Source organism: Streptomyces sp. NPDC013455 (assembly GCF_040632975.1).
In the GTDB taxonomy this organism is placed as follows: domain Bacteria; phylum Actinomycetota; class Actinomycetes; order Streptomycetales; family Streptomycetaceae; genus Streptomyces.
Window position 1 is genome coordinate 56,910 of record NZ_JBEYCX010000006.1, and the last position, 110,870, is coordinate 167,779.

Genomic DNA, 110,870 nt, shown 5'->3' on the forward strand with positions numbered 1-110,870 from the left:
GGACCTCCACACCAGTACGACCTGCGAAGAAGCCACGTTTTCAGGCGACCGCCACCGAAGATGCACGACGGTTCCCTTCAGCGCGACGCGAGTCCCCTGATCCCCATTGTCTCCGTTCCCTTTGATCGTCTATCATCGATATTCGATAGAGGGGGATGCCGCTCACGCTTCCCTGCGCGGCTCGCCACGTCTCCTGTTCGTCGCTTCACGGCGCCGCTCCCCTCATGTGTCACCGTCTCAGAGAGGTTCACCTGTGGACGAATTGCGGGCCCTTGGCCTGTTCATCGTGTTCGAGGTGCTGCACTATCTCCCGTGGTTCCTGTTCGCCATCGTCCTGGGCATCGCCGTGCAGCGTCTGTCGATCGACGTGGTCGCGCGCCGCAGCTTCGCCCAGGGGCGCAGGGGCGTCCTCGGCATCGCCATCGTCACGGCCATCGGAGCGTTCAGCCCCTTCTGCTCCTTCACCGTGATCCCGCTGATCCGCCGCTTCCTGATAGCCGGCGTCCCGCTCTCGGCGGTGATGTCGTTCTGGATCGCCTCCCCGTCCATGGACCCGGAGATCTTCGCGCTCTCCGCCGCCCAGCTCGGACTCCCCATCGCCACCGCCCGCCTCGTCGGTGCCCTGGTACTGAGCTTCGGCGCGGGTCTCATCGTCCTGGCACTGGAGCGGCGCGGCCGGTTCGCCGATCCGCTGCTGGACTCCGCGGAGGAGAAGGCACCCGCGAAGAGTTGTTCGCGGGAGACGGTGGCCGTACCCGAGCCGGCCTGCTCGACCGCGAAGGCGACCGTGCCCGAGACCGTGACCGTGACCGTCGGAGGCGGTAGCGGCGGCAGCTCTGCGGGGGGCTGCGGTGGTTCCACCCTGGCGGCCGAGCCCGCGGCCGGTGGCTGCTCCACCGCCGCGCAGAACGGCGCGGACGACGACGGCACCCCGTGGCGCGTACTCGTGCGGCGCGACATCAAGAACCTCCGCGCCGGCGCGATTCTCAAGGAGATCGTCAGCGACTCCCTGATCCTGGGCAAGTGGCTGCTCTTGGCCATCGTCCTCGAGGCCCTGATCGTCCGCTACGTACCCACCGATGTCGTCTCGGGCATCCTCGGCACGGACGGCATCCTCTCCGTCCCGATCGCCGGGCTCATCAGCGTCCCGCTCTACCTCAACGGCGTCGGCGCCATCCCCGTCGTCGAGGGTCTCCTGGACCAGGGCATGGTCGCGGCGGCGGGCGTCACCTTCCTCCTCGGCGGTGCCATCACGACGATTCCGGCCATGGTGGCCGTCAAGAGCGTCGTCAAGACGAAGGTGTTCGCCTTCTACCTCGGCGTGGGCCTGCTCGGCAGCGTGGGTATCGGCCTCGTCACGCTGCCCCTGCTCTGACCCGGTACTCCTCCTCACCCCCCACCCACGCTCCTGCGGCGACCCCCGACGCCGCAGGAGCGTCGCCGTACCCGCTGACGAGCACCGGGCCTACCGTCTGCGGGAGCGCACCGGGACAAGGAGCACGCAAGACCACCTCCCCGCGCGTGGACATCACCCCTCGGCTACCGTCACTCCCCCGTCGTGGACGTCGACGCCCGCCTCCCCCGCGGTCTTGAGCACGGCCGCGCGGCCCGACGCGCAGTACGGGTCGCGCGGACGACACATGGGTGGCGCCGTGCTCGTAGTACGTCTGGACGCGGCCGGCGGTCCGGTCGGCGAGCCGATCGGGGATGACGACGCTTCCGGGGCCGAGGGAACCGCGCAGCGAGCCGACGGCGCTGGGCGCGAGGACCTGCCTCACCCCCAGCGAGCGCAGTGTGCCAGTTCGCAGAAGCCGGTGCCGCCGATGACCGCGATGTCGGCCTCCGGCGCCGTTGGGGACGGATCACTCATCGTCTCGGGCCGCCTGCGTGTGCGTGTCGACCGGTGCCGCCGGTACACGCGGGCCGGGTCGGGAAACGAGCGGGGTCAGAGAGGCGATGACCTCGTGACCGGTCACTGCCACGCGTTCGTCGCCGGGGCGGCGCACGGCAACCGTTTGCCAGCCGGCCTCGGCCGCGGCGTCGAGCTCGGCACCGACGTCGCTGACGAACAGCAGGTCGGCGGGTGCGTGCCCCAGGGCCGCCGCGATCGCACGGTAGGAGCCGGCCTCCGCCTTGGGGCCGGCTGTCGTCAGGTCGAAGTAACCGTCGAGCAGCGGGCGCAGGTCGCCGTGGGCGGTGTGGCCGAACCAGTCCCGCTGGGCGGCCACGGAGCCGGAGGAGTAGATGAAGCGGCCTGTGCCCTGCGTCTTCCAGTGCTCCAGTGCGGGCGGCACGTCCGGGTACACGTGACCGTACAACTCGCCCGCCGCGTAGCCGCCGGCCCAGATCAGTCCCTGCAGCGTCTTCAGCGGCGCCGCCTTCACATCCGCGTCGGCCCATTGCTCCAGGAGCGCCAGAGCACTCGTCTCGTCGTGGGCTGCCCCGGTGTGGGCGGCGACCGCGTCGAGGATCCGCCGCCAGGGTGCGGTGCCGCGATGTGCGGCGAGCCAGGGGGCGAACCGCTCACGCGCGTAGGGGAAGAGGACGTCACGTACGTGGCTGAGGGAGCCGGTGGTTCCCTCGATGTCGAGGACGACGGCCCGCAGCCCGTTCTCGGGGACTCGGGCCTGTCGGGTGCCCGGCATCAGCCTTCCCGCAGCAGCGCGTCGAGGCGGGGGAAGCCTTCGGCGATGGGCTCCTGGGTGAAGTCGCCCACCCAGCCGTCCTCCTTCTCGAAGAACCGGATGGCGCAGAAGTCCGGTAGGGGCCCCATGTCGAACCAGTGCCGGGTGCCGGCCGGGACGGACAGCAGGTCACCGGCCTCGCACACCACGGCGTACACGCGGTCGTCCAGGTGCAGGTAGAAGCAGCCGGTGCCCTGGGCGAAGAACCGGACCTCGTCCTCGGCATGCCGGTGCTCGTCGAGGAAGGTCGACCGGGCCTTGGCCGCCCGCTCCTGCCACTCCGCTCCCTCCTCGGGGTGCAGACGGGCGACATCGACGAGGCGCAGCCCTTGGCCGGCGCACAGTTCGTCGACCTCGGCCCGGTAGGCGTCGAGCAGTTCCTCGGAGGACGTCCGCGGCGTCACCTGTGCCCGCAGCGGCCAGCGGGTGAAGGAGACCGACCTCTCGCGCAGGGCTTGCGCGATGGTCTCCTCGTCCCGCGTGCGGAGCAGCACGGTGTCCGGTGCGTCGTCCGGCATGATCTGCAGCAAGGTCATGGTGTGGTCCTGTCGTCGGGTTCTTCAGGCACGGGAGACGTGCAGCTCGGACTGGGAGAGCACGAGCAGCTGGCAGAGCGACTCGAGGCATTCGAGCCGGTTCTTCGCCTGGCCCAGCGAGTCGCCCCACGTCGTGATGCCGTGATCGGCCAGGAGCAGGCCGGGCGGCCCTTCCCGGTCGGCCGCGAGATGGGCGGCGACGTCGTCTGCGATCCGGTCGACCTGGGGCCAGTTGGGGAACACCGGCAGGTCTGTGGAGGCCGGGTCCTTCAGCCCCAGTCCCTTGAGCAGCTCGAAGCGCTCCACTCGAACCGAGGAGACGGCGTCCAGGGCGGCGGCACGGTGGGCGACGACGGTGGCGTACGGGGAGTGGACATGGATGACGGCGCGCGCTCCGGTGACGCGGTAGACCGCCGCGTGGATGGAGGTCTCGGCCGAGGGGCGGTCCTGGCCGGGATGGGACACCCGGCCGGTGAGGGCGTCGACCTCCACCACGTCCCGGGCGGTCAGTTCGCCTTTGTCCCGGCCGCTCGCCGTGATCAGCGCCCGGCCGGGATCGTCGGGCAGCCGCATGGAGATGTTGCCGGACGTGCCCGGCATCCATCCGCGCTCGTACAGGGTGCGGGAGATGCCGGCCAGCTGCTGGGCGGTCTGCTTGCCGGCGGCGGTGGACGGCGCGTAGCTCATGCTCTTACCTCGGATGCGTGGTGGACACCGTGCTCGGAGACGATCGCGGTGATCAGGGAAGCCGGGGTGACGTCGAAGGCGGGGTTGTACGCGCGTGTACCGCGTGGCGCGGTGCGGACCTCGCCGTAGGAGGTCACCTCGTCCGCGGCACGTTCCTCGATGACGATGTCCCGGCCGTCGACGAGCGATCTGTCCCATGACGACTCGGGGGCGACGACGATGAAGGGGATGCCGTGGTGGGCGGCGGCGATCGCCAGGCCGTAGGTGCCGATCTTGTTGGCCACGTCCCCGCGCGCGGTGATCCGGTCGGCTCCGACGAGAACGCAGTCGACGAGCCCCTGGTGCATGGCCGCGGCGGCCGCGCTGTCGACGCACAAGCGGTGCGGCACGCCGGCCTCGGCCAGTTCCCAGGCCGTCAGCCGGGCGCCCTGCAGGAGTGGCCGGGTCTCGTCGACGAGGACCTCGGTGACCTTTCCGGCGTCGGCGAGGGCGAGGATCGTGCCGAGGGCGGTGCCCACGGCCGCCGTCGCCAGTCGGCCGGTGTTGCAGTGGGTCAGGAGTCGCAGGGACCGCTGCGGGCAGCGGTCCAGTACGGCCTGGACCGCGTGGGCGACCATCCGCCGGTTGACCACCCGGTCCTCATCGATCATGGCGGTGGCCTCGGCCAGGACCGCGTCCGGGCCGTCGGCGAGCCTCCCGAGAGCCCGGTCGACCGCCCATGCCAGGTTGACGGCCGTCGGGCGGGCGGCGGCGAGTCGCCGGGCGTCGGCGCGCACGGCCTGCTGCCCGCCGCCGGTGGTGCCCGGCGAGCAGTGGGCGTACGCCGAGAGCGCGACGCCCAGGGCGCCCGCGAGTCCGATGGAGGGGGCGCCCCGTATGGCGAGTGTCGTGATGGCGGTGATGACGTCGTCCACGGTGTCCAGGCGTAGAAGCCGCCTCTCGTGGGGCAGCGCGCGCTGGTCGAGGGTGACGATCGCGTTGTCGTCCCAGCGCAGTGACGGCTGGTCGGAGGGCTTGCTCACGGGCGGCGGCTCCTTGGGTGCCTGAAGGGTGGAACCGGTCAGTCGGTCAGGGGGCGCGACCGCAGTTCGACCAGGGTGGGCGCTGCCTTCAGGTCGGCGGTCACCTGCTCGGGGTCCTCGCCGACGGCGATGACGTAGCCGTAGCGGTTCATGTACGCCCGGGGCGGGAGTGCCAGCCGGGTGCCGGGACCGGCCGTCGCGACCGCGCTGTGCACCGTGGGCCCGAAGAGGTCGGTGCGGACGGTCACCTCGACCGCCTCGCAGTCGGCCTCCGGGTAGAGGAACCTGATGGCTGCGGTCCTCTGCGCCTTCGGCGCGGTGTCGGGGGTGATCCCCGCCGCAACGTGGGCGGCCGCGACCGCCGGGTCGGTGCCGGTGGCGAGCATCCCGATGAGGGGGATGAAGTCGCCGCCGAGGCGCGCGTTGATCTCGACGAGGCGCGGTCCCTCGGGGGTGAGTTTGAACTCGGTGTGCGTGGCGCCGTGTTCGAAGCCGAGCGCCTTGTGGATGCGGCTCAGTTGGTCCAGGAGTTCGGCGTCCTGGAGGAGGGGGTCGGCGGCGTCGACGGTGTGGCCGGTCTCTTCGAAGTACGGGTCCATGCCGGTCTGCTTGCGCGCCACGATCATCGGGGTGCACACGCCGTCGACGACGACCGCGTCGATGCTGATCTCGGGCCCGGTGAGGTACTCCTCGACCAGGACGTCGGCCTCGTAACGGGGCACTCCGGGCCAGGTGGCGGAGCTGGCCGCCTCGAAGGCCGCCTCGACGGCGTCGCCGTGGTCGGCCCGGACGACACCGAGGCTGCCGGCCAGTCCACGGGCCTTGACCACCACGGGATAGCCGGTCGCGTCGGCCGCACGGCGCGCCTCGGCCGCCGTGGAGACCGGGGTGCAGGCCGGCTGCGGCACATCGGCGGCCGTCAGCCGTGCCCGGGTGATCGCCTTGTCCCGGCAGGAGAGCACCGCGTCGGGCGCGCTTCCGGGCAGGCCGAGGGCTTCGGCGAGGCGGGCGGCGGCGTGCACGAGGGACTCGTCGTAGGTGAAGACCCCCGCGACGGGCAGCTGTCGCATGACCTCCTTCGCCTCGGCGAGGAGTGCGTCGAGGTCCTTGGTGTCGAGGAGCGAAGCCCCCTCCACGTAAGGAAGTTGCCAGCTCGGCTCGTAGGCGTCGAGGAGCCACAGGCGGAAGTGGCGCGAGACGGCCGCCACGATGTACTCCCGGTAGCGGCGGTCACCACTGCCTATGAGGAGCAGGACCGGTGCCTCGGTGGTGGGCGAGTGCGGGTGGGGCGTGGCGGCCATGGTGGGAACCTTTGCGTCGACGTGTGGTCGGGGCCGGGGCCGGCCGACGGGGCGGGGCAGAGACCAGATCGGCAACGGCACTGTCGGCCGACGGCCGGAACCATGCCAGGATCAAGCGATGTATGTCAATAGATCGATGAATGGCTGAAAGGGTCACCCCTCGCCGGACGTCACCGCCACACGGCACCCCTGCCCCGGTCCGCCCGCCTCTGCGGGTGCTTGCGCAAGCCGGCCAGGTTACCCGGCGTGGGCATCCACGCAGATGAGCCCGGTGAGGATGGAGGCCGTCCGCGCACCTTGCGACTCCTGCGGATTCCGTCGCCGGAGCCGCGACAAGGCACGTGAGCCGAGGGGCGGACGGCGAAATTCGATCGGCGGACATCGATGATTCAGGTGTGACGACTGACTCCGGGGTCAACCTGCCCGACGCGGTCGGACCACCCGCGGGCCGCCGGAAAGGCCGCGGCCAGACCCTAACCACAGGGCCGCCGGGCCACGGAAGCTCCACTCCGCCCGCCGGCCAGACCGCCGAGGAACGTGGCCAGATCGGCCGGCGCCTCCGGACACAGCCGGTAATAGGTGAAACGCCCGCAGGGCTCGGCCTCCACGACCCCCGCCTCCCGGAGAACCCGGAGATGGTTCGACAGGTTCGTCTGCCGCGCGCCCGTCTCCTCGACGAGGTGAGTCGTACACAGCGACTCACGGGCAAGCAGGCACACGATGCGAAGCCGCAGAGGGTCCGCCAGGGCCCTCAGCAGTTCCGCGTTCACCGGCGTCAGCATGGGCTGATCGTGACACACCGAGCACAACCGGTGTCAACCGCCGGATTTTCCAACACCGCGACTCCGCAGCCCACTTGAGGAGGCACGAGTGTCCCGGATGCCCTCTGCGCCGTTCGTCTGCATGCACAATGCCGACTGGTCCCGGGTGGCCGCCGCGTGACCCGGCGCCGGCGCGTCGCACCAGAACGGTCAGCGCGACGAGCGGTCGATGCCCCGGGGGAAGGCGTGCTCTCTGAGCTCCCGAAGGGCATCCCAGCGGATCGAGAACCAGGCCCAGGTTCCTCGCTGTTCACGGCGCAGCAGCCCTGCCGTGGTGAGGATCTTCAGGTGACGGCTCACCGTGGGCTGCGCCAGGTCGAGCGACTCGGTCAGGTCGCAGACGCAGAGCTCTCCGGTCGGCGACTGGTCGATGAGGTGGACGATCTGGAGGCGGGTCTGGTCGGCCATCGCCTTCAACCGTGCTGTCAGCAGCTCGACTTCGCCGCGGTCGATCAGCAGCCCCGGGGAACACGGAACACAGCGCTCCGCACTCACGTCCTCGATCGGTATACCCACCGCAGGAATCGCCATCCTGACACCATACGAGCCGACAGGAATCCACGGCCAATCCGATGATCGATATCCGTCGGGCGTTCACCGCCCCTTCACCTGCGCCGCCTCAGCGCAGAAAGGCGTAGATGGCCCGCGCGGCCTCACGTGCGGGACGGCCGACGCCGACAAGGGTGGCCGAGGCGGGCCCGGTCCAGTCGCCGTACCCGAGCAGATGAAGCCGGGGCTCTCCGACCGCCTCTGTTCCCCGGGTGGGGATGTGTCCGCGAGGACCGCGGAGCCCGAGCGGGGCGAGGTGAGCGAGAGCAGGACGGAATCCGGTGCACCAGATGATCGCGTCGGCCTCGGCCCGCGTGCCGTCAGCCCACTCGACACCGGTCCCCGTCACACGCGTGAACATCGGCTGCGCCTTGAGGAGGCCGGCGTCGCGGGCTTCGCGCACAGGCGGTACGGCGACGATGTCACCGAGCGAAGCGACTCCCCCGCCGTCGGCAAGGCCTTCATCGAGGGCCCGGCGGCGGGCGGTGGCGTGGTCGAAGAGGGCACGGCCGTCGATGTCGTCGGCGAGGAACCGCGCGGGTCGCCGGGTGACCCAGGTGAGGTCGGTGCCGTACGCGAGATCGGCAGCCACCTGCGCTCCGGAGTTCCCGCCTCCTACGACGATGACCCGCATTCCGGCGAACTCACCGGGACTGCGGTACTCGACGGTGTGGAGCTGCCGCCCCGGAAAGGATTCGCGGCCCGGGACAGCGGGAAGGAACGGCCGTGACCACGTTCCGGTGGCGCTGACGACGGCGCGTGCGCGCCAGACACCGGAGTCGGTCTCGACGCGCAGGTGCTCGCCGTCGCGGCGGACCGCCTCGACGCGAACGGGCCGCTGTACGGGGAGCTCGTACCGGCGCTCGTAGTCCGTCAGGTAGTCGACGACGTGGGCGGCCTCGGGGTACGTCTCCCCCCGTTGCGGCGGCATGAGGCGACCGGGCAGGGACGAGTACGCGGCCGGCGAGAAGAGGTGCAACGAGTCCCACGTGTGCTGCCAGGCCCCGCCCGGCGCGGGCTCGGCATCGAGGACAGCGAAGTCGAGGCCGCCGAGGCGGCGCAGGTGGTATCCGGCGGCGAGTCCCGCCTGGCCACCACCGATCACGACGACGTCGAGCGCCTTGCTCATCTCCTCGGCTTCCCTTCATCCGGCTGCGCCTCGCCCCGGCGGAGGGCGAGGCGCGGAGTGGCGACACTGCGGGGCTACTGCCGGGCGGGGGCGAACGTCCTGCGCCAGGCCAGCGACACGTACACGAGCGCCACCAGGACCGGGACCTCGATGAGGGGGCCGACGACTCCGGAGAGGGCCTGGCCGGAGGTGACGCCGAAGGTGGCGATGGCGACGGCGATGGCGAGTTCGAAGTTGTTGCCGGCCGCGGTGAAGGCGAGCGTTGCGGTGCGCTCGTAAGTGAGGCCGAGGGCCTTGCCGAGCGCGAAGGCGCCGAACCACATGACCGCGAAGTAGGCGAGGAGCGGGAGGGCGATCCTTGCGACGTCCAGCGGCTGCGAGGTGATGGTCTTCCCTTGGAGCGCGAAGAGGATGACGATCGTGAAGAGCAGCCCGTAGAGCGCCCACGGTCCGATCTTCGGCAGGAACTCCGTCTCGTACGGCTCCCGGCCCATCCGCTGCTCACCGGTCCGGCGGGTGAGGAAGCCGGCGACCAGGGGGACGCCGAGGAAGATGACGACGTTCAGGGCGATCTTCCCCATGGAGATGTCGAGCGTCTCGCCCTCGCCGAGGCCGAGCCGGCCGGGCAGCAGGTCGAGGTAGAACCAGCCCAGGACGCCGAAGGCGATGACCTGGAAGACCGAGTTCAGGGCGACGAGGACAGCGGCGGCCTCACGGTCGCCGCAGGCGAGGTCGTTCCAGATGATCACCATGGCGATGCAGCGCGCCAGACCCACGATGATCAGGCCGGTGCGGTACTCGGGCAGGTCCGGCAGGAAGATCCAGGCGAGGGCGAACATGAGCGCCGGGCCGAGGATCCAGTTGATGACGAGCGACGAGACCATGAGCTTCTTGTCGCCGGTGACGGCGTCGAGCTTGTCGTACCGGACCTTCGCGAGGACCGGGTACATCATGACCAGCAGGCCGGCGGCGATGGGCAGCGAGATGCCGCCGATCTCGACCTTGGCCAACGCGTCGTTCAGGCCGGGGACCAGCCGCCCGAGCCCGAGGCCGAGGCCCATGGCGAGGAGGATCCAGACAGCGAGGAAGCGGTCGAGCGTCGACAGCTTCCCGACGACGACCGAGGAGTGCGCCGCCGGAGCGGGCGCTTGGGTGGGGGTCACGGACAGGCTCTCTTGTTCTCGGCAGCGGTACGGGCGCACTCGGCCAGGTCGGCGAACTGGCCGGCGAGCTGGGCGATGACGTCCGGCTTCAAGCGGTAGTACGTGAAGCGCCCGCAGGGCTCGGTCTCCACCACACCCGCCTCGCGCAGCACGCGCAGGTGGTTGGAGAGGTTGGTCTGCTTGGCTCCGGTCTCCTCGACGAGGTGGGTGGTGCAGAGGGTCTCGCGGGCGAGCAGGCTCACGATCCGGAGCCTGAGCGGATCGGCCAGAACCCGGATCAGATCAGTATCGACTGACGTCATCATGGACTGATATTGTCACATCGCTCGCTGCTGATACCAGCCGAGGCTGACCTCTTGCCGGCAAGGAAGAACCGATGACCACCGCTCCGCTCGCCTCCGTGCTCTTCGTATGCGTCCACAACGCGGGCCGCTCCCAGATGGCCGCCGGGTTCCTGCGCCACCTGGCCGGCGACCGCGTCGAGGTCCGCTCCGCCGGTTCGATTCCGGGTGACCAGGTCAACCCGGCCGCGGTCGAGGCGATGAGCGAGGTCGGTGTCGACATCTCCGACCAGAAGCCGAAGGTGCTGACCACCGAGGCGGTCCAGGCGTCCGACTACGTCATCACCATGGGCTGCGGCGACGCCTGCCCGGTCTTCCCCGGCAAGAAGTACCTCGACTGGGCCCTGGAGGACCCGGCCGGTCAGGGTGTCGAGGCCGTCCGTCCGATCCGCGACGAGATCAAGGGCCTGATCGAGGGCCTCATCGCCGAGATCGACGCGACGCAGGAGGCATGACCTCTTCGACCGACTCGCACGAACCTGCCGGGAGTCTTCGCCGCCGGCGACGTCGTCGACCACGTCATGGCTGTCGATCCACCCCATGAACACCAGTTCCTGCCCGTCACGTTGGCGGACCTGACGGGCAGGAGCTGGCATTCTGCTCCACGGCTCCGAGCGAGCACAAAGAGCCGGCAACGGGACCCGTTGCCGGCTGGTCTGCTCTCCTCACTGCTCCGACCTGCGAACCTGCGACCTGCGACCTGCGACGTGCGACCTGCGACCAGGCCGCCGCACTCGGTGTCCAGGCGTCCATGCCCGGAATGCCCCCGAGGAGGACGTGCTGCCGAGGTGGATGCGGAGGGCCACCGGCAGCAAGTGCGGCACGGCAGCGGCCGCAGGGAACCTTCAGCCGGATTCCGTTTCCCGGCAGGAGCGGGCCGGGGCACCGATGAGGATATCGGCGGCGCTGGGGAACTCGGTGATGCAGAGGGGGTTGACGGCGTACCGAATGCTGGCACCAGCACGCCGCCTGGTCAGGAAGCGGACGGTGTGGAGGATCTTCAGGTGGTGCGAGACGGTCGACTGGTTGAGTCGAAGATGGGCGACGATCTCGCCCACCGGCACGGGCCCCGGCCGACTGCTCAGGAACCGCATGATGCGGATGCGCGTGGGATCGGCCAGGGCTCGAAACCAGCGGGCGTACTCCTCGACAGTCTCCCGGTCGAGCGACGTTTCGGACATGGGAATCCTTAGCGGACCACGAGGATCACCGCCGCCGCGCCGGCCTCGGCGTAGGGCGGACCGGCCGTGTGATCAGAAGCCTGGTCGTCTGGCCGCGTTCACGGGTGAGGGGAGGCAGTCGGCGGGTGTGGCGACGTTCTCCCGGGCGGTGGTTGTGCGGTGCCGCGTCCCGTGACGTCCATCCGGGACACACGGAATTCGTGGGGACGTCGTTGCTCCTGTCGGCCGTTGCGTGCGCCGGTACGGGCACGACCGTGCGAGCCGGGGCCGGAGCTGAAGCTCCGGCCCCGGCTCGACGTGCTCAGCAGCAGGTGCCGCCGGGCTCGCACTCCTGCGCGCCGGCGGTGCCGTCGACCGGCTTGCGGGCGCGGATGATCGCGGCATGGAGGCCGTCGGCCGCCTCCTGGGTGAAGACGACCTCGGCGTCCTTCAGGCCGACCGCGTTGAGGAGCTCCTTGTACTCGGAGACCGAGAGGGCACCCGCGATGCACTGGCTGTGTCCGCCGCGTTCGGCCCGCTCCTCGGGGCTGAGCCGGTCCTCGGCGACGACATCGCTGATGCCGAGGCGGCCGCCGGGGGCGAGAACGCGGGCCATCTCGGCGAAGACGGCGGGCTTGTTCAGGGACAGGTTGATCACGCAGTTGGAGATGATCACGTCGACGGTGTCGGCGGGCAGCGGGATGGACTCGATCGTTCCCTTGAGGAGGACGACGTTGTCGATCTCGGCGTCGGCGACGTTGCGGGCGGCGAGGGCGAGCATCTCCTCCAGGAAGTCCAGGCCGAAGACACGGCCGTCGGGGCCGACGCGCCGGGCGCTGAGGATGACGTCCAGGCCTCCGCCGGAGCCGAGGTCCAGGACCGTCTCGCCCTCGCGCAGTTCGGCGACGGCGCTCGGGTTGCCGCAGCCGAGGCTGGCGAGGAGGGCGGCGTCCGGGGCGGTGCCGGGGCCGATCTCGTCGTACGCGGCGGGGCCGAAGGTCTGCGGGTCCGGCGAGCAGCAGGCGCCGCTCGTCTCGGCTTCGGCGGCCTTGGCCCGGTAGTACTCCCGGACCTCTTCCTGCAGGCTGCCGGCGGTGGTGGTGTCGCTCATGACGGTGGTCCTTCTCGGTCAGGCGCCGGCGGGGGCGAGGCGGTGCACGGGGCGCGGGTAGGAGGGCTTGAACGACACCGGGGTGGTCGCCGATGAGGTGACGGCGGTGGCCAGGTCGGCGGCCTTGACGGCCTCGGTGACGGCCGCGTCCAGGGCGTCCGGCTCGCAGGCGACCCGGGCGTTGACGACGGCCCGGCCGGCCGGCGCGTGCGCGTCGGCGGCGCGGTCGAGGGTGGGCTGCGCGCCGGACTCGGTGAGGCTGAGCTTGGCGAAGTCGCCGTCGGCCGTCTCCACGGTGATCTTGGCGTGGCCGATCACGGCGCCGTGCTCCGCGGCCCAGACGGACAGCTCCTGAAGGACGGTGCGGGCCCACGCGGTCGCGTCGAAACCCTCTCCGGCGGCGGTGAGGTCGAGCTCCTGGTTCATCCAGGCGAGCTGGGCCTCGGCGGCCGCGTAGCGGTCGTAGTCGATGTCGAGGACGACGTCCTCGTTCGTTGCCGGCGCCTGCCACGCGTCGAGCAGCGCCTCCAGGTGGGCGCCCGTGGTGGCCGAGTAACCGACGACGGTCGCCTTCGGGTTGTTCGTACGGAGCGAGGCGAGCAGTTCCTCGGCCCGGTCCGGCTTGATGGTGTCCAGCTTGTTCACGGCGATGACGTCGGCCTCGGTGACCTGCTGGCGGAAGAGGTACGACAGGTCCGACTCCGGCTCGCCCCGCTCGGCGGCACGGGCGAAGGCCAGGTGCCGCAGCGGGTCGACCACGGTGGTCAGGGGGGCTACGACCATGTCGTCGCCGTAGTACTGGCGCAGCGGCCGTACGACGGTGGCCTGGAGGTCCGTGCAGCTGCCGACGGCTTCGGCGATCACGGTGTCGACGCTGTCGGAGGCGACGAGCGCGACGATGGCCTCGACGAGGTCCTCGAACTTGCAGCAGAAACAGCCGCCGGTGACCTCGGCGACGCTGTCGAGCTTGCTGCGCACCAGCTTGGTGTCGACCAGTTCGACGCCCTGGTCGTTGGTGATGACGGCGACCTTGCGGCCCTGCGCCTGGAGCGCGAGCGCGGCGGCGGTCATGGTCGTGGTCTTGCCCGCCCCGAGGAATCCGGTCAGGGGGATGAAGGTGATCATGTGGTCCTTCTCGTCCTTGTCGTGGAGTCGGGCGGGGTCAGCCGCAACAGCTGTCGCCGGAGCCGCCCAGGAGGGGCAGGGTCGCGGGCTGGGCCGGGGCGGGGGACGCGGCGCCGAACGCGACGCGCCTGCTGTTGCCGAAGGCGGCGAGCCAGGCGCTGGCCTGCGGCCGCAGCGCCGGGTCGGAGAGCAGCATCGAGGTGGTGACCTCGCGCGGGGTGCAGCCCCGCAGGGCCTTCGCCTGGTGGGCTCCGGCGCCGAACTCGACGGTGCGCAGCCCTTCGGCGTAGGCGTCGCGGACGGGCGCGTCGAGGACGAGGGCGAAGTAGATGCCGCTGCGCTCGCCGATCGCCGCGTAGTCGAAGCCGGCCCACTTCGGGAAGAGGCGGTGGTTCTTGCGGATGGTGACGCAGGTGGCGACCAGCGCGCCGTCCTTGTAGCCGAGGTAGGCGCGGACGTCCGCGCCCTCGTCGATGAGCGCGGAGAGGATGCCGGCGATGTGCTCGGGCTCCTCGCCGGCGCCGTTCTTCTCCCGGTTGAGGCAGGTGAGTTCGGCGATGCGGGCGATGTAGGGGCGGATGTCGGTGCCGTCGACGCGCTTGATCGTCACACCGGCGGCCTCGGCGCGGCGGACGTCGCCCTTGATGCGCTGACGCTTCTTCAGCGGCAGGGCCGCGAGGTGCCCTTCCCAGTTCGGCGCGTCGAGGCTCATGAAGTCCTCGTAGCCCCAGAAGGTGCTGGAGGCTCCGGCTGCGTTGAGCGCCTCGACGAGGGCGTCGTTGCCGCGCCGGCTGGGGATCCAGGGGGCGACGATGCAGCGGATGCCGGCCTCGAAGGCGGCGGGCACGAGCTTGTCGACGATCGCCCCCATCAGGGTCGGCGTCCAGAAGTTGTAGGCGACCTCGGTGCGGTAGCCCAGCGGGGAGCCGAGCAGGAGCGTCGGAAAGAAGGGCTCGGTCCCCAGGGCGTCGACCTCGGCGCTGCGCGCGGCGTCGGTTTCGGCGCCGCAGCACACCTCTTCGCCGGAAGGCGCCTGCCATCCGAGGTAGGTGCGCGGCTCGTGGTCGACGACCGGCGGAGTGGTGAGGATGTAGCCGGGGAGGAGGGCCAGTTCGCCGCGGGCGCGGTGGGCGAGGGTGTGCCAGGGCTGGACGTCGGGGAGCACCTTCTCCGTGGCCCGCAGCCAGGTGGGGCCGAGGTACGGCCACGAGTCGGTGAGCCCGGCGAGCTCGCCGGTCCAGTCCATGTCCGGGAGGGTCTGGCCGGTGGAGATGACGACGCGGGGTGATCCACCCATGTCAGTGTCCTTTTCTTGTGGGCGGGTGGGTCAGCACTTCACGCAGCAGCGGATCTTGCCGGCGTCCTCGGCGTCGGTGCGGCGCTCCTGCCAGAGCTCCTCGACGCGCTTGTCGGGGTGGGTCCACTCGACCCAGAAACCGCGGTCGACGGTGGCGATGTCCTCCATCCAGGGGGAGGAGAGCAGCGGGGAGCCCTTGAACAGCAGCAGTCGGGTCTGCAGGGCCGTGGGGTCGGTGACGCGGGCGAGACCCGTCTCGACCAGCCAGTCCTCGAAGCCGAGGAGCTCCTCGTACTCGATCCACGGAGTGAACGGGATGAACGTCGGGTACAGCTCGAAGCCGATCCGCTCGGCCTCGCCGATCGCCTCGCGCATGTGGTCGACGTCGATGTGCTTGTCGAAGATGCGCAGGATGCGGTCGGAGGGGAACTCGAGGGCACAGGTGACGCGGCGCAGACCGAGCGAGACGAGCTTCTCCAGCTCCTTCGTGTAGTCCAGGACGTGGTCGACGCGCGTCGTGAACTCGAACGTGATCGGGCCGATGGCCTCGACGAGCCGCTCGACGACACCGATGCCGATGGTGCGGGAGTTGAAGAACTCGGCGTCGATGAAGCAGAAGTGCCGGACACCCTCCTCCGCCAGCTGCAGTGCGTCAGCCAGGACGCTGTCGGCGTCGTAGGCGGCGACGCCGCCGTCGTACGCGCCGTAGACGGAGCAGTAGGTGCACTTGTGGTGGCAGCCGCGGGACGCCTCGATGTTGCCCATCAGGCCGAACGGCGAGTGGTGCGCCGGGTAGTGCACGAGGGAGGGGAACAGGTCCCGGGCGGGCTTGGTGACCGAGATGCGCCGGCGCGGCGGCTTGGGCCGCATCCCCGTGCGGGTCATCAGGGCGGGCACCGCGTCGAGCGCGATGGTGCCGGCGGCGAGCTGGGCCAGCTCCTCGCTGATGAGTTCCGGCTCCTCCATGATGATGCCGTCGGCGACCTCGAGGAACTCCCGGTGGTTCATCTGCGCGTACTGGCCGAAGGTCACGACCGTGGTGCCGTACGCCTCCGAGACCCTGCGCGCCAGGGCGATTCCCCGCTCGAGACCCTCGAACTGCTGGACCGAGACGAGCGTGAGATCGAAGGGGCCTTCCGGAATGGCGTCGGGAAGCAGGTGCGCGTCCCAGCCGACGACGTCGGCGCCGTGGTGCTGCAGAGCGGCGGCCGCACACGCGGACGTCAAGGGCTGGAGCTCCGCTTCGAACGCGGAGGCGACCAGAACACGGGGACTACTCACACTTCCCCCCAGGGAGTGATCAAGGAGCGTGACGGATCGAGATGAGGCCGGGTCAGAGCCAAGGCCGGTAACGACGCTGTCGACCGACGGCCGGAACCCTGCCAGCGTTGAGCGATGTATGTCAATAGATCGATGAATGACTGGGAGACCATCCCCACGACCCCCCGGGGCCACGGGGTACCGATGTCCAGATTTGCCCCCTTCTGCGGCTGGTTGCGAAGGGAGGCCACTCACTTGCATCCTGTAGTTCATACAGCTCGAAGCCATTCCGCGGGAAAGCGCCGACTGGCGACCACCGGTGCTTCGGATGCATGGCCGACCACAGGCAGCCACCCACCGCCTCGGCGCACGACTCAAATTCAATCGCCGATCATCGATGGCTTTGCCCAACAGTCCTCGCCAGAACGACTTCGAGGCGGTAGCGTTCGGCCACGGCATCGCGGTCCGCACCCGGGGTCAGCGGGTGAACGGCTACCGATGCCTTGATGCTCCAGGCCCTTCGATGGGGAGTGGGCCGAGCACCGATCGGTCAGGCGCGTGGGCGCCCCACGGCAGCCCCCTGCGGTCCTGAGCGAGTTCAACAGGCACGCGCAGGATCTCCAGGGCATCCGGATGCAGGACCTGAGCAGCCATCATCCGCACGCCCGGCGTCCACCGCACCGCCCTCCCGGAGCACCTGCGGGCTCACCCGGTGTCCCGCCTCGTCCACGCGGCAGGGGTGCGACCGGCGGTCACGGCCACAGCCCTTCCGAGTCCCGGCCCACACCTGCGGGCCACACGGGTGGCGATCCGCCACCGGCCTCACCCGATTCCCGTCCCTTCCATCACCGCAAAGGCACCGCCATGTCTTTCATGTCCGCTGAAACCCGCACCAGAGCAGCGCGCCTCACCGGGCGGCGTGTCCGCCAGGGCGCCTCCCTCGCCTCCGCCTCCCTCCTCCTCTCCGTCGCCCTGACCGGCTGTGCCGGCTCCGCGAAGGCCGGCTCGGACGCCATCCAGGCCAGCGGCTCCACCACCGTCGCTCCGGTGGCCTCCGACGCCGCCGAGGCGTTGAAGGCCAAGGGTCTGGACATCACCGTCGCCACCCAGGGGGGCTCCGCCGGCGGAATCTCCCAGCTCGGCGCCGGCCAGATCGACATCGCCCTCAGCTCCAAGCCTCTGTCGGAGGAGGATCGAAAGACCTACCCCGGCACGGACTTCGTCCCCACGCAGATCGGCGCGGACGCCGTCGGCGTCATCATCACCAGGGAAGTGGCCGACGGCGGGGTCAAGGGTCTGTCCAAGGCGCAGGTCGCGGGCCTGTTCGAGGGCAAGATCACCAACTGGAAGGAGGTCGGCGGCCCCGACCTCCCGGTCTTCGTGTACGACAAGGAGCCCGGCCGGGGCACCCGTGAGGTGCTCGACAAGTTCATCTACGGCGAGGGCGAGGCGCCGGCCCCGCCCAAGTCCGCGAACTACGCCATCGTGGGCGGCAACCTGGAGACCCGCACCAAGCTGAAGTCCACCCGGGGTTCCATCGCCCCGCTGTCGACCGGCTTCATCGAAGGTCACCCCGATCTGGTCGCCGTGCCCCTGGACGGTGTCGCCCCCACTCTGGCGAACGTGACCTCCGGCAAGTACCCGATGACCCGCCCGCTGTTCATGATCACCAACGGCAAGCCGAAGGGCACCGTCAAGCAGTACATCGACTACATCCTCTCGCCCGAGGGCCAGAAGCTGCTGCCCGAGCACGGTTACCTCACGCGCGAGCAGATGGGCCTCTGACCATGGGTCTCACTCTGGAGCGCCCCACCCAGGCGCCCGGACCCGCCGTGCCGCGGCCCTCCCCCGGGAGCGGCCGCGGCAGCCGGGCGAGATGGGTCTGGGGCTGGGCCTACAGCGGCATCCTGTCCGTGCTGCTCACCCTCACGGTCCTGCTCGGCTACCTGATCACGGGCATCGCGAGCGGAACCGTCGACTGGACGGCACTGCTCACCTCATCCACCTGGAGTCCGGGCAACCTCGCCTTCGGCGGCCTGGCCATGATCTACGGATCGGCGGTGGTGTGCGCCCTGGCACTGGTGCTCGCCGTCCCGGTCGGCTGGGCGGCGGCCGTCGCCTTGTCCGAGTACCTGCCGCCCCGCCTCGCCAATCCGCTGCGCCTGAGCATCGAACTCCTGGCAGCGGTCCCCTCCATCGTCTACGGCCTGATCGGCATCATGGTGATCCGGCCGTTCGTGGCGGACCTCGGTGACGTTCCGGGCGGAGACAGCCTGCTCGCCGCCGGCATCGTCCTCGCCGTGATGATCATGCCGACGATCGTGGCGGTCAGCGCGGACGCGCTGGCCGCCGTACCCGGCCGGTACCGGGAGGCCGCGTATTCCCTCGGCCTGACCCGCCGCGAGGTCGTCCGGTCGGCCGTCCTGCCCCAGGCCCGTCCCGGCATGCGGGCCGGCGTCCTCCTCGGCCTGGCCCGGGCACTGGGCGAGGCCATCGCGGTCTTCATGGTCATCGGCCGCGCCGACGACCGGCTCCCCGAGTCGCTCGGGGACGTGTTCTCCTTCCTCGTGCGCCCCGGCCAGACGCTCACCACCAAACTGGCCGGCCCCGAGCCGATGCTCGCGGGCACCTCCGGCCCGTACTTCGCGGCCCTGTGCGGGCTGGGCATCATCCTGCTGGCCCTGGTCGCCGTCGCCACCGTCTGGGGCACCCGCGGCTCCACGGGAAGGGTCGCACGCGCTCCACGTGCCCGGCGGTCCTCCACGTGGCTGCGCACCCCGAAGGACCGGCTCACCACCTTCGTCCGGCTCGGGGCCCTGCTGCTGCCGGGGGCTCTCCTCGTCGGCATGCTCGGCATCCTGCTGGCCCGCGGCGGCGCGGCGCTCAACCCGGTCTTCTGGTTCACGGCCTCCGAAGGCGCGGCGGGGGGAGGCATACGCGACCAGATCCTCGGCACCCTCCTGCTCCTTGCGACCACGGCGCTGATCGCACTGCCGCTCGGCTACGGAGCGGGCGTCGTGATCGGCACGCGCGCCTCCACGAAAGCCGCCCGCGTGCTCGAGACGCTGACCGTGGCGGTCGGCGGAACGCCCACCATCCTGCTGGGACTCGCCGGGTACGTCCTCTTCTGCACGACCATGGGCTGGGGCCGCTCCTGGCTGGCCGGCGCCGTGGTCCTGGTGCCCGTGGTGATCCCGGTGGTCGCCCTCACCACCGCGGGCCGGATCCGGAGCATGCCGGCGGAGATCACCGAGGCCGCGCTCGCGCTGGGCCTCACCAGCTCCCAGTACGTCCGCTCCGTGGTCATCCCGTACACCTGGCCGGCCACGCTCACCGGCCTGCTGCTCGGCCTGGCCCGCGCGGCAGGAGAGACGGCCCCCCTGATCTTCACCGCCACGGTGTTCTTCGGGGCACCCGCTCTCCCGACCGGCATCGTCAACGCTCCGGTCCAGGCCCTGCCCACGCACATCTTCACCCTGTCGCAGGACTCGGGCGCCCCCGAGGCGATCGCCCAGGCGTGGGGCAGCGCCCTCGTCCTGGTCCTGATCACCGCGGGCCTGCTCGGCCTGGCGGTCTTCCTGCGCAACCGCTTCGAAGGAGGACGACGATGGACGACGTGACAACCGGTCGCGCGACCATGGACGACACGGTCGACAGAACTGTCATCGCGGTTCGCGACCTGCAGATCTTCGACGGCACGAAGCGCCTGGTCGGACCGGTCACATTCGAGCTGGCCACCGGATCCACCACCGGTCTGTGCGGTCCGTCGGGCGCCGGCAAGTCCACCGTGCTGCGCGCCCTGGTCGACCTGCTGCCCCACGGGCTCCGCCGTCAGGGCGAGGTGGAGGTCCTCGGCCGTCCCGTCCGGTACGGCAAGGGCGACGCCGGCCTGCGCAGCACAGTCGTCCTGGTGCCGCAGACCCCCGTGGTCTTCGGCGGCAGCATCCTGGACAACGCCCTGTTCGGCCTCCGTCACCTGGTGCGGGCGTCCCGGACGGAGCTGCACGACCGCGTCGAGCAGGCACTGCGCGAAGCGGGCCTGTGGAGCGAGGTCTCCGGCCGGTTGGACACGCCGGCCCAGAACCTGTCCAACGGCCAGCGCCAACGGCTGTGCCTGGCCCGCGCCTTGGCCCTCGAACCGGCGGCGCTCCTGCTCGACGAGCCGACCAGCGCCCTGGACGAACGGAGCCGCGACACCGTCGAGGAGTCCGTGGCAGCCCTGCGGGGCAGCCGGACGGTCTTGCTCGTCTCTCACGACCCCGCACAGGTGGAGCGGCTCTGCGACCGGACGGTCCGTATCGACCTGCCGAACACCTGCGAGCCTTCCGCAACAGCGGTCTGAGCCCTCGTCCAGCCCGCCGGACCCGATGCGACCTGGGCCCGCCATCGCGAGGAGAACGCGATGGCGGGCCCAGGAGCATGATCGGCCGGAGAGGTGATCCGAATGAAACGGGCCTAGTCCTTGGAGCGGGAGGAGTACCTGTGGCGGGCCCACAGGGGCAGGCCGTACCAGCCCATCAGGTACCAGGCGACGACGGCCGCGACCAGGTACGGCACATATCCGTCGTGGGTGGCCACCCGCAGGATGAGCAGCAGGGACGACGTCATCGTCGCGAGCAGCAGGACCAGGCCGACCAGGGTCATCCGGGAGGCCAGCCGCACCGCCTGCGGCTTGACCCGGCGGCCGGAGACCAGGCGGTGCAGGGACACCGGGCCGATCAGGGCGCCGGTCGCGCAGGCGCCCAGCACGACCGTCACGATGTAGATGACCTGGTCGGTGGTGGCGAGCCGTCCGTACTTCGGCTGGAAGACGACGGTCAGCAGGAAGCCGAACAGGATCTGAACGCCCGTCTGGGCGACCCGTACTTCCTGGATGAGCTCGCCCCACATCCGGTCGGCCCGCTCCTCCTCGGTCTCGTTGCGCCCTCTGCGCCGTCCGTCCTCCGTCATGCGGTGCGTGTAACCGCATGACCATTCGTTCAAACGGTCATGCGGTTACACGCCTACCAGCGGTGCTCGACCTGCTCCTTGATGCGACGCTCGTACAGCTCCCGGATCGCGGTGGACGTCTCCCGCGGCAGCGGCGGCAGCTTGGCCGCGGCGGCGTTGGCGCGGGCCTGCTCGGGGCTGCGGGCGCCCGGGATGACCGTGGTCACCCCGTCCTGCTCGATGATCCAGCGCAGTGCCAGCTGGGCGGGGGTGTAGCCCTCGGGAGCGAGCGCGGCGAACTCGGCGGCGGCCTCCACGCCCGTGGCGTAGTCGACGCCGGAGAAGGTCTCGCCCTGGTCGAAGGCCTCACCGTGCCGGTTGTAGGTGCGGTGGTCGTCGGCCGCGAACACCGTGTCCTTCGTGTACTTGCCGGACAGCAGGCCGGAGGCGAGCGGCACGCGCGCGATGATGCCGACGCCGGCCTCGCGGGCGGCGGGCAGCACCTCGTACAGGGGCTTCATGCGGAACGGGTTGAGGATGATCTGCACGCTCGCCACGTTCGGCCGGGCGATCGCGGTGAGGGCCTGCGCGCAGGTCTCCACGCTCACCCCGTACGCGGCGATGCGCTCCTCCTCGACGAGGGTGTCCAGGGCGTCGAACACCGCGTCCGAGGAGTAGACCGGGGTCGGCGGGCAGTGCAGCTGCACCAGGTCGACGCGGTCGACGCCGAGGTTGCGGCGCGAGCGGTCGTTCCAGGCGCGGAAGTTGTCCAGCACGTAGTTCTCCGGGATCTGCTCGACCCGGCGGCCCATCTTGGTGGCCACGAGGACGTGCAGGTCGGGCCGGCCGCGCAGGAACGAGGCGATGGTCCCCTCGCTGCGCCCGTCGCCGTACACGTCGGCCGTGTCGAAGAAGGTGACCCCGGCCTCGGCCGCCGCCTCCAGGACGGCCAGGGCCTCCTTGTCGTCCACGTCGCCCCAGTCGGCACCCAGCTGCCACGTGCCGAGACCGACCACCGATGCCCACTGACCCGACCTGCCGATTACGCGTTCATCCATGGCGCCAGTCTGTCACCCGGCACGGCGTCCCACGGAACGGCCCGCTGCGAACAGCCGCGGCGGAACGCTCGTGGGGCGGCGAGGACCAGCGCCTGTCTGACAATGCGCGTCGTCGCCCGAAGGGCGGCCGCGCGGCGTCAGGTGCATGCTCTCGGCGCGCCGGCTCCGGATGAGCCGGGGCGCGATGGTCGACACACCGGCAGACCTGTCGTCACCGTGGCCGGACTGGTGGGGGTTGCGGACAGTCGGGCGCCGACGCGGGTTGAGGCGGCAGGGGACTGTCGGTGGCTGGTGACAGGATCACCGGCATGGGTTTCGTACGTACTACTCCGCCGCGGCCTGCGGATGTGACCGCGGTCTTTCCCGAGCTGGCTCCCCTGGCGCGACCCGCGATGCGGCTGCATCCGCGTCCGGGGTCGCCTTCGGTCAGGGACAGCTCGGTCGGTGGGCCGTTGCTGTGGCCCGCAGGGGAGCCGTGGCCGCACTGCGAGGACGCGCACCTGCACGTGGACACTGGATTCCGCCGGTCGCCGGCCGAAGTGCGACTCCAGAGACGCTTGCAGTCCCGGTGGCGGCCTGATGACCGGCCTCCCGCGTTCACCCCCGAGGAGGAAGCGCTCAAGGAGCGCAGTGCCGCGTGGCTCGCCGAACGGCTCGACGCCGGCCCGCCATGGCCCGCCGAATGCCCGGTCCCGATGCTGCCCGTGGCTCAGCTGTTCCTGCGTGACATACCCCTGTTGCGGCCGCCCGGGCAGGCCGATCTGCTGCAGGTTCTCTGGTGCCCGTACGAGCACGAACCGGATTACAAGCCGGCGACTGCACTGTTCTGGCGGTCGGCCGCGGAGGTGGGCGACATCCTCGCCACACCACCGGAACCGTACGAGGCGGACCATCCGGGTTACGTGCCGGAGCCCTGTCTGCTGGCGCCGGAAGCGATCACCGAGTATCCCAACAGCCTGGATCTGAGCCCGGAGCTGCAGCGGATGCTGGAGGACCGGAACAGGTGGCAGGCAGCGGGCGCCGACGTGGACAGCTCCTACGCGGCGTATCCGCGCGACTTCTATTCCGTTCATCTGGGCAACGCACCCGGCTGGAAGGTCGGCGGCTGGCCTCCTTGGGGCCGCACCGACCCGATCCCCCGGTATTGCGTTGTGTGCGAGGTGCGGATGGTCCCGCTCCTGACGATCGCTTCCTGGGAGTGGGACGGCGCCGAAGGTCACAGCTGGGCGCCGCTGGAAGACCAGGCCGCCGCCCTCGCCGGCTCCTACTACGCGGGCCAGGATCCCTCGCAGCCGACGAAGGTGGAAGTAGGCAGCGCGGACAACATGCAGATCTACGTCTGCCCGGCCTCTCCCGAACATCCGCACACCGACCTGATCCAATGAACTGTCGGGCCCGCCACGTCGTCCCGTAGCCGGTGACGACTGCTCAGGGGAGTTGCCAGGCTATGCCGGACGTACAGGATGCCCTGCAGACACAGCCGGTCCGCCACCGGCCGTGGGCCCGGCGACTTCTCCGGCCAGGGCGGCAGCAGCGGCTCGATCAGCGCCCACAAGTCGTCGTCCACGATCCATGGCCGGGTGCTCGCATCCTCCCGAACGGCTGAATCCTCACATCGGTCACGCCGGACCAGGGCAGTGCAACAAGATCAAGTCACGGGCTCGTGGGACACGGTCCGATACTGCAACGGTCTTCGGCGTGACTCCAGACTGTTCGCCGGCCTGGGCTCAGATGGGGATCTTGGCGATGTCAGGGCGTAACGGAGAGGCTAGCGAGGTGCCGCGAGTACGTCCCGGAGTACGTTCGCGAGCGTGACGCGGGCAAGCTCGTGTCTCACGGTTTCCTCGATGCCCTCGTAGATGCTCTGCATTGCCGGCTGAATGCCGTGACCCACCACGCATCCCTGGTCCGGGGTGGTGCGGTGCATTGCGAACAGCGGGCCCGGTTCCACTGCCTCGTACACGTCGAGCAGGGTCATCGACTCCAGTTCGCGTGCCAGCGACCAGCCCGCGCCCACGCCCCGCCGGGACTCCACGAGCCCGGCCCTGCGCAGCTCGCCGAGCAGCCGTCTGATCACCACGGGATTGGTGTTCGCGCTGGTCGCGATCTGCTCGGAGGTGGCGACCTCATGGCCCTGGCGCTGGTAGAGGCCGATCCAGGCCAGCGCGTGGGCGGCGATGGTCAGCCTGCTGTTGGCGCTCATGAACTCCTCCTCTTGGCCACAACGCTTCATGCTACCGGCAGTCGTAACAGTGGAGGTTGCAACAAGCTGTCGTAACAATTAATGTTGCGACTGCCGGAAGGGATCAATCAGCGAGGTGAGAAGCATGAGCAAGCCACTCACGGGCAAGGTCGCCCTGGTCACCGGGGGATCGCGCGGACTGGGAGCCGCGACCGTACGGCTGCTGGCCGAGCAGGGCGCCGACGTCGCCTTCACCTACGTCAGCTCCGAGAAGCAGGCGCAGGCCGTCGTCGACGAGGTGCACGGCAAGGGAGCCAAGGCCGTCGCCTTCAAGTCCGACCAGGCGGACACGAGCCGGGCGCCGGCGCTGATCGACGACGTGGTCGCGCAATTCGGCGGCCTGGACATCCTCGTCAACAACGCGGCGATCTCGGTGGAGCAGGGCCGCACGGTGGACGACCCGGACGCCGACACCGCCGCACTGGACCGGATGCACGCCACCAACTACCTCGGCGTGATCGCCGTCATCCGGGCCGCCTCCCGAGTGCTGCGCACGGGGGGCCGCATCATCACGGTGAGTTCCGGACTTGGCTCCCGGGTCGGCGTCCCGGGCGTTGCCGACTACTCGGCGACCAAGTCAGGCATCGAGAGGTACACCATGGGGGTCGCACGGGACCTCGGGCCCCGCGACATCACGGCCAACGTCGTGGAAGCCGGGCTGATGGACAGCGGCATGCAACCGCCGGACCCCGACACCCTCAAGGCCCTGCTCAGCTCGCTGTCCCTGCAACGCATGGGGCACCCCGACGAAATCGCCGCGGCGATCGCCTTCCTGGCGAGCCCCGCCGCGTCGTACGTCACGGGCGCGGTGCTGGACGCCCACGGCGGCTACAACGCCTGACCCCGAATTCCTGCCGCGCGCCCCGGAGGACATCGCGTCTTCGGGGCGCGCACCGCCAACGACCCGCGTGTGCGTGGACACGCGTCAAGAAGCCCGGAACGTGATCGTGTGACCAGCTCTTGGGTTGTCTTTCAACCCGCTGCGTGCCGTGGTGCGAGGCCAGAGCGTCAGTGCGGACACGGGAGAACTTCGGGTGTGGGAGCGCAGGCACGGGGTGGCGTTGCCGGAGCCGTATCGCACTTTCGTGACCGAGATCGCGAACGGTACCGACGACGGTCCGCCTGACGAAGGTGGTCTGCTGCCCCTGGGAGAGAAACCGGACAGCTGGACCGTCTGGGAAGCGGACTGCTGGATGAGCCCGGCGAAAGTCGCCGCCCCGCGCCCCGCTATGACGTCGGGAAGACGACCAGACGGCCCGAGAGCGTCATCGAGCGCGACAGCCTCAGAGGGTGAAGGACAAGCTCAGCGCCGGTGGTCGGTGGAGCGGGCGTGCAGGGCGCGGGCCGCGCGGGGGCCGAGCCAGCGCTTGAGCCTGCGCAGCGCCTCCAGCCGTCCGGCCGCCTTGTCCAGGCCGTAGTAGAGCTGCGGTGGGACGTACGGCAGCAGGGGCGAGTGGCGCTGGCCGAGGAGGGCGAACATCCGGTGCGGGGGCAGCTCGATGTAGCGGGGCAGGTTCTCGTACCACTGGGCGCTGTACCGGGCCGCGCTCTGCACGGAGAGCAGTTCGGCCCGGCGCCGGCGCTCGTAGGCGGCCAGGGCCTCGGGCAGGCCGGCGTGCTCGCGCAGGGCGCCGGCGAGGCACATGGCGTCCTCCAGGGCGAGCGTGGTGCCGGCGCCGATGGAGTAGTGCGTGGTGTGGGCCGCGTCGCCGAGCAGGACCAGGTTGCCGTCGTGCCAGGTGCGGTTGGTGAGGGTGCGGAAGTTCAGCCAAGCGGCGCCGGGGCGGGCGGTGAGGGGGTGGCCGTCGAGGATGCCGGCGAAGAGCTTCTCCAGCAGGGTGAGACCCTCGGCCTCGTCGGCGCGGTCGAGGCCGAGGCCGGTGAAGGTCTCCGGGGAGCACTCGATGACGCAGGTGCTGCCCTCGCCGCCGTACCCGTAGCCATAGGCCCAGATCCAGCCGTGCCCGGTCTCGGTGAAGGCGAAGGTGAAGGCGTCGAAGACCTTGGTGGTGCCGAGCCAGATGTAGCGGTTGCGGCCGGAGGTGATCCGGGTGCCGAAGTGGTCGGCCCGGTGGGTGCGCAGGGCGCTGTGCACGCCGTCGGCGGCGACGACGAGGTCCGCGCCGGCGGGCGGTCGCGTGACCTCGCTCTCGTACTCCAGACGGACGCCGAGGGCGCGCGCCCGGGCGGCGAGCAGGTCGAGCAGCCGGTGCCGGCCGATGCCGAAGCCCTCGTCGCCCCGGTGCCGGGTCGTCAGGTCGCGTACGTGGGCGACGCCGTCGCGCCAGCGCACCGAGTGGGCCTCGACGGCGCGTGCCGAATCGGGATCGTGTTCCCGGAGCCTGTCCAGGAGTCCGCGCCAGTACGTCACGCCCCACCCGTAGGTGGAGCCCTCGGGGTTGCGCTCATGGACGGTGATGTCATGGGACGGGTCCTGCCGCTTGAGCAGGATGGCGAGATACAGGCCCGCGGGCCCGCCTCCGACACAGACGACCTTCACGCACACACCCCTGACAGTCACCCGACGTGCTCGACCGGCACCGGAGGGTAGCAGGGGTGGCCGCCCGCCCGATCGCGTCAGTTTGGCGTGGTGAGCCGCGCCACTCGGACGGACGGCAGCCGGAAAAGATCAACAGGAACCCGCCCGACCCGGCAAGGAATTCCCCGTTCCGGGGCGGATCGGCCTACCGCCACAGCAAGATCATCTTCGTTCAACTCTGTATGACATGTGGTTAATTGTCCGGATCGTAGCCAACCCGTTCCGGGCGATTTCTTCCGCTCCGCCACGTCCCGATAGGCATGCGTCGTCACTCACGAACCACTCATACGGAGGACCCGCATGCCCGACATCACCCGGCGCCGTGCGCTCACGGCGGTGGCCGCCGTCGCCGCGACGGCCTCGGCCGCCACGCTCGTCGCACCCGCCGCGTCGGCCGCCGGCCACCACACGCCCACCGCGCCCAACGCCTTCGACGAGGTCTACAAGGGCCGCCGGATACAGGGCCGCGCGGCGAGCGGCGGCGGACACCACCACGAACACGGCGGCGGCTACGAGGTGTTCATCGACGGTGTGCAGCTGCACGTGATGCGCAACGCCGACGGCACCTGGATCAGCGTCGTCAGCCACTACGACCCGGTGGCCACCCCGCGCGCCGCCGCCCGTGCCGCGGTGGACGAGCTCCAGGGCGCCCCCCTGCTGCCGTTCCCCGCCAACTGACCGCCCTCGCAAGGACTTCCGGAGCACCGCGCACCATGACCGTACGCAAGAACCAGGCCACCCTGACCGCCGACGAGAAGAAGCGTTTCGTCGCCGCTCTCATCGAGCTCAAGCGCAGCGGGCGCTACGACGACTTCGTCCGCACGCACAACGAGTTCATCATGGCGGACACCGACGGCGGCGAGCGGACCGGCCACCGCTCCCCCTCCTTCCTGCCCTGGCACCGCAGATTCCTGCTCGACTTCGAGCAGGCCCTGCAGTCCGTGGACTCCTCGGTGACCCTGCCCTACTGGGACTGGAGCACCGACCGCACCGTGCGCGCCTCGCTGTGGGCGCCGGACTTCCTCGGCGGCACCGGCCGCAGCACCGACGGCCAGGTGATGGACGGGCCGTTCGCCGCGTCCACCGGCAACTGGCCGATCAACGTGCGCGTGGACGCCCGTACCTTCCTGCGCCGCTCGCTGGGCACCAGCGTGCGCGAGCTGCCGACGCGTGCCGAGGTGGAGTCGGTGCTCTCGATGGCGACGTACGACATGGCGCCGTACAACAGCTCCTCGGACGGCTTCCGCAACCACCTGGAGGGCTGGCGCGGGGTCAACCTGCACAACCGGGTGCACGTCTGGGTCGGCGGGCAGATGGCCACCGGCGTGTCCCCCAACGACCCGGTGTTCTGGCTGCACCACGCCTACGTCGACAAGCTGTGGGCGGAGTGGCAGCGGCGGCACCCGGGCGCCGGATACGTGCCGACGGGCGGCACGCCGAACGTCGTGGACCTGAACGACACGATGAAGCCGTGGAACGACGTGCGCCCGGCGGACCTGCTGGACCACACCGCGCACTACACGTTCGACGTCTGATCAGACCTCGGCGGTACGGCACTCCGGGTGGCCCCAGCCCTGCGCGTTCTTGGCGATCTGCTCGCCGGCCGCGTAGGAACGGCCGCACAGGCAGCGGCCGGGGAACTTCGCCTTGATGGTGCGGGAGGACGCGCCGCCGCCGGTGCGGCGGGGCGCCTTCCGGCGCGGCGCCCCGGCCGCCGCCGGGGTGCCGGACGAGGGCGGGGGTTCCGGGGAGCCGATCGCGCTGCCGGCCGGCTCCTGGACGGAGGCCGCCTGGCTGGCCGCGCGGTCGGCGAAGTCGTTCAGCGGGTCGCCGTCGGCCTGGTGGGCGGGCACGTAGCGGAACTCCACGGACCGGCCGTCGAGCAGTTCGTCGATGCGGACCACCAGGTCCTGGTTGGCGACGGGCTTGCCGGCGGCGGTCTTCCAGCCGTTGCGCTTCCAGCCGGGCAGCCATGTGGTGACGGCCTTCATGGCGTACTGGGAGTCCATCCGGATCTCCAGCGGCACGTCCGGGTCGACGGCCGCGAGCAGCCGCTCCAGCGCGGTCAGTTCGGCGACGTTGTTGGTGGCCCGGCCGAGCGGGCCGGCCTCCCAGCGGGCGGGGGTCCGCTCGTCGTCGTCCGAGACCACCCACGCCCATCCGGCCGGTCCGGGGTTCCCCTTCGAAGCCCCGTCGCACGCGGCCACCACACGTTCACGCATGTGCTCGATCATGCCATGGCCGTGCGGGGTGCCGTCCCGGGACCGGTCAGACGTCCTTGATCTGCGGCATCTCGCCCTCGGTGGTGGTGATGTCGATCACCGAGAAGTCCGCGCCCTGCGGGTCGCTGAGCGCCGCGAAGCGGCCGAAGGGGCTGCTCATCGGCCCGAAGCGGAGGACCCCGCCGAGCTTGACGGCCCGGGCCACGGCCGCGTCGCAGTCGTCCACGGTGAAGTAGACGTTGATGTACGAGGGCACCTCGGGCGGGAAGTCGTCGGTCATCCGCATCCGGCCGAGGACGGTGTCCTCGCCGACGTCGAACATCCGGAAGTCCACCGCGTCGTCCTCGATCTCCTTCATGCGGTACGGGAAGACCCCGGAGAGGAAGGCGTCCGCCTGCTCCGGCTCACGGGTGAAGACCTCCGCCCAGCAGTAGGCGCCGGGCGTGGCCGTCGCCTCGAAGCCCTCGTGCGTGCCCGCCTGCCACACCCCGAACACGGCCCCGCTGGGCTCCCGGGCCAGGCACATGGTGCCGAAGTCGCCGACCTGCATCGGCTCCATCAGCACCTCGCCGCCGTTCTCCCGGATCTTCTCCGCGGTGGCCGCGGCGTCGGGCGAGGCGAAGTACAGGCACCACTGCGACTGGCCTTCCTGACCGGGCATCGGCGGGACGACGGCCGCGACGGCCTTGCCGTCCACGTAGGCCTGCGTGTAGTTGCCGTACTCCGACGACGTCTCGCCGAAGGTCCAGCCGAGGACGTCGCCGTAGAACCTCTTCGCTCCCTCGACGTCGCTGAACATCGCGTCGGCCCAACAGGGCGTTCCTTCGGGTTGTACGGCCATGCCGACGGCCCTCCTGGTGTCGTGTGTCCCGTCTGTCACGCTAGCCATCCCCCGACCCGGCCGCGCGCCGAGCCGGACGGCACAGCGCTCGACACCTGCCGCCCCGGCACCCGGGCCGCTTTCCGTGAGGCCGTCGACGCCGGCTTTCCGTGAGGCCGCCGGCGCCGGGGGCCCGGGCCTACTCGCCGGCGTACGCCCGCTCCAGCGCCGCGGCGTCCAGCTTTCCCATCTCCAGCATGGCCCGGGTGGCGCGCGCGGCCTTCTCCGGGTCGGGGTCGGCGATCATGTCGTTCAGCGGTGCGTAGACGACCTGCCAGGACACGCCGTACCTGTCCTTGAGCCAGCCGCACCTGCCGCCCTCGCCGCCGTTCTCGGTGAGCTTCGTCCAGTAGTGGTCGATCTCCCGCTGGTCGGCGCAGTGGATCTGGAAGGAGACCGCCTCGTTGAAGGTGAAGTGCGGCCCGCCGTTGAGCGCGACGAACTTCTGGCCGCCGGCCGTGAACTCCACGGTCAGTACGGAACCCGTCGGGCCGGGCACGGGCTCGGGACGGCGGACGGTGCGGCCGAGGCTCGCGTTCTCGAAGACCGACACGTAGAAGTGCGCGGCCTCCTCGGCCTGGCCGTCGAACCAGAGGCACGTGGTGAAAACGTCGGCGGACATGGAGACCTCCCGGGGTGCGGAACGCTGACGTCTGTACCGACTGCAGCGCGCCCCGGAACTCATCGGCCGGGCCGCCGGATCATCCGAACGGGTGAGGAGGCGCCGGTCCGCCCGTGCCGGACGGCCGGCGCCCTCCGCACCGCGCGGGCGGCGGTGTCAGGCGGCCAGGCAGAGCCCCCGGTACGGCCGGTGCGGCGCGGCGGCCGGCCGGCGCCGCTCGGCCGTGCGCCGGGCCAGCTCGCCGTGGACCCGCGACAGCAGGTCGCCGAGGCCCAGGCCGAGCGCGTGCGCGGCGGCGGCGAGGACCTCGGAGGACGGCTCCTTGCGGCCCCGTTCGATCTCCGACAGGTAGGGCAGCGAGATCCGGGCCGCGCCGGCCACGTCCTTGAGTGTGCGGTCCTGCGCCTGCCGCTCGCGGCGCAGCACCTCGCCGACGAGATCACGCCACAGTGGTTCCCTGGGGGCGGGCTCGGGTCGGGGGCCGTCCGGGCGCGCGGGCGTCGGACGGAGGGGGATCACTCGGGCTTCGTCGCTCACCGGGTTGGTCATCCCGTCAGCCTAGGAGCGGTACGGTGCGGGGCAAGGGGCGGGCGTTGCGCCCTGAGGGAAATCCTGAGGGGGATCCATTGGCGGCCGGGCCCGTGAGCGGCGGTTTCCCGCCACTTGCGGCAGGTGGGTGCATGCGTTACGTCACCGGGGGTACCCGCCGGGTGAGCCACTCCGCAGCGACGCATAAGCCGCCGGATACCGGGTACCCGCTCGGCACGCCACCTGCACACCGGGCTCACAGAGCCGCCGCAGCAGCCGTCGAACCGTGACTTTCGTGGGAGAGGTAATGAACACCGCCGCCGGGATCCGGTCGCAAGCAGAGGTCGTCGAGCAGACCGAGCAGGACAGGACGGGCGAGGGATCACTGCCTGGCATCGCGGACCCGGCGTCCGTCGCCCCGCGTGACGCACGCGCGCTGTCCCGCCAGTTCTTCCGCCGGCTGACGGAGCTGGAGGAGGGGACGCACGAGTACCAGTACGCGCGCAACACCCTCATCGAGATGAACATGTCGCTGGTGCGCTTCGCGGCCGGACGCTTCCGGGGCCGCGGCGACGACATGGAGGACATCGTCCAGACCGGCATGATCGGCCTGATCAAGGCCATCGACCGGTTCGAACTGTCGCGCGAGGTCGAGTTCACCTCCTTCGCTCTGCCGTACATCGTCGGGGAGATCAAGCGGTTCTTCCGGGACACCACCTGGGCCGTCCACGTGCCGCGCCGGCTCCAGGAGCTGCGGGTCGAGCTGGCCAAGGCGCGCGAGGAGCTGTCGAGCCGGCTGGACCGGGACCCGACGGTCGCCGAACTGGCGACCCTCATGAACATCTCCGAGAACGAGGTGGTCGAGGCCCAGATCGCCTCCAACGGCTACAACTCCGCCTCCCTGGACGCCGCGCTCACGGGTGACGGCCCCGAGGACGGCGAGGCGGTGCTCGCCGACTTCATCGGCGTGGAGGAGGAGGGGCTGCGGCTGGTCGAGGACTTCCACGCGCTCGCCCCGCTGATGGCGGAGCTCAGCGACCGCGACCGGCAGATCATCCACCTGCGGTTCGTGGAGGAGGCCACCCAGGCGGAGATCGGCGAGCGGCTCGGCTGCTCCCAGATGCACGTCTCCCGGCTGATCAAGCGGATCATCACCCGGCTGCGCGAGGGAATGCTCGGCGAACTCGACCGCGTCTGACACGGCACCGCGAACCCCGGCACAGGTCGGCCCTGACACGCCGGCACCCATGAAGCGCCACGACGGCACACGCTCGTCCCTCCCGGCGCTTGCGCCTGACGCGTCCGCCGGGAGACGGCCGGTGGTCCGAGGCGGACACCCGGCAGTGGCAGAGGGGGTCACCCGCCGGCGGCAGGGAGCGTCGGCCGGCCCGTGGCCGGGGCCGGGCCCGTCAGCGCCTCAGGTGGAAGGTGGCCCGCACCCGCTTGCCCACCGGTACGCGCTCCACGGAGACCTGCGAGGCGAGGGCGTGCACGATCTCCAGGCCGTGCCGTCCCACGCGCGCGGGGTCCTTCGGGTAACGGCGGGGCAGGGCCGTACTGCTGTCGTACACGGACACCGCGATGGACGCATCCGTGCCCTCCAGCTCCAGGATGTACGGGCCACTGCTGTGCTGGTCGGCGTTGGTGACCAGTTCGCTCACCAGCAGGAGCAGCTCGCCGTCGGTGCGGCTGTCGGTCGCTGCGCACCACTCGGTGCGCAGCTGCTGGAGGAACTGGGCCGCGAAGGCACGCGCCTCGGCGATGCATCCCGGTTCGCCGGTGTAATGCGCCGCGCGCCGCAGCGGCTCCACGGGTACGTCGAAACCAGTCGGTATCACTGCCCCGCCCAGGTGCTCGGTCATGCTGTCTCTCTCGGAATACCCGGTCCGGCCGGTCGCTGTTGCACCAGTCCTCGTACCCCGAGCCGGGCACGGCAGTCCCCCCGATGCGTTCGCCGACCGCGCAGAGTGGTGATGGTCACGGCGCCGGGGTGACGCGGGGCGCTTCACCCCTGGTCGGAGTCCGGCCGCTCGGGCGGGGAGGCGGGCTCCTCCTGCTCCTCGCCGGGCCCCTGCTCGCTGGTGCGGGGGGTGGCCGGCTCGGACGCCGTCTCCGGCTCGGACGCGGTCTCCGGCTCGGACCCGGCCGAGGACGGGGGTGTGGCCCCGGACTTCTCGTCCGACGGCGAGCCCGCCGACGAGGCCGGGGACTCGCTGGACGGAGCCTCGCTCGACGGCGTCTCATCGGACGGCGATGTCGTCTCCGGCTCCGAGGAGGACGTGGACTCGGAGGGCGAGGAGGACTCTTCCGACGGCGACGACGACTCCTCGGACGGCGTGGAGGACTCCTCGGACGGCGTGGAGGACTCCTCGGAGGGCGTGGAGGACTCCTCGGAGGGCGAGGAGGACTTCTCCGACGGTGAGCTCGACTCGTCGGACGGCGAGCTGGACTTCTCGGACGGCGACGTGGACTCGGACGAGGGCGACGACGGGGAGGTCGACGGGGAGGTGGAGGTCGAGGTCGGTGTGGAGGGGCCGGTCCCCGGTGAGCTGGGCGGGCAGGGCAGGGCGGAGCCGGGGGCCCCGGTCGCACCGGGAGCGGAGACGCACGGCACCGGGTGGGTCCACGGACGCGGGTCCACGGGCGGCTTCCCGCGCTGGTCGTGGCGGCCGTACTCGTCGCCGCGGTGGCGGTTGACCCACACCTTGTGGTGGGAGTCGTAGATCACGAAGACCTTGACGATCACCGGTGCCGGCGTCACCACGACGACGCTCGAGGGCCGGTAGGAGGACCACTGCCGGCCGACCACCTTCGGGGTGGCGCGCTGGGCGACCGGCTGGGCCAGCGGGTTGCCGCAGGCGCAGCGCAGCTTGGGCACGCCGTGTCCGTCCACGAGGACGGCGGTGCCGGCCTGGAGGACGGACTGGTAGGCGCTGGCCGATCCGTTCCGGTAGCCGTGGTTGGTGACGCGGGTGTCCGCGCGCAGCTGCACCGAGGTGAGCGCGCGCAGGTAGGCGGGGACGGCGGAGGGCTGGACGCCGGCCTTCGCCGCGAACGCCTGGTTCTTGCGCGGGTCCGCCTGGAGGGCCTTGATCTGCCTCTCGACGTCACAGCTCGGCGTCTTGCGGACGCCGCTGTACAGGCCCGGGGCGCCGCCCTGCACGCCGCGGAGCGCGTTGGACGGGCCGCTGGGCTTCTCGGTGGGCGACGTCGCGGTGCCGGTCCCCCTGCTCGGGGCGGTGGTCGTGCCGGTTCCGGTTCCCCTGCTCGGGGCGGTGTCCGTTCCGGTACCGGTGGGGGGCGCGGACGACGTGGGACCGTCCTTCGCGGTCGACTCCGTGAAGGGGTTCTCGCCGGTGCTGTTGGCGGCCTCCAGGAAGACCTCCCCGCCCTCGGCGGTGGATCCGCCGCCGCCCGGGCGGGTGAGGACGACCGCGAGGACCACGGCGACGACCAGGGCGGCGGTGACCGCCGCCACACGGGGTGCGCGCTTCCACCACGGCCCGTGCGGCCCTCCGTGGCCGGGGCCGCCGGCCGGCGGCTGCTCGGGCGGCGGGCCGGAGGGCGGACGGGAGGATCCCGACAGCGGTCCGGAGGGCGGCCCGGTGGGGCGGCCGGAGGACGGAGGTTCGACGCTCACGAGCACTTCTTCCCGTCGCGATGCGCGGCTTGCTCAATTAGTCCGGTAGACCCTTATTCAGTGCGTTTGGCTGCACATTGATCCTATTGTGTGCCGCTGAGGCGGGTGCCCCGCAAGCCGACGCCACGGCTCGGCGGCTGCCGGGCCCCGGCGCCCTCCGGCCCGCCCGTTCAGCCGCGCCCCGGCGCCGTCCGGCCCGCCCGTTCAGTCCCGGAACACCGGATCGGCCCAGTGCGGGGGGTGGGGGGCGGGCTCGGCCCGCGCGACGGCGTCCGGTTCCGGGGCCGGTCCCGCACCGCTCACCGGTGCGGCGGCCGCCGCCGCGCGCAGGGCGGCCACGAAGTCCAGGCAGCTGTCATAGCGGTCGTCCGGGCCCTTGGCCAGGGCCTTGGCGAACACGGCGTCCATGGCCGGGGGCAGCCCGGGGCGCACCCCGCTCGGCGGCGGCGGCTCGTCGTACTGGTGGGCCCAGAGCAGGGCCATGTCGTCCTCGCGCTGGAACGGCGGACGGCCGGTGAGGGTCTCGTACACGACGCAGGAGAGGCCGTAGACGTCGCAGCGGCCGTCGACCGGACGGCCGGAGATCTGCTCGGGGGCGACGTAGTCGAGGGTGCCGACGAACTGGCCGACGCTGGTGAACCCGGTCAGGGACAGCGACTTCTTGGTGAGCCCGAAGTCGGTGAGGTACACGTGCTCGGGGTGGTCGCTGTCAGTGCCCTCGGCGACCAGGATGTTGCCCGGCTTGACGTCCCGGTGCACCAGGCCGTGCTCGTGGGCGGCGTCCAGGGCGGAGGCCACCTGGGCGGCGATCCGCAGGGCGTCCGGCGGCGGCAGGGTGCCGCGGACGTCGAGGAGGTGGCGCAGGTCGCTGCCGGAGACGTACCGCATGGCGATGTAGAGCACGCCGTCCGTCTCGCCGGCCTCGAAGACGGGCACGATGTGCGGGTGGTCGATGGAGGCGGCCACCTGGGACTCGTGCGTGAAGCGCCCGCGGAAGGTGTCGTTGCGGGCCAGTTCCGGGGCGAGCAGTTTGAGCGCGACGACGCGGTCCAGGCGCAGGTCGCGGGCCCGGTAGACGACGGCCATGCCCCCGCGCCCGACCTCGCTCTCGATCAGGTAGTTCGCCACCCGCCGGCCGATCAGTTCCGAGGGGCGGCCGGAGTACAGTCCGGTCTGACGCTGCATCAGTGCTCACCCCCGGGCACCACCGTCCGGGTCGGGGCGTGCCCGGTGTCGTCCGCGCCGGTGACCGCCCGGTCGGTGGCGTACGTGGTCAGCCGCCGTCCGTCGCCGTACACCCACCGCCCTTCCTGCGGGTCGTACAGCCACATGGACTCGCCGTCGACCACCAGTCCGATCCGCAGGCCCCGGGTGCGGGTCCCGAACGCCTCACCGTCCAGGTCGCCGGCGGCCAGGGCCTCCACGGCGGACCGGTAGTCGGCCAGCGCCTGTTCGGCACGGGCCAGCAGCGGCCGTGGGTCGGCCGTGCCGTCGGGGCCGTCCACGGCGGGCGGGTCCTCGGGCACGGCGACGAGGCGGCGGCCGTCGACCCAGGCGGCCCAGCCGTTGGCACAGCGGATGTGACCCCAGTCGCCGCGCCGCTCGACGAGTTCCACCGGCAGCAGCGCGTCCAGCGGCACGGTCGGCCGCGCCGGGTCCGGGGCCTCCCAGGCGGACATGCCGCTCGGCGGGACGACGTGCGTGGGCCGGAATCCGGGAGCGGTCATCACCCGCCTGCTTCCGGGTCACGGCCGCACCCCGCCGGCGCGGCGACCGGAGCGACGGGGACCACGCCGGGCACCGCCGGCCGGGCCTCCCGGCGCGGGGAGCCGGGCAGGGGGCTGGGCGGGGAGCCAGGCGGGGGGCCGAGCGGGGAGCCAGGCGGGAAGCCGGGCGGGGTGCCGGCGCGTCGCGGCGCCGCGTGGTGCGAGGGGTCCCGGGCACCGCCGGGAACGGTGCCGCTCAACGGGTTGCGCCCGACGTGCTGGTCGCAGCCCGGACCCAGCACCGTGGAGCCCGCCTCGGTCTCCAGGACGAGTACGGGCGCCGTCGGGGCGACCGGCCGCTCCGCCATGGTCAAGATTGTACCGATTCGTCCAGCCGGGCGCCGTCTCCGGTCCGGCTCTGCGGACGCCGTGGACACGTGTCAGGCGACGGGCACGACGAGCGCCGGGAGGGTGCGCTGCATCCGCAGGGCGTCGACCGACTCGGCGAGCAGCTCGTACTCGGTCGTGTCGTCGCTCGCGGCGATCCGGACCAGCCGGCCGCCCGCCAGTTCGTCGGCGACCAGTTCCTGCCGGACGTCGTCCGCGCACCAGGAACGCAGCAGGGTGGGCACGTCGGCCACCGTGTCCGCCACCGGCACCAGCGCGCCGGCCGGGAAGGCGGAGCCCTCCGGGGTCGGGTCGAGCCGCTCCGCGATCCAGGACGCCCGGTCCCGCAGCCACCACAGGGCCAGGGCGAGGGTCGGGGCGCGGTAGGTACCGAGCGGTACCCCGATGCGCCGGCCGTCGCAGATGCCGTACGCCGTGACATGGCACAGGAATTCGTCGTGCACGCCTCACTCACCCGTCGCCTCGCTGTACTGGCCGGCGGCCCCTCGCTCTCCGTGCGGCTGCTGTGCGGTGAAGTGTCCCTGCCGTTCGAGTATCGCCACTACCGAAACACTGTCACCATGCCTTTCCGGCCAGTCTGTTGGCATATTCACCGCCCGTTTCCGGCCGGAATGAGAGGGGCTGTACGGCCGCCCGGCCCTGCCCTCGGACGTGACCGGAGTCTTCCCCGCACCGTGGGCGGGGTGGGCACACCGGATCGACGGAGCCCCGTATACCGGCCCTGACCAGCGCGGACGACCTCGATGGGGGCTGATGCGCCATGGCCGTGCGCACCGACCGTGACGAGAACGGCGCCGCCCGTCACTTCGCGGCCTGGAACGCCACCGGGCAGGGAGCCGACGCGCTCATCTTCGACGCGGACGGCCCCGTCCGCTCCGCGCCCGGCTTCCCCGACCGGGTTCCGGCCGGCCGCCGAGGCGCGGCGCGCCCTGCCGCAGGGTCCGTGCGGCAGGGCGCGCCGGGGAGGCGGACGCAGTCCTCACTGCTTGACGATGGCGTCGATCCGTGCCAGCTCGTCGGCGTCGAAGTCGAGGTTGCGCAGGGCGCCGACGCTGTCCTCCAGCTGCCGCGGGCTGCTCGCGCCCACCAGCGCGGAAGTGACCCGGCCGCCGCGCAGCACCCAGGCCAGCGCCAGCTGGGCCAGGGTCTGCCCGCGGGAGGAGGCCACCTCGTTCAGCGCGCGCAGCCGGGCGACCAGGTCCTCGGTGACCGCGTCCGCGTTCAGGAACGGGCTGTCGCCGGCCGCCCGGGAGCCCTCGGGGATACCGTCGAGGTAGCGGCCGGTCAGCAGGCCCTGCTCCAGCGGGGAGTACACGATGGAGCCGGTCTGGAGTTCGTCCAGCGCGTCGAGCAGGCCCTCGTCCTCGGGCCGCCGGTCCAGCATGGAGTAGCGCGGCTGGTGGATGAGGAGCGGGGTGCCCAGGCCGGCGAGGATGCGCGCGGCCTCACGGGTCTGCTCCGCCGAGTAGTTGGAGACGCCGACGTACAGCGCCTTGCCCTGCTGCACCGCCGAGTGCAGCGCGCCCATCGTCTCCTCCAGCGGAGTGTCCGGGTCGGGGCGGTGCGAGTAGAAGATGTCGACGTAGTCCAGGCCCATGCGCCTCAGGCTCTGGTCGAGCGAGGAGAGCAGGTACTTGCGCGAGCCCCACTCGCCGTACGGGCCGGGCCACATCAGGTAGCCGGCCTTGGTGGAGACGACCAGCTCGTCGCGGTGGGCGGCGAAGTCCGCCGCGAGCGCGGCGCCGAAGGCGGCCTCGGCGGCGCCGGGCGGCGGGCCGTAGTTGTTGGCCAGGTCGAAGTGGGTGATGCCGAGGTCGAAGGCGCGGCGGAGGATGGCCCGCTGCGTCTCGACGGGCCGGTCGGGCCCGAAGTTGTGCCAGAGGCCGAGCGACAGGGCGGGGAGCTTCAGGCCGCTGCGGCCGGTGCGCCGGTAGGGCATCTCGGCGTAGCGGTCGGGGTGTGCGGTGTACAACGCGACTCCAGAGGGGTGGGCACACGGTCTGCCGTTTCCACTCTTCCCCCGGCGGCGGGCAGTGGTCCAACAGGAGAATGCGATGGAATTCAGCGGCTAGGCTTCTCAATCATGGAACTGCGCCATCTCCAGCACTTCGTCGCGGTCGCCGAGGACCAGCACTTCACCCGTGCCGCCGAACGCCTGATGGTGTCCCAGTCCGGCCTGTCGGCGTCCATCCGGGCGCTGGAGCGGGAGCTGCGGGCGCCGCTGTTCGTGCGGACCACCCGCCGGGTGACCCTGACCGAGGCGGGGCGGGCGCTGCTGGCGGAGGCCGAGCGGATCCTCGCGCAGGTCCGGGCGGCGCACGAGGCGGTGGCCGCGGTGCAGGGCGTGCTGCGCGGCACGCTCTCGCTCGGCACCGAGCAGTGCATCGCCGGGGTGCAGGTGGCCCGGCTGCTGGCGGCCTTCCGGGGCCGGCATCCCGATGTGGAGATCCGGCTGCGGCAGGCCGGCTCGGGCGCACTGGCGGAGGAGGTCGCGGCCGGGCGCCTCGACCTGGCTTTCGCCTACCGCACCCAGGCCGACACCGACCAGCTGCGCTCGGTGTCGCTGACCAGCGAGCCGATGACCGTGCTGTGCCACCCCAGCCACCGTCTGGCCGCGGCCGCGGCCGTGCTCACCTGGGACGACCTCGCCGGAGAGGTCTTCGTCGACTTCCACCCGGACTGGGGGCCGCGCCGCACCACCGACGCCGCGTTCGCCGCGGCCGGTGTCCGGCGCACGGTCGCGCTGGAGGTCAACGACGTGCACAGCCTGCTGGACCTGGTGGACGAGAACCTCGGGATCGCCGTCGTACCCCGGCACTTCCGGCACAAGCGTCCGTCGCTCGCGGCCCGGGAACTGAAGGGCTGGGGCGAGAGGGAGTACGAGACGGTCGCGCTGCTGCCGCCGGAGCGCGCCACGAGCCCGGCCGCCCGCGCCCTCGTCACCCTGCTGGAGACCGGGGGCCTGGCGCGGCACCAGGAGTGATCCGGGACCTCCCGCCCCCGGCCGGTGCCGCCCCGGACCGCGCCGCCGGACCCTCGCGGTGGCGGGTCCCGGGACGCGTGGGAGGCGGCGCTTTGCGATGGTGGACGGTATGCATGCGAAGGACATCCTCATCGACGGCTACGGCCGCGTCCGGGAAGAAGTCCATGCCGCCCTCGACGGCCTCGGCCCGGACGAGCTGAACCGGCGCCCGGCCCCCGGCGCCAACTCCATCGCCTGGCTGGTCTGGCACCTCACACGGGTGCAGGACGACCACGTCGCCGACGCCTTCGGTCTCGACCAGGTGTGGCTGGTCCAGGGCTTCCGCAAACGCTTCGGTCTCGGCCTCCCCGGGCACGACACGGGTTACGGGCACACCCCCGCCAAGGTCGCGAAGGTGCGGGTCGAGTCGGCGGACCTGCTCGCCGAGTACCACGACGCCGTCCACGACCAGACCCTCCGGGCGCTGCGCCCGGTGGCCGCCAGGGATCTGGAACGCGTCGTGGACGAAGGCTGGGACCCCCCGGTCACGCTGGGGGTGCGCCTGGTGAGCGTCCTGTCCGACGATCTCCAGCACGTCGGACAGGCCGCCTACCTCAGGGGGCTGCTTCAGAGCGCGGCCGCGTAGCCCGGCAGGACCACGTCCTCGATGAGGGCCTTGCGCTCGTCGAACGGGATGAAGGCGCTCTTGAGGGCGTTCACCGTGACCGTGCGCAGGTCCTCGACGGTCCAGCCGGCCTCCTCGACCAGCAGGGACATCTCGCGGGTCATCGTCGTCCCGGACACCAGACGGTTGTCGGTGTTGAGGGTGACCCGGAAGCCGAGCTCCTTCAGGGCCGTGATCGGGTGCTCGGCGATCGAGGTGGCGCAACCGGTCTGCAGGTTGGAGGTGGGGCACATCTCCAGGGCGATGCGGCGGTCGCGCACCCAGGAGGCGAGGCGGCCGAGCTTGCCGGCCGCGAGGTCGGGGATGTCCTCGGTGAGGCGCACGCCGTGACCGATGCGCTGGGCGCCGCACACCTGGAGCGCCTGGTGGATGCTGGGCAGGCCGTGCGCCTCGCCGGCGTGGATGGTGAAGGGCACGCTCTCGCGGCGCAGGTGCTCGAAGGCCGCCAGGTGGTCGGCGGGCGGGAAGCCGTCCTCGGCGCCGGCGATGTCGAAGCCGACGACTCCGGCGTCACGGTAGGCGACGGCCAGGTCGGCGGCCTCGCGGACGCGGTCGAACATCCGCATGCCGCAGAGCAGGGTGCCGACGCGTACGGGGGTGCCCGCGGCGGCCGCCTTGGCCATACCGGCGGCGAGGCCCTCCTGGACGGTCTCCACCACCTCGCGCATCGTCAGCCCGCCCCGGGTGTTCAGCTCGGGGGCGTAGCGCACCTCGGCGTAGACGACACCGTCGGCGGCGAGGTCGAGGACGTACTCCTCCGCGGTGCGCAGCAGGCCCTCGCGGGTCTGCATCACGGCGAGGGTGTGCTCGAAGGTGGCGATGTAGCGGACCAGGTCGCCGGAGTTGGCGGCCTCGAAGTACCAGGCGGCCAGCTCGTCCGGGTCGGTGGTGGGCAGCTGGTGGCCGACCGCGGCCGCGAGCTCGACGACGGTGGCGGGGCGCAGGCCGCCGTCGAGGTGGTCGTGCAGGACGGCCTTGGGCAGCCGGCGGATGGTGTCGGTGTCGATACGGGGCGCGGTCATGGGCGGTCTTTCCTCTGGCGGGTCTCGCGGGGGGAACGGTTGGGTCAGGCGGCGGGCTGGAGCAGGTCCCAGCGGTTGCCGTGGAGGTCCTGGAAGACGGCGACGGTGCCGTACGGCTCGTGGCGCGGCTCCTCCAGGAAGCGGACGCCCGCGGCGGTCATCCGGGCGTGGTCGCGGGCGAAGTCGTCGGTGTGCAGGAAGAAGCCGACACGCCCACCGGTCTGGTCGCCGATCCGGGACCGCTGCTCCTCGTCCTTGGCGCGGGCCAGGAGCAGGCCGGTGCCGCCGCCGTCGCCGGGCTCCACGACCACCCAGCGCGAGCCGTCGGGGCGCGGGGCGTCCTCGGCGAGACGGAATCCGAGGGCCTCGGTGTAGAAGCGGAGGGCCTCGTCGTAGTCGTCGACGACGAGGGTGACCAGGGCGAGGCGGCGCATCGTGACCTTCCGGTGGGGGTGGTTAGCCGGTGAGGTTATACGTAAAACCCAGCGGACGCCAGTCCCTGTTCTACGCGCGTCGCAGAGCGGCCGGGGCGGGGTCGGCGCAGGGTCTCACGCCTGCCCCGCGCCCGGTGCGCCCGGCACCGCCACGGCACGGGTGCGCCCGGCACCGCCACGGCACGGGTGCGCCCGGCACCGCCACGGCAGGGGTGCGGCCGGCACCGCCACGGCACGGGTGCGGCCGGTGCGGCGCCGGTCCCGGTCAGCCCGTCTGCGCGCGGACCTCGTCCAGCCGCGCCAGCTCGTCGCCGGTGAGGCGGAGCGCGCCGGCGGCGACGTTCTCCACGAGGTGGGCGGGGTCGCCGGTGCCGGGAATGGCGAGGACGTGCGGGCCCTGGTGCAGGGCCCAGGCGATGCGGACCTGCGCGGGGCTCACGCCCCGGGACCGCGCGACGGAGAGCACGGCGGCGGCGTGGTCGGTCGTCGCCCCCTGCTCCCCGGCCGCTCCGGCCACCGCGTAGAAGGGGACGAAGGCGATGCCGTGCTCGCCGCACAGCCGCAGCACCTCGTCGTCGACGGGATCGGGGCGGTCCACCGCGTACCGGTTCTGCACGGCCACCACCGGCGCGATGTCCAGTGCCTCGGCGAGGTGCCGGGGCTGGACGGCGGAGATCCCGAGGTGCCGGATCAGCCCGGCCGTACGCAACTCGGCGAGCGCGCCGAAGTGCTCGGCGATGGAGTCCTGGCCCATCCGGCGGAGGTGGACGACGTCCAGGTGGTCCCGCCCGAGCTGGCGCAGGTTCTCCTCGACGTGCCCGCGCAGCTGATCGGGCCGGGCGGAGGTGCCCCACTCGCCGTCGTAGTCGCGGTAGGGGCCGACCTTGGTGGCGATGACCAGGTCGTCGGGGTAGGGGGCGAGCGCGGTGTTGATGAGTTCGTTGGCGGACCGCAGCGAGGAGAAGTAGAAGGCCGCCGTGTCGATGTGGTTCACACCGAGTTCGACGGCCTTGCGCAGGACGGCGATCGACCGCTCCCGCTCGCTCGGGGTGCCGAGGTGGAAGGCGGCACTGCCCGTCAGCCGCATCGCGCCGAAGCCGATGCGGTGGACGGGCAGGTCGCCGAGCAGCCAGGTGCCGGAGGCGTCCGCAGTGATCGTTTCGACAGTCATCGGCGGAGTTTCGCACACGGCATCCCCCAGGGCGTCGGCCGGCGGAGCCCCGTACAGGACTCCCGGGCGGGTGCCGGCCGGCGGCACCCGCCCGCAGCGCCGGGCCGGGCGTCGGCCGCGGAGCCCCGCACACCGGCACCCGCCCGAAGCCCGGGCCGGGCGTCGGCCGCCGAGCCCCGCACACCGGCACCCGCCCCGGCGCCGGCCGTTCGCCGGCTCAGCTCAGCGGCTTGGCGAGGACGGCCTTGCGGTGGCTGAACGTCTCGATGGAGTAGCGGCCGTGGTAGCTGCCCATGCCGCTCTCCCCCACCCCGCCGAACGGCAGGTCGGAGACGGTGAGGTGGGCGACGGGCAGGCCGTGGCCCAGGCCGCCCGAGGAGGTCTCGGCGGCGATGCGCTCGCGGGTCTCGTCGGACTCGCTGAAGACGTAGAGGGCGAGGGGCTTGTCGCGGTCGTTGATGAAACCGATGGCCTCGTCGAGGCCGGCCACCGTGACGATGGGCAGGATGGGGCCGAAGATCTCCTCCTGCATGACGGGGGACTCCGGGTCGACGTCGGCGAGGACGGTCGGTGCGAGGTACCTCGCCGCCCGGTCACCGGCACCGCCGACGGCGACCCGGCCGGAGCCGAGCAGGGCGGAGAGCCGGTCGAAGTGCCGCTCGTTGATGATCCGGCCGTACTCCGGCGAGTGCTGCGGGTCGGGGCCGAACAGGCCCTCGACCGCGCGGACCAGCGCGGCCTCCAGGGCCGGGGCGGTCTCGGGGTCGGTCAGCACGTAGTCGGGGGCGACACAGGTCTGGCCGGCGTTGAGGAACTTGCCGCGCGCGAGCCGGCCCGCGACCGCGTCCAGGTCGGTGCCGCGGTCCACGAACACCGGGGACTTGCCGCCCAGTTCCAGGGTGACCGGGGTGAGGTGCTCGGCGGCGGCGCGCATGACGATGCGGCCGACGGCGCCGTTGCCGGTGTAGAAGATGTGGTCGAAGCGCTCGGCCAGCAGGGCCGTGGTCTCCGGGACACCGCCCTCGACCACGGCGACGGCGTCGTTGTCCAGGTAGGCCGGGATCAGCTCGGCCAGCGCGGCGGAGGTCGCGGAGGCCAGCTCGCTCGGCTTGGCGACGACCGCGTTGCCGGAGGCCAGCGCCCCGACCATGGGGGCGAGCAGGAGCTGCGCCGGGTAGTTCCAGGGAGCGATGACGAGGACGACGCCCAGCGGGTCGTACTGCGTCCAGGCCGTGGCGTCGGCGCCGAGGTGCGGCGGGACGGGCGCCGGCTCGGGACGCAGCCAGTCCGCCAGGTGCTCCAGGGTGTGGTCGATCTCCCGGACGGTGAAGTCGATCTCGGTGCGATAGGCCTCGGTGCCGCTCTTGCCGAGGTCGGCGTGGAGGGCGGCGGCGAGGTCCGCGCCGCGTTCCGTCAGCATCGCGCGGAGCCGGCGCAGCTGGCCGGTGCGCCACTCGACGGACTTCGTGCGGCCGGTGCCGAAGGTGGCGCGCAGCCGGGCCACGACGTCGGCGGGCTGCTCGGGGTGAGGGTGATTCACGGGGTGCCTCGCTGGGGTGCACGGGCTTGTTTCGGCCCGAGCCTAGGGTCTTCAGGTTCAGATGTAAACGCCAACCTTTCAGGTGCTCAAGTTCATTCCGCGACAGGAGGAGCGTGACCATGGTCACCCCGCGGCACCACCGGGCAACGATCTTCCGGGGACAATCTCCCCATGGCCACCACCGCGCATCCGCTCGTCGTCCGTGCCCGCCGGCTCGCCGCCGAAGTCCTGGTCCCCGAGGCCGAGCGCGTCGATCAGGAGGGCGTGCCCGTGAGTCACATCGAGGCGGTGAAGCGGTCGGGACTGCTCGGCGTGGTCGCCCCGGTGGACCAGGGCGGCTCGGGTGCGCCGCCCGCCGTGCTGCGCGAGACGGCGGAGATCCTGGCCGGGGCGTGCTGCGCGACCTGGTTCGTCCAGACCCAGCACCACACTCCGGTGCAGACACTGGCGGGGAGCCGGCTGCCGGTGCGGGAGCGGCTGCTGGGTCCGCTCTCCCGTGGCGAGCTGCTGGCCGGGGTGGCCTACGCGCACCTGCGCTCCTTCCCGCGCCGGCCGGTGCGGGTACGCCGGGAGGGCGACGGCTGGCGGTTCGACGGGACCGTCCCCTGGTACACCGGATGGGGTCTGAACGACGTGCTGCTGCTGGCCGGGGTGACCGACGACGGCGAGGTGCTGTTCGCCTTCGCCGAGGCACGTGAGCAGCCCGGGCTGCGGGCCTCGCCACCCATGCGGCTCGCGGCCCTCACCGCCGCGCGCACGGTGTCGCTGGAGCTGGACGGCCTGTGGCTGAGCTCCGAGGCGGTGGCCCTGCGGACACCGTACGACCGCTGGGCCGCCGGGGACCGGGCCAGGACGCTGAACACCAACCCGGCCGTCTTCGGCGTGGCGGAGGCCGCGCTGTCCTTGCTGGAGGACCGGACGGCGGCCCCGCTCCGCTCCCGCCTCGACGGTGTGCGACGCCGCGCCTACGCCCTGGCCGACCATCCGGTGCCCGGGGAATCGGCCGGGGAACGGCTGGCGGTGCGCGCGGAGGCGTACGAGGTGCTGCGCACGGCCACCACGGCGGCGGTGGTGGCGGGCGGCGGGCGCGCGATGGCCCTGACCGGCCGCGCCCAGCGCCTCGCCCGGGAGGGCCTGTTCCTGCTGGTGCAGGGCCAGACGGCGGAGACGCGCGAGGCACACCTGCGGGCGCTGGGCGGGGTGCCTGCGGTCTGACGGCCTGGCCGGCCCGCTGCCCGGTGTGCTCAGCCGGCGAACGGCACCCGCGCGGAACCGGCCGCGGCCGCGGCGGCGGGGTGCGTCCACAGTCCCCGCGCGGCGAGCCGGGGCAGGACGTTCTCGCCGAACCAGTACGCCTCCTCCAGGTGCGGGTAGCCGGAGAGGACGAACTCGTCGATGCCGAGGGCGTGGTACTCCTCGATGCGCTCGGCGACCTCGTCGTGGCTGCCGACCAGGGCCGTGCCGGCGCCGCCGCGCACGAGCCCGATGCCCGCCCACAGATTGGGGTGGATCTCCAGGCCCGCGCGGCTGCCGCCGTGCAGCGCGAGCATGCGGCGCTGGCCCTCGGACTCGCTGCGGCCGAGGCCCGCCTGGACGGCCCGTACGGTCGCCGGGTCGAACCCCTCGAGCAGCCGGTCCGCCTCGGCCCAGGCCTGCGCCGGGGTGTCGCGGGTGATGACGTGCAGCCGGATCCCGAAGCGCGGGGCGCGTCCGTGCTCCGCGGCCGCCTTGCGGATCCAGGCGACCTTCTCGGCGACCTGGGCGGGCGGTTCGCCCCAGGTGAGGTAGACGTCGGCGTACCGGGCCGCGACCTGGCCGGCGGCGGGCGACGACCCGCCGAAGTACACCTCGGGTACCGGATCGGGCACCCGGCTGAGCCTCGCCTCCTCGACCCGGAGGTGCTCCCCGTGCAGGTCGACGCTCTTGCCGTCCCACAACTCCCGCACGATGTGCAGGAATTCACCGGTACGACGGTACCGGGCGTCCTTGTCGAGGAAGTCGCCGTAGGCGCGCTGTTCATGGCTCTCGCCGCCGGTGACGACGTTGAGCAGCAGCCGTCCGCCACTCTGCCGCTGGAAGGTGGACGCCATCTGGGCGGCGAGCGTCGGTGAGACGAAGCCGGGCCGGAAGGCGACGAGGAACTTCAGCCGTTCGGTGTGCCGGCTGACCATGGCGGTGGTCAGCCACGCGTCCTCGCACCAGGCGCCGGTCGGGGTGAGGGCGGCGACGAAGCCCAGGTCCTCGGCGGCCCGGGCGATCTGGCTCAGGTACCCGACGGTGGGCGGCCGGTCCCGGCCGGAGGCGGTCGCCGGGGTGCCGTGGCCACCGCCGACGACATCGCGGCTGTCGCCGTTGGTGGGGAGGAACCAGTGGAAGGTGAGGGACACGTGGGGTCTCCGATCAGGGCGGGGCCGCACCGGGGCGGCCGGGGGCCGTCGCGCGTACCGGCCCGGGTGGCGGGCGGTGCGCCGGCCTCCGGTGAGGTGGACGCCGGCGGGACGGCTCCGGAGCGGGCGGGGCTCGGTGAGCCGTGGGCACGCGGAACCGCCGCCGCGCAGGCGCTCGGTGACGCGTCCCGGACGCGGCGCATGACGCACGCGAGGGAGTCGTCCCGGGGATTCCGCACGGCGCCGGCGCAGGCGGGAAGGCCGGGAAGAGGAACGCGAAGAGGAAAAGGAGAAAAGGCGGGAAAGGCCCGGTGGGAAGCGGGAGGAGAGCGCCGGGGATCAGACCGCGGGGTGACAGGAGGCGCTGGAGACGCGTGCGAGGTCGACATGGCGTCGTCGCGTGAGGTCCAGCCGCATGGTCATGGCGACGATCGTGGCAGCAGCCGCCGACGGCCGTCAAGGCGGACCCGGCCGGGCCGGTACCGCGGACCAGGGGAACCTGTCACCCGGAACCGGCCGGGAACGCCGTCGTCCGGCCCTGCCTCGCCGGACGCCGCCGTCGCCCCGCCCTGCCTCGTCGGACGCCGCGGTCGTCCCGGCCCGCCTCGCCGGACGCCGCCGTCGCCCCGGCCCGCCTCGTCAGACGCCGCCGTCGTCCCGGCCCGCCTCGCCGGACGCCGCCGTCGTCCCGCCCTGATCCGTCAGACGCCGCCGTCGTCCTCCCTGCGCTCGACCACGACGAGGAAGGCGTCCGAGTTCAGGTCCATCACCACGGTCGCCGGTTCGCCCTCGGCGCGCCGGGCCGCCGCGTACTCCTCGGCCGGCCACGAACCGCGCGGAGCCCCTGCCGGAAAACGCTCCAACACCCTCGCACCCATGATGGCGGCCACCTCCTGCGTCGCTGAACCGGACGGAATGTACATGCTGTACCGATCCGGCTGCCCCGGATCCGCACGGACATGTGGGGAGAAGTCCTCCGCCGCCGTTCCGGTGACGCGACGCATCCGGGGCCCCTGCACCGCGGGAAGGATGACCGGGGGGGCCGCCGAGACGGAGGACCTGGAAGCGATGAACCACGACGACCCGGCGGACGGGACCCCGCTCCGCTGCCTGGTGACCGGTGCCACCGGGTACATCGGCGGGCGCCTGGTGCCCGAGCTGCTGACCGCGGGACACCGGGTGCGCTGCCTCGCCCGCTCCCCCGGCAAGCTGCGCGACCACCCCTGGACGGAGGAGGTGGAGGTGGTGCGCGGCGATGTCACGGACGCGGAGTCGGTCGCGGCGGCGATGCGGGACGTGGACGTGGCGTACTACCTGGTGCACGCGCTCGGCAGCGGCAAGGACTTCGAGGAGACCGACCGCCGCGCGGCCCGTGTCTTCGGGGAACGGGCGAAGGCGGCCGGGGTGCGGCGCATCGTCTACCTCGGCGGTCTCGCGCCGGCCGACGTCCCCGACGACCGCCTCTCCCCGCACTTGAGGTCCCGCGCGCAGGTCGGCCGCATCCTGCTGGCCTCGGGCGTGCCGACCGCCGTGCTGCGCGCCGCCGTCATCATCGGTTCGGGTTCCGCGTCCTTCGAGATGCTGCGGTACCTCACCGAACGGCTGCCGGTGATGGTCACCCCCAGCTGGGTGCGCACCCGCATCCAGCCCATCGCCGTCCGGGACGTGCTGCGTCTGCTCGTCGGCAGCGCGCGGCTGCCCGCGGACGTCAACCGCACCTTCGACATCGGCGGGCCGGACATCCTGACGTACCGGGACATGATGGCCCGCTACGCGCGCGTCGCGGGGCTCCCCCGGCGGCTCATCGTGCCCGTTCCGGTGCTCACCCCGGGCCTGTCCAGCCACTGGGTGGGGCTCGTGACGCCGGTGCCCGCGTCGATCGCCCGGCCGCTCACCGAGTCGCTGCGCCACGAGGTGGTCTGCCACGAGCACGACATCGCGCGGTACGTGCCCGACCCGCCGGGGCATCCGCTCGGCTTCGACCAGGCGGTGGAGCTGGCCCTGCGCCGGGTGCGCGAGGCGGCGGTGAGTACGCGCTGGTCGTCCGCCGCGGTGCCCGGCGCACCCAGCGAACCGCTGCCCACCGACCCCGACTGGGCCGGCGGCAGCCTGTACACCGACCGGCGTGAGGCGGCGGTGGACGCCCCGGCGCAGGAGCTGTGGCGGGTGATCGAGGGGGTGGGCGGGGAGAACGGCTGGTACTCCTTCCCGCTCGCGTGGAGCCTGCGCGGCTGGCTGGACCGGCTGGTCGGCGGTGTCGGACTGCGCCGGGGCCGCCGGGACGCCACGCGGCTGCGGGCCGGTGACTCGCTGGACTTCTGGCGGGTGGAGGAGATCGAACCGGGTCGCCTGCTGCGGTTGCGGGCGGAGATGCGGCTGCCCGGTCTGGCCTGGCTGGAGATGTGCGCCGAGCCCGACGGCGCCGGGCGCAGCCGCTACCGGCAGCGGGCGCTGTTCCATCCGCGGGGGCTGCTCGGCCACGCCTACTGGTGGGGTGTCTCGCCGTTCCACGCGGTGGTGTTCGGCGGTATGGCCCGCAATATCGCGCGGGCGGCCGCCCGGCAGGCGTCCGGGCCCGTCCGCTGAGGGTGCATCCGCCGGGCCCGCCGCACCGGAACCGTTCGGCGTCCGCAAACCCGACTCGGAGCCGCGCCATGTACGTCTCGGTCGTCCTGTTCACCGCCGACCTGCGCCTGTACGACCACCCGCCCCTGCGCGCCGCGCTGTCGGGCCCCCGCGAGGTCGTCCCGCTGTTCGTGCGCGACACCGGCGTGGCCGCCGTGGGCTTCGCGGCACCCAACCGGTCGGCGTTCCTCGCCGACTGCCTGCGGGATCTGGACGCCGGGCTGCGCGGGCGCGGCGGGCGGCTGGTGGTGCGCTCCGGCGATGTCGTGGCGGAGGTGTGCAAGGTGGCCGCGGAGGCGGACGCCGACGAGGTGCACATGGCGGCCGACGTGAGCGCCTACGCCCACCGGCGGGAACGGCGGCTGCGGCGTGCCCTGGAGGCGGAGGGGCGCCGGCTGTACGTGCACGACACGGTGACCGCAGCGGTGACGCCCGGGGCGGTGACGCCGGCCTCCTCGGACCACTTCGCCGTGTTCACGCCGTACTTCCGGCAGTGGTCGGCGCAGCCCCTGCGGGACGTGCTGGAGGCGCCCCGCTCCGTCCGGGTCCCGTCGGGCGTCGGCTCCGAGGAGCTGCCGTCGCGGGCCGCGCTGCCGGGGGTCTCCCCGGGTCTGGCGGAGGGCGGCGAGGCGGCGGGCCGCAAGCGGCTCACCGCCTGGCTCCGCTCGGGCGTCGCCGCCTACGAGGACCGGCACGACGACCTGGCGGGGGACGCGACCTCGCGGCTCTCGCCGCACCTGCACTTCGGCACGCTCTCCCCCGTCGAGCTGGTCCACCGGGCGCGCCGCGCGGGCGGGCCGGGAGCGGAGGCGTTCGTGCGGCAGGTGGCCTGGCGGGACTTCCACCGGCAGGTGCTGGCGGCGCGGCCCGGTGCGGCGCTGGCCGACTACCGCACCAAGCACGACCGCTGGCGCTCGGCGCGCACGGCCGGGGACGACATCGCGGCGTGGCGGGAGGGCCGTACCGGCTATCCGGTGGTCGACGCGGCGATGCGCCAGCTGCTGCACGAGGGGTGGATGCACAACCGGGCCCGGCTGCTGACGGCGAGCTTCCTGGCCAAGACGCTGTACGTCGACTGGCGGGTGGGGGCCCGGTACTTCCTGGACCTGCTGGTCGACGGCGACATCGCGAACAACCAGCTGAACTGGCAGTGGGTCGCGGGCACCGGCACGGACACCCGCCCGAACCGGGTCCTCAACCCCGTCACCCAGGGCAAGCGGCACGACCCCGAGGGCGTCTACGTCCGGCGCTGGGTGCCCGAGCTGCGGGACGTCGCGGGCGCCGCGGTCCACGAGCCGTGGAAGCTGGGGGCGGCGGACCGTGCGCGTATCGGCGCCTACCCGGACCCGATCATCGATCTCGCCGACGGCCTGGCCCGCTTCAGACGTGCCCGGGACCGCGGCTGAACCCGCCGGTCCCGACGGCCGGCGGCGGGCGCGGTGGCGTGGCCGCCAGGATGCCGGGGCGGCGGGTTCGGACGCCACCGGCACCCCGGCCGCGCGGTCCGGTCCCGCGGTCGTCGGCGACCGCGGGACCGCAGGCGGCCGCGGGGCGCACAAGCGCACGTCTCGGGCGGGCCGGTCCATGGCCTCAGTCGGCGGGTGCGGTGCCGTAGGTGGCCGCCAGAATGTCGAGGGCCTCGGGCAGGGCGGTCGGGCGGAGCATCCCCCGGCTGGGCCGGCCGGCCCAGCCGGGCCCGCCGAGCATCACCAGCGGTGCCGAGCGGGCGCCCTTGACGCCCCACTCCATGGCGGCGACGTGCTCGGCCAGCGGCGGACTCGCGGTGGCGCGGGCCTGCGCCCACAGCACGACGGCCGCCGGGCCCAGCCGCCGGACCGCCGTCACGAGCGCTTCCGGGGGCACCGCGGCACCGAACATCCGGGTCGGGACACCGAGGTGGCTCAGTGCGGCGTTGAGTGCCTCCAGCGGCAGGGTGTGCTGCTCGCCGGGGACGCAGGCCAGGAGCACCGGGCCGGCCCCCGGGGGACCGGGCGTCGCCGCGAGCGGCCGGGTGTGGCGGCGCAGGGCGGTGGACACCTGCCAGGACAGCAGGTGCTCCACGGCGACGTACCGGTCCCCGGCAGAGGCCCACCTGCGGCCCACGGCGTGCAGGGTCGGCACCATCACGTCCTGCCAGGCGGTCACGATCCCGTACCGGGTGACGGCGGCCTCCAGCCGCTCGCAGACGGCCGGGGCGTCGAGCCGGACGGCGGCACGGGCCAGGCCCCGGCCGTCCTGCCGGGCGTCGCCGGGCGGTGGCGTGCCGCCGGCGGCCGGGGACGTGGCGGCACGCCCCGGCAGCGGGGCGACCGCCGGATGCCGGGCGGCTGCCGGATGCTGGGCGGCGGCCGGATGCCGGGCGGCTGCCGGATGCCGGGCGGCTGCCGGATGCTGGGCGGCTGCCGGATGCGCCCCGCGCCGCACGGTCCGGGCGGCCTCGGCGGGTGGCACGCCGGACGCGGTCAGCCGGCACATGGCCTCCAGCATCGTCACGTCCTCGGGTGTCCAGCGCCGGTGCCGGCCCTCGGCCCGGGCGGCGGGGCCGAGGCCGTAACGGCGGTCCCAGGAACGGAGGGTGGTGGGCGAGACACCGAGCCGGCGCGCCAGCGCGCCGGTCGTCAGACCCGGCTCACCGGGCGGGACACTCCCGGCGGCCACGGCCTTCGTCGCGTCCGCCGGGTCCGCCGGGCTCGTCGCACCTGTCGCGTCCGTCGGGCCCAGGGTGTCCGTCGCGTCCGTCGCGTCCGTCGCGTCCATGCGACGACCATACGACGCAGAAACGATGCGTGTTGGAGCGGCGGAGCACCGGCTCCCACGATGAACGCAATGGGCACCCCGCCCCCGACCGTTCTGCGAAGGAGCCGTCGTGATGAGCCCGTATGCGACCGCCGTCGCGCCCGGCACCGCGGCCACGGCCGGCCGGTCCGCCGACCGGTCCGGCGGCGCGCCGCCGGGGCCTCCCGTTCCCGAGCCGCTCACCGACGAGGTCCTCGTCCGGGGCATGGCGGCCGGCGACGAGCGCTGTCTCGCCGTGCTCCACCGGCGCTGGTCGGGGCTGGTGCTCGCGCTGGCGCGGCGCACGCTGGGCGACGCCGCGGAGGCGGAGGACGTCGCACAGCAGGTCTTCCTCGGGGTCTGGCGGGGGTGCGCCGGCTACCGGCCCGAGCGCGGGACGGTGGCGGGGTGGATCGTCGGCATCACGCGCCGCAAGATCGCCGACGCGCTGTCCGCCCGCACGCGCCGCGGTGAGCTGGTCGCCGCCGCCGGCGCGGCCCTGGCCCCGGCCGAAGCGGCCGCCGGGCGGCCCGAGGCAGCACTGGACCGGGTCGTGGTCGGGCGGGAACTGGCCCGGCTGCCCGCTCCGCAGCAGCGCGTGCTGCGCCTGGCCTACTACGAGGACCTCACCCAGACCCAGATCGCGGAGCGCACGGGGTGGCCGCTGGGCACCGTCAAGAGCCACGCGCGCCGCGGCCTGCTCCGGCTGCGCAGCAGCCTCGGACCCCCCTACACATAAAGGCCAAATAAGAGCAAACTGGGACTGCGTGGTACCCGCGACGCACCGCACCGGACACGGTCAGGGTTGCAAGTCGAAGGAGACGACTCATGGCCAACCTGCACAGAGGTGACATAGCCAGCCACCCCGATGTCTCCGAAATGCGGGAACGCTACGCCCGTATGCTCGGCGGCCGTGACGTGGCACTCGTGGACGGGCCGGTGTTCCTGCTCGGCCTGTACTGCGCCGCGTCCCCGTGGATCGTGCACTACGCGGCGAGCCAGCCCGCGCTCATGACCCACAACCTGATCGTGGGCATAGCGATAGGCCTGCTGGCACTCGGCTTCACCCGTGCCCCCGAGCGCATGTACGGCCTCAGCTGGGCCATGTGCGCCATGGGCCTCTGGATGATCATCGCGCCGTGGATCGTGGGCTTCCGCCCCGACGCGGGCGTGATCGTCAACAACATCGTCATCGGCGTCCTGGCCCTCGCCCTCGGACTCGTGTGCGCCGGTACGGCGGCGAAGAGCACCCCCAGGCTCTGAGAGAGAAGACCGAGGAAAGGAAGGAAGGGAAACACGGGCCGGCCCGCTCGGGCGGACCGGCCCGCGCATGCCCGTTCGCGCCGCCCGGGCGGGCGGCGTCAGGCCGGCGGCACGGTGAGGGAGATCCACAGATCCGGGGGCAGCTCGGGTCGGCCGGGCACCGGACGCACCTCGCGGGTCCACGCGTCGCCGGCGAGATCCTCGGCGACCCGCGGCCAGAAGCGCACGGCGGCCGGGTTGTCGTGCTGGTAGGCGATCTCCCACGGACCGGGGTGCCGGGTCAGCACCTCGCGCGCCGCCCGCACCCCGACGCCCCTGCGCCGGGCCCCGCGCACCACGAAGAAGCTGTTGAGCACGCGTACCGGACCGTCGAGCCCGCGGACGAAGGCGAAACCCGCGGGGTGTCCGCCGCAGGCCAGCAGGTACGGCGCCCATCCGGGGGCGGTGAAGGCGTGGACCACACGGTCGGCGCGGAAGCCGCCACCGGCGGTGGGCAGCACGCCCCGGAACTCCGACAGGTCGTGCCGGAACATGAGCCACAGCCGCTCCACGGCGGGCCGGTCCTCGGGGGTGGCGGGGCGGACGGTGACGTCCGCGGGCATGGCGTCGTTGAGAGTGTCGGTCATGAACGAAAGCCTCCCCGGCGGACAGGGTTCCGGCCGGGGAGGATCGTCTCGACTCCGGTAACTCTATCTCGTCTGCGGGGCGTTGCGCCCGCGACCCCGACGGCCCGCACCGCGCACGGCACCGCCGTCGAGTGCCGGACGGGGGGAACCGCGACTCCGCTCGGGCGCCGGCGCGGCGCGGGTCGTTGACGCCGCCCGGGGGGCGCCCTAGCGTGCGTCGGATTAGTAAAGTTTCCTAACTTTACGAGCCTGGAGACCCCGTGTTCCTTCGCCCCTCCCTCGGGCACCGGTACGTCGTCACCGTCCTGGTCCTCGGTCTGCTCGGCACGCTCACCTCCGCCGCCCGGCCCGGCGACCGGCCGCCGGCGCCGGCACCCGGGCCCGCCCGGGTCACCCGTGTCCCCTCCGCCGCCGGCACCGGCACCCCGCTGTCCGGCTTCGCCGTCCAGTCCACCGCGAAGGTGAGCGACTCCGCGGCGGCCGTGTCCTCCCCGGGCTACCCGGCGACGGGCTGGTACCCGGCGGGCCCCCGCTCCACGGTGCTGGCCGCGCTCCTGGCGAACGGCGTGTACGCCGACCCGTTCCACTCCACCCAGCAGCAGAGGATCCCGCGGGCCGCCTTCGAGGTCCCCTGGTGGTACCGGTCCGACTTCACCGTCGAGGACACCCGGCAGCGCACCGTGCTGGACTTCAGCGGAGTCGTCTCGGCGGCCGACGTCCACGTCAACGGCCGGCGGGTGGCCGAGGCCACCGAGGTGGCCGGTGCCTACACCCGCCACGAGCTGGACATCACCTCGCTGGTCAGGCCCGGCACGAACACGGTCGCCTTCCGGGTGCGGCCCAACGACCCGAACGAGCACCTCACCATGGGCTGGCTGGACTGGCTGCAGCCGCCGCCCGACCGGAACATGGGCCTCGTCCGGGACGTCGTGGTCCGCCGGAGCGGCCCGGTCGCGCTGCGCGACGCGCACGTCGTGACGAAGCCGGCCCTGCCCTCGCTCGCCACGGCCGACCTGACCGTCGAGGCCCGGGCCCGCAACGACTCCGGCACGGCGCTCACCGCGCGGATCTCCGGCAGCATCGGCGGGACGCGGTTCACCACCTCGGTGCCGCTTGCCGCCCACGAGACGAAGACCGTCACCTTCTCCCCCGCCGACGTGCCGGGACTGCACCTCGCCTCGCCGAAGCTGTGGTGGCCGGCCGGAATGGGCGGCCAGACGCTGTACGACCTCGACCTCACCGCCACCGTCGACGGTGCGACCTCGGACACCGCGCACGAGACCTTCGGCATCCGTGACGTGCAGGCGCAGCTGAACTCCGACGGCGCCCGCCAGTACCGGATCAACGGCCGCAGGCTGCTGGTCAAGGGGGGTGGCTGGTCACCGGACGAGTTCCTGCGCTGGGACCGCGGCTACGCCGAGGACCGCCTGGAGTACGCCGTCGACCTGGGCCTGAACACGCTCCGTCTGGAGGGTCACCTGGAGCCGGACGAGTTCTTCGACCTGGCCGACCGCCACGGCGTGCTGGTGCTCCCGGGCTGGGAGTGCTGCGACAAGTGGGAGGGCGAGGTCAACCCGAGCGGGTCCGGGAAGAAGTGGACCGAGGCCGACCGCAGGATCGCGAAGGCGTCCATGGCCGCCGAGGCCGCCCGGCTGCGCGGCCATCCGAGCGTGCTCTCCTTCCTGATCGGCAGCGACTCCGCCCCCGACGCGGCGATCGAGAAGGGCTACCTGGACGCCCTGAGGGCCGCCGACTGGCCCGTCCCCGTGATCCCCGCCGCCTCCGAGGCCGCCTCGCCCCAGTTGGGCCGCTCCGGCATGAAGATGACCGGCCCCTACGACTGGGTACCGCCCGGCTACTGGTACGCCAAGCGCGAGGGCGGTGCCACCGGCTTCAACTCCGAGACGAGCGCGGGCCCGAGCATCCCCACCCTGGACACGCTGCGCCGGATGCTGACGCCCGCGGAACTCGACACGCTCTGGAAGGACCCGGCGGCCAGGCAGTACCACCGCTCGCCGTCGTCCGTCTTCGGCACCCTGCGGATCTACGACAACGCCCTCTCCGGCCGCTACGGCGCCCCCACGGGCCTCACCGACTACGTGCGCAAGGCCCAGCTGGCCCAGTACGAGAACGTCCGCGCGCAGTTCGAGGCGTACGGCCGCAACGCCACGGACAAGGCCGGTCCCGCCACCGGCGTCGTCTACTGGATGTTCAACAGCGGCTGGACCTCGCTGCACTGGCAGCTGACCGACCGCTACCTGGACCAGAACGGCGCCTACTACGGGGCGAAGAAGGCGAACGAACCGCTGCACGTCCAGTACTCCTACGACGACCGCTCGGTCGTGGTGGTGAACAGCAGGCACGCCGCCGAGCGGGGCCTCACCGCCCGGGCCACGCTCTTCGACCCGGACGGCACGCAGAGGTACGACAGGACCGTCACCGGGATGACGGTCGCGGGCGACGGCGCCCGCTCCACGGCGCTCACGCTGCCGGCGTCGGTGAGCGGTCTGTCGCGGACGCACCTGCTCCGGCTGGTGCTGACCGACGCGGGCGGCAAGGAGGTGAGCCGCAACGTGTACTGGCTCTCCACCCGCCCGGACGAACTCGACTGGGACCACACCGACTGGTGGCACACGCCGACGACGAGCTACGCCGATCTCAAGGGGCTCTCCGCCATGGCGCGGGTGCCGGTGACGGTGACGGCGTCGACCGAGTCGTCCGGCGGCCTGTCCACCACGACGGTGACCCTGCGCAACACCGGGACCGGTACCACCCCGGCCCTGTTCACGGACGTCCACCTGGTCGACGCCCAGGGCCGGCCGGTACTGCCGGTGCGGTGGTCCGACAACGAGGTGAGCCTGTGGCCGGGTGAGTCGGTGACTCTGACCGCCGTCTACCGGACGGCCGGCCTGCACGGTTCCGCACCGGGGGTGCGCGTCTCGGGCTGGAACACGGCCGAGCGGTCCGTCCCCGCGAACTGACCCGGCCGGCCCGCGGCGGAGGAAGAAGGACGAAGGAAGAAGGAAGAAGGGGCGGGCCGGCGCGGCCCGCCCCCCTCGCGGCTCAGCCGACGGTGAGCGCGGTGTCGTCGATGACGAACGACGTCTGGAGGGTCGAGCCCTCGGTGCCGGTGAACTTGATCGTGACCGTCTGGCCCGCGTAGCCCGCCAGGTTGAAGCTGCGCTGGGTGAAGCCGCTCGCCGCGTTCAGGTTCGAGTAGGTGGCGAGGGTCGACAGCACCGTTCCGCTGCTGTTGAGCACCTGCGCCTTGAGGGTGTCGTAGGCCGTCGAGGTGGTCGTCTCGGCGGTGTCGACGTGGAGGTGGAAGCTGAGGGTGGCGCTCGTGCACCCGGCGGGGATGGTCACGGTCTGCGCCAGGGTGTCGGTGTGGGCCGCGCCGTAGCCGTTCAGCCATGCCTTGTAGGAGCCGGTGCGTGCGGCCTCGCCGGTGTCGTCGGTGATGACACCGGCGGACGCGGTCCAGGAGGTGGCGCCGGACTCGAAACCGGGGTTGGCCAGCAGCTGGGCGGCCGTGCAGGTGCCGCCACCGCCATCACTCCCGCCGCTGCCGGCGCCCGCACCGGCCAGCCACGCGGTGGCGTTGAGGGCGAGGGGCGCGTTGGTGGCGCCGGAGTCGTTCCAGCCGTCGTAGAGGGTGTTGCCGGACTGGCCGGTGCCGTCGTCGACCGGGGAGCTGTCGCCCCAGAAGGCCACCCGGCCGCTGCCGAAGGTGCTGGTGGCGAAGAAGGCGCCGGTGTTGCCGGAGTAACCGGTGCGGTAGAGGAGCCCCTTGACGCTGGGGTTGTCGGCGGGCTTGAGGGTGGCGGTCGTACCGCTCGCGATGAGGCTCTTGGTGACGGTGCCGAAGGAGCCGTGCAGCACCGGGTCGGTGCTGTCGGCGATCGCCGCCGGGTGGTCGGAGCCGATGCTGAGGGAGTCGACGGAGAAGCCGAACGGGTCGGTGGAGTCGACACTGTTGTTCGTCATCAGGTCGTTGAAGATCTCGACCGCGTCGTAACCGTCGTTGTTGCGGTCGGCGCCCGTGTGGTCGGAGATCATGAACAGGCCGCCGCCGTTCTTGACGAAGTTCATGATCGCCGTCTTCTCGGCTGCCGTGTACTTCGTGTTGGGTTCGGGCAGCACCAGCGTGTCGAAGTTCGCCAGGTCGGTCGCGGACGTGCCGCCGTAGGTCAGACCGGACCCCGAGGGCAGCGTCTTCAGGCTGTAGCCGCCGGTCTTCTGGAGCGCCACGCCCCAGGAGGACAGGGCGCCGGTCCAGTCCGTCTCGGCGGACGGGGAGGAGTCCTGGCCGAGCGGGTCGGGCTGGCTGGTGGAGATGATCCAGTCGGCGTTGCCGGCCGTCTCGGCGTGGGCGTTGTCGAACAGGATGCGGTGGGTGGTCGCCGCGTGGGCGGGGGTGCCGGTGCCGAGCTGGGCGGCCGCGCCGGTGAGCAGCAGCCCGAATCCGGCCAGGGCGGTGGTGCATCTGCGGCCGGATCTCCTGGATCCAAGCATCCGTCGAACCTCCATGAGGGGTGGGGAGAGGCGGTGCGGGCGCCAAGTCTGCGCGCGTAGAACCCGCTTGGGGTTTCCTCCACGCGTCGAATGATTGAAAGGTACATGGCATGAAGGGGCGGTGAACAGGGCCTTCCGGCGGCGGCCGGGGCGGCGTGGTTCCGCGCGCAGCGGGCAGACGCCCCGTCGGGCGGAGTGCGCGACCACGTGCGTCGAGGAGTGTCGGTACCCGACGAGCGTGTCGGAATCTGTCGAAGCGTCAAGGAGGCACGGCCATGGAGATCTCGGGCGTCGTCAGCGCCATCCTCATCGGCGTCGTCATCGGTGTGCTGGGCCGGCTGGTCGTCCCCGGGCGGCAGCACATCGGCGTCCTGTGGACCGTCGTCGTCGGCATCGCGGCCGCGCTGCTGGGCTCGGCGATCGCCGCCGGGCTGGGGGTCGCCGACACCGGGGGACCCGACTGGATCGAGTGGTTCGTCCAGATCGCCCTGGCGGCCCTGGGGGTGGCCGCACTGAACCGCACCCCCATCCACCGCTGAGCCGGCCTCTTCGTACGGCCCGACGACGAGATCGACGCCGGCCGGGCCGGTGGCCGGAAGAAGCGGACACCGTCCGGAGCGGGCGGCTCGGACGAGGCGGACACCGGCCGGGGCGCGGTGCCGAGCGCGAGGCCGGCGGCCCGCCGGTCACCCGCCGCCCCGCGATCACCCGCCGCCCCGCCGGTCACCCACCGGCCGGCCGGACTCTCCCTGCGGTCAGCCCAGTTCGAGCGTGGTGACGCCGAACACGCGTTCCTTGGCGTGGGCGCGCACCGGGCCGGTGTACATGCGGGCGGTCTCGAACGAGGGGCGCAGACCCGCCGCCTCGGCGAGGGCGACGCCGGCCGCGTTCGGCTCGGGCACGTCGAGGGCGACCTCCCGGCCCGCGGCAGCGGCGGCGAGGGCGGCGAAGAGGGCCTGCGCGTCGTCGGCGGTGTCCGCGAAGAGGGGGCCGATGCGCAGGGTGTCGTGGCCGGGGCGGAGCACGCCGTAGCCGGTGACGCGCCCGCCGTCCTCACGGACGAGGGCGTGGTGGCCCGGCGTGGTGAGCCAGGCGGCGAGGAAGCGGGGACGGTCGGCGGGGTGGCAGGCGCTGTCGTAGGCGGTGAGCGCGGCCAGGTCGGCGGGGACCGCGGGGCGGATGCCGGTGGGCGTCCCGCCCTCCACCGCGGTGCCGGTGAACCGGATCGTGCGGTGGGCGAGTTCGAAGCCGGACTGGCGGTAGTTGTCCTGCTGGGCGACGACTCCGTCCAGGCCGATGACCCGGTTCCCGGCGTGCGCCAGGGCGGTCTTCCACGTGGTGAGGCCGTGCCCGTGGCCGCGCAGGTCGGGGCGGACGAGGTAGCAGCCCAGGAAGGCGAAGGCGGGGCCGTGGTTGACGACGGAGACGGCGGAGACCGGCTCCCCGTCGATGCGGCCGAGGAAGAAGCCGTCGGGGTCCTGGGCGAAGAACGCGGGCCCGTCGGACAGCCCCGGATTCCACCCTTCCGCCGCCGCCCAGGCGCTGATCACCGGCCAGTCGGCGAGGGTGGCCTGCGTGACGACGAGGTCGTGGGGGGCCGCTGCGGTCATCGGCGCGCTCCGTTTCCGTGAGGGTCTGACGGTCGTACGGCCCGGCACCCGGCCTGGCCGCCCGCAGCATCCTTGCGGATCAACGAGGCCCACGCCACGGGGAGATCGGCCGATACGGCAGCACGGGGTGACCGGTCGTGCGGTGGCGGACACCGGTGGACCGCCGGGCGGACCGGCAACCGGCGGAACAGCGGCCGGCCCCACCGTGGCGCGTCAGGACACCGGTGATACCGCCGGGCGGCCCGGCGACCGGCGGAAGCGGCCGGTCCGGCCCCACCGGGGCGGGTCCGGTGGGGCCGTGCGGGGTCCGGGTCAGCGGGGGCGGCCCGGGCGGAAGCGGCGGTAGAGGATCGCGCCGGTGACGAGGAGCGCGGCGCTGCCGGCGACGGCCGGAGCCGTGACGTCCGCTCCGGTCCGGGCCAGCGTGGGCGCGGCCGCGCGCGGGTGCGGGGCGGGGTGGGACCGGGCCGGGGCCGGGTGCCCGGGGGCGCGGGGTGCGGGCACCGTCGCGGGCGGGCTGGCGGGCGGGGCGGCGGGGTGGTCGCCGGGGCCGTTGACCGACTGGTTGCCGAAGGCCGGGTTGCCCAGGCCGACCACGTCGACGGTGTTGCCGGAGACGTTCACCGGCAGGTCGACCGGGAGCTGGATGCCGTTGCCGGAGAGCACTCCGGGCGAGTCCGCGGTGCCGCCGTGGGCGGCCGCGCCGCCGGACGCGGACGCCCCGCCCTCCTTCCCGGAGCCGCCGCCCTTCCCGCTTCCTCCGGCTTTCCCGGAGCCGGTGTTGGCGCAGGTGTTGCCCGCGGCCGGGTTGAGCAGCCCCACGACGTTCACCGTGTTGCCGCAGACGTTCACCGGCACGTGCACCGGCAGCTGGATGCCGTTGCCGGAGACCAGCCCGGGCGAGCCCTCCGCCGAGCCCCGGGCGTCGGCGCCGCCGGCCGCGAAGGCGGCGGACACCGGCAGCGCCACGGCCATCGCGCCGGACGCGGCGGCGACGGCGATCACACCGTTTCGGGTAGCCCGTCTCATAGGTTCCTGCCTTCCAGACGTCGTCACGGGCGCACGCCCGCACCCTGGAAAACGTTGACGAACCAATCGGAGTTATGGCTTATCGGTCTTTCACCCCATCGAGCGGCACTGTCATCGAACGGGATGTAAAGCCGCACAATGATCAACAACGGTCACGGAGGGCGCGGAGGATACGACGGAGAGTGCCATTCCGCTGGTCCGGAGGCGGGTCGTCCGGGGCCCGCTTATGGTGATCCGAGGGCGCCGTCCCGGTCCGCGGCGGGCGCCCCGGGAGGCTATCGATGCTGGTCAAGCTGTGCACACGGCCCGCCGTGCGGCGCTGCGCGGGTACCTCGGCACTCGCCCTCGCGCTGCTCGGCGCCGGGCTGCCCGCGGCTTCCGGCGACCAGCCGGAGCCGGACCTGTCCCGGTTCTACCGGCAGAAGGTGACGTGGGCCGCCTGCACGGGCCCGGACATGCCGAAGGACCTCCAGTGCGGGAAGGTCACCGTGCCGCTCGACTACGCCGAACCGCGCGAGGGCACCCTCGACGTGGCGCTGGCCCGCTACCGCGCCACCGGCAGACCGCAGGGTTCGGTGGTGCTGAACTTCGGCGGCCCGGGCGGCGCCGGGGTCCCCGAACTCGCCACCAGCGGCAACGAGTTCATGGACCTGACCAAGGGCTACGACGTGGTCACCTTCGACCCGCGCGGTGTCGGCCGCTCCTCCCCCGTCAGCTGCGGCGAGGGCAGTGACGAGATCGCGGCCCTGGCGGACGAGGACGCCGACATCAGCCGTCCGCAGGCGCTGTTCAAGCAGCTCCGGCACGCCGCCGACGAGTGCGCCCGGAACTCCGGCCCGGTACTGCCCCACATCGGCACCGTGAACGCCTCCCGCGACCTGGACGTGATCCGCCAGGCGCTCGGCGACGACAGGCTCAACTATCTGGGTTTCTCCTACGGCACCCGGCTCGGCGCGGTGTACGCGGCGCAGTTCCCCGGCAAGGTGGGCCGGCTCGTCCTGGACGGCGTGGACACGCTGGCCGAACCGCTGTCGGAGCAGGGGATGGCGGGCGCCCAGGGGCAGCAGACGGCACTGGACGACTTCCTGGACTGGTGTACGACGGACCTCGGCTGTCCGTTCGGGCAGGACCGGCGGGCGGCCGGGGACGAGGTGCTCCGGCTGGTGCGCTCGCTCGACGAGAATCCGGTGCCCACGGACTTCGGCGGCTCGTTCTCCGGGCAGGACCTGGTGGGCGCCATCGGGCAGGCCCTCTACAGCCGGCAGCTGTGGCCCTCCCTGGAGCGGGCGCTGGCCTCGCTGATCGAGGACGGCGACACCCGGCGGGTCCTGGCCTTCTCGACGGGCGGCATCGGTCTGCCGCGCGGGGACGGCGGGCTGATCGACGCCGAGGACGTCCCTGCGGACAACCTGCCGGCCGCGCTGATGGCGATCAACTGCGCGGACGACCCCGACCGGCCCGCCGCGGCACGGCTCACCAAGGACCTGAAGGAGCTGCGGGCCGCCTACGAGCAGGCGTCCCCGGTCTTCGGCCGCTACCGGCTCACCCAGCTGCTGATGTGCTACGGCCGGCCCAAGGGGACCGACTTCATCCGCGAGGAGGTGCGGAACGTGCACTCCGCGAAGATGCTGCTCGTGGGCACGCGCGGCGACCCGGCGACGCCGTACCGGTGGACGGTGGAGACGGCCCGCCGGCTCGGCCCGTCGGCGGTGGTGCTCGACAACAAGGGCGAGGGCCACACCGGGTACTCCTCCTCCAAGTGCGTGCACCGCAAGGTCGACGACTTCCTGCTGTATGGCTCGCTGCCCCCGAGCGGCAGCTCGTGCCCGGCGGACGCGGCCGGCGACGACGGCACCTCGGACACCACCGGCTGAGGGCCCCGCACGGCCGGCCACAGCAGCGGCGGGCCGGCCGGGAGAACGGCGGGCCGCCACGGGAGCGGCGGGCCGGCCACAGCAGCGGCCGGCCGCACGAGTGCCGCGATCGGGTGACAGCCGCGAACCGGGGCAACCCGCCGGCCTCCGCGCTCGTCACCCTGAGCGGGCGTGCTCGCGCCGCGCCCTCCCATCCCTTGCCGCCACAGCCCCAGGGGGACACCGCCATGCGCATCCGTGCCGCCATCGCCGTACCCGCCGTCTCGGCCGTCGTCTCGGCCGTCGTCTCGGCCGCCGCCGCGGTCCTGCTGCTGACCGCGCCGCAGAGCCGGGCCGCCGCCGGCCCCGACCGGCCCGTCCGCTGCGCCGAGAAGTCGCTGACGCTGCGGGCCCAGGCCGCACCCGGCGACCCGACCGTGCTGCGGGCCGCCGTCACCAACCGCGGCGCCCGCGCCTGCCTGGTCGACCGCGTGCCCACCGTGACCTTCGGCGACCTGGACGGGGCCGCGCTGCCGATGCCCCCGGGAGGCATCGGGACGTACCGGCTCGCCGCGGGGGGCACGGCCTACGCCGACGTCCGGACCATCGCCGACCCGGCAGACCCCGAGGCCCGCCGGGTGGACGCGGTCACGGTCGCGGCGTCGGCCGCGCAGTGGGGCCAATCCTTCACCGCCGCGCGGCTCGGCACCGGGCGGCAGGTGCTCGTCTGGGAGCCGGTCACCACGTGGTGGCAGCGGTCGGCGAAGGCCGCGGACCGGATCATCGGGCTGCGCTGAGCAGGGACACGGGCGGGCCGGACCCGCTCGGCGCCGGTGGGGGCGGGTGGCTCAGGCGAGCGCCAGTTCCGGTGAGTAGAGGTCCAGCCAGCCGGCGAGGTCCAGGGTGCGTTCCAGGTCGCGCCGGGCCGCCTGGGTGCTGACCGGAGCGCTCCGCTCGGCCGCCTGACGGACCCGTTCGCGGTCGACGAGGTCGAAGACGCGGTGGGAGGGCCGGGCGAGCAGTTCCTTGACCTGGTCCTGGAGCGCGCGGGCGTACCGCGGGTCCTGTGTCGACGGGTAGGGGCTCTTCACCCGCTCGTACACCGAACGCGGCAGGACGTCCGCCGCCGCCTCCCGCAGCAGGCTCTTCTCGCGGCCGTCGAAGGACTTCAGGGCCCAGGGCGCGTTGTAGACGTACTCGACCAGCCGGTGGTCGCAGAACGGCACCCGGACCTCCAGGCCGACGGCCATGCTCATGCGGTCCTTGCGGTCGAGCAGGGCGCGCACGAAGCGGGTCAGGTGCAGATGGCTGATCCGCCGCATCCGGTACTCGAAGTCGCTCTCGCCGTCCAGCCGGTCGATGCCGGCGACGGCGGTGCGGTAGCCGTCGGCGACATAGCCGTCCAGGTCCAGGGACTTGGCGAGGTCGGCGCGCACCACGCCGGCGTCCTCGCCGAAGTGGCGGCCCATGGTCGCCAGCCAGGGGAAGGTGTCCGCGCGGCGCGCCTCCTCGTCGAAGAACTGGAGGTAGCCGCCGAAGACCTCGTCGGCGGACTCACCGGACAGGGCCACCGTGGACTTCTCCCGGACGGCGCGGAAGAGCAGCAGCAGCGAGGCGTCCATGTCGCCGAAGCCGGCCGGCAGGTCGCGGGCCCGGATGACCCGCTCGCGGACGGCGGGGTCGGCGAGGGACTGGGCGTCCAGCACGATGTCCTGGTGGTCGGTCCCGGCGAGCCGGGCGACGTCGTGCACGAACGGGGTGTCGGGGGTCCCGCGCAGTTCGTCGGCGACGAAGTGGTCGGCCTGGCCTGCGAAGTCGACGGCGAAGCTGCGCACCTTCTCGCCCTGCGCGGCGAGCTGCCGGGCGGCCAGCGCGGTCATGGCCGAGGAGTCGAGCCCGCCGGAGAGCAGGGTGCAGCGCGGTACGTCGGCGACGAGCTGGCGGCGCACGATGTCGTCGAGGAGTGAGCGCACGGTGGCGATGGTGGTGGCGCGGTCGTCGGTGTGCGGTCGGGTCTCCAGGCGCCAGTACACGCGGGTGGACAGGCCGGAGCGGTCGACGGTGACGACGGTGCCCGGCTCCACCTCACGCATGCCGTCCCAGACGGCGTGTCCCGGGGTCTTGACCATGACGAACAGCTCACGCAGGCCGTCCAGCGTGACGCGGGGCCTGACCAGCGGGTGGGCGAGGATCGCCTTGGGCTCGGAGCCGAACAGGACGCCGTCGGCGGTCGGCCGGTAGTAGAAGGGCTTGATGCCCATGCGGTCCCGGATCATCACGAGCTTGTCGTGCCGGCCGTCCCAGACGGCGAACGCGTACATGCCGTTGAGGCGTTCGGCGACCGCGTCGCCCCACTCCAGGTAGCCGTGCAGCACGACCTCGGTGTCGGAGTCGGTGCCGAACCGGTGGCCGCGGTCGCGCAGTTCCCGGCGCAGTTCGGTGAAGTTGTACGCCTCTCCCGAGTAGACGAGGGCGACGGTCCCCTCGGGCGTCGGCAGGGACATCGGCTGACGGCCGCCGGGCAGGTCGATGATGGCGAGCCGGCGGTGCCCGAGGGCGGCGGGACCCTCGGCCCAGGTGCCGCGGTCGTCCGGGCCCCGGCAGGCCATCGTCTCGGTCATCGCATGCAATGCGGTGGCCTCCGTGGTCAGGTCACGGTCGAAGGAGACCCACCCGGTGATGCCGCACATGCCCTGCCTCCTGCCTCCGGCTCCGGCCGACGCCGCGTCCCACCTGCGCTTTCACGGCGAGAGACGACCGGCCGAAAAACCAGTTGTATCGAGCACCTATATGACGAGCGTCCGTCAGGCGCCCGGCGCGGTCAACGCGGCCGCAACACGGCCCGCCCTCTCACCCCACGGTTTCGGCCGCGTTTTGCCTCGGCAAAACGCACAGAGGTGCGCGCCTCCGGGCCGAGGCGGGAAGGAACCGGCCACAAGCAAAAACTTGCTCAAGCAGCCCGGGCATCATGCTTCGCGGTCAGGAACGCCTCCAGCGCCCCGGTGAGTTCGGCCGGCTTCTCCAGCGGCAGTTCGTGCCCCGCGTCCAGGATCCGCACGACCGCGTCGGGATACGCCTTGGCCATCCGGAGCATCTGCCGCACCGGCAGCTGCACGTCGTGGTAGCCGTGCACCATCAGGGTGGGTACGGCGATCTCGCCGGCCCGGTCCAGGACGTCGAAGGCCCGCATGGCGCCGTAGAGCGTCATGACGACCTCGCGCGGGGTGGCGGCGGAGGCGCGGATGTGCGCCCGCACCTCCTCGCGCGGGTAGCCGGGCGCGAAGGCCCGCTGGATGTTGGCCGCCACGAACAGCTTGAACGGCACCAGCGTGGAGGCCGCCATCAGCAGGCCGCGGCCGCGACTGTAGGCCATCCGGCCGATGGAGTTGACCAGCACCAGCCGCTCCAGCCGCGCCGGGTGCGCGAGGGCGATGGTCTGCGCGATCATCCCGCCCATCGAGTGGCCGACCAGCGCGCAGCGCTCCACCCGCAGGTGGTCGAGCAGCGCGAGGACGTCCCCGGCGAGTTCCCCGATGGTGCGCACCCCGGCCCCCGTGCTCTCCCCGTGCCCGCGCAGGTCCAGCCGGAGCACGCGGCGCCGGGCGGAGAAGTGCGCCATCTGGTGGTCCCAGCGGTGCCGGTCGGCGGTCCAGCCGTGCACGAACACCAGGGGCACGTCCGCCGCGTCGCGGGGGCCCTCGTCGTCGTACGCCAGTCTCGCCCCGTCGACGTCGAGCTGCGGCATGAAGACCTCCCGGGATGCTGCGGTTCGGTTACCGACGAGTACGGTAACCGGCCGCGCGGCCCCGCGTCACCGGCCTCCGCCGGGGGATTCCCACGGCCGCCGGGGCATGTCGCGGACGTCCGGATTACCCCGAATGCCGTACGGGTGAATCCGCCCTATCGTGCTGTCATGGAGCACGCACTGAGTCCCGCGACCCTGTCCCGACTGCGGCGCCCGCGCCCCTATCCGGCGGTCTCCGTACTGACCCCGACGCACCGCGGGGAACGCAGCCGCGGCCAGGATCCCGTCCGGCTGCGCAACATGGTGACCCAGGCGCGCAGGCGCCTGGAGGCCGACCCCGCCGTCTCCCGCGAGCGGCGCGCCGACGTCGTGGCCCACCTCGACCGCGCCCTGGCGGAGGTGGACCTGGCGCACGCCGAGGACGGCCTGGCGATCTTCGCCGCGCCGGGCGAACACCAGGTCTGGTCCCTGGCCCGGACCGTCCCCGAGCGGGTGGTGCTCTCCGACACCTTCCTGACCCGCAACCTGGTCGCCGCCCAGGCCGCCGAACGGCGCTTCTGGGCGATGTCGCTCTCCGCCGACCGCGTCACCCTGTGGAGCGGCGGCGCCGACCGGGTCGTCGAGGACCACTCCGGCGGCTTCCCGCTGATCCACGTCCGGGAGAACTTCGACGCCGAGCGGACCATGCGGATCGGCAACCAGCCGAGCACCTTCCGCGACGAGGGGACGCGCCAGTTCCTGCGCGAGGCGGACACCGTCATGAGCACCGTCCTGCGCGACCAGCCCCGCCCCCTGTACATCACCGGTGAACAGGCCGCGCTCTCGCTGCTGGAGGAGGTCGGCACGGCCGCCAAGGCCGCCGTGCACGTGCGGCACGGCGGGCTCGCGCACGCCGGACCGGAGAGCGTCTGGCAGGCCCTGCGGCCGGTCCTGGAGCAGGAGGCTGCACGGGACACCGGCTCGGTGGTCCGGGAACTGACCTCCGCACGCGGTCACCGGACCTTCGCGGCCGGCCTGGACGAGCTGTGGCAGAGCGCCCGGGAGGGCCGGGTCCGGCTGCTGGCCGTGGAGGAGAACTACCGCGCCACCGTCCGCGACGTCGGCGCACACCTGCTGCCCGCCGAACTCGGCGACCTGGACGCCCGCGAGGACATCGTGGACGAGATCGTCGAGCAGTGCCTGGAGACCGGCGCCGACGTCCGCTTCGTCCCCGACGGCACACTGGGCGACGCGGACGGCATCGCCGCGGTGCTGCGGTACTGACGGACCCCGGGCCGAAGCACCCTGACGCGTCCCGCGGCCCGCGGGTCCCCTCTCCCGTCGGCGTACGCTACGGCATGATCGCCGGCGAGCGCCGACGGGAGGGAGCGCGCACATGGATGACCTGCTGGGGGTGGCGATACTGGGCGCCGGCCACATGGGGGCCGACCATATTCGCCGGGTCGATCAGGTGGTCAGTGGCGCCAGGGTCGCGGTGGTGGCCGACCCCGACCGCGACCGGGCCGAGGAGGCGGTGGCCGGCCTGGCCGGGGTCGCGGTGCACACGGACCCGCTGGCCGCGCTCGACGCGCCGGGAGTGGCGGCGGTCCTGATCGCCTCCCCCGGCCCCGCGCACGAGGAGGCACTGCTGGCCGCCTTCGCCCGCGGGCTGCCGGTGCTGTGCGAGAAGCCCATGGTGCCGGACCCCGCCGGCGCGCTGCGGGTCGTGGAGGCGGAGGCGCGGCTCGGCCGCCGGCTGGCGCAGATCGGTTTCATGCGCCGCTACGACACCGAGTACCGGCGGCTCAAGTCCCTGCTGGACGGCGGCACTCTGGGCCGGCCCCTGATGCTGCACTGCACCCACCGCAACGTCTCCTCCCCCGCCGGCTTCACCAGTGCCATGCTCGTCAACAGCTCGGTCTCGCACGAGATCGACGCGGCCCGCTGGCTGCTCGGCCAGGAGCTGACGGCGGTCACCGTGGTGCGGCCCACGCCGTCCGCGGGCGCGCCCGCGGGCCTGCTCGATCCGCAGTTCGTGCTGTTCGAGACCGAGCGGGGCGCCCTGGTGGACGTGGAGGTCTTCGTGAACTGCGGCTTCGGCTACCAGGTGCGCTGCGAGGCGGTGTGCGAGGCGGGCAGCGCCCGGATCGGCGACGCGCACACCATGGTGGTCACCACGACGGGCGGCGCCCGCGAGGAGGTGGCGCAGGACTACCTCGTCCGCTTCGCCGACGCCTACGACCGCGAGGTGCAGGCCTGGGTCGACGCCACACGGCGCGGGCAGGTCACGGGGCCGGGGGCCTGGGACGGCTACACGGCGTCCGTGGTCGCCGAGGCGGGGGTCCGGGCGCTGGAGACCGGCGGCCGGGTGGCCGTCGAACTCGCCCCGCGGCCGGACCTGTACGCCGCGCCGGGCCGCTGACGCCGCCCCGCGCCGGGCCACGCCACTCAGACCCCGCCGAACAGGGCGCTCAGCCCCCGCTCCACCACACCGGCCACGTCCTCCTGTCCGCACGGCACCGCCGCGTAGGTGCGCAGCAGAAAGCGCCGCAGCGCCGACGCCTGGAACAGCAGCAGGGCCATGCCGTGCGGCGAATGGAACTCCAGCACCGTCCGGGTACGGCCGTACGGCCATATCTGTACGTCCCCGCGGCCGGCCGGGGCCCGCAGTCCCTGGTCGAGCAAGGAGCGCGCGAAGATCCAGGTGACCTGCTCGCCGTGCAGGGCGGCCTCCGCCGGGAAGTCCACGAACACGGCGAGGGGGTCGCCCGCGGTGTACCGGAGCGTGGCCGACACCGGGACCTCCCGGTCCTCGGCGGTGACGAGCCGGGCCAGTGCGAACTGTTCGACGGTGATGTCCATGCCTATAAGGAGTCGGCGGCGGCCCGTCACATGCCGCCAAATCCGGTCAGAGTTCGGCAGGTACCGGCCGCTTGGCGACGCCGTGAACAGATGAGCGTCGAACACCCGACGGAGCGCGTCCCCCAGGAGTCCCGCCCGACCCAACTCGCGCGCCGGTCATACGATTTGGCCGGCGTGACGCGTTCGCCGTCCGTACCCCCGAGTAGCCCCGGGAAGACTCTGGCATATGCCAGAAGCACCACCGTATCGTGTGTCGCCGAATGACTTACAGGGCGTCGCGCGCTGTGCAAGAGTCGTAACGGTCCCCCCGTTCGTTCCCGCCGTACCGTCCCCCCATCGGAGTGCGTCATGCCGTCCCCAGTCTCCGCGGACCGCCCATCCGCCCAGCCGCCCGGACGTGGCTCGGTCGAAGCGCTCATCACGCAGACGCGCCGGCTCAAGGGGGACGTGGACGCCGTACGGCGGGACACCAGGAGCGACGGCGCGGACCCGGAGGAACGCTGGCAGCGCGCCCTGTACGACCTCGCGCTGCATCAACTGGACGACTTGGACGCGCACTTGGCCCAGCTTCGGGACGGCCCGGACACCACCTGGGCACAGCCCGCCGGACCGCCCGCCGTCCGGCCCGAGCCGGCCGCCGCCCCGCGCGGCGCGCTGCTCAGCCGGGTCGGCAGCGCCGAGTGGAACCTGCTCACCGACGAGGCCAGCTGGTCCGGGGAGCTCTACCGGATCCTCGGTCTCGACCCGGCCCGGCCCGCCCTGACCCTGGACGAGCTGCCGTCCCTGGTCCTGGAGGAGGACCGGCCGGCACTCACCGCGATGGTGACGGACTGCCTGATCGACGCCAAGCCGATCGACGGCGAGTTCCGCGTCGTACGGCCCGACGGCTCGGTGCGGACCGTGCACATGATGGGCGAACCGGTGCTCGGCGCCGACGGCGGCACGACCTCCATGTGGGCCGTGCTGCGCGACGTCAGCGAACTGCGCGACAGCCAGCGGACGCTGAGCGAGACCCGTGACTCGCTCCACCTGCACCGCCGGCGCGAGCAGACCGAGCACCGGATCGCGGTAGAGCTCCAGGAAGCCGTGCTACCGCCATGGCGCGGCTCCCTGCGGCTCCCGCAACGGGGTCCCGGAACCCTCGACCTCGCCGCCCACCGCCTCCCGGCCGCGACCGAGACGCTGCTCGGCGGGGACTGGTACGACGCGCTGGAACTGTCCGACGGGCAGACGCTGCTCAGCGTCGGCGACCTCACCGGACAGGGCGTGGCCGTCACCTCCGGCATGGCGATGCTGCTCGGTGCCGTCCGCGGCATGGCGATGGGCGGCACCGAGCCCGGCCCGCTGCTCACCATGCTCAACCGCTTACTCGACACCACCGTGCAGCCCGCCCTCGGCAGTGCCGTCTGCTGCCGCTACCGGCCCGAGAGCCGCACCCTGCTCTGGGCGCAGGCCGGACACCCCGCCCCGCTGCTGTACCGCGACGGGACGGGGTGCGCCCTGAACCCACCGGACGGCGTCCTCCTCGGCGCCTCCTCCGGTGCCGTCTACGGGCAGTCCGTCGTCACCCTGCGACCGGGCGACCTGCTCCTGCTGCACACCGACGGGCTGCTGTCGGGCCACAGCGGGACGGCGGCCACCGACCGGCTGCTCGCCCTCGCCCCACGGTTCGGCGCGGCGCGCACCGCGCAGGACTGTGTGCGCACGGTCGTCGAGGAGTTCGGCGGATCCGGGCGTGCGGACGACGCGTGCGTGCTCGTCGCCAGGGTGACGGCTTGACCCGGCCCTGACGGCGCAGCGGCCCGTACGGGTACGGCGTCGTGAACCGGCCGCGGAGGTCACGGCGGGAACCGGCGGCCGAGCCACGGCACCGGCGGCCCCGGGGGCCCGGCGGGAACCGACCCGTCGGCACGTACGGCGACGGGCTCCCTACGCCGGTGCGCTGTTGCCGCTCCCCTTGGCCCTCGGCTTGGGCAGGGCGAGCCTGATCTCCTCCCGCAGCTCGTGGATCTTCGGATAGCCCGCGTACTCCGCGGTCAGCCGGTACATCTGGCGCAACCGGTCCCAGGTGCGACGGGAGGAGTTCGAGCCCATCGACATCAGGGCCAGCCGGGCGTAGCGGTCGGCCTGTTCGGGGTCGTCGGCGATGAAGCAGGCCGAGGCCATGGAGAGATGGTCGAAGATCTTCGACCGCTCCCGTCCGTCGACACGGAGGGCGAGGGCCTTGTCCGCGTAGTACTGGGCGTGCGCGGCCGCACCCGGGTCGAACTCCGCGAGCGTGCGGTAGGCGAGCGCCTGCATGCCGTACAGATCCTCGTCCTTGAAGGTCTGCATCCAGTCCGGTGTCTCCGCGTCCTGCCGGTCGGAGACGAAGAGGTCCTCCGCCTGCCCGAGCGTGCGGCGCATCGCCTGGCCCTTGCCCATCGCCGCCTGCGCCCAGGCCTCGATGGTGTGGAACATCGCCTTCGTCCGCGGCTGGAGCCGGTCGCCGGAGCCGGACTGGGCGAGTTTCATCAGGTCCAGGGCGTCGTCCGGCCGGCCCAGGTGCACCATCTGCCGGGCCGCCCGGGACAGCGCCTCTCCGGCGCGCGGCCGGTCCCCGCCCTCGCGGGCGGCGTGGGCGGCGATGACGAAGTACTTCTGCGCCGTGGGCTCCAGGCCGACGTCGTGCGACATCCAGCCCGCGAGGACGGCGAGGTTGGCGGCGACGCCCCACAGGCGCCGCTGGAGGTGAGGGGGATGGTGGTAGGCGAGCATGCCGCCCACCTCGTTGAGCTGGCCCACGACCGCCTTGCGCTGGAGCCCGCCGCCACGGGCCGCGTCCCAGGCGCGGAACACCTCGACCGAGCGCTCCAGCTCCTCGATCTCCTGCGACCCGATGGGGGCGGCCTCGTAGCGGTCGAACCCGGCGGGGTCGGCGTGCAGGGGGTCGTCGAGGACAGGGGCGTCGGCCTTGAGGGCCGGGTCGGTGTGCAGCCAGTCGTGCATGGCGCTGCTGAGTGTGGATCCCGCGGCGAGCGCGGCACCCGCGCCCACCAAGCCGCGTCGGTTGAGCATGAGGTCCATTCCCGTGAATTCGGTGAGGACCGCGGCGGTCCGTTCGGGCGCCCACGGCACTCCGTCGGGATGTTCCTCGATCCCGTCGCCCTGCCGTTTCCCCGCACGCCCGTGCCGCACCAGACCTAGGTCCTCGATGGTCACGACACGGCCGAGACGCTCGGTGAACAGAGCCGCCAGCACCCGCGGCACGGGATCGCGCGGGATCTCTCCCGTGTCGATCCACCGCCGCACCCGGGAGGTGTCGGTCGCCAGCTGGGGGTGGCCCATGGCCGCCGCCTGCCGGTTGACCAGTCTCGCGAGTTCGCCCTTGGACCAGCCGGCCAGGCCGAACAGGTCCGCCAGGCGGGTGTTGGGTTGTCCGCTCACGTCAAGCCCCCAGGTTCTCGGCTGAGTTGACAGTAGCCGGGTGCAGGTTGCCGGGCGACTATTCGCCAGGGTTCGCCAGGGTCCGCCAGATGGTGTGCCACTGGCCATCGGGTGTCAGGTAGGAACGAGCCACCCCGGCCCGGTCGCCACCTCCCATGGACGGCCCCTGTGGCCGCATATGACGGGCACATTCCCCAGGGTGTGCCCGGACGACCGGGCCGGGTGGGCGCACGCTCCCGAAACCACGCTCAGGGGTCACACCCGGAGCACGGGTTCGGAACGCGGACGTACAGGCAGGCACCGCAGGCACACGAAGGGATCTGTATCTCCCATGTACGCAGCATCGTCCTCCGTGTCCGCCCCGCCCCGGCCGCTCCGCGCCCGCCCGGCGGGCGGCGGACCGTATCTCGACCCGGTGGCGCGTCCGGGCGGCCCCGTGCCGGTCGCGGGCCGGCCACGGCGCATCCCGGGCCAGCCGGGGACCCAACCGCTCAGCGGGAGACTCGACTTGTCCGGCCCCCAGGGCGCACAGCTGCGCACCGCGCTCGCATCGGTGCACCGGATCTGCCCGGAGTTCGCCCCGGTCCAGGTCCTGCGGCGCAGCGGACGGTCCGTCCTCCTCGTCGGGACGACGGGGCGCAGCACGGCCGTCGCCAAGTGTCTCCTCGACCACTCGCCCGCGTGGGCGGAGCGGGCCCGCCACGAAATAGCCGCATACCGCTCGTTCGTCCGGCACCGGCCTCCGGTCCGGGTGCCGAGGCTGATCGCGGCGGACCCGGACAACTGCACCCTGGTGATCGAGCGGATGGCGGGCCGGACGGCGGCGTTCCAGCGGCATCCGGCGGAGGCGCCGCCCCGCGCCGACCTCCGGGGCGCGCTCGGCGCGATCTGCCGGCTGAACGCCTGGCGGCCCCCGGCGGGCACCTTCGACATGCCCCTGGACTACGCGGCCCGGATCTCCCGGTACCACGAGCTGGGCCTGCTCACCGACCGGGACCTCGGCGACCTGCAGAAGCTGCTGCACGGCATCGCCCACGAGGTGGGCCGGCACGGCATGCTCCAGTTCTGCCACGGCGACGCCCTGCTGTCGAACATCCTGCTCTCACCGGCTGGTCCAGTGCTGGTGGACTGGGAGCACGCGGGCTGGTACCTGCCGGGCTACGACCTGGCGACGCTGTGGCTGGTCCTCGGCGACGCGCCGGTGGCCCGCCGGCAGATCAGCCAGATCGCCCAGTCGGCGGGCCCGGCCTCCCGGGACGCCTTCCTGGTGAACCTGATGCTCCTGCTGACCCGGGAGATCCGGAGGTACGAGACGGCCGTGCAGCGTTCGATGCACGACACGGCCCCGGCGGCACCGGGCACGCCCCATCCGGGTGCGGCGCCGTCCGGCGAGGAACAGCGGCTGCTGCTCAGGCGGCTGCACGACGACTGCCAGATGGCCCGCAGGGCCGTGCGCGCGGCGGTCGGCACTCGCTGACGGGGACGACGGCTCCGCGGTGCGCCCTGAGCGGCGGCGCACCGCGGACCTTCGTGTCCGCACCCGTTCGGGCCGGTGCCCGGCGTGCCCACTGGTGTATGCCAGTGACGCCCCGCAGGCCCGTGCGCCACCGCCGCGAAACTCGCCGCAAACCCTCCGTGACGTGGGAAATCACCTGCGTGTGGGCATCATTGACGGATCGTCGGCCAGCCGGTACCACTGACCCCAGCTCGGCGCCGCACGCCCCGCCACGCTCCGCCCGTCACAGGAGGCCGCATTGCGAGGATCCGCCACCGACCCCACGTCCGGGCCCGGCCACAGACGTCCGCGGCGCACCGCCGTCCCGCTCGCCGCCGCGGCCCTGCTGCTGCCCCTGCTCGGCGCGGCCCCGGCGCACACCGCCGCCGACTCCGCCGCGAACCGGCTCCAGCACGCGTTCGCCACCGCGGCGGCCGACCACCACGTGCCGCAGAGCGTTCTGCTGGCCGTCTCCTACCTCCAGTCCCGCTGGGACGCGCACGGTGGCGCGCCGAGTGTGACCGGCGGCTACGGCCCCATGCACCTCACCGACGCGCGGACCGCGATCGCCACCGCGGAGCACTTCGCCGACGGCGCGGAGGACGCCCGGGGCGACAGCGCGCGGGCAGCGCTGCGTCCGGCCGTCGAGGCGCCGGCCGAGTCGGCGCTGCCGGCGCGGCTGCGGACGCTGCCGAGGGCCGCGGAGCTGACCGGCATCCCGGCCGAGGAGCTGCGCACCGACCCGGCGGCGAACGTGGCCGGCGGCGCCGCGCTGCTCGCCGCCGCCCAGCGGGAGCTGGGTGAGCCGCTGAGCGGCGACCCGGCCGACTGGTACGGCGCGGTGGCCCGGTTCTCCGGCGCGGAGGACACGGCGACCGCCGCGGCGTACGCCGACGACGTGTACGACGTCCTGCGCACGGGCGGGCAGCGCGTCACGGACGACGGCCAGCTGGTCACCCTGGCCGCGCAGCCGCGGCTCACCGCCGACACCGCCGCGCTGGCACGGGCGGGCCTGCGCACGCTGCCGACGGACGGCACCGAGTGCCCGAGGTCGGTGTCCTGCGTGTCGGTCCCGGCGCCGTACACGGAGTTCGGGGACAACGACTACGGCAACCACGACCTCGGCGACCGTCCGCTGTCACAGAGCGTCAAGTACATCGTCATCCATGACACGGAGGGCGCGTGGGAGGGGGTCATGAAGCTGATCCAGGACCCCACCTATGTGTCGTGGCACTACACGATCCGTTCCACCGACGGTCTGATCGCCCAGCACGTCAAGGGGAAGGACGTCGCCTGGCACGCCGGCAACTGGTTCGTCAACGCCAAGTCGGTCGGCATCGAACACGAGGGCTTCCTCGCCAGCCCGGACGCCTGGTACACGGAGGCGATGTACCGGTCCTCGGCCCGGCTGGTGCGCTACCTGGCCAGGACCTACGACGTGCCGCTGGACCGGCAGCACATCCTGGGCCACGACAACGTGCCGGGGCCGACCGCGTCCTCCGTCCCGGGCATGCACACGGACCCCGGCCCCTACTGGGACTGGCGGCACTACTTCCACCTGCTGGGCCGCCCCTTCGAACGCACGGCCGGCCGGCACTCCGGTGTGCTGACCATCCTGCCGGACTACGACGCGAACCGGCCCGTGTACACGGGCTGCACCACCCGGGGCGAGCCGTGCACCGCGCACGGCTCCAGCGAGGTGCGGCTGTACACGGACCACGACGTGACCGCCCCGCTGGTGAGGGACATCGGGCTGAAGAAGGATCCGACCGACGGGGTGAACGACCTGTCCTCGCGGGTCTCGACCGGTCAGCAGTACGCGGTCGCCGACCGCTGGGGCGACTGGACGGCCATCTGGTACCTGGGCCAGAAGGCCTGGTTCCGCAACCCGCGCGAGGAGCCGGCGGCGGTGCCCGCGAAGGGCCTCGTGGTGACGCCGAGGGAGGGCCTGGCGAGCGTCCCGGTGTACGGCCGCGCCTATCCGGAGAAGGAGGCGTACCCGGCGGGCGTACCCGCCCAGTCGGTGGTCCCGCTGCCCTACTCGGTCCCGGCCGGACAGAGGTACGTGGCCGGTGACGAGGTGCCGGGCGAGTACTACTACGCGGTCACCTTCACCCCCGACTCGCACCGGGTCGTGGTGGGCACGGACCTGTACTACGAGATCCAGTACGGCCACCGGGTCGCCTTCGTCCGCGCCGCGGACGTGACGCTGGAAGGACCGGCTGGCTAGCCACGGCCGGCCGGCCGGTGCCTCAGCCCTGCTGGAAGAGCTCCGCCGGGAGCGGCTTCAGCAGGGCGTACAGGTCGTCGGTGATGGGGCGGTCCCAGGCGGCGATGGTGACGAGGACGCCGTCGCTGCGGTCGAACTGGACGCAGGAGATCCGGCTCTCGGACAGCTTCAGCCGCCGCACGATGAGGAGGTTGTCGCCCTGGAGCACCGGGGTGTCCTCGGTGCCGACGACGGTGACCTCCTCGTCGTTCTCCAGCGCCAGCAGCAGCTGGCCCACCTCGAAGGGGATCTCCGACTCGGCGACGTCACGCGCCGGGGAGCCCTCCGGGAGATTGCCGATGATCATGGCGGGGCCGCGTCCGCCGAACAGGTCGTAGCGCAGGAAGACGCCCTGGCAGGTGCCGTCGGGGGCGGGCAGCAGACCCGCGCCGAGGTTGCCCGGCCAGTCGCCCGGGTCCATGGCCAGCACGTCGAAGTCGGGTCCGGCGGGGGTCGCACTGCGGCGGCGGAGGAACGACATGCGGCCATGGTACGTGTCCGTGCCCCGGTGGGTGACCTGCGGGCGCCCGGTGCATCACCTGGGAGGTGTCACACCGATCATCCCGGGCTCGCGGCGTCTGGGGCGGCCTGGTCGGCGCGACATCCCCTAGTCCAGCGGGCAGCTGGTGAGCAGGGTGGCCGGGGATGCGCCGGCCGGCCGGGCGACGGTGTGACCGGCGGGCGGGCGGCCCGCTCCGGCGATCCAGCGTTCCAGTGCGGTGAAGGCGGAGCGGTGGCAGGGCACCATCGGCCGGAGCCTGTCGGGGAAGGCGTCGGCCAGCGCGTCGGTGTGGGTGCCGTCCTCGATGCGGTAGAGGCGCAGCAGGGAGCCGCGGCCGGCTTGCCGGACCATGCGCGCGTAGACGTCGGAGTCCTGGCTGATCGGCAACAGCACGTCGAGGGTGCCCTGGAGGCTGATCAGCGGCTTGCCGATGCGTCCGGTGAGGGCGATGCGCCCGACCGCCCGGTGGACGGCGGCGGGCCGGTCCGGGTAGGCGTAATCGGCGTCGCAGGCGGGGGTGCCGGAGGCACAGTACGGGGTGCCGGCCTCGGTGTCGCCGTCGTAGCCGGGGTCGAGTTCCTCGCGGTAGAGGCGCTGGGTGAGGTCCCAGTAGACCCGGTGGTGGTATGGCCAGAGGAACTCGGAGCCGGCGGGGAAGCCGGCCCGGTGCAGTGCCGCCGCGGCCTCGGCGGCTCCGGGTCCGCCCGCGGCGTAGGCGGGGTAGTGGCGCAGCGCGGCCGGCAGGAAGGTGAGCAGGTGGGGGCCGTCGGGGCGCCAGAGGGTGCCTTCCCAGTCGACTCCGCCGTCGTACAGCTCGGGGTGGTGTTCCAGCTGCCAGCGCACCAGGTAGCCGCCGTTGGACATGCCGGTGGCGAGGGTGCGGGCGGGGGGCCGGTGGTAGTGCCGGGTGACGACGGTGCGCGCGGCGCGGGTGAGCTGGGTGAGGCGGGTGTTCCATTCGGCGATGGCGTCGCCGGGACGGCGGCCGTCGCGGTGGAAGGCCGTGCCGGTGTTGCCTTTGTCGGTGGCGGCGTAGGCGTAGCCGCGGGCCAGCACCCAGTCGGCGATCGCCCGGTCGTTCGCGTACTGCTCGCGGTTGCCCGGGGTGCCGGCGACGACGAGGCCGCCGTTCCAGTGGTCGGGCAGCCGGATGACGAACTGGGAGTCGTGGTGCCAGCCGTGGTTGGTGTTCGTGGTGGAGCCGTCCGGGAAGTAGCCGTCGATCTGGATGCCGGGAACACCGCTGGGTGTGGGCAGGTTCTCGGGGGTGAGCCCCGCGTAGTCGGCGGGGTCGGTGTGGCCGGAGGCCACGGTCCCGGCGGTGGTCAGCTCCTCCAGGCAGTCGGCGTGCGCGTGGGCGGCGCCGGGCACCACCAGCCGGGCGCGGTCGGCGCAGTGGGCCTCGGGTGTCCCCGGGCCGCCCGGTGCGGCGCCGGCCGGGGTGACGTGGAGTGCGCAGACGGCGGCCAGCGACAGCGCGCCCAGCAGGGTGCGGCGGACCGGGCGGCCCGGTGGTGACGTGGGGCGGGGCTGACGGTGGGTGAGCATGTCGATCCTCCGGCGGGTTGGCGGGGCCGGGCCGGTGCCACGGCGGGGGGACGCGCTGGAGGCTAGGTGCGGTGTGGTGGTTCCGGACATGTGTGGGGCCGCCATGATGAAGGCGCGTTCAGGGGCGTCGGCCACCATGGCGGCGTGCCGGGTGCTGACGCCCGGTCAGGGGCAGCCGGTGTCGGCGAGGGTGAAGTAGCCCGTGGGCGACTCCTTCAGGGTGTGGGTGACGAACGTGTTGTACAGGCCCATGTTCTGGTGCGAGCCGGTGGCGTAGGTGTAGCCGCCGCTCGTGGTGGCGCGTCCCGCCTGCACGTGGGCGTAGTTGCTCGCCGTCCAGCAGGCGGCGGTGCCGTCACCCGGGTCCGGGCCGCCCGGGTCGGACCCGCCCGGGTCGGAGGTGTCCAGGCCGAAGAAGCGGGTGATCCAGCGGCTGGAGCAGATGGAGTCGAGGAAGTAGGGAGCCGTGGTGGCACCGCACTGTTCGCCGCCGGTGCCGGGGTCGACCGGGGTGCCGTGTCCGATGCCGGGGACGCGGTCGACCTCGACGGCGACCGTGCCGTCGGCGGCAAGGTACTGCTCCTGGCGGGTGGCATCGGGCCCGATGGTCCTGGTCCGGGTGGGCGTCTGAGACAGGCCGTGCAGTGCCGTCCACTGGTCGCGCAGTTCGGTGGCGTTGCGCGGGACGACCGTCGTGTCCTGGTCGCCGTACCAGACGGCGGTGCGCGGCCACGGCCCGGTGTACCCCGGGTAGGCGTCGCGCACCCGCTGCGCCCAGTCGGCCGGGCTGAGGTCGACGCCCGGGTTCATGCAGGTGTAGGGGCTGTTGTTCTTCGTGCAGTCGTAGGGCAGTCCGGCGACGACCGCGCCCGCGGAGAAGACGTCGGGGTAGGCGGCGAGCATGACCGCGGTCATCGCGCCGCCCGCGGACAGTCCGGTGACGTGGATCCGGTTCGGGTCGGCGCCGTAGGCGGTGACCGCGTGGCCCACCATCTGCCGGACCGACAGGGCCTCGCCCTGGCCCCGCCGGTTGTCCGTGCTCTGGAACCAGTTGAAGCACTTGCTGGGGTTGTTGGCGGTGCCGGTCTCGGCGAGGACGAGCAGGAAGCCCTGCTCGTCGGCGAGTTGCGGCAGACCGGAGTTGTCCGCGTAGACCTGGGCGCTCTGGGTGCAGCCGTGCAGGGCGACGACGACCGGCGGGTGGGCCGGCAGGCCGGCGGGCCGGTGGACGTACATGGTCAGCGCGCCCGGGTTGGTGCCGAAGTCGCTGACCCGGGTGAGGGTGACGGCGGCACGGGCCGCGGGCGCGGGTGCGGCGAGTGCGGTGCCGAGGACGACGGCGAGGACGGCGAGGAGACGGAGCAGGACGCGGGCGCCGGGTGGTGCTCCGGGTGCGGTGCTGGACGCGGGCAGTGGCATGGCGGCTCCTTCGGTGGACACACGGTCCCCGGCCGCTCCCGCGCGGGGACGGCGCCTGGAGCACCGGGGGTGGCGGAACCATAGGTTCGGGTGTGTCCGCACACCATGGAGCCGGGCACCACAGCCACCGGTGTCCCGGTCGGCACCGGAGTGATTGCGGGGCACGGTGCCGTGTGCTAGGCGGGTCGGATGCCGGTCCCGGCCCGCCACGGATCGGTGCCGGCCTCAACCGTCCGCTCTCCGCCGATCCGATGCGGGCCGCGGCCCTCCGCGGATCCGAGGCCGGCCTCGATCTCCGCGGCTCCCATACCGGCCTCGATCTCCGCGGCTCCCATGCCGACTTCGCTCTCCGCGGCTCCGGTGCCGGCCGCGACTCCCTGCGGTGCCGGTGCCGGCCTCAGCCCTCCGGCGGGGCCGGTGGCACCACCGCGACCGGGCTCGCCGCGTGCAGCAGCACCGCCTGGGTCACCGAGCCCATCATGCGGGCCGGGGCGAGCAGCCGCCGCCGGTGCCGGCCGACGACGACCAGGTCGGCGTCCCTGGAGGCGGCGACCAGGTGGCCGGCCGCGTCGCCGGGCAGTGCCTCGGCGTCGGCGCGGACCCCGGGGTGCCGTGCGCGGTGCGGTGCGAGCAGGCCCTCGGCGAGGGCGCGGGTCTCGTGCGCCACCGCGTCCTGGTCGACCGGTGGCGGCACCGGCTGTCCGGGGGCGGACCAGATCTGCACCGGCCAGGGGTAGGCGGCGATCACCTGGAGCCGGGCGCCGCGGCGGGCCGCCTCCGCGAAGGCGAAGGAGAGCAGGGCCTCGTCGGGGCTGTCGGCGTGCAGACCGGCGACCACGCGGGGCCCGGGCTCGGCCGGCCCCTCCCCGTGCACCTCGCGGTCCGGGCGCGGTACGACGACGACCGGGCACTCGGCGTCCCGCGCGGCGGCGAGGCCGTTGGAGCCGAGCAGCAGGCTGGCGAAGCCGCCGCGGCCGCGCGAGCCGAGCACCAACAGCTGTGCTTCGCCGCCGAGTTCGGGCAGGACGGCGCCGGGCACCCCCTCCAGGGCGACGTACTCCACGGGCGGCTCCCCGGCGCGGTCCGCGAGCCGGGCGCGCACCTCGTCGAGCACCGGGTCGCCCTCGGCCTCGGGCGGCCCGGCGACCAGCACGTCGGCCTGGCTCCAGGCCGCGTACTGCCGTACGTGCACGACCCGCAGCGGCGCCGCACGACGGCGGGCGGCGTCCAGGGCCCAGTCCAGGGCTCGCAGGCTGTCCGCGGACCCGTCGACCGCGGCGACGACCGGCGCAGCGCTCATGTTCCTCACCTCCGGAAGGCGACCTTCCCCTTGCTGGGGCCAGCCTCGCTCAGGTCCGGCCCCGGCAGGGCACTGCCGGTCGCGTGTCCGGAAATCCGGCCGGAACACCCCCGGTTCAGGTGAGATCGGGGTGCGGTGCCGGGTACGGCAGGCGGCCGCCCCCGGTGGCGACGCCGTCGTGGCCATGCGGTGGCGGGTGCGGCCGGGGGTGGGTCAGGTGAGGTCGAACTCGCCCTCCCGGGCGCCGGAGACGAAGGCGCCCCATTCGGCGGGGGTGAAGATCAGGGAGGGGCTCTCCGGCCGGCCGCTGTTGCGCATCGCGATGAAGCCCTCGACAAAGGCGATCTGGACATCGCCCAGACCGCGGCTGCTGGACTGCCACTCGGCCCTGCTGAGGTCCAGCTCCGGCTTCTCCCATCCCGCGAGCGGCTGCTGCCTGGTGGTGGTCTCGGCCACGTCCGTGCTCCTCCCGGTTCGTCGTCCGCGGCTCAGCCTAGCGACCGGCCGCTACGGCCGACAGAGCACGTGAGGGCGACCTTCACGACCGTCCGTACGGACTCTGGGACGCGTGTCTCCGGACGGTCCGTCACATCGCGGGGCGCTCGGGCTGCAAGAGCCACACGGCGGAGAACGGCGAGCCGCCGCCGTCGGCGTGCCCGGGCAGCCTGCGGGCGGCGTCCACCCGGTGCGCCGCGGCCTGTCCGCGCACTGGGGACCGCCGGGGTGTCCGGCCGTCGCTGCCGCCGCCGAGAACTACTCTGTGCGCACGACCAAGCCCAACGGTGACTCACGGTGACGGTCGGTCGGGGAGGCTCCCGCCGGCCGTAACGGTCGTGACCGGCTCCGGGCCCGCACGGAAGGATCCTCGGGTGTCTCAGCTCTCGCCCGGCCCCCTGCCGGACGGCACGGCGGAACCGGACCCCGGCGGCACGGCGGCCGGGTGCCGCACCGGGCGGGCGGCGACGGACCGCGGCCAAGGCCAAGGCCCAAGCCACAGCCACAGCCACAGCCAAGACCCCGGCGAGCGTTGCCGGTTCCGCCGCCGGCACCCGCGCCTCGCGCGGTGCGTGGACGTGGGTACGACCGTGCTCGCCGCCGTCCTCCTCCTCGGCGCGCTGCTGCTGCCCGACCGGCTCGACGGCCTCACGCCGGGCGCCTTCCTGCGTCTCCCGGTCGAGGGCGTGGTGCTCGCCGGGCTGCTGCTCGCCCTGCCGGGTCGGGCGAGGCGCGCCGCCGCCGTGGCGGGCGGCCTCCTGATCGGGCTGCTCGTCCTGCTCAAGGGGCTCGACATGGGCTTCCACGAGGTGCTGCTGCGGCCGTTCGACCCGGTGCTGGACTGGGGCCTGCTGGGGAACGCGGCGGACTACCTGCGCGAGACGGCCGGCCGGACCGGTGAACTGCTCGCCCTCGCCGCGGGCGTCGCCGTGGCGATGGCCGTCCCCGCTGTGACCACGCTGGCGGCGGTCCGGCTGACGGCGGTGCCGGCCCGGCTGCGCCGACGCGGGCTGGGCATCACCCTGGCCCTCGGCACGGCCTGGATCACCTGCGTCACGCTCGGTCTGCGCGCCGACGGGGTGCCGGTCGCCGCGGCGGTCGACGCCCGACTGGTCGGCGAGCGCGTCCGGCAGGTCCGCGCGGCCCTCGCGGACGCGCGGGTCTTCGGCCGCCAGGCCGCCCGCGACGCGTTCGCGCGCACGCCGCCCGACCGGCTGCTGACCCGACTGCGCGGCAAGGACGTGCTGTTCACGTTCGTCGAGAGCTACGGCCGCTGCGCCGTCGAGGACCCGGTGATCGGCCCGCGGATCGGCGCGGTGCTGACCGAGAGCAGCGCCGCTCTCCGGGCGGCCGGCTTCGAGGCGCGCAGCGGCTGGCTGCGCTCACCGGTGACGGGCGGCGGCAGCTGGCTCGCCCACGCGACGTTCCTGTCCGGGCTGTGGATCAGCAACCAGCAGCGGTTCCGCACCCTCACCTCCGGCGACCGGACGACCCTCACCGGTGCCTTCCGCACGGCCGGCGCCTGGCGGACCGTGGGTGTCGCGCCCGGTGTGGACAGAGCCTGGCCGGAGGGCGGCTTCTTCGGCCTGGACCACGTCTACGACCGGGCCCGCCTCGGCTACCACGGCCCCGCCTTCGGCTGGTCGCACATGCCGGACCAGTTCACCCTGGAGACCTTCGGGCGGCTGGAGCTGGGGCGGCGCGGCCGGGGCCCGCTCATGGCGGAGATCATCCTGACCTCCAGCCATCACCCCTGGACGCCCGTCCCGCCGATGACCGACTGGCAGGGGCTGGGCGACGGCTCGGTGTACCGCCGCCTCGGCCGGGACGGCGAGGCCGCCGACGGGGCCGGGAGGAACCCGGAGGACGTGCGCGCCGGGTACCGCCGGTCCATCGCGTACTCGCTGCGCAGCCTCGTCGGGTTCCTGCGCCGCTACGGCGGCGAGGACACGGTCCTGGTCTTCCTCGGCGACCACCAGCCGGTCCCGGCCGTCACCGGGGGCAGCCCCCGCAAGGACGTGCCCGTGACGATCGTCGCCCACGACCGGAATGTCCTGGACCGGATCTCGGGCTGGCGCTGGACCGAGGGCCTGAAACCGGCCGCGGACGCGCCGGTCTGGCCGATGGACGCGTTCCGGGACCGGTTCCTGACGGCGTACGGCTCCCGGCCCGGCTGAGGGCGACCGCCACCGTCCGGGCCCCGTGGGTGCGGGCGCCTACGTCGCCGGGGGCGGGGCGTCGTCCGCGCCTTCGGCGAGGAAGGCGGCGATCCGGGTCCGGAACCGTTCCGGGTCGTCCAGCCAGGGGTAGTGGGCGGCGCCGGGCTGCACGGTGCACTCACCGTGCGGGAAGGTCTCGGCGGTGCGGCGGGCGAGCGCCGGGCTCGGACCGCCGTCGCATCCGCCCGCGTACACCAGGACCGGCGCGGGCAGCGCGGCGAGGGCGATGCGGGTCGCGTCCGGCGTGAAGGCGCCGTCCGCGAAGTAGCGTTCGCCCGCCTCCTCGTTGGTCTGGTCGAGCTCGGCGTCCGAGTGCGCCCGGGCCGTGTCGTCCCAGCGGCCGTGGAAGAAGGGCAGGAAGACCTCGTCGAACTCCGACTCGCCCGCGAGCCAGGCCCGGAAGGCGGGGTACGCCCGCGGGAACCACGGCTCGTCCGCGCGCAGCCGGGCCGCGGCCAGCCGGTCCTCGGGCGTGGCCCGCATGCCCAGGGCGGACGGGTTGGGGGTGATCAGCACCAGCCGCCGTATCCGCCGCGGGTGCCGGGCCGCGTAAAGCATCGCCAGCGCGGCGCCCGCCGAGTGCGCGAGGAGATCCATGTGTTGCAGCCCCATGTGGGCGCGCCATAGCTCCACGTCCTCGACCATACGGTCACAGCGGTACGTCGCCGGGTCCGCCGGTGCCTCCGAGTCCCCGGTGCCCCGCAGGTCCAGCAGGGCCAGCCGGCGGTGCGCGGTCAGCCCGCCGAGATCGCCGAGGTAGGCGGAGGCGCGCATCGGGCCGCCGGGCAGCACGGCGAGGGGCTCGCCGGTCCCGCGCAGGTGGTAGGAGAGCCGGGTGCCGTCGGCGGCGGTGAAGGTGGGCATGCGTTGATCATCCTGGGCGGCGGCGCTCCGCAGCAACGCCTTGCGCGGCAGCTCGGCGGCCGGGTCCGCGGAAAATGCCGCAGCCCTCTTGCCCGGAGGCGGGAGGGCCTGGATTACTGGCACCGAACGAAGCGACCGAATGATCGGTCGCCCGTAATGTACGGCTGGCGAGGGAGACGTGCCGATGGCGGAAGCGACGGACCTGCTCGACGCGGGCGAACGGCTCGGGCCCGAGGAGCTGCGGGCGTTGCAACTGGAGCGGCTGCGCGCCTCGCTGCGGCACGCCTACGCGCATGTGCCGTTCTACCGGGAGTCCTTCGACAAGGCCGGTGTCCGTCCGGAGGACTGCCGCTCGCTCGCCGACCTCGCCCGCTTCCCCTTCACGACCAAGGCCGACCTCCGGGAGAACTACCCGTACGGCATGTTCGCCGTGCCACGGGAACGGATCCGCCGGCTGCACGCCTCCAGCGGCACCACGGGACGCCCCACGGTGGTGGGCTACACGGACAACGACCTCTCCATGTGGGCCGACATGGTGGCCCGTTCGATCCGCGCGGCCGGTGGGCGGCCCGGTGACGTCGTCCATGTGGCGTACGGCTACGGACTCTTCACCGGTGGCCTGGGCGCCCATTACGGGGCCGAGCGCCTGGGCTGTACGGTCGTGCCGGCATCCGGCGGGATGACGGCCCGCCAGGTGCAGCTGATCCAGGACCTGCGGCCGTCCGTCGTCATGGTGACCCCCTCCTACATGCTCACGCTGCTGGACGAGTTCGAGAGGCAGGGCGTGGATCCGCGCTCCACCTCGCTGCGGGTGGGCGTGTTCGGGGCCGAGCCCTGGACCGAGGAGATGCGGCGGGAGATCGAGGAGCGGTTCGCGATCGACGCCGTCGACATCTACGGGCTCTCCGAGGTGATCGGTCCGGGTGTCGCGCAGGAGTGCGTGGAGACCAAGGACGGGCTCCATGTGTGGGAGGACCACTTCTATCCGGAAGTCGTGGATCCGATCACGGGCGAGGTGCTGCCGGAGGGCGAGCGGGGCGAGCTGGTGTTCACCTCGCTGACCAAGGAGGCCATGCCGGTCGTCCGGTACCGGACGCGGGACCTGACGCGGCTGCTGCCCGGCACGGCCCGGACTTTCCGGCGGATGGAGAAGGTCACCGGGCGCAGCGACGACATGGTCATCCTGCGCGGGGTCAACCTCTTCCCGACGCAGGTGGAGGAGATCGTGCTGCGCACACCCGGTGTCGCGCCGCACTTCCAGCTGCGCCTCGGCCGGGAGGGCCGCCTGGACACGCTGACCGTCCGGGCCGAAGCCCGCCCGGACGCGCCGCCGGAGGTGCGCGAGGCGGCGGCCCGTTCCATCGTCGCGGCGGTCAAGGACGGCATCGGGGTGTCGGTCGACGTGGAGATCGTCGAGCCGGAGTCGCTGGAACGGTCCGTGGGCAAGATCCGCCGGATCGTGGACCTGCGACCGAAGACCTGACCGGCCGTCCTGGCCGGCCCGCGCGAGGGGGGCCGGCGCCGACCGGCCGGCGGCCCCGGCCGCACATGTCCGCCGGCGTGTCGACGCGCAGAACGGATGTCCGCGCCAGACTGTCCTCGTGGCAGATCAGACGACCGAGCATCTCGTCGACCGTTTCGTCAGCGCCCTGCGGCCGGTCGTGCCGCTGGTTGCGGTGTGGGCACACGGGTCGCCCGCCGGAGGCGACTACCAGCCGGGCCGTAGCGACCTCGACCTGGTCGCTCTGCTCGGCCGACCGTGCACGGCAGCCGAGGAGCGTCGGCTGGTCGAGATGCACGAGACCTTGGGCAAGGGTCGTCCCTCTCGCGTCGAGGCTGCATCGCAGCTACCCCGCCGTCACCGAGCTGGACGACCCCGCACGCTCGCGCCCTGGACCACCCGGAGCGGTGGACGCGGGACATCTGGGTCGACCTCGGCTTGCTGACCCTGGCCAGAGCGGCAACGACCTTGCAGGACGGCGGACTGATCACCAAGGGCGAGGCCCTCGGCGTACTCGCCGAACTGGGCGCCCCCACGGACGTCGTGGACGACATCAGGCGGCGCCGCTATGGCACTCCCCGCCCCGCCGACCAGCAGTGGATCGCCCGAAGGGCAGAACGGACGCTAGCCGTCCTCGGGCCCGCGATCGACCAGGTCGTCGCTGCCGCCCTCGGCGGCCGCCGGCCGACGCTCCTCCCGCCGCCGTGAGGACCGGTGCAGGCGCCCGGCCTAGCCGCCGAAGCGTGCGCGCAGTGCGCGCTTGAGGATCTTGCCGCTGGCGTTGCGCGGCAGCTCGGGCACGAAGAGCACCCGCTTGGGTGCCTTGAAGGGGGCGAGCTTCTCCTTCACGTGGGCGATGAGCTGCTCCTCCGTCACCTCACCGCGCGGTACGACGACCGCGGTGACCGACTCGATCCACCGCTCGTCGGGCAGGCCGATCACGGCGGCCTCGGCGACCGCCTCGTGGGTGTACAGGGCGTCCTCGACCTGGCGTGAGGCCACCAGCACGCCACCGGTGTTGATGACGTCCTTCACCCGGTCCACGATCGTGAAGTAACCGTCGGCGTCCCGCACCGCGAGGTCCCCGGAGTGGAACCAGCCGTCGCGGAAGGCCTCGGCGGTCTCCTCGGGCTTGTCCCAGTAGCCCTCGCACAACTGCGGTGAGCGGTACACGATTTCGCCGGGCGTGCCGGCGGGCACGTCGGCGCCGTCCTCGTCCACCACGCGGGCGTCCACGAAGAGGACGGTCCGGCCGCAGGAGTCCAGCCTGCCCTCGTGCTCGTCGGGGCCGAGGACCGTGGCCAGCGGGCCGATCTCGCTCTGCCCGAAACAGTTGTAGAAGGCCAGGCGCGGCAGGCGCGCCCGCAGCCGTTCCAGCACGGGCACCGGCATGACGGACGCGCCGTAGTACGCCTTGCGCAGGCCGCCGAGGTCGCGGGTGGCGAAGTCGGGCCGGCCGGCGAGGCCGATCCACACCGTGGGCGGCGCGAACAGGCTGTCCACGCGCCCGGCCTCGATCAGGTCGAACAGCAGGTCGCCGTCCGGTGCGTCCAGGATGACGTTCGTCGCGCCGACCGCCAGGTAGGGCAGCAGGAACACGTGCGTCTGCGCCGAGTGGTACAGCGGCAGGGCGTGCGCCGGCCGGTCGCCGGCGCTCAGGTCGAGCGCCGTGATGGCGCTCAGATACTCGTGCACCAGCGCGCGGTGGGTCATCATCGCGCCCTTGGGCAGGGCGGTCGTACCGGATGTGTACAGCAGCTGCACCAGGTCCTCGCCGCGGGCTTCGGGACCCTCGTAGGGCGCGGTCTCCGCCAGCCGGGCGAGCAGCGAGTCGCCGGTGTCCCGCAGCGGCAGCGTCCGCGCTCCCGCCGGCAGCCGCCCGGCGAGGTCCGGGTCGGTGAGGACCAGGGCGCTGCCCGACTGGCCGACGAGGTAGGCCAGGTCGTCGCCGGTGAGGCCGTGGTTCACCGGCACGTGGACGAGGCCCGCCCGGGCGCAGGCGAGGAAGGCGATCAGGTAGGCGTCGGAGTTGTGGCCGTAGGCGGCGACCCGGTCGCCGGGCGTGAGGCCCTGCGCGAGCAGCAGCGCGGCCGCGCGGGAGACGGCGTCGTCCAGTTCCCCGTACGTCCACCCGCGCTCGCCGTACTCCACCGCGGTCCGTGCCGGGGTGCGGCGGGCGCTGCGCCGCAGCACCCCGTCGACCGTGCTGCCGTGTCCCTGCGTCATGACAGCCGATCCTCGGGCCCGCCGGACCTGCCGGTCAAGCATCCGGGGACCGCTGCGGTGCGGTCACTCGTCGAAGGTGCCCGTGTCGAGGTGCTCGGCCTTGACGAGGACCCAGAAGTCCTCGGCGAGTCCCTCGTGGACGTAGCGGTAGGGCAGGTAGCCGTATCCGCCGTCGCCCCAGCGTTCGCCCCACGAGTTGCGGATGATCAGGGCGCCTTCGGTGGTGCTGCCGTCGATGGGGTTGGTGACGACGCGCTCGTCGTCGTAGCCGACCACCACGACGGCGTGTCCGCCGGCCACCGTCTCGCGCCGGGCGGGGTAGGGGATGTCGCCGCCGGTGGCGACGTCGATGCTGCTGTAGACGGTGAATCCGAACATCGAGGGCAGTCCGGAGACGACGTGGGCCTTGATGTCGGCGAGCAGGTCCGGCCGGGGGATGCCCGGCGGGTCCAGGCGGTAGTAGGTGAGGGCCTGGAAGTTGCTGGCGAAGGAGTAGCAGAAGGGCGAGGGCTCGCTGTCGAACTTCTCGATGTCGTAGGGCCAGTAGCGCTCGGGCGGGGCGCCGAACAGGCTCAGCGCGCCCATGGTCGAGCGCAGGTAGGCGCCGGTGTCGCCGGTCCACTGGAGGTAGTCGCGGGTCGCCTTGTAGATGAACAGCCGGGACGCGGGCGTGTAGCCGCCGTGGGTCTGGAGTTCGAAGTACTCGAGGACCCCGGCGGCGGCGTTCGCCGTGCAGGACCCGAGGTTGCCCTGGTCCACGATCGGGGAGCACTTGGCACGCAGGTCCATCTGGGCCGGGAGGGGCCCGCCGACCGCCTTCAGGACCCCCGTGCGCTCGACGAGTTGCGGGACGCCGTCGGAGTCCTTGGTGAAGTCGCGGATGTCGGGCCGGTCCGGCAGCCAGCCCATGCCTTTGCCCTCTGCGACCGCGAGGCGCGCGGTGTCGGTCATGGTTCACCTCGGTTCTGGAGCGGGTGGTTGTGGCATATGCCTGCCACCCGGGGGGAAGGTGCGCTCACGCCGTCACCCGCCTGCCTCGTTGGGTGGCGGTCGCACCGGTCGGGTGCGCCTGCCGTCGGTACGGCTCCGGAGCGGCCGTCGTCCGCGGCGTGTCGTCGGGGTCGCGGGGCACCTCGGCGACGAAGCCGGCGCTCTCGGGCCGTGTGCGGCCGGCCGGTCGGAGCAGTACGCGAGCGGGGCGGCCGCCGGCCCATGACGGCCGCGCCCCGTTGACACACCCGCCGTCCGACAGGAAAGTGCACCGGCGGGCAAGCCCCGGAAGACGCTCCCGGACGGAGGCGCGCGATGACGGACGACCTGTCAGGCGGACGGGCGAGGGGGCTGACGCGCCGCCGGCTCGTCGTCGGCTCCCTGGCGGCGGGCGGCGCACTGGCCCTGGGCGCGCTCCCCGCGGGCCCGGCCGCCGCCACGCCCGCCGCCGGCCGCCGTACACTGCGCCACGGTTCCCCCGAGCGCGCCGGGCTGCTCCCCGGACACCTGCGGCAACTCGTCACGGACGCCGAGGCGTTCCTCGCCCCCTCCCCCCGCCGCCCGTGGTACGCGGGTGCCGTCCTGCTCGCCGGGCGCGGCGGCACGGTGGCCCTGCACGAGCCGGTCGGCATGGCGGTGCGCTACGCCGCGTACGACGAGAAGACCGACACCGGCGTCGAGTTCCCGCCCGAGGAGCAGCTCCCGATGACCCGGGACACCGTCTTCGACCTGGCCTCCGTCTCCAAGCTGTTCACCTCGCTCCTGGCCGTCCAGCAGATCGAGCGGGGCGCGCTGGAGCTGGAGGGCAGGGTCGCCGCGTACCTCCCGGACTTCGGACGCGCCGGCAAGCGGGACGTGACGGTCCGCCAGCTCCTCACGCACACCTCCGGGTTCCGTTCCTGGATCCCGCTGTACGGCGCGCCGACGCGGGCGGGGAAGCTGGAGCTGATCTGGAACGAGGCCCCGCTGCACCCGCCCGGCACCGCGTACCTGTACTCGGACCTGAACCTGATCTCGCTCCAGCTGGTCCTGGAGGAGATCACCGGCCGCGCGCTGGACACGCTGCTGCACGAGGAGATCACCGGTCCGCTCGGGCTGGACAGCACCCGCTACAACCCGCCCGCCTCCTGGAGACCGCGGATCGCGGCCACCGAGGACGCGCGCCGGCCCTGGTCGGGGCTGGACCGCGGGCTGGTGTGGGGCGAGGTGCACGACGAGAACGCCTGGAGCCTGGGCGGCGTGGCGGGTCACGCGGGCGTCTTCGGCAGCGCCTGGGACCTCGCGGTCCTCGGCCGTACGCTGCTCGACGGCGGCATCCACGGGCGCACGCGCATCCTGCGGCGCGAGTCGGTGGAGCTGATGTTCACCGACTTCAACACGGCCTTCCCGGGCGACGAGCACGGCCTCGGCTTCGAGCTGTACCAGCACTGGTACATGGGGGCGATGGCCACCCCGCGCACGGCCGGCCACACCGGCTTCACCGGCACTTCTCTGGTGCTCGACCCCACGACCGACACCTTCCTGGTCGTGCTCGGCAACTCGGTGCACCCGGTGCGCACCTGGCGGTCGGGGTCCGCACCGCGGGTGGCCGCCGGGAACAACCTGGCCCGTGCGGTGCCGGTGCGCCCCGCGCGGGGCCGCACGGCCTGGTTCTCGGGCATGGCGAACGGGACGTCGGCGACCCTCGCCCTCCCGCCGCTGGACACCTCCCGGGCCCCGGCCCGGCTGCGCTGCGCCCTGTGGTGGGACACCGAGCCCGCCTCCGACGTCCTGGTCCTGGAGTGCAGCGCGGACGGCGCGGCCACCTGGGAGCCGGTCCCGTTCACCACCCGGCGGCCCGGCGAAGGTGCCGGGGACCACCCCGCCGGCACCGCCACCGGCTGGTCGGGCCGGGTCTGGCACCGGGTGACCGCGGCCCTCCCGGCCGGGCGCGAACTGGCCCTGCGCTGGCGGTACACCACCGACCGGCTGTACGCCGGCCGGGGCGCCTACGTCGACGCCCTGTGCGTCGAGGCCGGCGGGGAGGTGCTGTTCGACACGTCGCGCCCGGCGGACGAGGCACGCGTCACGGCGGCGGGCTGGCGGCCGTCGCCCGACTAGGCCGTCGGCGGCGGCCGACCGGGACACCGGAAGCGCCGGCCGGCCCGGGACACCGGCGCCGCCGGCCGGCCCGGGACACCGGCGCCGCCGGCCGGTCGGGCACGGGCGCCCTCGGCCGGCCCCGGCTTCCGTAGCGGCGGCCGGCTAGGACTCCAGCACCGCCATCGCCGCGTTGTGGCCCGGCACCCCGCTCACGCCGCCGCCGCGCATCGCGCCGGCGCCGCACAGCAGCACGTTGGCGTGCCGGGTCTCCACGCCCCAGCGGCCGGTGTGCGGACCGGCGTAGGGCCAGGACAGGGGGCGGTGGAAGATGTGGCCGCCGGGCAGTCCGAGGTCCCGGTCGAGGTCGAGGGGGGTCTTCGCCTCGATGCAGGGGCGGCCTTCGGCGTCGGTGGCCAGGCAGTCGGCGAGGGGTTCGGCGAGGTGGGCGTCGAGCTGGGCGAGGGTCAGCTCCAGCAGTTCCTCGCGCACGGCGTCGTTGTCCTTCTCGAAGAGCCGGGCGGGGGTGTGCAGGCCGAACAGGGTGAGTGTCTGGTAGCCGCGCTCGGCGAGGTCCGGGCCGAGGATCGTGGGGTCGGTCAGGGAGTGGCAGTAGATCTCCGAGGGCGGTGCGGCGGGGAGTTCACCGGCCGCGGCCTGGGCGTGGGCGGCGGCGAGCTGCCGGTAGCCCTCGGCGATGTGGAAGGTGCCGGCGAACGCCTCGCGCGGGTCGGTGCCGGGGTCGCGCAGCCGGGGCAGCCGCCGGAGCAGCATGTTGACCTTGAGCTGGGCGCCCTCGGCGGGCTCGGGCGGCTCGTCCCCGGTGAGGGCGGCCAGTTCCCGCGGGGAGGCGTTCACCAGGACGTGCCGGGCCGCGGCGGTGCGCTCGCCGTCGGCGGTGCGGTAGGTGACCTCCGCCGTCCGCCCGTCGGTGTCGATCCGGACCGCCTCGTGGCCCGTGGCGACGACCGCGCCCGCCGAGCGGGCCGCCGCCGAGAGCGCGTCGGTCAGCGCGCCCATGCCGCCGACCGGGACGTCCCAGGCGCCGGTCCCGCCGCCGATGACGTGGTAGAGGAAGCAGCGGTTCTGGGCGAGGGAGGCGTCATGGGCGTCGGCGAAGGTGCCGATGAGCGCGTCGGTGAGGACGACGCCGCGGACCAGGTCGTCGCTGAAGGTGTTCTCGACGGCGACACCGATCGGCTCCTCGAACAGCGCCCGCCACGCGGCCTCGTCGTCGATGCGGCGGCGCAGCTCGTCGCGGCCGGGCAGGGGCTCGGTGAGGGTGGGGAACACGCGCCGGGCGACGCGGCCCGTCATGGCGTAGAAGCGCTGCCACGCCTCGTACTCGCGGGTGCCGCCGGTCAGCCGGGCGAATGCCTCCCGGGTGCGCCGCTCGCCGCCGCCGACGAGCAGGCCGGTGGGGCGGCCGGCCCGTTCCACCGGGGTGTACGAGGAGATGGTGCGGGTGCGGACGCGGAAGTCGAGGCCCAGGTCGTCGACGATTTTCCGCGGCAGCAGGCTGACCAGGTAGGAGTACCGCGAGAGGCGGGCGTCGATCCCGGCGAACGGGCGGGTGGAGACGGCCGCGCCGCCGGTGTGGTCCAGCCGTTCCAGCACCAGGACCGAGCGGCCGGCCCGGGCCAGGTAGGCGGCGGCGACCAGGCCGTTGTGGCCACCGCCGACGATGACGGCGTCGTACGCGCGGGTTCCCTCGGTGGCGGGCATGGTTCTTGCTAACACATGGTGATCGGCCTGGGAAGCCAAACGTTTCTGTGGTGATGTGATCCCTCCACTTGGACCAGACGCCGTCAAGTCCGCGCGCCCGGCCGCCGACCCTCCCTGAGCAGGCCCGGTGCCGGGCGGATCTGCTGTCGCGGACGCGCGGACGAGGAGAAGCGGATGGGCGGAACGGCGAAGTGGGGGGCGAGGGCGCGCGCCGTGCTGGGCAGGATGCCGTACTGGTCGTCCCGGGGCGAATGGGGACCGTGGGAGGAGCGCGAGCTGCTCCGGGCGCGGATCACCGAGCTGGAGGCCGTCCTGGACGGGATCTCGGCGCGGGCCCAGGCGGACAGCGACCGGAGTGATCTGGCCCCGTCCTATGTGGCCAAGGCCCGCCTGGAGCTCGACGCCGCCCGTGACGTCCTCGCGCACCGGGTCCATCCGATGATGCGGCGGGCGTCGCACCTGGGGGTGGCCCAGTCCCATGTGGACGCCGCGCTGAACCTCACGGTCTGGACGGCGTCGCTCGACGACGTCAAGGCGCTCCTGCCGGACATGGCGGCCCTGGTCAAGGAGCAGTTCAGCCCCCGCGACCCCCGCCGGCTCCGCATCGACCAGATCACCCGCAAGCTGAACGAGCCGGACAACCGGAGCCTGGAGCCCAGCGACCGCTCCTTCCTCGCCGAGACGGTGAGTCTCGCCCGGCGGCTGCTGCGCAAGCAGACCCTCCGGGTGCGCAGCTTCGCGCGCATCGTGTCGCTCGGCCTGGCCCTCGGGACGGTCGCGGTGGCTCTCGCCGCCTACCGGTGGAACGACATGGTCCCCCTGTGCTTCACCCCGGAGTACGACAACAAGTTCATGATCGTGTGTCCCACCCGGAGCGTGGGCGGCTTCACGCAGCGGCCCAGTACGGACGAGATCGCCCGGGCTTCCCGTGCGGCGGACTATCTCGTCGTGGAGATCGTGGGCCTGGTGTCCGCCGGTATCGCCTCCGCCGCGGCCCTGCGACGGATCAGGGGCACGTCGCTGCCGTACAACGTGCCGGTCGCGCTGGCGCTGCTGAAGCTCCCGACCGGTGCGCTGACGGCGGTGCTGGGGCTGCTGCTGATGCGCGGGGGTTTCGTGCCCGGGCTCAGCGCCCTCGACTCCACGGCCCAGATCATCGCCTGGTCGGTCGTCCTCGGCTATTCGCAGCAACTGTTCACCAAGTCCGTCGACAGCCAGGGCCAGGCGGTGCTCGACGCCGTGCACGGACCGCAGAGCCTCGGCCGGCGGGAGGCGGGGGGCAGGCCCTGAGCACCCGCGCGCCGGGTCAGTGGCGCAGCCGGCCGGCCGCGGGCCGCGCCTGTGGGCCCAGCCGGGCCATGGCGCGCAGGATGTGCTTGGGCGGCAGCTGCCAGCGCAGCCGTGCGGGTACCGCCCGCAGCAGGGTGCCGGTGGCGCGGAGCCCGCGGGTGACGGTGGCGGGGGCGGGGGCTGGTCTGCCGTACAGCTCGTGGGCGTACGGGGGCAGGGCGGCGTACGCGAGGCGCGCCACGTGCCGCCACAGCAGTGCGCGTACCGGGACGAGCAGGGGGTGCGTCGGGGGACGGCGCAGGAAGTCGTCCACGACACGGGCCTCGGGTCCCGCGGCCAGTTCCGGCCGCACCTTCTCGAAGTACGCGGCCAGCTCCGCGCGGTTCGCCGGTACGGTCTGCGGGTCCAGGCCCACCAGCCGGGCGCTGACGCGGTGCTCGGCTATGTACCGGTCGGCCTGGGCGTCGGTGAGCGGGAAGCCGGAGCGGCGCAGGACGTGCAGGTAGGAGTCGATCTCCGCGCAGTGCACCCAGAGCAGCAGCGCGGGTTCGCCGACGCCGTACCGTTCGCCGGTGGCCGGGTCGGTCGCCCGCAGCATGCCGTGGATCCTGCGGACCCGGGCGCCGGCCCGTTCGGCGGCTTCGCTCGTGCCGTACGTCGTCGTCCCGACGAAGTCCGCGGTGCGCATCAGCCGTCCCCAGGCGTCCCGCCGGAAGTCGGAGTTCTGGAGTACGCCGCGGACCGCCCGCGGGTGCAGGGCCTGGAGGTAGAGCGCGCGCACACCGGCGACCCACATCATCGGGTCGCCGTGCATCTGCCAGGTCACCGAGCCGGTACCGAAGAGTCCCGCGTCGCCACGCGTGTCCATGCCGTCCACACCGGCAGTGTGCGCAGCTGCGCCGGCCGGTATCAAGGGCGGTGGTCCGGGGCGCCCGGACGCGGCCGTCCGGCGGACGGGCGGGCCGGGTCCGCTCCCCTGCTTATCGGCCGGCCCGCACCGTTCGCCCGCGCGTCACGCGCGCGCCGGGGACCGGCCCGGCCGGCGTTCCGTCAGGAGGTCCTGGTCGGGGTCGAGGTCCGGGTGGCGGGGTGGGCCGGCGAGGCCGCACCGCACGTCCACCACGCCCGGCACGGTGCGCGCGAGGCGGGTGGCGAGCGGGATCAGGGCCGTCTCGCGCACGCGGCCGGTCAGGGTCACGACACCCTCGCGCACCTGGACGCGGACGGATCCGGCGCCGGTGCCGAAGAGTTCCGCGACGACCTCGCGCCGTACCTCGTCGGCGATGTCCTCGTCGTCCCGCAGGAAGACCTTCAGCAGGTCGGACCGGCTGACGATGCCCAGCAGGGTGCCGTCGTGGCCGACGACCGGCAGCCGCTTGACCCTCCGGTGGGCCATGACGCGCGCGGCGTGGGCGAGGGGCGCGTCGGGCACCACGGTGACGGCCGGGGCGGTCATCAGCTCGCCGGCGGTCACGGCGTTCGCCTTGGCGGCGTCGGCGGCGCTGCGCATCTGCCCGTAACGGCCCGGGCCGCCCTCGCCGTACTCCTCCTTGGGCAGCAGGTCGGCCTCCGAGACCACGCCGACGACGCGTCCGTCGTCGTCCAGCACGGGCAGGGCACTGACCCGCCACTCCCGCATGGTCCGCACTATTTCCTTGAAGGCCGCCCCCGTGCGCAGGGCGACGACCCTGCGGGTCATCACGTCGTCGACGACGGTGGGAGTGCCGTTCATGGCGTCCTCCGGGACTGGGGGCCGTTCTACGACTCCTCCAGGCTGCACCGGGCAGGCCGTGCGCGACATGGGCCGAGTGGCCCCTCCCCCGGATGCCTCGCCCATGGCGTCCGCCGGCCGCTCGTGGGAGCGGCCGGCGCTCGGCGTTCACCCGTTCCCGGGGCGGTTGCGCCTGACGAGGGAGGCGTTGAGGGCGGTCGCGAAGGCGCACCAGGCGGCGTAGGGAGCCAGGGCGCACGCCGCGGTCCTGTCCGTGCGGACGAGCCGGCTGATGACCTGTGCGTTGCTGAAACCGAGCAGGACGGTGTCGGCCAGTGCCGCCGTGGGGCTCCTCCGCGCGAAGAACAGCCAGTTCCAGGCGGCGTTGAGGGTGAGGTTCACGGCCAGGCCGCCGATCAGCCGGGTCCGCCGCCGCGGGGTCGTCGTCGTCCCGAGCGCGTGCCCGGCGGCGTACGCGATCGTGCCGTACAGCGGTGTCCACACGGCCCCGAACGCCCAGGACGGCGGTTGCCACGGCGGCTTGCGCAGCGCCTTGTACCAGGCGCTGTCCGGTTCCACGGCCATGGCACCCGCCGCGGCCGTGGCCGCCACGGCGGCGGTGGCGGCGCCGTAGCGCGGCCACGGCGCGGTCCACCGGGTGTCGCGGTCACGTCCCTCGGTCAGCCTCATACCCCCGCTTCTGCCCCGGCCGCTCGCTCGCTCACCTCTCGCCGAGGACCGCCCGCTCGGCCTTCTCCAGCCAGTCGAGGTACCACCGTGTGAACGTCACCGGTCTCCCGGCGTGGTCGAGGAGCGGTGCGAGGTCCATGTCGTCCACTCGGCGATCGGACCAGATCGTGCCGCGATGACCACCGCTGACGATCAGCCACTCCCTCTGCGCGCACCCCTGGTGACAGACGACGATGGCACCGGCGGTGCGTTCGGGAGCGAACATGACGGCGCCCCACCGTTCGTCCCACGCCTCGATGGCGTCGTCGAACTCCTCGATCTCGTCGAAGTCCTCCTCCTCGGGGCGCTCGGCGAGGAGTGCGGCGACGGTCTCGGGGTCCGGTCCCCGTTCGGGGAACGGCCGGGCGAGCAGGGAGAGGCCGGCCATGTCCGCACCGTCTCCCTCCCAGCGCCAGCGGCCCCGCACGCGCCTGACGGGGAAGAGCCCGTGTGCCGGACCCGCTCCGCCGGCTCCGACCCGGGTGAGGAAGGTCCGGTAGTCCTCCGGCAGTCTCGCACCCGTCTGCGTCTCGAGTTCGGCGAGTTCCTCTGCCGAGAGGGGTGCGTCGAGCGCCCACTCGTGCGACGGCGCCCCGAACACCTTGCCGCTCATCGGCTGCGTGCCCAGCGCCGTGACGCGTTCCCGCACACCGTCCCACCCGTGACCGACCATGTCCGAACCGTACGCCCGGCCACTGACACCGGGCTCATTCACCTTCGGTTCGACCCCCGGGCGGCGTCCCCGGTCCCCGGTTCACCCGAGGGTCTCCAGGAAGGCCGCGCACGCCTCGGCGCAGGTCCGGCAGGTGGCCGCGGCCGACTCGGCGCCGGGGTACTCGTCGAAGGCGCGGGCGCATTCCAGGCAGACCGAGCGGCACCAGTCCACCCGGGCGCGCATCCCCTCCTCGTCCTGGCGGTTCTCCTCGCCGAGCACCCGGCAGGTGGCGTCACACACCTCGGCGCACATGATGCCCATCCGGCGCACGCGTTCCTGGCGCTCGGTCCCGTCCGGGTCGACGAGGCTGGCGCGCACCGCACAGGCACGGGCGCACTCCGTACACGCCTGCGCACAGGTGAACCGGTCCTCGAGGAAGCGGTAGAGCTGCTGCGAAGTCGGCGATGTCACGGCGTCCGGGTAGCCGGGGCGGGCGGCCGCAAACCACCGGCCCGGGCCGACGTCGACCGCCCGGGGCGGGGCGGGCGACCGTCCGCGGCGAGACAGGCGAACGCCCGGGCAGGGCAGGCGGCCGTCCCGGCGGGGTCGGGTGACCGTCCGGCCACCCGCAGTGTCCTGGTTCGTCCGCTTCCGGGTGGGTATTCCTGTTCTATGAACACCGCATCGACGCAGCTGGCCGCGGCGAGCGGCCTGATGAGCCTCGTTCTGTTCATCGTGGCCCTGGGCGTGCTCGCGCTGCTCGCCGGTGGCTTCTGGATGACCGCCCGCGAGAAGTACCGCGAGTCCCCGCGCCCCCGCCCCGAGGAGCAGCCCAAGCTGCCGCCGGAGGGCGCGGTGCACGAACTCCGGCAGAACAGGGAGTCCGCGGACGTGCCGCGGATCCCCAAGGGCGAGCGCCCGCTCACCCCGTACGAGCTGAGCAACATGGACTCCCGGCCGAGCGCGGCGAAGGAGCGCCCGCGCTGGAGCAAGGGGTCCAGCGGCTCGTTCGGCGGCGGCGGACTCGGCGCCCACTGATCCCACCCCGCAGCCTTCCGACCCCGACCTCCCCCACGGCACCGGACCCGGCCCCGCCGGGCACCGGACCCGGCCCGCCGCCCTCCACCTCCCGGCAGCACCCGGCCCGCGTCGGACCGCCGCGCGCCCCCGGGAAGCCTTCCCGTTGTCAGGAAGTCTTCCGGGCGGCGTCCAGGCGGCCGACGCGGGCCACGTTCCGGCGGTCCTCCGCGTCCTGGCTGGGTTCGGCCGCGAACCAGGCGTCGAGGATCTCCTTCAGCACCGGTTCGGAGGTCAGCCTCAGGCTCAGGGCGAGGACGTTGGCGTCGTTCCAGCGGCGCGCGCCGTCCGCCGTGACCGCGTCCGTGCACAACGCCGCGCGGACGCCGGGGACCTTGTTGGCCGCGATCGACGCGCCGGTGCCGGTCCAGCAGCACACCACCGCCTGGTCGGCCGCGCCCTCGGCCACGTCCTGCGCGGCGGCCGCCGAACAGACCGCCCACTGCGGGTCGGCCCCGGGCCGCAGCGCGCCGTGTTCCCGGACGTCGTGGCCGCGGCGCCGCAGCTCCGCCACCAGCAGGCGGGCCACGGGTTCGTCCATGTCGGAGGAGACGGAGATCCGCATGTCCCGGAGCCTAGCGCCCGCCGACGGCCGGCGGGCGACCGAAGGATCTGTGCGACATGCCGAACGGCCCGTCGCGGGGCCCTCCGAGGCCGCCGCGGGGCCGTTCGGTGCGCCTGCACCGGTGTCCGCCGGGGCCGGGTCCTCACCGTTGTCCACGCGGACAGGACCCTTCACCGGGCTCCACCGGGGTCAGGGATGATCGGGCTGCTGTGCCGGAGGCACCCCGCCGCCCTCTCCCCCGCCCTTGGCGCCCTTGTCCGAGCCGTGCGGGCGGCCGCCCGCCTCACGCTCGGCCGCCTGGCGGGCCTTCAGCTCGCCGCTGTCCTGCGGGGTGGCGCCTCCCTTGTCACTGCGCCGCTGTTCGGGCTGCTGCGGATTGGACATGCGCCGGCCTCCCTCCGGTGGTACGTGATCCGTGCGGGGTCCGGGTTCCCAGGGGGACGCGGGTGACGCACCCGGCCGGCGGATCGGCGGAAACGGGGGGCGGCGGCCGCCGTGACGGGGGCTTGCGGCGGCGGCCCCGGCTCACGGCTCCGCGCGGGTCAGTACGCGGTGGAGATGCTCCAGTGCGTCCAGCAGCACCGAGCGGTGGTACCAGCTCAGCCAGGCCGACGCGTCCGAGGCCAGCAGGGTGAACGCTTCGGTCTGCGCGGCGGTCGGCCGGTGGCCGGCCCCGGGCCAGTGCAGGGTGATCACGCCGGTGCACGTGCCGGCGGCGGACAGCACCGGGACGCTGTGCACGGCGGCGGTGCCGGTGGTCAGCAGGGCCCGCCGGCAGTCGTCGGAGAGCACCGTGCCGGTGGCCGCGTCGGGCACGCTCACCTGGTGGCCCCGCATCCGGGCCGCGGCGTCGGCCGTGCCCTCGCCGCGGCCGCGCACGAGGTGGTCGAGGAAGGGCTCCGCGCAGCCGTGGTGGGCCTCCAGCGTCAGTGTGTGCACGGCAGGGTCCACGACCTGCACGTAGCCGCCGGGCGCCCGGCCGATGGCCAGCGCCTCGTGCAGCACGGTGTCGATCATCTGCCGCCGGCAGCGCGGATCGCGGCCGCCGCGGGCCAGGATCCGCAGCTGGGGCACGGGCAGGGGGCGGCGGCCCGGGAACCACACCTCGCCGGCCGGGGGCCGGGCCACCACCACGGCGGAGACGAGGACGCGCAGCGGCACGTTGAACCGCTGCGACGTGTCGCGGAGCACCCGGAAGGCGCTGCCGGAGTCGGGCAGACCGTAGCGGACCATGAGCACGCCCTGTGCCATGCCGATCACGGGCGCGGTGCGCACCCGGGCGCGCAGGGCACGGACCTCCTTGTACAGGTCCTCGTAGGAGGGGCGCAGCGGGTCGGCCATCTGGGACCGCCAGGCGGGCGGTTCCTCGACCCCGGACGCGGCCCGGGCCAGCTCGCGCAGCGCCTCGTCGAGGGTGGCGTACAGCCGGACGCCGTCCAGGCGGGCCAGGTGGACCGCCTCGCGCACGCCGGGCCGGGCACGGACGATGATCAGGTCGGGGCGTCCGGCACGCGCCCGGGTCGTCTCGCTGAGCGTGCGCAGCACGGCGGCGCCGCCCAGCTGTACGTGGGCCATGTCGAGCACGGGGCGCAGTCCGGCGCGGTCCGCCTGTGCCAGGTGCCCGCGCAGTTCGTCGGACCAGGTCCGCACGTCCTGGTCGTCGAGGCTGCCCGACATGCGCAGCAGCAGGGCGCCTTCCGCGGGCAGGCCCTCGACGAGGGAGGACTCGATGACCAGGGGCGCCGGGGCGGCCGGCCGGCCGGAAGAGGGTTTCATGGCATCACCCAGACAGGACGGCCCGAAGAGGACATTCGGCCTCTTCCTGACCTTTGCACCACCTTGCACGCCGGCCCCGCAGGTCTCAACCGCGCCGGGCCGCACGAGGGGCGGCCCCGGGCCGTCCGGGGGTGGAGGTCAGCCGACGTACCGCCGTGCGGGCGAGTCCCTGCGGGCCCGTTCCAGCGCGGCGATCCGGCGTTCCAGCTCCGGCGGGACCGGGTCGCGCTGGCGCAGCACCCAGGGCAGTCCGGCGGTGGCGCGGGCGAACGCGCGGGCGGAGGCCGTGTCGCGGGGCACGGTCCGGATCAGATGCCCGGTACGGCGCAGCGCCGGCAGCAGCGGGCGGCGCAGCCAGGTGAACCACAGGGTGTTGCGCAGGCCGAGGACGCGGCGGGCCGTGCTGTCGCGCAGCAGCGAGGCGTGGTGGTGGACGGTGAGTTCCTCGGCGTAGGCGAGCCACCAGCCCTGGCGCAGCAGGTCGCAGGCGAGCAGTTCCTCCTCGCCGCCGAGCCACAGGCCGGGGTGGAAGCCGCCGCCGGCGCGGAAGGCCTCGGTGCGCAGGACGGTGGCGGCGGCCAGGAAGGAGCCGAGGGCGGGTCCGGGCAGCCAGTCCGGGCCGGGCAGCGGGGACTCGCGCAGCTCGCGCACGACCGGGTCCTCGGTGCCGTCCGGTTCCACGACGATGCGGGCGGTGACGGCCGCGAGCCGGGGCCGGGCCGCGAGCAGGTCGGCGGCCCGGCGCAGGCTTCCCGGCTCCCACCAGGTGTCGTCGTCGCAGAAGGCGACGTAGGGGGTGCGCACCCGCCGGACGGCCAGGTTGCGGCCGATGGCACCGAGGTTGCGGCCGGGGCGCAGCAGGGTCATCTCCGGAAAGTGCCGGGCGACCGCCTCGGCGGTGCCGTCGGTGGAGGCGTTGTCGGTGACGATCACGTGCGGGCGTTCGGGGAGCCGGCGCAGCAGGCCGAGCGTGCGCAGCAGTTCGTCGCGGCGGTTGTGGGTGATGACGACGACGGTCGTACGGTCGTCGGGGCCGGTGCGGGTCATGGTGCGGCGCCTTTCGTCGGGCGTCCGGCCGCCTCGCCGTCGAGCAGGCGGGCGGCGTGTTCCACCCGCGGGGGCAGGGTGCGGCGGCGGGCGAGGGCGGCCGGGAACCGGGCCACGGTCTCCCGCAGGGCGCGGCGCGCGCCGGGACGGCCGGCCGCGGCGGCCCGGGCCAGGTCGGCGCCGGCGCGCAGGGCGACCGGCCAGGGGCGGCGCAGGCAGGTGGTGAGCACGTGGTTGCGCCGGACGAGGAAGGCGCGGCCGGAGCGGCCGTGGTCCTCGGGGTGGTGGCGGGCGCACAGGGTGGGCTCGTAGGCGACGCCCCAGCCGGCGGCGGCCAGGTCGTAGGCGAGCAGGGTCTCCTCGCCGCCGAAGAACAGCAGCGGGTGGTAGCCGCCGACGTCGAGGAAGGCGTCCCGGCGCACCACGCAGGCGCAGCCGAGGAAGCCGAGCACCGGGCGGCCGGGCAGGTCGGGCTCGGGCGGCAGCGGCGAGGCGGCGAGTACGGCATTGAGCGGGTCCTCGGCGGCCTCCTCGCCGACCAGGGTGCGGGCGGCGAGCAGGCCGAGCCGGGGGTGCCGGTCGAGCAGGTCGGCGGCGCGGGCGAGGCTGCCCGGCTCCCACCAGGAGTCGTCGTCGCTGAAGGCGACGTAGGGGGTGCGGGCGTGCCGCACGGCCAGGTTGCGGCCGAGGGCGCCGGTGTTCCCGGCGGGGCGCAGCAGCCGGAAGATGGCCGGGTGGCCGGCCACGGCCCGTCGGGTGGTGTCGTCGCGGGAGTTGTCCACGACGATGACCGCCGGCCGCTCGGGCAGCGCGGCGAGCGCGTCCAGGGTGCGCAGCAGGCTGGCGCTGCGGTCCCGGGTGATGATCGCGACGGTGGTCCGGGGGTCACCCGTGGAGGTGGGCGGCCGGGTACGGCCGGGGGCCCGCTCAGTGGACATGCGCCACCTCCGGGCCGGTCCGCCACATCCGGGGGTCACCCGTGGAGGTGGGCGGCCGGGTAGGGCCAGGGGCCCGCTCAGTGGACATGCGCCACCTCCGGGCCGGTCCGCCGGTGTCCGCCGCGGACGTCGCGGAGCAGCGCCAGGCAGGCCGCGGCGACCTCGCGGGTGCCGATGCGCAGCAGACGGGCGTCGGGGGTGCGGCCGTGCGGGTCGCCGGGCGGGCCGGGTTTCCACAGGGCCAGGTGGTGCCGGCTCGGCGGCGGTCCCCACAGGCGCGGGGAGACGGGTCCGAACAGGGTGACGGAGCGGGTGCCGTGGGCGACCGCGAGATGGGCGAGGCCGGTGTCTCCGCTGAGCAGCAGGGACGCCTCGGCGACCAGGGCGGACAGCTGCCGGGGCGGCAGGCCGCCGGCCAGCACGTCCCGGACGGGCAGGCCGGCGCGTTCGGCGACCGAGCGGACCAGTGCCTCCTCGCCGGGGCCGCCGGTGAGGACCACGCGGTGGCCGGCGGCGCGCAGGCACCGGACGACCGCCGCGAACCGCTCCCCCGGCCAGCGGCGGGAGCCGGCGGCCGCACCGGGGTGCACGACGACCGCGCCCGGGGCCGGGGACGGTGTGCCGGGCGGGGGCAGCCGCAGGTCGAGGGGGTCTGCCGGGATGCCGTAGCCGCACAGGAAGGCGCACCAGCGGTCCCGTTCGTTGGCGTGGCCCCGCCACGGCGGGCCGTCGGGGCAGGCGTGCGCGAGCAGCCGGCCGGGGTGCAGGGCGGCGAGGGCGTCGCGGCTCTCGGGACCGTTGCCGTGCAGGTCGACGGCCACGTCGGGGGGCGGGTCCGGCCAGTGGGTGAGGTCCGGCACCGTGCGGCCCGGTGCCTCGGCCGGGAAGACGGCGTCGACCGCCCCGGTGGCCAGGGCGAGTCCGGTCAGGCCCGGCGGCTGGGCGAGGACGACCCGGTGGCCGGGGAAGGCCCTGCGGATGCCGCGCAGCGCGGGTACGCCGGCCAGCAGGTCGCCCAGCCCCAGCGCGCGCAGCACCAGGACGGTCGGGGGGTGCGCGGTGCGGCTCACCGCGTCGCTCCGGCGGACGCTCACCTGGTCCCTCCCGGGGTGGGCGCGGGGGCGAGGGCGGCGCGGCGGGCCAGGCCTGTGGTGGAGCGGCCGTCGAGGTAGGGCAGCAGCAGGACCTGGCCGCCCCAGCTCTCCACCAGGGGCTGTTCGGGCAGCCGGGTGCGGGCGTAGTCGCCGCCCTTCGCCCAGATGTGGGGGCGGAGTTCGCCGAGGACGCGTTCGGGGGTGTCCTCCTCGAAGACGGCGACCGCGTCCACGCACTCCAGGGCGCGCAGCACCCGCACCCGGTCGGCGGCCGGGACCAGGGGCCGGCCGTCGCCCTTGCGACGGCGCACGGAGTCGTCGGAGTTGACGCAGACGATGAGGCAGTCGCCGGCCCGGCGGGCGGCCTGGAGCAGGGCGACGTGCCCGGCGTGCAGCAGGTCGAAGCAGCCGCCCGCGGCGACGACGGTGCCGCCCGCGGCCCGGACCCGGGTGGCCGTGCGCACGGCGTCGGCGGTGGTGTCGCCGTCGGCCCCGGGCTCCGGGGCCGGCTCGGGATCGTCCGGGGCGGCGACCGCGCGGGCGCCGCCCTCGGCGACGTACCGGGTGGCCGCGTGCACGGCGGCCTGTACGGCGGCCTCGGTGAGGTCGCCGTCGGCGAGCAGGCCGGCCGCGGCGGCGGCGAACCGGTCGCCGGCGCCGCAGGGATCGCCGGTGGCCGCGGCCGGCGTGGGCACGAGCAGCGGGGTCTCGCCGTGGGACAGGAGGGCGCCGCGTTCGCCGAGGGTCACCGCGACGGCCTGCGCCTGCCAGGCGCGGACCAGGGTGCGGGCGTCCCGGGCGGCGGTGCGCAGTCCGGCCGCGTCGCCGGCCTCCTCGTCCTCGTCCAGCTGCCGGGCGAAGGCGCGGGCCTCCTGGGCCGAGGGGGTGGCCAGGCGGACTCCGGGCACCGGGGGCCGGCCGCGTACGTGGGGGTCCCAGACGACGGGGGCGGCGGTGTGCGCCAGCGCGTCGCGGAGGACGTCGGCGGTGCCGCGGCCGTAGTCGGCGACGAGGACGCCGCCGGCCGCCGCGATCGCGGACACCGCCTCCCGGGTGGCCTCGCGGGCGCGGCCGTCGCCGTCGTCGAGGCGCAGCAGCGGCCGGTCTCCCGCCATGACGCGGGTCTTGCTGCTGAGGGTGCCGGCCAGCGGTACCTCGACCAGGCCGACCCGGCCGGCCAGCAGCTCGCGCAGGGTGTCGCTGGCGGCGTCGCCGCCGAGCGCGGTGACCAGGGTGACGGGGCGTCCGTCGGCGGCCGCCAGGCAGGCGGCGAGCGCGGCGCCGCCCGGCCGGGAGCTGCGCCGGGTGCCGTGCACGACGGGTACGGGCGCGTCCGGGGCCAGCCGGTCGGCCCGGCCGCACAGGTCGTGGTCGAGGAGGGCGTCGCCCACGACGACGAGGGGGGTGCGCGCGGTGCTCATGCGTGTCCCTTCCTGGGGGCCACGGGTGTGTCGGGGGCGGTGCGGCCGACGGTACGGGCACGGCCGACGAGCCGGCCGACGACGCCGGGTCTGCCGTCGGCTCCGGCGCCGTCGGCCCGGTCGGCCGCGCCGCGCTCCACGGCCCGGTCGAAGGACTCGCAGAGCATGTGCACGGCGACCAGGTGCAGTTCCTGGACGGTGGCGGCGACCGGCGCGTCGACGCACAGCGCCTCGTCCGCGCCGAGCTGGAGCGGGTTGGGGGCCCGTCCGGTCAGCGCCCACACGGTCAGGCCCATGCTCCGGGCGCGCTCGGCGGCGGCCAGCAGGTTGGCGCTGGCGCCGCTGGTGGACAGCAGCATGAGCACGTCTCCGGGCCGGCCGTGGGCGGCGGTCTGCCGGGCGAACACCTCCTGGACGCCGTAGTCGTTGGCGATCGCGGTGGTGGAGGAGGTGTCGGCGTGCAGGGCGACCGCGGAGAACGGCGGCCGGTCGTCGCGGTAGCGGCCGACGAGTTCCGCGGTGAGGTGCTGGGCCTGGGCGGCGCTGCCGCCGTTGCCGGCGACGAGCAGCCGGGCGCCGGAGCCCAGCCGCCGGGCGAGTTCGGTGCCCCAGCGCTCGATGAGCGGTCCGCGGTCGCGGAAGGTCTGGAGGGCCTGCGCCAGGTCGTCGCAGTGGGTGGTGTCGGTGACGGTGTTCCGGTACGTGGTGCCGGTGTCGGTCTTCATCGGACGACTCCCGAGAGCGAGCGGACGGAGGACACGGCGCCGTACACCCCGGCCAGGCCGTCGGCCACCCGGTCCCAGGTGTAGTGGGTGAGGACCCGGCTGCGGCCGGCGGCTCCGTACCGGGCGAGCCGGTCGGGGTCGGCGAGGAGGGCGCGGACGACGGCGCCGAGGTCGTGGTCGTCGTCGGCCGGGACGAGGACGCCCGTGGTGCCGTCCACGACCGTGTCGAGCTGGCCGCCGACGGCGGTGGCGACGACCGGGGTGGCGCAGGCCATGGCCTCCAGCGGGACGATGCCGAACGGCTCGTACACGGGCAGCGAGAGGACCAGGTCGGCGCTGGACATCAGCCGGGGCATGCGGGCCCGGCCGACCCCGCCGAGCAGGGTGACCCGGTCCGAGACGCCGTGTTCGGCGGCGATGCCGTAGAGCCGCTGGGCCTCGGGTTCGGCGCCGAGCAGGTCGGCCTCGGGGCCGCCGGCGATGAGGAGTTCGGCGTCGGGGATGCCGGCGAGGGCGCGGATGGCGCGGTCGAAGCCCTTGCGGGGCACCAGCCGGCCGACGGCGAGGAGCCGGCGGCGGGCGCCGGGCGGCCGGGTGCGGGCGACCGGCGCGAACTGGTCGGGGTCGACGCCGCAGGGCACGACGCTGATCCGGTCCTCCGCCAGCCCCATGGCCTTCAGTTCGGCCACCTCGTCGCTGCACGTGGCGATGATGCGGGCGCACTCGTGGCCGATCGCCTCCTCGACGGCGAGGCGCTGCGGCGGGCTGGTGTCGGCGGTGCCCTGGTAGCGCTTCTTCACCGTGCCGAGCGCGTGGTAGGTCTGCACGACGGGGATGCCGAGGTCGCGGGCGCCGGCCAGGGCCGCCAGGCCGGACATCCAGAAGTGGGAGTGCACGACGTCGGGCGGGCTGTGCCGCCACTGCCGGGCCAGGAACGCGCCGAACTCGGTCATGTGGGGCAGGAGTTCGTCCTTGGGGACGGGCGCGGGCGGTCCGGCGGGCACGTGCACCACCTGCACGCCGTCGATGAGGGTCACCCGGTCCGGCAGGCCGGCCGAGTCCCGCCGGGTGTAGACCGTGACCCGGTATCCCTTTCTGGCGAGCTGCCGGGCGGTCTGCGCCACGTACACGTTCTGGCCGCCCGCGTCCGGTCCGCCGAGCGCGGCCAGCGGGCTGGCGTGCTCGGAGACCATGGCGACGCGCCCGGCCGTGTGGGGAGTACGGCTCATCGGGTGACCTCCTTGATCAGGCGCTCCCAGTCGTCCAGGAAGCGCCGCTCTCCGTAGCGGGCCCGGGCCGCGGCCCGGGCGGCGGCGCCGGTGCGGCGGGCCAGTCCGGGGTCGGCGAGGAAGGCCCGTACGGCGTCCTCCAGTACGTCGAGGCGGTTCGAGACCACCCCGGCGCCCTCGGGTACCGCCTCCCGGACCTCGGTGGTGTCCAGGGCGACGACGGGCATGCCCAGGAACATGGCCTCCAGCAGGGACAGGCCGAGCGAGGTCCAGCGCACCGGGTGCAGGTAGAGCCGGCACCTGGCCATCTCCCGGTGCAGCCGGTGCTGGGGCAGGTCCCGGGTGCGGCAGCGCTCGGGCGGCAGGCCGAGGTGCTCGGCGAGTCCTTCGGTGCGCATGCCGAAGACGTCCAGGGGGGCGGACCGGGCGAACCGGGGCAGCAGGTCGGTGCCGGTCGTACGGCCCCGGCGCAAGGGCTCGTTGACCACGACGGCGGCGCGCCGCTCGGTGCCGGTCCACAGCGGGCCGGGGTCGACGATGCCGTGCTCCACGACCTCGGCCGGGGCCCGGCCGTTGTCCCACATCAGCCGGTTGAAGTGGGTGACGTGGACGACGGGGATCGCCGACTGCCCGGCCAGCGGGTGGCGCTGCCGTTCGGGCGAGGCGTCGGGGCTGTTGTGCTCGACGTACACGGCGGGCACGTCCACTCCGGGCCGGCGGCCGGTCCAGCGCAGGGCAAGGTCGGGTTCGTGCGGGCGCTGGAGGACCATCAGGTCGATGTCGCTGTCCCGCAGTTGCGCGGGGGTGCGTTCGTGTACGGACGGCGGCCAGTCCCAGGTCACGGCCCGGCCCAGCCCGTCGGGTCCGCGGTCGTCGGTGACGGGCGTCAGGTAGGTGTGCGGGCCCTGCACGAAGGCGGTGAGCCAGGATCCGTGCACGTGCCAGACGAGGATGTTCATGACTGCCGCTCCTGGATGAGCTTGTGCACCGCGCGCACGACGTCCTGTCCGGTGACCTCGTCCAGGCAGGGGTGGCCGGGCACCGGGCAGGTGAGGGCCCGGGTGCCCGCGCAGGGTGCCGACTGGTCGCCGAGCAGGATGACGGGGACGCCGTAAGGTGCCCAGCGCTCGGCCGGGACCACGGGCGCGAACAGGGAGACGACCGGGGTGCCGACGGCGGCGGCGAGGTGGGCGGGGCCGGTGTTGGCGCTGACCACGACGTCGGCCATGCGCAGCACGCCGGCGAGGACGCGGGGTGAGGTGCGGCCGCCGAGGTCGACGGCCAGGTCGCCGCCGACGCTCCGGGTGAGGGCGGTTTCGTGGGGGCCGCCGGTGACGACCACCCGGTGCCCGGCGTCGGTGAGCAGGGCGACCGCCTCCGCGCACCGTCGCGGGCTCCAGGCCCGGGCGGGCGCGCTGGCGCCCGGGTGCAGGACGACGTACGGGCCGTTGCCGGTCAGGCCGCCGGTGTCCGGGGGCGGCAGGACGCGCAGCCGGCCGTCGTCCCCGGTGGGCCGCGGGAAGCCCAGGGCGGCGGCCGTGTCGAGGGCGGCCTCGGCCTCGTGGCGGCCCGCCTGCCGCCGGTGGCGCACGTCCAGCAGGCGGCCGGGGTGGTCGGTGCTGTCGGCGCCGATCCGGCCGACGCCGGCGAGCCGCAGCAGCAGGGCGGTGGGCAGGGGGCTCTGGTGGAAGGAGGTGAGGATCAGCGCGGTGTCGAACGCGCCGGCGCGGAGCCGCCCGAGCAGGGCCTCGACGTCCGCCGGGTCCACGGGGGGCGGGTCGAAGCCCTCCCAGGGCGACTCCCACACCAGCACCTCGTCCACGCCGGGCAGCAGCCGGGCGGCGTCCGCGCCGCGCGGGCCGCACAGCAGGGTGACGTGCGTGCTGCGGGCGGCGACGGCGCGGACGGCGGGGCCGGCGAGCAGGACGTCACCGAAGCTGTCGAGCCGGACGACGAGGGATCTCATGACGCCGGCCTCCCCACGGGGGCGGCCAAGGCGCCGCGCAAGGCGGTGAGCGGGTCGGGGGCGCACTGGCCGGCGAAGCGTGCCACCTCCGCCGGTGCCGTGGCCGCGTTCGGCACGAGCACGCCCCGGGCGCCCGCCGCCCGGGCGGCCAGCACGTCCGCGGCGATGTCGCCGATCACCAGGCAGGCGGCGGGCTCGACGCCCAGCCGGGCGGCGGCCGCGAGGACCAGGCCGGGCCGGGGCTTGCGGCAGGGGCAGCCGGCGTCGGGGGCGTGCGGGCAGAACACCCAGGTGTCCAGCCCGCCGAGCAGCGCGTCGGCGCGTTCGTTGACGCGGAGCACCTGGGCGACGGTGAGCAGTCCGCGTCCGATGCCCGACTGGTTGCTGACCACGCCGGTGGCCAGGCCGTGGGACCGGGCCAGCGCGACGGCCGCGGCGGCGCCGGGCAGCAGCCGGACCCGGTCGGGGTCGCCGTTGTACGGCACGTCCGCCACGAGGGTGCCGTCGCGGTCGAACAGGACGGCGCTGACGGTGGTCATCCGGCAC

104 protein-coding genes and 2 pseudogenes (1 of these 106 only partly in view) are annotated in these 110,870 nt (G+C 73.4%); 32 read left to right on the forward strand and 74 right to left on the reverse strand.

What is annotated here, in order from left to right:
* The first annotated feature begins 253 nt into the window (after positions 1-253).
* Complete coding sequence (locus ABZ576_RS12390; protein WP_360739250.1) at positions 254-1,375, forward strand: permease; 1,122 nt, start codon at positions 254-256, stop codon at positions 1,373-1,375.
* Positions 1,376-1,862: 487 nt separating this feature from the next.
* On the opposite strand, the gene mtnC is transcribed toward ABZ576_RS12390, so the two are convergent.
* The 10 genes from mtnC to ABZ576_RS12440 form a co-directional block, all read right to left on the reverse strand.
* The gene (mtnC, locus tag ABZ576_RS12395) at positions 1,863-2,645 is read right to left on the reverse strand and encodes an acireductone synthase (protein ID WP_360739252.1); all 783 of its coding nucleotides are present in this window, start codon (positions 2,643-2,645) and stop codon (positions 1,863-1,865) included.
* Positions 2,645-3,220, reverse strand: a complete 576-nt coding sequence (locus ABZ576_RS12400; protein ID WP_360739254.1) for a cupin — start codon at positions 3,218-3,220, stop codon at positions 2,645-2,647. Before ABZ576_RS12400 ends, mtnC begins: the two co-directional genes overlap by 1 nt.
* A gap of 24 nt (positions 3,221-3,244) precedes the next feature.
* Positions 3,245-3,907 (reverse strand): methylthioribulose 1-phosphate dehydratase, encoded by a 663-nt coding sequence (mtnB, locus tag ABZ576_RS12405; RefSeq protein ID WP_360739256.1) that lies wholly within the window; start codon positions 3,905-3,907, stop codon positions 3,245-3,247.
* Positions 3,904-4,929 (reverse strand): S-methyl-5-thioribose-1-phosphate isomerase, encoded by a 1,026-nt coding sequence (mtnA, locus tag ABZ576_RS12410; RefSeq protein WP_360739258.1) that lies wholly within the window; start codon positions 4,927-4,929, stop codon positions 3,904-3,906. The genes mtnB and mtnA overlap by 4 nt, the downstream gene beginning before the upstream one ends.
* Positions 4,930-4,967: 38 nt before the next feature.
* A complete protein-coding gene (locus ABZ576_RS12415) occupies positions 4,968-6,230 on the reverse strand; it encodes an ATP-grasp domain-containing protein (RefSeq protein WP_360739259.1) in 1,263 nt (420 codons plus the stop codon).
* 473 nt (positions 6,231-6,703) lie between these two features.
* Positions 6,704-7,012: a metalloregulator ArsR/SmtB family transcription factor gene (locus ABZ576_RS12420; protein WP_360739261.1), complete on the reverse strand. Its 309-nt coding sequence runs from the start codon at positions 7,010-7,012 to the stop codon at positions 6,704-6,706.
* Between the two features lie 189 nt (positions 7,013-7,201).
* Positions 7,202-7,582, reverse strand: a complete 381-nt coding sequence (locus ABZ576_RS12425) for a metalloregulator ArsR/SmtB family transcription factor (RefSeq protein WP_360739263.1) — start codon at positions 7,580-7,582, stop codon at positions 7,202-7,204.
* An 88-nt stretch (positions 7,583-7,670) separates the two neighbouring features.
* On the reverse strand, positions 7,671-8,729 hold the full coding sequence (locus ABZ576_RS12430; protein WP_360739265.1) for an ArsO family NAD(P)H-dependent flavin-containing monooxygenase: 1,059 nt from the start codon (positions 8,727-8,729) through the stop codon (positions 7,671-7,673).
* A gap of 74 nt (positions 8,730-8,803) precedes the next feature.
* Positions 8,804-9,892 (reverse strand): ACR3 family arsenite efflux transporter, encoded by a 1,089-nt coding sequence (gene arsB / locus ABZ576_RS12435; RefSeq protein WP_360739267.1) that lies wholly within the window; start codon positions 9,890-9,892, stop codon positions 8,804-8,806.
* On the reverse strand, positions 9,889-10,197 hold the full coding sequence (locus tag ABZ576_RS12440; RefSeq protein WP_360739269.1) for a metalloregulator ArsR/SmtB family transcription factor: 309 nt from the start codon (positions 10,195-10,197) through the stop codon (positions 9,889-9,891). Before ABZ576_RS12440 ends, arsB begins: the two co-directional genes overlap by 4 nt.
* Before the next feature lie 71 nt (positions 10,198-10,268).
* Here ABZ576_RS12440 and ABZ576_RS12445 point away from each other — a divergent pair, with 71 nt between their 5' ends.
* Positions 10,269-10,688: an arsenate reductase ArsC gene (locus ABZ576_RS12445; RefSeq protein ID WP_360739271.1), complete on the forward strand. Its 420-nt coding sequence runs from the start codon at positions 10,269-10,271 to the stop codon at positions 10,686-10,688.
* Positions 10,689-11,078: 390 nt separating this feature from the next.
* On the opposite strand, the gene ABZ576_RS12450 is transcribed toward ABZ576_RS12445, so the two are convergent.
* From ABZ576_RS12450 to ABZ576_RS12470, 5 genes are all read right to left on the reverse strand, one after another.
* Positions 11,079-11,414, reverse strand: a complete 336-nt coding sequence (locus tag ABZ576_RS12450; protein ID WP_360739273.1) for a metalloregulator ArsR/SmtB family transcription factor — start codon at positions 11,412-11,414, stop codon at positions 11,079-11,081.
* Between the two features lie 301 nt (positions 11,415-11,715).
* On the reverse strand, positions 11,716-12,504 hold the full coding sequence (locus ABZ576_RS12455) for a methyltransferase domain-containing protein (RefSeq protein ID WP_360739275.1): 789 nt from the start codon (positions 12,502-12,504) through the stop codon (positions 11,716-11,718).
* 18 nt (positions 12,505-12,522) lie between these two features.
* Positions 12,523-13,629: a GTP-binding protein gene (locus ABZ576_RS12460; RefSeq protein ID WP_360739277.1), complete on the reverse strand. Its 1,107-nt coding sequence runs from the start codon at positions 13,627-13,629 to the stop codon at positions 12,523-12,525.
* 37 nt (positions 13,630-13,666) lie between these two features.
* Complete coding sequence (locus ABZ576_RS12465) at positions 13,667-14,926, reverse strand: GNAT family N-acetyltransferase (RefSeq protein ID WP_360739279.1); 1,260 nt, start codon at positions 14,924-14,926, stop codon at positions 13,667-13,669.
* 30 nt (positions 14,927-14,956) lie between these two features.
* A complete protein-coding gene (locus ABZ576_RS12470; RefSeq protein ID WP_360739281.1) occupies positions 14,957-16,207 on the reverse strand; it encodes an RCCLKC-tail radical SAM protein in 1,251 nt (416 codons plus the stop codon).
* Positions 16,208-17,059: 852 nt separating this feature from the next.
* Between ABZ576_RS12470 and ABZ576_RS12475 the strand changes: the two genes are divergently transcribed.
* From ABZ576_RS12475 to ABZ576_RS12485, 3 genes are read left to right on the forward strand one after another with little or no spacing between them, the layout of a single operon-like run.
* Positions 17,060-17,971, forward strand: a complete 912-nt coding sequence (locus tag ABZ576_RS12475) for a phosphate ABC transporter substrate-binding protein (RefSeq protein ID WP_360739283.1) — start codon at positions 17,060-17,062, stop codon at positions 17,969-17,971.
* A 2-nt stretch (positions 17,972-17,973) separates the two neighbouring features.
* Entirely contained in the window at positions 17,974-19,806 is a 1,833-nt protein-coding gene (pstC, locus tag ABZ576_RS12480; protein ID WP_360739285.1) for a phosphate ABC transporter permease subunit PstC, read from the forward strand.
* A 17-nt stretch (positions 19,807-19,823) separates the two neighbouring features.
* Positions 19,824-20,528, forward strand: a complete 705-nt coding sequence (locus tag ABZ576_RS12485) for an ATP-binding cassette domain-containing protein (protein WP_360739580.1) — start codon at positions 19,824-19,826, stop codon at positions 20,526-20,528.
* Positions 20,529-20,641: 113 nt separating this feature from the next.
* On the opposite strand, the gene ABZ576_RS12490 is transcribed toward ABZ576_RS12485, so the two are convergent.
* Positions 20,642-21,136, reverse strand: a complete 495-nt coding sequence (locus ABZ576_RS12490; protein ID WP_360739287.1) for a DUF6328 family protein — start codon at positions 21,134-21,136, stop codon at positions 20,642-20,644.
* A gap of 53 nt (positions 21,137-21,189) precedes the next feature.
* On the reverse strand, positions 21,190-22,173 hold the full coding sequence (locus tag ABZ576_RS12495) for an aldo/keto reductase (protein ID WP_360739288.1): 984 nt from the start codon (positions 22,171-22,173) through the stop codon (positions 21,190-21,192).
* A gap of 308 nt (positions 22,174-22,481) precedes the next feature.
* Here ABZ576_RS12495 and ABZ576_RS12500 point away from each other — a divergent pair, with 308 nt between their 5' ends.
* Entirely contained in the window at positions 22,482-23,558 is a 1,077-nt protein-coding gene (locus tag ABZ576_RS12500; protein WP_360739290.1) for a hypothetical protein, read from the forward strand.
* 68 nt (positions 23,559-23,626) lie between these two features.
* Here ABZ576_RS12500 and ABZ576_RS12505 read toward each other — a convergent pair.
* Positions 23,627-23,743 (reverse strand): annotated as a pseudogene (locus ABZ576_RS12505) (transposase); the annotation flags it as partial.
* Positions 23,744-23,941: 198 nt separating this feature from the next.
* Positions 23,942-24,376, reverse strand: a complete 435-nt coding sequence (locus ABZ576_RS12510) for an Rrf2 family transcriptional regulator (RefSeq protein WP_121785998.1) — start codon at positions 24,374-24,376, stop codon at positions 23,942-23,944.
* A gap of 124 nt (positions 24,377-24,500) precedes the next feature.
* Here ABZ576_RS12510 and ABZ576_RS12515 point away from each other — a divergent pair, with 124 nt between their 5' ends.
* Complete coding sequence (locus ABZ576_RS12515) at positions 24,501-25,256, forward strand: SDR family oxidoreductase (protein WP_360739292.1); 756 nt, start codon at positions 24,501-24,503, stop codon at positions 25,254-25,256.
* A gap of 462 nt (positions 25,257-25,718) precedes the next feature.
* On the opposite strand, the gene ABZ576_RS12520 is transcribed toward ABZ576_RS12515, so the two are convergent.
* Positions 25,719-26,921, reverse strand: a complete 1,203-nt coding sequence (locus tag ABZ576_RS12520) for an FAD-dependent monooxygenase (protein ID WP_360739294.1) — start codon at positions 26,919-26,921, stop codon at positions 25,719-25,721.
* A gap of 333 nt (positions 26,922-27,254) precedes the next feature.
* Here ABZ576_RS12520 and ABZ576_RS12525 point away from each other — a divergent pair, with 333 nt between their 5' ends.
* Positions 27,255-27,632: a tyrosinase cofactor gene (locus tag ABZ576_RS12525; RefSeq protein ID WP_360739296.1), complete on the forward strand. Its 378-nt coding sequence runs from the start codon at positions 27,255-27,257 to the stop codon at positions 27,630-27,632.
* A 35-nt stretch (positions 27,633-27,667) separates the two neighbouring features.
* Positions 27,668-28,489 (forward strand): tyrosinase family protein, encoded by an 822-nt coding sequence (locus tag ABZ576_RS12530; RefSeq protein WP_360739297.1) that lies wholly within the window; start codon positions 27,668-27,670, stop codon positions 28,487-28,489.
* Here ABZ576_RS12530 and ABZ576_RS12535 read toward each other — a convergent pair whose 3' ends face one another.
* From ABZ576_RS12535 to ABZ576_RS12550, 4 genes are all read right to left on the reverse strand, one after another.
* Positions 28,490-29,188, reverse strand: coding sequence for a ribonuclease H (locus tag ABZ576_RS12535; protein WP_360739298.1), 699 nt, complete (start codon positions 29,186-29,188; stop codon positions 28,490-28,492). It lies immediately after the preceding gene.
* Between the two features lie 34 nt (positions 29,189-29,222).
* On the reverse strand, positions 29,223-30,017 hold the full coding sequence (locus ABZ576_RS12540; protein WP_360739300.1) for a VOC family protein: 795 nt from the start codon (positions 30,015-30,017) through the stop codon (positions 29,223-29,225).
* 178 nt (positions 30,018-30,195) lie between these two features.
* Positions 30,196-30,678 (reverse strand): VOC family protein, encoded by a 483-nt coding sequence (locus ABZ576_RS12545; protein ID WP_360739302.1) that lies wholly within the window; start codon positions 30,676-30,678, stop codon positions 30,196-30,198.
* Positions 30,679-30,834: 156 nt separating this feature from the next.
* The gene (locus ABZ576_RS12550) at positions 30,835-31,227 is read right to left on the reverse strand and encodes a helix-turn-helix transcriptional regulator (protein ID WP_360739303.1); all 393 of its coding nucleotides are present in this window, start codon (positions 31,225-31,227) and stop codon (positions 30,835-30,837) included.
* 286 nt (positions 31,228-31,513) lie between these two features.
* On the opposite strand from ABZ576_RS12550, the gene ABZ576_RS12555 reads away from it, so the two are divergent.
* The gene (locus ABZ576_RS12555; protein ID WP_360739582.1) at positions 31,514-32,404 is read left to right on the forward strand and encodes an RNA polymerase sigma factor SigF; all 891 of its coding nucleotides are present in this window, start codon (positions 31,514-31,516) and stop codon (positions 32,402-32,404) included.
* A gap of 211 nt (positions 32,405-32,615) precedes the next feature.
* Here ABZ576_RS12555 and ABZ576_RS12560 read toward each other — a convergent pair whose 3' ends face one another.
* The 7 genes and pseudogenes from ABZ576_RS12560 to mgrA all read right to left on the reverse strand — a co-directional run bounded on the left by ABZ576_RS12560 (position 32,616) and on the right by mgrA (position 38,932).
* Positions 32,616-33,068: an ATP-binding protein gene (locus ABZ576_RS12560; protein ID WP_360739304.1), complete on the reverse strand. Its 453-nt coding sequence runs from the start codon at positions 33,066-33,068 to the stop codon at positions 32,616-32,618.
* A 575-nt stretch (positions 33,069-33,643) separates the two neighbouring features.
* Positions 33,644-34,846 (reverse strand): annotated as a pseudogene (locus ABZ576_RS12565) (DUF6777 domain-containing protein); the annotation flags it as partial.
* Between the two features lie 204 nt (positions 34,847-35,050).
* Positions 35,051-36,031, reverse strand: coding sequence for a serine/threonine-protein kinase (locus tag ABZ576_RS12570; protein WP_360739305.1), 981 nt, complete (start codon positions 36,029-36,031; stop codon positions 35,051-35,053).
* Positions 36,031-36,573, reverse strand: a complete 543-nt coding sequence (locus tag ABZ576_RS12575) for a hypothetical protein (RefSeq protein ID WP_360739307.1) — start codon at positions 36,571-36,573, stop codon at positions 36,031-36,033. The genes ABZ576_RS12570 and ABZ576_RS12575 overlap by 1 nt, the downstream gene beginning before the upstream one ends.
* Positions 36,573-36,920 (reverse strand): hypothetical protein, encoded by a 348-nt coding sequence (locus ABZ576_RS12580; RefSeq protein WP_360739604.1) that lies wholly within the window; start codon positions 36,918-36,920, stop codon positions 36,573-36,575. Before ABZ576_RS12580 ends, ABZ576_RS12575 begins: the two co-directional genes overlap by 1 nt.
* Positions 36,921-36,992: 72 nt before the next feature.
* Positions 36,993-37,403, reverse strand: coding sequence for a hypothetical protein (locus ABZ576_RS12585; RefSeq protein WP_360739308.1), 411 nt, complete (start codon positions 37,401-37,403; stop codon positions 36,993-36,995).
* A 536-nt stretch (positions 37,404-37,939) separates the two neighbouring features.
* Complete coding sequence (gene mgrA / locus ABZ576_RS12590) at positions 37,940-38,932, reverse strand: L-glyceraldehyde 3-phosphate reductase (protein ID WP_360739309.1); 993 nt, start codon at positions 38,930-38,932, stop codon at positions 37,940-37,942.
* A 111-nt stretch (positions 38,933-39,043) separates the two neighbouring features.
* Between mgrA and ABZ576_RS12595 the strand changes: the two genes are divergently transcribed.
* Positions 39,044-39,943: a LysR substrate-binding domain-containing protein gene (locus tag ABZ576_RS12595; RefSeq protein WP_360739310.1), complete on the forward strand. Its 900-nt coding sequence runs from the start codon at positions 39,044-39,046 to the stop codon at positions 39,941-39,943.
* A 109-nt stretch (positions 39,944-40,052) separates the two neighbouring features.
* Positions 40,053-40,568: a DUF664 domain-containing protein gene (locus tag ABZ576_RS12600; protein WP_360739311.1), complete on the forward strand. Its 516-nt coding sequence runs from the start codon at positions 40,053-40,055 to the stop codon at positions 40,566-40,568.
* Here the strand turns inward: ABZ576_RS12600 and ABZ576_RS12605 are convergent.
* The 4 genes from ABZ576_RS12605 to ABZ576_RS12620 form a co-directional block, all read right to left on the reverse strand.
* Positions 40,550-41,629 carry an adenosine deaminase gene (locus tag ABZ576_RS12605; protein ID WP_360739312.1) on the reverse strand — a complete coding sequence of 360 codons (1,080 nt, stop codon included), beginning with the start codon at positions 41,627-41,629 and terminating at the stop codon, positions 40,550-40,552. The two genes, ABZ576_RS12600 and ABZ576_RS12605, sit on opposite strands and share 19 nt — an antisense overlap.
* 44 nt (positions 41,630-41,673) lie before the next feature.
* Positions 41,674-42,063: a VOC family protein gene (locus tag ABZ576_RS12610; RefSeq protein ID WP_360739313.1), complete on the reverse strand. Its 390-nt coding sequence runs from the start codon at positions 42,061-42,063 to the stop codon at positions 41,674-41,676.
* A 265-nt stretch (positions 42,064-42,328) separates the two neighbouring features.
* Positions 42,329-43,234 carry an aldo/keto reductase gene (locus ABZ576_RS12615; protein WP_360739315.1) on the reverse strand — a complete coding sequence of 302 codons (906 nt, stop codon included), beginning with the start codon at positions 43,232-43,234 and terminating at the stop codon, positions 42,329-42,331.
* Positions 43,235-43,451: 217 nt separating this feature from the next.
* Entirely contained in the window at positions 43,452-44,774 is a 1,323-nt protein-coding gene (locus ABZ576_RS12620; RefSeq protein WP_360739316.1) for an aldehyde dehydrogenase family protein, read from the reverse strand.
* A gap of 171 nt (positions 44,775-44,945) precedes the next feature.
* Here ABZ576_RS12620 and ABZ576_RS12625 point away from each other — a divergent pair, with 171 nt between their 5' ends.
* On the forward strand, positions 44,946-45,989 hold the full coding sequence (locus ABZ576_RS12625) for an acyl-CoA dehydrogenase family protein (RefSeq protein WP_360739318.1): 1,044 nt from the start codon (positions 44,946-44,948) through the stop codon (positions 45,987-45,989).
* Between the two features lie 29 nt (positions 45,990-46,018).
* Here ABZ576_RS12625 and ABZ576_RS12630 read toward each other — a convergent pair whose 3' ends face one another.
* The 3 genes from ABZ576_RS12630 to ABZ576_RS12640 all read right to left on the reverse strand — a co-directional run bounded on the left by ABZ576_RS12630 (position 46,019) and on the right by ABZ576_RS12640 (position 48,039).
* Positions 46,019-47,161, reverse strand: coding sequence for an LLM class flavin-dependent oxidoreductase (locus tag ABZ576_RS12630; protein WP_360739319.1), 1,143 nt, complete (start codon positions 47,159-47,161; stop codon positions 46,019-46,021).
* A 339-nt stretch (positions 47,162-47,500) separates the two neighbouring features.
* Positions 47,501-47,584, reverse strand: coding sequence for a putative leader peptide (locus tag ABZ576_RS12635; protein WP_360739584.1), 84 nt, complete (start codon positions 47,582-47,584; stop codon positions 47,501-47,503).
* A gap of 278 nt (positions 47,585-47,862) precedes the next feature.
* Positions 47,863-48,039 (reverse strand): hypothetical protein, encoded by a 177-nt coding sequence (locus tag ABZ576_RS12640; protein ID WP_360739320.1) that lies wholly within the window; start codon positions 48,037-48,039, stop codon positions 47,863-47,865.
* Positions 48,040-48,229: 190 nt separating this feature from the next.
* Between ABZ576_RS12640 and ABZ576_RS12645 the strand changes: the two genes are divergently transcribed.
* Positions 48,230-49,747 carry an SDR family oxidoreductase gene (locus ABZ576_RS12645; RefSeq protein ID WP_360739586.1) on the forward strand — a complete coding sequence of 506 codons (1,518 nt, stop codon included), beginning with the start codon at positions 48,230-48,232 and terminating at the stop codon, positions 49,745-49,747.
* Between the two features lie 68 nt (positions 49,748-49,815).
* A complete protein-coding gene (locus ABZ576_RS12650; protein ID WP_360739321.1) occupies positions 49,816-51,192 on the forward strand; it encodes a deoxyribodipyrimidine photo-lyase in 1,377 nt (458 codons plus the stop codon).
* Between the two features lie 184 nt (positions 51,193-51,376).
* Here the strand turns inward: ABZ576_RS12650 and ABZ576_RS12655 are convergent, their stop codons facing one another.
* Positions 51,377-52,543 (reverse strand): MerR family transcriptional regulator, encoded by a 1,167-nt coding sequence (locus ABZ576_RS12655; RefSeq protein WP_360739323.1) that lies wholly within the window; start codon positions 52,541-52,543, stop codon positions 51,377-51,379.
* A gap of 244 nt (positions 52,544-52,787) precedes the next feature.
* Here ABZ576_RS12655 and ABZ576_RS12660 point away from each other — a divergent pair, with 244 nt between their 5' ends.
* Together ABZ576_RS12660 and ABZ576_RS12665 are read left to right on the forward strand one after the other, a co-directional pair.
* On the forward strand, positions 52,788-53,300 hold the full coding sequence (locus tag ABZ576_RS12660; protein WP_360739587.1) for a sigma-70 family RNA polymerase sigma factor: 513 nt from the start codon (positions 52,788-52,790) through the stop codon (positions 53,298-53,300).
* Between the two features lie 89 nt (positions 53,301-53,389).
* Positions 53,390-53,824, forward strand: coding sequence for an SPW repeat protein (locus ABZ576_RS12665; protein WP_360739324.1), 435 nt, complete (start codon positions 53,390-53,392; stop codon positions 53,822-53,824).
* A gap of 98 nt (positions 53,825-53,922) precedes the next feature.
* On the opposite strand, the gene ABZ576_RS12670 is transcribed toward ABZ576_RS12665, so the two are convergent.
* A complete protein-coding gene (locus tag ABZ576_RS12670; protein ID WP_360739588.1) occupies positions 53,923-54,426 on the reverse strand; it encodes a GNAT family N-acetyltransferase in 504 nt (167 codons plus the stop codon).
* Between the two features lie 284 nt (positions 54,427-54,710).
* Between ABZ576_RS12670 and ABZ576_RS12675 the strand changes: the two genes are divergently transcribed.
* Complete coding sequence (locus ABZ576_RS12675; protein ID WP_360739325.1) at positions 54,711-57,431, forward strand: sugar-binding domain-containing protein; 2,721 nt, start codon at positions 54,711-54,713, stop codon at positions 57,429-57,431.
* 82 nt (positions 57,432-57,513) lie between these two features.
* On the opposite strand, the gene ABZ576_RS12680 is transcribed toward ABZ576_RS12675, so the two are convergent.
* On the reverse strand, positions 57,514-58,965 hold the full coding sequence (locus tag ABZ576_RS12680) for a hydrolase (RefSeq protein ID WP_360739327.1): 1,452 nt from the start codon (positions 58,963-58,965) through the stop codon (positions 57,514-57,516).
* Between the two features lie 275 nt (positions 58,966-59,240).
* On the opposite strand from ABZ576_RS12680, the gene ABZ576_RS12685 reads away from it, so the two are divergent.
* Positions 59,241-59,504 carry a GlsB/YeaQ/YmgE family stress response membrane protein gene (locus tag ABZ576_RS12685; RefSeq protein WP_360739328.1) on the forward strand — a complete coding sequence of 88 codons (264 nt, stop codon included), beginning with the start codon at positions 59,241-59,243 and terminating at the stop codon, positions 59,502-59,504.
* 216 nt (positions 59,505-59,720) lie between these two features.
* Here ABZ576_RS12685 and ABZ576_RS12690 read toward each other — a convergent pair whose 3' ends face one another.
* On the reverse strand, positions 59,721-60,575 hold the full coding sequence (locus ABZ576_RS12690) for a GNAT family N-acetyltransferase (protein ID WP_360739329.1): 855 nt from the start codon (positions 60,573-60,575) through the stop codon (positions 59,721-59,723).
* A gap of 312 nt (positions 60,576-60,887) precedes the next feature.
* Complete coding sequence (locus ABZ576_RS12695; protein WP_360739331.1) at positions 60,888-61,604, reverse strand: chaplin; 717 nt, start codon at positions 61,602-61,604, stop codon at positions 60,888-60,890.
* 281 nt (positions 61,605-61,885) lie between these two features.
* On the opposite strand from ABZ576_RS12695, the gene ABZ576_RS12700 reads away from it, so the two are divergent.
* Positions 61,886-63,478 carry an alpha/beta hydrolase gene (locus ABZ576_RS12700; RefSeq protein WP_360739333.1) on the forward strand — a complete coding sequence of 531 codons (1,593 nt, stop codon included), beginning with the start codon at positions 61,886-61,888 and terminating at the stop codon, positions 63,476-63,478.
* A gap of 227 nt (positions 63,479-63,705) precedes the next feature.
* Positions 63,706-64,254, forward strand: coding sequence for a DUF4232 domain-containing protein (locus tag ABZ576_RS12705; RefSeq protein WP_360739334.1), 549 nt, complete (start codon positions 63,706-63,708; stop codon positions 64,252-64,254).
* A gap of 51 nt (positions 64,255-64,305) precedes the next feature.
* On the opposite strand, the gene asnB is transcribed toward ABZ576_RS12705, so the two are convergent.
* Both asnB and ABZ576_RS12715 read right to left on the reverse strand, forming a co-directional pair.
* Positions 64,306-66,147: an asparagine synthase (glutamine-hydrolyzing) gene (gene asnB / locus ABZ576_RS12710; protein ID WP_360739336.1), complete on the reverse strand. Its 1,842-nt coding sequence runs from the start codon at positions 66,145-66,147 to the stop codon at positions 64,306-64,308.
* 260 nt (positions 66,148-66,407) lie between these two features.
* Positions 66,408-67,202: an alpha/beta fold hydrolase gene (locus ABZ576_RS12715; RefSeq protein WP_360739337.1), complete on the reverse strand. Its 795-nt coding sequence runs from the start codon at positions 67,200-67,202 to the stop codon at positions 66,408-66,410.
* A 168-nt stretch (positions 67,203-67,370) separates the two neighbouring features.
* On the opposite strand from ABZ576_RS12715, the gene ABZ576_RS12720 reads away from it, so the two are divergent.
* Positions 67,371-68,465: a chemotaxis protein gene (locus ABZ576_RS12720; protein ID WP_360739339.1), complete on the forward strand. Its 1,095-nt coding sequence runs from the start codon at positions 67,371-67,373 to the stop codon at positions 68,463-68,465.
* Positions 68,466-68,577: 112 nt separating this feature from the next.
* Positions 68,578-69,603 (forward strand): Gfo/Idh/MocA family oxidoreductase, encoded by a 1,026-nt coding sequence (locus tag ABZ576_RS12725; RefSeq protein ID WP_360739341.1) that lies wholly within the window; start codon positions 68,578-68,580, stop codon positions 69,601-69,603.
* A gap of 26 nt (positions 69,604-69,629) precedes the next feature.
* On the opposite strand, the gene ABZ576_RS12730 is transcribed toward ABZ576_RS12725, so the two are convergent.
* Positions 69,630-70,043: an SsgA family sporulation/cell division regulator gene (locus tag ABZ576_RS12730; RefSeq protein WP_360739342.1), complete on the reverse strand. Its 414-nt coding sequence runs from the start codon at positions 70,041-70,043 to the stop codon at positions 69,630-69,632.
* A 348-nt stretch (positions 70,044-70,391) separates the two neighbouring features.
* Between ABZ576_RS12730 and ABZ576_RS12735 the strand changes: the two genes are divergently transcribed.
* A complete protein-coding gene (locus ABZ576_RS12735; protein WP_360739343.1) occupies positions 70,392-71,822 on the forward strand; it encodes a SpoIIE family protein phosphatase in 1,431 nt (476 codons plus the stop codon).
* Positions 71,823-71,972: 150 nt separating this feature from the next.
* Here ABZ576_RS12735 and ABZ576_RS12740 read toward each other — a convergent pair whose 3' ends face one another.
* Entirely contained in the window at positions 71,973-73,469 is a 1,497-nt protein-coding gene (locus tag ABZ576_RS12740; protein ID WP_360739344.1) for a hypothetical protein, read from the reverse strand.
* A 331-nt stretch (positions 73,470-73,800) separates the two neighbouring features.
* Here ABZ576_RS12740 and ABZ576_RS12745 point away from each other — a divergent pair, with 331 nt between their 5' ends.
* Together ABZ576_RS12745 and ABZ576_RS12750 are read left to right on the forward strand one after the other, a co-directional pair.
* On the forward strand, positions 73,801-74,946 hold the full coding sequence (locus ABZ576_RS12745; protein ID WP_360739346.1) for an aminoglycoside phosphotransferase family protein: 1,146 nt from the start codon (positions 73,801-73,803) through the stop codon (positions 74,944-74,946).
* Between the two features lie 277 nt (positions 74,947-75,223).
* The gene (locus ABZ576_RS12750; RefSeq protein ID WP_360739348.1) at positions 75,224-77,194 is read left to right on the forward strand and encodes a peptidoglycan recognition family protein; all 1,971 of its coding nucleotides are present in this window, start codon (positions 75,224-75,226) and stop codon (positions 77,192-77,194) included.
* 22 nt (positions 77,195-77,216) lie between these two features.
* On the opposite strand, the gene ABZ576_RS12755 is transcribed toward ABZ576_RS12750, so the two are convergent.
* From ABZ576_RS12755 to ABZ576_RS12775, 5 genes are all read right to left on the reverse strand, one after another.
* The gene (locus ABZ576_RS12755; protein ID WP_360739350.1) at positions 77,217-77,714 is read right to left on the reverse strand and encodes a hypothetical protein; all 498 of its coding nucleotides are present in this window, start codon (positions 77,712-77,714) and stop codon (positions 77,217-77,219) included.
* A 126-nt stretch (positions 77,715-77,840) separates the two neighbouring features.
* The gene (locus ABZ576_RS12760) at positions 77,841-79,283 is read right to left on the reverse strand and encodes a tannase/feruloyl esterase family alpha/beta hydrolase (protein ID WP_360739352.1); all 1,443 of its coding nucleotides are present in this window, start codon (positions 79,281-79,283) and stop codon (positions 77,841-77,843) included.
* Positions 79,284-79,448: 165 nt separating this feature from the next.
* Complete coding sequence (locus ABZ576_RS12765) at positions 79,449-80,702, reverse strand: PHB depolymerase family esterase (protein WP_360739353.1); 1,254 nt, start codon at positions 80,700-80,702, stop codon at positions 79,449-79,451.
* Positions 80,703-81,099: 397 nt separating this feature from the next.
* Positions 81,100-82,002, reverse strand: coding sequence for a universal stress protein (locus ABZ576_RS12770; RefSeq protein ID WP_360739354.1), 903 nt, complete (start codon positions 82,000-82,002; stop codon positions 81,100-81,102).
* A gap of 213 nt (positions 82,003-82,215) precedes the next feature.
* Positions 82,216-82,458, reverse strand: a complete 243-nt coding sequence (locus ABZ576_RS12775) for a DUF397 domain-containing protein (RefSeq protein WP_360739355.1) — start codon at positions 82,456-82,458, stop codon at positions 82,216-82,218.
* Between the two features lie 617 nt (positions 82,459-83,075).
* On the opposite strand from ABZ576_RS12775, the gene ABZ576_RS12780 reads away from it, so the two are divergent.
* Complete coding sequence (locus ABZ576_RS12780) at positions 83,076-84,674, forward strand: sulfatase (RefSeq protein WP_360739357.1); 1,599 nt, start codon at positions 83,076-83,078, stop codon at positions 84,672-84,674.
* Between the two features lie 39 nt (positions 84,675-84,713).
* Here the strand turns inward: ABZ576_RS12780 and ABZ576_RS12785 are convergent, their stop codons facing one another.
* Positions 84,714-85,580, reverse strand: a complete 867-nt coding sequence (locus ABZ576_RS12785) for an alpha/beta hydrolase (protein ID WP_360739358.1) — start codon at positions 85,578-85,580, stop codon at positions 84,714-84,716.
* A gap of 184 nt (positions 85,581-85,764) precedes the next feature.
* On the opposite strand from ABZ576_RS12785, the gene paaK reads away from it, so the two are divergent.
* On the forward strand, positions 85,765-87,063 hold the full coding sequence (gene paaK / locus ABZ576_RS12790) for a phenylacetate--CoA ligase PaaK (protein ID WP_360739359.1): 1,299 nt from the start codon (positions 85,765-85,767) through the stop codon (positions 87,061-87,063).
* Between the two features lie 486 nt (positions 87,064-87,549).
* Entirely contained in the window at positions 87,550-87,789 is a 240-nt protein-coding gene (locus ABZ576_RS12795) for a hypothetical protein (protein ID WP_360739361.1), read from the forward strand.
* A gap of 21 nt (positions 87,790-87,810) precedes the next feature.
* Here the strand turns inward: ABZ576_RS12795 and ABZ576_RS12800 are convergent, their stop codons facing one another.
* A complete protein-coding gene (locus tag ABZ576_RS12800; RefSeq protein ID WP_360739362.1) occupies positions 87,811-89,307 on the reverse strand; it encodes an acyl-CoA synthetase in 1,497 nt (498 codons plus the stop codon).
* A 63-nt stretch (positions 89,308-89,370) separates the two neighbouring features.
* Positions 89,371-90,258 (reverse strand): C1 family peptidase, encoded by an 888-nt coding sequence (locus ABZ576_RS12805; protein ID WP_360739364.1) that lies wholly within the window; start codon positions 90,256-90,258, stop codon positions 89,371-89,373.
* A 354-nt stretch (positions 90,259-90,612) separates the two neighbouring features.
* Between ABZ576_RS12805 and ABZ576_RS12810 the strand changes: the two genes are divergently transcribed.
* Complete coding sequence (locus ABZ576_RS12810) at positions 90,613-92,397, forward strand: serine hydrolase (RefSeq protein ID WP_360739366.1); 1,785 nt, start codon at positions 90,613-90,615, stop codon at positions 92,395-92,397.
* A 144-nt stretch (positions 92,398-92,541) separates the two neighbouring features.
* On the opposite strand, the gene ABZ576_RS12815 is transcribed toward ABZ576_RS12810, so the two are convergent.
* Entirely contained in the window at positions 92,542-94,101 is a 1,560-nt protein-coding gene (locus tag ABZ576_RS12815) for an NAD(P)/FAD-dependent oxidoreductase (protein WP_360739368.1), read from the reverse strand.
* Positions 94,102-94,275: 174 nt separating this feature from the next.
* Between ABZ576_RS12815 and ABZ576_RS12820 the strand changes: the two genes are divergently transcribed.
* A complete protein-coding gene (locus ABZ576_RS12820) occupies positions 94,276-95,391 on the forward strand; it encodes a hypothetical protein (protein WP_360739369.1) in 1,116 nt (371 codons plus the stop codon).
* Positions 95,392-95,407: 16 nt separating this feature from the next.
* On the opposite strand, the gene ABZ576_RS12825 is transcribed toward ABZ576_RS12820, so the two are convergent.
* From ABZ576_RS12825 to ABZ576_RS12845, 5 genes are all read right to left on the reverse strand, one after another.
* Positions 95,408-96,259 carry an oxygenase MpaB family protein gene (locus ABZ576_RS12825; RefSeq protein ID WP_360739589.1) on the reverse strand — a complete coding sequence of 284 codons (852 nt, stop codon included), beginning with the start codon at positions 96,257-96,259 and terminating at the stop codon, positions 95,408-95,410.
* A 144-nt stretch (positions 96,260-96,403) separates the two neighbouring features.
* Positions 96,404-97,123, reverse strand: coding sequence for a CBS domain-containing protein (locus tag ABZ576_RS12830; protein ID WP_360739371.1), 720 nt, complete (start codon positions 97,121-97,123; stop codon positions 96,404-96,406).
* Between the two features lie 147 nt (positions 97,124-97,270).
* A complete protein-coding gene (locus ABZ576_RS12835; RefSeq protein WP_360739373.1) occupies positions 97,271-97,792 on the reverse strand; it encodes a TspO/MBR family protein in 522 nt (173 codons plus the stop codon).
* Between the two features lie 31 nt (positions 97,793-97,823).
* Complete coding sequence (locus ABZ576_RS12840; RefSeq protein WP_360739375.1) at positions 97,824-98,504, reverse strand: SMI1/KNR4 family protein; 681 nt, start codon at positions 98,502-98,504, stop codon at positions 97,824-97,826.
* A gap of 81 nt (positions 98,505-98,585) precedes the next feature.
* Positions 98,586-98,957: a ferredoxin gene (locus ABZ576_RS12845; RefSeq protein ID WP_360739376.1), complete on the reverse strand. Its 372-nt coding sequence runs from the start codon at positions 98,955-98,957 to the stop codon at positions 98,586-98,588.
* A 201-nt stretch (positions 98,958-99,158) separates the two neighbouring features.
* Between ABZ576_RS12845 and ABZ576_RS12850 the strand changes: the two genes are divergently transcribed.
* Positions 99,159-99,524: a DUF6479 family protein gene (locus tag ABZ576_RS12850; protein WP_360739378.1), complete on the forward strand. Its 366-nt coding sequence runs from the start codon at positions 99,159-99,161 to the stop codon at positions 99,522-99,524.
* Between the two features lie 148 nt (positions 99,525-99,672).
* Here the strand turns inward: ABZ576_RS12850 and ABZ576_RS12855 are convergent, their stop codons facing one another.
* The 13 genes from ABZ576_RS12855 to ABZ576_RS12915 all read right to left on the reverse strand — a co-directional run.
* Positions 99,673-100,128 (reverse strand): RpiB/LacA/LacB family sugar-phosphate isomerase, encoded by a 456-nt coding sequence (locus tag ABZ576_RS12855; protein ID WP_360739380.1) that lies wholly within the window; start codon positions 100,126-100,128, stop codon positions 99,673-99,675.
* A gap of 189 nt (positions 100,129-100,317) precedes the next feature.
* Positions 100,318-100,512: a hypothetical protein gene (locus ABZ576_RS12860; RefSeq protein WP_360739382.1), complete on the reverse strand. Its 195-nt coding sequence runs from the start codon at positions 100,510-100,512 to the stop codon at positions 100,318-100,320.
* Between the two features lie 141 nt (positions 100,513-100,653).
* Complete coding sequence (locus ABZ576_RS12865; RefSeq protein ID WP_360739383.1) at positions 100,654-101,904, reverse strand: ANTAR domain-containing protein; 1,251 nt, start codon at positions 101,902-101,904, stop codon at positions 100,654-100,656.
* Positions 101,905-102,042: 138 nt separating this feature from the next.
* Positions 102,043-102,951, reverse strand: a complete 909-nt coding sequence (locus tag ABZ576_RS12870; protein WP_360739385.1) for a glycosyltransferase — start codon at positions 102,949-102,951, stop codon at positions 102,043-102,045.
* A complete protein-coding gene (locus ABZ576_RS12875) occupies positions 102,948-103,889 on the reverse strand; it encodes a glycosyltransferase (RefSeq protein ID WP_360739387.1) in 942 nt (313 codons plus the stop codon). Before ABZ576_RS12875 ends, ABZ576_RS12870 begins: the two co-directional genes overlap by 4 nt.
* 77 nt (positions 103,890-103,966) lie before the next feature.
* Positions 103,967-104,983 carry a glycosyltransferase family 9 protein gene (locus tag ABZ576_RS12880; protein ID WP_360739388.1) on the reverse strand — a complete coding sequence of 339 codons (1,017 nt, stop codon included), beginning with the start codon at positions 104,981-104,983 and terminating at the stop codon, positions 103,967-103,969.
* Positions 104,980-106,404 carry a PfkB family carbohydrate kinase gene (locus ABZ576_RS12885; protein WP_360739390.1) on the reverse strand — a complete coding sequence of 475 codons (1,425 nt, stop codon included), beginning with the start codon at positions 106,402-106,404 and terminating at the stop codon, positions 104,980-104,982. The genes ABZ576_RS12880 and ABZ576_RS12885 overlap by 4 nt, the downstream gene beginning before the upstream one ends.
* The gene (locus tag ABZ576_RS12890; RefSeq protein WP_360739391.1) at positions 106,401-107,129 is read right to left on the reverse strand and encodes an SIS domain-containing protein; all 729 of its coding nucleotides are present in this window, start codon (positions 107,127-107,129) and stop codon (positions 106,401-106,403) included. The genes ABZ576_RS12885 and ABZ576_RS12890 overlap by 4 nt, the downstream gene beginning before the upstream one ends.
* Positions 107,126-108,358, reverse strand: coding sequence for a glycosyltransferase (locus ABZ576_RS12895; RefSeq protein ID WP_360739392.1), 1,233 nt, complete (start codon positions 108,356-108,358; stop codon positions 107,126-107,128). The genes ABZ576_RS12890 and ABZ576_RS12895 overlap by 4 nt, the downstream gene beginning before the upstream one ends.
* Positions 108,355-109,317 (reverse strand): glycosyltransferase, encoded by a 963-nt coding sequence (locus ABZ576_RS12900; protein WP_360739393.1) that lies wholly within the window; start codon positions 109,315-109,317, stop codon positions 108,355-108,357. Before ABZ576_RS12900 ends, ABZ576_RS12895 begins: the two co-directional genes overlap by 4 nt.
* Entirely contained in the window at positions 109,314-110,324 is a 1,011-nt protein-coding gene (locus ABZ576_RS12905; RefSeq protein ID WP_360739395.1) for a glycosyltransferase family 9 protein, read from the reverse strand. The genes ABZ576_RS12900 and ABZ576_RS12905 overlap by 4 nt, the downstream gene beginning before the upstream one ends.
* Complete coding sequence (locus ABZ576_RS12910) at positions 110,321-110,863, reverse strand: HAD-IIIA family hydrolase (protein WP_360739397.1); 543 nt, start codon at positions 110,861-110,863, stop codon at positions 110,321-110,323. Before ABZ576_RS12910 ends, ABZ576_RS12905 begins: the two co-directional genes overlap by 4 nt.
* Positions 110,860-110,870, reverse strand: partial view of a glycosyltransferase gene (locus tag ABZ576_RS12915; protein WP_360739398.1) — the 3' portion only. 985 nt of this gene lie beyond the right edge of the window; 11 of the gene's 996 nt are visible here — the last part of the coding sequence; its start codon lies off the right edge, out of view — the gene reads right to left on this strand; it ends in the stop codon at positions 110,860-110,862. The genes ABZ576_RS12910 and ABZ576_RS12915 overlap by 4 nt, the downstream gene beginning before the upstream one ends.

What these genes read in the sequence shown, in the direction of transcription:
- mtnC (WP_360739252.1), bottom strand. Translation starts at nt 2,645, where the DNA reads ATGCCGGGCACCCGACAGGCCCGAGTCCCCGAGAACGGGCTGCGGGCC.
- ABZ576_RS12400 (WP_360739254.1), bottom strand. Translation starts at nt 3,220, where the DNA reads ATGACCTTGCTGCAGATCATGCCGGACGACGCACCGGACACCGTGCTG.
- mtnB (WP_360739256.1), bottom strand. Translation starts at nt 3,907, where the DNA reads ATGAGCTACGCGCCGTCCACCGCCGCCGGCAAGCAGACCGCCCAGCAG.
- ABZ576_RS12415 (WP_360739259.1), bottom strand. Translation starts at nt 6,230, where the DNA reads ATGGCCGCCACGCCCCACCCGCACTCGCCCACCACCGAGGCACCGGTC.
- ABZ576_RS12420 (WP_360739261.1), bottom strand. Translation starts at nt 7,012, where the DNA reads ATGCTGACGCCGGTGAACGCGGAACTGCTGAGGGCCCTGGCGGACCCT.
- ABZ576_RS12425 (WP_360739263.1), bottom strand. Translation starts at nt 7,582, where the DNA reads ATGGCGATTCCTGCGGTGGGTATACCGATCGAGGACGTGAGTGCGGAG.
- ABZ576_RS12430 (WP_360739265.1), bottom strand. Translation starts at nt 8,729, where the DNA reads ATGAGCAAGGCGCTCGACGTCGTCGTGATCGGTGGTGGCCAGGCGGGA.
- ABZ576_RS12440 (WP_360739269.1), bottom strand. Translation starts at nt 10,197, where the DNA reads ATGATGACGTCAGTCGATACTGATCTGATCCGGGTTCTGGCCGATCCG.
- ABZ576_RS12445 (WP_360739271.1), top strand. Translation starts at nt 10,269, where the DNA reads ATGACCACCGCTCCGCTCGCCTCCGTGCTCTTCGTATGCGTCCACAAC.
- ABZ576_RS12450 (WP_360739273.1), bottom strand. Translation starts at nt 11,414, where the DNA reads ATGTCCGAAACGTCGCTCGACCGGGAGACTGTCGAGGAGTACGCCCGC.
- ABZ576_RS12455 (WP_360739275.1), bottom strand. Translation starts at nt 12,504, where the DNA reads ATGAGCGACACCACCACCGCCGGCAGCCTGCAGGAAGAGGTCCGGGAG.
- ABZ576_RS12460 (WP_360739277.1), bottom strand. Translation starts at nt 13,629, where the DNA reads ATGATCACCTTCATCCCCCTGACCGGATTCCTCGGGGCGGGCAAGACC.
- ABZ576_RS12465 (WP_360739279.1), bottom strand. Translation starts at nt 14,926, where the DNA reads ATGGGTGGATCACCCCGCGTCGTCATCTCCACCGGCCAGACCCTCCCG.
- ABZ576_RS12475 (WP_360739283.1), top strand. Translation starts at nt 17,060, where the DNA reads ATGTCCGCTGAAACCCGCACCAGAGCAGCGCGCCTCACCGGGCGGCGT.
- pstC (WP_360739285.1), top strand. Translation starts at nt 17,974, where the DNA reads ATGGGTCTCACTCTGGAGCGCCCCACCCAGGCGCCCGGACCCGCCGTG.
- ABZ576_RS12485 (WP_360739580.1), top strand. Translation starts at nt 19,824, where the DNA reads ATGGACGACACGGTCGACAGAACTGTCATCGCGGTTCGCGACCTGCAG.
- ABZ576_RS12490 (WP_360739287.1), bottom strand. Translation starts at nt 21,136, where the DNA reads ATGACGGAGGACGGACGGCGCAGAGGGCGCAACGAGACCGAGGAGGAG.
- ABZ576_RS12495 (WP_360739288.1), bottom strand. Translation starts at nt 22,173, where the DNA reads ATGGATGAACGCGTAATCGGCAGGTCGGGTCAGTGGGCATCGGTGGTC.
- ABZ576_RS12500 (WP_360739290.1), top strand. Translation starts at nt 22,482, where the DNA reads ATGGGTTTCGTACGTACTACTCCGCCGCGGCCTGCGGATGTGACCGCG.
- ABZ576_RS12510 (WP_121785998.1), bottom strand. Translation starts at nt 24,376, where the DNA reads ATGAGCGCCAACAGCAGGCTGACCATCGCCGCCCACGCGCTGGCCTGG.
- ABZ576_RS12515 (WP_360739292.1), top strand. Translation starts at nt 24,501, where the DNA reads ATGAGCAAGCCACTCACGGGCAAGGTCGCCCTGGTCACCGGGGGATCG.
- ABZ576_RS12525 (WP_360739296.1), top strand. Translation starts at nt 27,255, where the DNA reads ATGCCCGACATCACCCGGCGCCGTGCGCTCACGGCGGTGGCCGCCGTC.
- ABZ576_RS12530 (WP_360739297.1), top strand. Translation starts at nt 27,668, where the DNA reads ATGACCGTACGCAAGAACCAGGCCACCCTGACCGCCGACGAGAAGAAG.
- ABZ576_RS12535 (WP_360739298.1), bottom strand. Translation starts at nt 29,188, where the DNA reads ATGATCGAGCACATGCGTGAACGTGTGGTGGCCGCGTGCGACGGGGCT.
- ABZ576_RS12540 (WP_360739300.1), bottom strand. Translation starts at nt 30,017, where the DNA reads ATGGCCGTACAACCCGAAGGAACGCCCTGTTGGGCCGACGCGATGTTC.
- ABZ576_RS12545 (WP_360739302.1), bottom strand. Translation starts at nt 30,678, where the DNA reads ATGTCCGCCGACGTTTTCACCACGTGCCTCTGGTTCGACGGCCAGGCC.
- ABZ576_RS12550 (WP_360739303.1), bottom strand. Translation starts at nt 31,227, where the DNA reads ATGACCAACCCGGTGAGCGACGAAGCCCGAGTGATCCCCCTCCGTCCG.
- ABZ576_RS12555 (WP_360739582.1), top strand. Translation starts at nt 31,514, where the DNA reads ATGAACACCGCCGCCGGGATCCGGTCGCAAGCAGAGGTCGTCGAGCAG.
- ABZ576_RS12560 (WP_360739304.1), bottom strand. Translation starts at nt 33,068, where the DNA reads ATGACCGAGCACCTGGGCGGGGCAGTGATACCGACTGGTTTCGACGTA.
- ABZ576_RS12570 (WP_360739305.1), bottom strand. Translation starts at nt 36,031, where the DNA reads ATGCAGCGTCAGACCGGACTGTACTCCGGCCGCCCCTCGGAACTGATC.
- ABZ576_RS12575 (WP_360739307.1), bottom strand. Translation starts at nt 36,573, where the DNA reads ATGACCGCTCCCGGATTCCGGCCCACGCACGTCGTCCCGCCGAGCGGC.
- ABZ576_RS12580 (WP_360739604.1), bottom strand. Translation starts at nt 36,920, where the DNA reads ATGGCGGAGCGGCCGGTCGCCCCGACGGCGCCCGTACTCGTCCTGGAG.
- ABZ576_RS12595 (WP_360739310.1), top strand. Translation starts at nt 39,044, where the DNA reads ATGGAACTGCGCCATCTCCAGCACTTCGTCGCGGTCGCCGAGGACCAG.
- ABZ576_RS12600 (WP_360739311.1), top strand. Translation starts at nt 40,053, where the DNA reads ATGCATGCGAAGGACATCCTCATCGACGGCTACGGCCGCGTCCGGGAA.
- ABZ576_RS12605 (WP_360739312.1), bottom strand. Translation starts at nt 41,629, where the DNA reads ATGACCGCGCCCCGTATCGACACCGACACCATCCGCCGGCTGCCCAAG.
- ABZ576_RS12610 (WP_360739313.1), bottom strand. Translation starts at nt 42,063, where the DNA reads ATGCGCCGCCTCGCCCTGGTCACCCTCGTCGTCGACGACTACGACGAG.
- ABZ576_RS12615 (WP_360739315.1), bottom strand. Translation starts at nt 43,234, where the DNA reads ATGACTGTCGAAACGATCACTGCGGACGCCTCCGGCACCTGGCTGCTC.
- ABZ576_RS12625 (WP_360739318.1), top strand. Translation starts at nt 44,946, where the DNA reads ATGGCCACCACCGCGCATCCGCTCGTCGTCCGTGCCCGCCGGCTCGCC.
- ABZ576_RS12635 (WP_360739584.1), bottom strand. Translation starts at nt 47,584, where the DNA reads ATGACCATGCGGCTGGACCTCACGCGACGACGCCATGTCGACCTCGCA.
- ABZ576_RS12640 (WP_360739320.1), bottom strand. Translation starts at nt 48,039, where the DNA reads ATGGGTGCGAGGGTGTTGGAGCGTTTTCCGGCAGGGGCTCCGCGCGGT.
- ABZ576_RS12645 (WP_360739586.1), top strand. Translation starts at nt 48,230, where the DNA reads ATGAACCACGACGACCCGGCGGACGGGACCCCGCTCCGCTGCCTGGTG.
- ABZ576_RS12650 (WP_360739321.1), top strand. Translation starts at nt 49,816, where the DNA reads ATGTACGTCTCGGTCGTCCTGTTCACCGCCGACCTGCGCCTGTACGAC.
- ABZ576_RS12655 (WP_360739323.1), bottom strand. Translation starts at nt 52,543, where the DNA reads ATGGACGCGACGGACGCGACGGACGCGACGGACACCCTGGGCCCGACG.
- ABZ576_RS12660 (WP_360739587.1), top strand. Translation starts at nt 52,788, where the DNA reads ATGGCGGCCGGCGACGAGCGCTGTCTCGCCGTGCTCCACCGGCGCTGG.
- ABZ576_RS12665 (WP_360739324.1), top strand. Translation starts at nt 53,390, where the DNA reads ATGGCCAACCTGCACAGAGGTGACATAGCCAGCCACCCCGATGTCTCC.
- ABZ576_RS12670 (WP_360739588.1), bottom strand. Translation starts at nt 54,426, where the DNA reads ATGCCCGCGGACGTCACCGTCCGCCCCGCCACCCCCGAGGACCGGCCC.
- ABZ576_RS12680 (WP_360739327.1), bottom strand. Translation starts at nt 58,965, where the DNA reads ATGCTTGGATCCAGGAGATCCGGCCGCAGATGCACCACCGCCCTGGCC.
- ABZ576_RS12685 (WP_360739328.1), top strand. Translation starts at nt 59,241, where the DNA reads ATGGAGATCTCGGGCGTCGTCAGCGCCATCCTCATCGGCGTCGTCATC.
- ABZ576_RS12690 (WP_360739329.1), bottom strand. Translation starts at nt 60,575, where the DNA reads ATGACCGCAGCGGCCCCCCACGACCTCGTCGTCACGCAGGCCACCCTC.
- ABZ576_RS12695 (WP_360739331.1), bottom strand. Translation starts at nt 61,604, where the DNA reads ATGAGACGGGCTACCCGAAACGGTGTGATCGCCGTCGCCGCCGCGTCC.
- ABZ576_RS12700 (WP_360739333.1), top strand. Translation starts at nt 61,886, where the DNA reads ATGCTGGTCAAGCTGTGCACACGGCCCGCCGTGCGGCGCTGCGCGGGT.
- ABZ576_RS12705 (WP_360739334.1), top strand. Translation starts at nt 63,706, where the DNA reads ATGCGCATCCGTGCCGCCATCGCCGTACCCGCCGTCTCGGCCGTCGTC.
- asnB (WP_360739336.1), bottom strand. Translation starts at nt 66,147, where the DNA reads ATGTGCGGCATCACCGGGTGGGTCTCCTTCGACCGTGACCTGACCACG.
- ABZ576_RS12715 (WP_360739337.1), bottom strand. Translation starts at nt 67,202, where the DNA reads ATGCCGCAGCTCGACGTCGACGGGGCGAGACTGGCGTACGACGACGAG.
- ABZ576_RS12720 (WP_360739339.1), top strand. Translation starts at nt 67,371, where the DNA reads ATGGAGCACGCACTGAGTCCCGCGACCCTGTCCCGACTGCGGCGCCCG.
- ABZ576_RS12725 (WP_360739341.1), top strand. Translation starts at nt 68,578, where the DNA reads ATGGATGACCTGCTGGGGGTGGCGATACTGGGCGCCGGCCACATGGGG.
- ABZ576_RS12730 (WP_360739342.1), bottom strand. Translation starts at nt 70,043, where the DNA reads ATGGACATCACCGTCGAACAGTTCGCACTGGCCCGGCTCGTCACCGCC.
- ABZ576_RS12735 (WP_360739343.1), top strand. Translation starts at nt 70,392, where the DNA reads ATGCCGTCCCCAGTCTCCGCGGACCGCCCATCCGCCCAGCCGCCCGGA.
- ABZ576_RS12745 (WP_360739346.1), top strand. Translation starts at nt 73,801, where the DNA reads ATGTACGCAGCATCGTCCTCCGTGTCCGCCCCGCCCCGGCCGCTCCGC.
- ABZ576_RS12755 (WP_360739350.1), bottom strand. Translation starts at nt 77,714, where the DNA reads ATGTCGTTCCTCCGCCGCCGCAGTGCGACCCCCGCCGGACCCGACTTC.
- ABZ576_RS12760 (WP_360739352.1), bottom strand. Translation starts at nt 79,283, where the DNA reads ATGCTCACCCACCGTCAGCCCCGCCCCACGTCACCACCGGGCCGCCCG.
- ABZ576_RS12765 (WP_360739353.1), bottom strand. Translation starts at nt 80,702, where the DNA reads ATGCCACTGCCCGCGTCCAGCACCGCACCCGGAGCACCACCCGGCGCC.
- ABZ576_RS12770 (WP_360739354.1), bottom strand. Translation starts at nt 82,002, where the DNA reads ATGAGCGCTGCGCCGGTCGTCGCCGCGGTCGACGGGTCCGCGGACAGC.
- ABZ576_RS12785 (WP_360739358.1), bottom strand. Translation starts at nt 85,580, where the DNA reads ATGCCCACCTTCACCGCCGCCGACGGCACCCGGCTCTCCTACCACCTG.
- paaK (WP_360739359.1), top strand. Translation starts at nt 85,765, where the DNA reads ATGGCGGAAGCGACGGACCTGCTCGACGCGGGCGAACGGCTCGGGCCC.
- ABZ576_RS12800 (WP_360739362.1), bottom strand. Translation starts at nt 89,307, where the DNA reads ATGACGCAGGGACACGGCAGCACGGTCGACGGGGTGCTGCGGCGCAGC.
- ABZ576_RS12805 (WP_360739364.1), bottom strand. Translation starts at nt 90,258, where the DNA reads ATGACCGACACCGCGCGCCTCGCGGTCGCAGAGGGCAAAGGCATGGGC.
- ABZ576_RS12810 (WP_360739366.1), top strand. Translation starts at nt 90,613, where the DNA reads ATGACGGACGACCTGTCAGGCGGACGGGCGAGGGGGCTGACGCGCCGC.
- ABZ576_RS12815 (WP_360739368.1), bottom strand. Translation starts at nt 94,101, where the DNA reads ATGCCCGCCACCGAGGGAACCCGCGCGTACGACGCCGTCATCGTCGGC.
- ABZ576_RS12820 (WP_360739369.1), top strand. Translation starts at nt 94,276, where the DNA reads ATGGGCGGAACGGCGAAGTGGGGGGCGAGGGCGCGCGCCGTGCTGGGC.
- ABZ576_RS12825 (WP_360739589.1), bottom strand. Translation starts at nt 96,259, where the DNA reads ATGGACACGCGTGGCGACGCGGGACTCTTCGGTACCGGCTCGGTGACC.
- ABZ576_RS12830 (WP_360739371.1), bottom strand. Translation starts at nt 97,123, where the DNA reads ATGAACGGCACTCCCACCGTCGTCGACGACGTGATGACCCGCAGGGTC.
- ABZ576_RS12835 (WP_360739373.1), bottom strand. Translation starts at nt 97,792, where the DNA reads ATGAGGCTGACCGAGGGACGTGACCGCGACACCCGGTGGACCGCGCCG.
- ABZ576_RS12840 (WP_360739375.1), bottom strand. Translation starts at nt 98,504, where the DNA reads ATGGTCGGTCACGGGTGGGACGGTGTGCGGGAACGCGTCACGGCGCTG.
- ABZ576_RS12850 (WP_360739378.1), top strand. Translation starts at nt 99,159, where the DNA reads ATGAACACCGCATCGACGCAGCTGGCCGCGGCGAGCGGCCTGATGAGC.
- ABZ576_RS12855 (WP_360739380.1), bottom strand. Translation starts at nt 100,128, where the DNA reads ATGCGGATCTCCGTCTCCTCCGACATGGACGAACCCGTGGCCCGCCTG.
- ABZ576_RS12860 (WP_360739382.1), bottom strand. Translation starts at nt 100,512, where the DNA reads ATGTCCAATCCGCAGCAGCCCGAACAGCGGCGCAGTGACAAGGGAGGC.
- ABZ576_RS12865 (WP_360739383.1), bottom strand. Translation starts at nt 101,904, where the DNA reads ATGAAACCCTCTTCCGGCCGGCCGGCCGCCCCGGCGCCCCTGGTCATC.
- ABZ576_RS12870 (WP_360739385.1), bottom strand. Translation starts at nt 102,951, where the DNA reads ATGACCCGCACCGGCCCCGACGACCGTACGACCGTCGTCGTCATCACC.
- ABZ576_RS12875 (WP_360739387.1), bottom strand. Translation starts at nt 103,889, where the DNA reads ATGTCCACTGAGCGGGCCCCCGGCCGTACCCGGCCGCCCACCTCCACG.
- ABZ576_RS12885 (WP_360739390.1), bottom strand. Translation starts at nt 106,404, where the DNA reads ATGAGCACCGCGCGCACCCCCCTCGTCGTCGTGGGCGACGCCCTCCTC.
- ABZ576_RS12890 (WP_360739391.1), bottom strand. Translation starts at nt 107,129, where the DNA reads ATGAAGACCGACACCGGCACCACGTACCGGAACACCGTCACCGACACC.
- ABZ576_RS12895 (WP_360739392.1), bottom strand. Translation starts at nt 108,358, where the DNA reads ATGAGCCGTACTCCCCACACGGCCGGGCGCGTCGCCATGGTCTCCGAG.
- ABZ576_RS12900 (WP_360739393.1), bottom strand. Translation starts at nt 109,317, where the DNA reads ATGAACATCCTCGTCTGGCACGTGCACGGATCCTGGCTCACCGCCTTC.
- ABZ576_RS12905 (WP_360739395.1), bottom strand. Translation starts at nt 110,324, where the DNA reads ATGAGATCCCTCGTCGTCCGGCTCGACAGCTTCGGTGACGTCCTGCTC.
- ABZ576_RS12910 (WP_360739397.1), bottom strand. Translation starts at nt 110,863, where the DNA reads ATGACCACCGTCAGCGCCGTCCTGTTCGACCGCGACGGCACCCTCGTG.